The sequence below is a fragment of the Demequina pilifera genome (genome assembly GCF_048814985.1).
GTDB lineage: Bacteria > Actinomycetota > Actinomycetes > Actinomycetales > Demequinaceae > Demequina.
On record NZ_JBMDTW010000005.1, the window covers coordinates 57,672 to 173,014 of the forward strand.

At 70.0% G+C, this 115,343-nt stretch carries 103 protein-coding genes and 3 tRNA genes (2 of these 106 cut by a window edge); 81 read left to right on the forward strand and 25 right to left on the reverse strand.

Going from position 1 to position 115,343, the window contains the following annotated elements:
* On the forward strand, positions 1-2,072 hold the 3' portion of the coding sequence (locus ACNI14_RS10155) for a transglycosylase domain-containing protein (RefSeq protein WP_420519910.1). It extends 226 nt beyond the left edge of the window; 2,072 of the gene's 2,298 nt are visible here — the last part of the coding sequence; its start codon lies beyond the left edge, outside the window; its stop codon occupies positions 2,070-2,072.
* A gap of 139 nt (positions 2,073-2,211) precedes the next feature.
* Here ACNI14_RS10155 and ACNI14_RS10160 read toward each other — a convergent pair whose 3' ends face one another.
* Positions 2,212-3,255: a lipid II:glycine glycyltransferase FemX gene (locus tag ACNI14_RS10160; RefSeq protein ID WP_420519911.1), complete on the reverse strand. Its 1,044-nt coding sequence runs from the start codon at positions 3,253-3,255 to the stop codon at positions 2,212-2,214.
* 161 nt (positions 3,256-3,416) lie between these two features.
* Here ACNI14_RS10160 and rpsF point away from each other — a divergent pair, with 161 nt between their 5' ends.
* The 6 genes from rpsF (at position 3,417) to ACNI14_RS10190 (ending at position 7,706) form a co-directional block, all read left to right on the forward strand.
* Entirely contained in the window at positions 3,417-3,707 is a 291-nt protein-coding gene (gene rpsF, locus ACNI14_RS10165) for a 30S ribosomal protein S6 (protein WP_420519912.1), read from the forward strand.
* 49 nt (positions 3,708-3,756) lie between these two features.
* Complete coding sequence (locus ACNI14_RS10170; protein ID WP_420519913.1) at positions 3,757-4,248, forward strand: single-stranded DNA-binding protein; 492 nt, start codon at positions 3,757-3,759, stop codon at positions 4,246-4,248.
* Between the two features lie 29 nt (positions 4,249-4,277).
* Entirely contained in the window at positions 4,278-4,514 is a 237-nt protein-coding gene (gene rpsR / locus ACNI14_RS10175; protein WP_419390247.1) for a 30S ribosomal protein S18, read from the forward strand.
* A 13-nt stretch (positions 4,515-4,527) separates the two neighbouring features.
* On the forward strand, positions 4,528-4,974 hold the full coding sequence (rplI, locus tag ACNI14_RS10180; RefSeq protein WP_420519914.1) for a 50S ribosomal protein L9: 447 nt from the start codon (positions 4,528-4,530) through the stop codon (positions 4,972-4,974).
* A gap of 675 nt (positions 4,975-5,649) precedes the next feature.
* Entirely contained in the window at positions 5,650-7,017 is a 1,368-nt protein-coding gene (gene dnaB, locus ACNI14_RS10185; protein ID WP_420519915.1) for a replicative DNA helicase, read from the forward strand.
* A 104-nt stretch (positions 7,018-7,121) separates the two neighbouring features.
* Positions 7,122-7,706, forward strand: coding sequence for a redoxin domain-containing protein (locus tag ACNI14_RS10190; protein WP_420519916.1), 585 nt, complete (start codon positions 7,122-7,124; stop codon positions 7,704-7,706).
* Between the two features lie 26 nt (positions 7,707-7,732).
* Here ACNI14_RS10190 and ACNI14_RS10195 read toward each other — a convergent pair whose 3' ends face one another.
* Positions 7,733-8,710 (reverse strand): cytochrome c biogenesis CcdA family protein, encoded by a 978-nt coding sequence (locus ACNI14_RS10195; RefSeq protein WP_420519917.1) that lies wholly within the window; start codon positions 8,708-8,710, stop codon positions 7,733-7,735.
* A 223-nt stretch (positions 8,711-8,933) separates the two neighbouring features.
* Between ACNI14_RS10195 and ACNI14_RS10200 the strand changes: the two genes are divergently transcribed.
* Positions 8,934-10,259 (forward strand): hypothetical protein, encoded by a 1,326-nt coding sequence (locus tag ACNI14_RS10200; protein WP_420519918.1) that lies wholly within the window; start codon positions 8,934-8,936, stop codon positions 10,257-10,259.
* Positions 10,260-10,361: 102 nt separating this feature from the next.
* Here the strand turns inward: ACNI14_RS10200 and ACNI14_RS10205 are convergent, their stop codons facing one another.
* Together ACNI14_RS10205 and ACNI14_RS10210 are read right to left on the reverse strand one after the other, a co-directional pair.
* Positions 10,362-12,839 (reverse strand): flippase-like domain-containing protein, encoded by a 2,478-nt coding sequence (locus tag ACNI14_RS10205; RefSeq protein ID WP_420519919.1) that lies wholly within the window; start codon positions 12,837-12,839, stop codon positions 10,362-10,364.
* Between the two features lie 29 nt (positions 12,840-12,868).
* Entirely contained in the window at positions 12,869-13,720 is an 852-nt protein-coding gene (locus tag ACNI14_RS10210; protein ID WP_420520117.1) for a CPBP family intramembrane glutamic endopeptidase, read from the reverse strand.
* 81 nt (positions 13,721-13,801) lie between these two features.
* On the opposite strand from ACNI14_RS10210, the gene ACNI14_RS10215 reads away from it, so the two are divergent.
* Complete coding sequence (locus tag ACNI14_RS10215; protein ID WP_420519920.1) at positions 13,802-14,482, forward strand: MOSC domain-containing protein; 681 nt, start codon at positions 13,802-13,804, stop codon at positions 14,480-14,482.
* Positions 14,483-14,611: 129 nt separating this feature from the next.
* Here ACNI14_RS10215 and purB read toward each other — a convergent pair whose 3' ends face one another.
* The gene (gene purB, locus ACNI14_RS10220; protein WP_420519921.1) at positions 14,612-16,045 is read right to left on the reverse strand and encodes an adenylosuccinate lyase; all 1,434 of its coding nucleotides are present in this window, start codon (positions 16,043-16,045) and stop codon (positions 14,612-14,614) included.
* A 95-nt stretch (positions 16,046-16,140) separates the two neighbouring features.
* Between purB and ACNI14_RS10225 the strand changes: the two genes are divergently transcribed.
* Together ACNI14_RS10225 and ACNI14_RS10230 are read left to right on the forward strand one after the other, a co-directional pair.
* On the forward strand, positions 16,141-16,416 hold the full coding sequence (locus tag ACNI14_RS10225; protein WP_420519922.1) for a hypothetical protein: 276 nt from the start codon (positions 16,141-16,143) through the stop codon (positions 16,414-16,416).
* Entirely contained in the window at positions 16,413-17,885 is a 1,473-nt protein-coding gene (locus tag ACNI14_RS10230; protein WP_420519923.1) for a PGAP1-like alpha/beta domain-containing protein, read from the forward strand. Before ACNI14_RS10225 ends, ACNI14_RS10230 begins: the two co-directional genes overlap by 4 nt.
* A 15-nt stretch (positions 17,886-17,900) precedes the next feature.
* Here the strand turns inward: ACNI14_RS10230 and ACNI14_RS10235 are convergent, their stop codons facing one another.
* Complete coding sequence (locus tag ACNI14_RS10235; protein ID WP_420519924.1) at positions 17,901-18,287, reverse strand: phage holin family protein; 387 nt, start codon at positions 18,285-18,287, stop codon at positions 17,901-17,903.
* 35 nt (positions 18,288-18,322) lie between these two features.
* Between ACNI14_RS10235 and hisC the strand changes: the two genes are divergently transcribed.
* From hisC to ACNI14_RS10275, 8 genes are all read left to right on the forward strand, one after another.
* Complete coding sequence (gene hisC / locus ACNI14_RS10240; protein ID WP_420519925.1) at positions 18,323-19,390, forward strand: histidinol-phosphate transaminase; 1,068 nt, start codon at positions 18,323-18,325, stop codon at positions 19,388-19,390.
* Between the two features lie 100 nt (positions 19,391-19,490).
* Positions 19,491-20,519: a glycosyltransferase family 2 protein gene (locus tag ACNI14_RS10245; RefSeq protein ID WP_420519926.1), complete on the forward strand. Its 1,029-nt coding sequence runs from the start codon at positions 19,491-19,493 to the stop codon at positions 20,517-20,519.
* Between the two features lie 20 nt (positions 20,520-20,539).
* Positions 20,540-21,403 carry an ABC transporter permease gene (locus tag ACNI14_RS10250; protein WP_420519927.1) on the forward strand — a complete coding sequence of 288 codons (864 nt, stop codon included), beginning with the start codon at positions 20,540-20,542 and terminating at the stop codon, positions 21,401-21,403.
* Positions 21,390-22,136 (forward strand): ABC transporter ATP-binding protein, encoded by a 747-nt coding sequence (locus tag ACNI14_RS10255; RefSeq protein WP_420519928.1) that lies wholly within the window; start codon positions 21,390-21,392, stop codon positions 22,134-22,136. Before ACNI14_RS10250 ends, ACNI14_RS10255 begins: the two co-directional genes overlap by 14 nt.
* A 22-nt stretch (positions 22,137-22,158) precedes the next feature.
* Positions 22,159-23,121: a hypothetical protein gene (locus tag ACNI14_RS10260; RefSeq protein WP_420519929.1), complete on the forward strand. Its 963-nt coding sequence runs from the start codon at positions 22,159-22,161 to the stop codon at positions 23,119-23,121.
* A complete protein-coding gene (locus ACNI14_RS10265; protein ID WP_420519930.1) occupies positions 23,118-24,287 on the forward strand; it encodes a cytidylyltransferase domain-containing protein in 1,170 nt (389 codons plus the stop codon). The genes ACNI14_RS10260 and ACNI14_RS10265 overlap by 4 nt, the downstream gene beginning before the upstream one ends.
* Positions 24,288-25,547, forward strand: a complete 1,260-nt coding sequence (locus ACNI14_RS10270; protein ID WP_420519931.1) for a DUF6716 putative glycosyltransferase — start codon at positions 24,288-24,290, stop codon at positions 25,545-25,547. It abuts the gene before it with no gap.
* Positions 25,548-25,681: 134 nt separating this feature from the next.
* Positions 25,682-26,557 carry an N-acetylneuraminate synthase family protein gene (locus ACNI14_RS10275; RefSeq protein ID WP_420519932.1) on the forward strand — a complete coding sequence of 292 codons (876 nt, stop codon included), beginning with the start codon at positions 25,682-25,684 and terminating at the stop codon, positions 26,555-26,557.
* Between the two features lie 36 nt (positions 26,558-26,593).
* Here the strand turns inward: ACNI14_RS10275 and ACNI14_RS10280 are convergent, their stop codons facing one another.
* Both ACNI14_RS10280 and ACNI14_RS10285 read right to left on the reverse strand, forming a co-directional pair.
* Positions 26,594-27,910 (reverse strand): polysialyltransferase family glycosyltransferase, encoded by a 1,317-nt coding sequence (locus ACNI14_RS10280; protein WP_420519933.1) that lies wholly within the window; start codon positions 27,908-27,910, stop codon positions 26,594-26,596.
* Entirely contained in the window at positions 27,907-28,872 is a 966-nt protein-coding gene (locus ACNI14_RS10285; RefSeq protein ID WP_420519934.1) for a glycosyltransferase family 2 protein, read from the reverse strand. Before ACNI14_RS10285 ends, ACNI14_RS10280 begins: the two co-directional genes overlap by 4 nt.
* Positions 28,873-29,034: 162 nt before the next feature.
* On the opposite strand from ACNI14_RS10285, the gene ACNI14_RS10290 reads away from it, so the two are divergent.
* From ACNI14_RS10290 to ACNI14_RS10305, 4 genes are all read left to right on the forward strand, one after another.
* Positions 29,035-29,400, forward strand: coding sequence for a hypothetical protein (locus ACNI14_RS10290; RefSeq protein WP_420519935.1), 366 nt, complete (start codon positions 29,035-29,037; stop codon positions 29,398-29,400).
* A 134-nt stretch (positions 29,401-29,534) separates the two neighbouring features.
* Complete coding sequence (locus ACNI14_RS10295; protein WP_420519936.1) at positions 29,535-30,797, forward strand: nucleotide sugar dehydrogenase; 1,263 nt, start codon at positions 29,535-29,537, stop codon at positions 30,795-30,797.
* Positions 30,798-30,867: 70 nt separating this feature from the next.
* Complete coding sequence (locus tag ACNI14_RS10300; protein ID WP_420519937.1) at positions 30,868-33,249, forward strand: glycosyltransferase family 2 protein; 2,382 nt, start codon at positions 30,868-30,870, stop codon at positions 33,247-33,249.
* A gap of 76 nt (positions 33,250-33,325) precedes the next feature.
* The gene (locus ACNI14_RS10305; RefSeq protein WP_420519939.1) at positions 33,326-35,464 is read left to right on the forward strand and encodes an acyltransferase family protein; all 2,139 of its coding nucleotides are present in this window, start codon (positions 33,326-33,328) and stop codon (positions 35,462-35,464) included.
* Between the two features lie 16 nt (positions 35,465-35,480).
* Here ACNI14_RS10305 and ACNI14_RS10310 read toward each other — a convergent pair whose 3' ends face one another.
* Positions 35,481-36,506 carry a glycosyltransferase family protein gene (locus ACNI14_RS10310; protein ID WP_420519940.1) on the reverse strand — a complete coding sequence of 342 codons (1,026 nt, stop codon included), beginning with the start codon at positions 36,504-36,506 and terminating at the stop codon, positions 35,481-35,483.
* Between the two features lie 91 nt (positions 36,507-36,597).
* Between ACNI14_RS10310 and ACNI14_RS10315 the strand changes: the two genes are divergently transcribed.
* The 9 genes from ACNI14_RS10315 (at position 36,598) to ACNI14_RS10355 (ending at position 47,220) form a co-directional block, all read left to right on the forward strand.
* Complete coding sequence (locus ACNI14_RS10315) at positions 36,598-37,647, forward strand: hypothetical protein (RefSeq protein ID WP_420519941.1); 1,050 nt, start codon at positions 36,598-36,600, stop codon at positions 37,645-37,647.
* 32 nt (positions 37,648-37,679) lie between these two features.
* Positions 37,680-39,983: a glycosyltransferase gene (locus ACNI14_RS10320; protein WP_420519943.1), complete on the forward strand. Its 2,304-nt coding sequence runs from the start codon at positions 37,680-37,682 to the stop codon at positions 39,981-39,983.
* Between the two features lie 53 nt (positions 39,984-40,036).
* Positions 40,037-40,978 carry a hypothetical protein gene (locus ACNI14_RS10325; RefSeq protein WP_420519944.1) on the forward strand — a complete coding sequence of 314 codons (942 nt, stop codon included), beginning with the start codon at positions 40,037-40,039 and terminating at the stop codon, positions 40,976-40,978.
* Between the two features lie 100 nt (positions 40,979-41,078).
* On the forward strand, positions 41,079-42,026 hold the full coding sequence (locus tag ACNI14_RS10330) for a glycosyltransferase (protein WP_420519945.1): 948 nt from the start codon (positions 41,079-41,081) through the stop codon (positions 42,024-42,026).
* Entirely contained in the window at positions 42,019-42,858 is an 840-nt protein-coding gene (locus ACNI14_RS10335) for a glycosyltransferase (RefSeq protein WP_420519946.1), read from the forward strand. Before ACNI14_RS10330 ends, ACNI14_RS10335 begins: the two co-directional genes overlap by 8 nt.
* A 43-nt stretch (positions 42,859-42,901) precedes the next feature.
* Positions 42,902-43,873, forward strand: coding sequence for a glycosyltransferase family 2 protein (locus ACNI14_RS10340; RefSeq protein ID WP_420519947.1), 972 nt, complete (start codon positions 42,902-42,904; stop codon positions 43,871-43,873).
* The gene (locus tag ACNI14_RS10345; RefSeq protein ID WP_420519948.1) at positions 43,870-44,958 is read left to right on the forward strand and encodes a nitroreductase family protein; all 1,089 of its coding nucleotides are present in this window, start codon (positions 43,870-43,872) and stop codon (positions 44,956-44,958) included. Before ACNI14_RS10340 ends, ACNI14_RS10345 begins: the two co-directional genes overlap by 4 nt.
* A gap of 73 nt (positions 44,959-45,031) precedes the next feature.
* Positions 45,032-45,955: a lysylphosphatidylglycerol synthase domain-containing protein gene (locus tag ACNI14_RS10350; protein WP_420519949.1), complete on the forward strand. Its 924-nt coding sequence runs from the start codon at positions 45,032-45,034 to the stop codon at positions 45,953-45,955.
* Positions 45,952-47,220, forward strand: a complete 1,269-nt coding sequence (locus tag ACNI14_RS10355; RefSeq protein ID WP_420519950.1) for a polysaccharide pyruvyl transferase family protein — start codon at positions 45,952-45,954, stop codon at positions 47,218-47,220. Before ACNI14_RS10350 ends, ACNI14_RS10355 begins: the two co-directional genes overlap by 4 nt.
* Before the next feature lie 74 nt (positions 47,221-47,294).
* Here the strand turns inward: ACNI14_RS10355 and ACNI14_RS10360 are convergent, their stop codons facing one another.
* Complete coding sequence (locus ACNI14_RS10360; protein WP_420519951.1) at positions 47,295-49,121, reverse strand: hypothetical protein; 1,827 nt, start codon at positions 49,119-49,121, stop codon at positions 47,295-47,297.
* A 176-nt stretch (positions 49,122-49,297) separates the two neighbouring features.
* On the opposite strand from ACNI14_RS10360, the gene ACNI14_RS10365 reads away from it, so the two are divergent.
* The 14 genes from ACNI14_RS10365 (at position 49,298) to ACNI14_RS10430 (ending at position 68,266) form a co-directional block, all read left to right on the forward strand.
* On the forward strand, positions 49,298-50,890 hold the full coding sequence (locus ACNI14_RS10365; protein WP_420519952.1) for a DUF2142 domain-containing protein: 1,593 nt from the start codon (positions 49,298-49,300) through the stop codon (positions 50,888-50,890).
* A gap of 117 nt (positions 50,891-51,007) precedes the next feature.
* Entirely contained in the window at positions 51,008-52,165 is a 1,158-nt protein-coding gene (gene glf / locus ACNI14_RS10370) for a UDP-galactopyranose mutase (RefSeq protein WP_420519953.1), read from the forward strand.
* Positions 52,162-54,165, forward strand: coding sequence for a glycosyltransferase (locus ACNI14_RS10375; protein ID WP_420519954.1), 2,004 nt, complete (start codon positions 52,162-52,164; stop codon positions 54,163-54,165). Before glf ends, ACNI14_RS10375 begins: the two co-directional genes overlap by 4 nt.
* The gene (locus ACNI14_RS10380) at positions 54,158-55,045 is read left to right on the forward strand and encodes an ABC transporter permease (protein WP_420519955.1); all 888 of its coding nucleotides are present in this window, start codon (positions 54,158-54,160) and stop codon (positions 55,043-55,045) included. Before ACNI14_RS10375 ends, ACNI14_RS10380 begins: the two co-directional genes overlap by 8 nt.
* A complete protein-coding gene (locus ACNI14_RS10385; RefSeq protein ID WP_420519957.1) occupies positions 55,045-55,776 on the forward strand; it encodes an ABC transporter ATP-binding protein in 732 nt (243 codons plus the stop codon). The genes ACNI14_RS10380 and ACNI14_RS10385 overlap by 1 nt, the downstream gene beginning before the upstream one ends.
* Positions 55,777-55,928: 152 nt before the next feature.
* Entirely contained in the window at positions 55,929-57,077 is a 1,149-nt protein-coding gene (locus ACNI14_RS10390; protein WP_420519958.1) for a thiamine pyrophosphate-dependent dehydrogenase E1 component subunit alpha, read from the forward strand.
* Between the two features lie 23 nt (positions 57,078-57,100).
* Positions 57,101-58,105 carry an alpha-ketoacid dehydrogenase subunit beta gene (locus ACNI14_RS10395; RefSeq protein WP_420520118.1) on the forward strand — a complete coding sequence of 335 codons (1,005 nt, stop codon included), beginning with the start codon at positions 57,101-57,103 and terminating at the stop codon, positions 58,103-58,105.
* 10 nt (positions 58,106-58,115) lie between these two features.
* Complete coding sequence (locus ACNI14_RS10400) at positions 58,116-59,594, forward strand: dihydrolipoamide acetyltransferase family protein (protein ID WP_420519959.1); 1,479 nt, start codon at positions 58,116-58,118, stop codon at positions 59,592-59,594.
* Between the two features lie 37 nt (positions 59,595-59,631).
* Positions 59,632-60,408, forward strand: coding sequence for a 3'(2'),5'-bisphosphate nucleotidase CysQ (locus tag ACNI14_RS10405; protein WP_420519960.1), 777 nt, complete (start codon positions 59,632-59,634; stop codon positions 60,406-60,408).
* Positions 60,408-61,316 (forward strand): sulfate adenylyltransferase subunit CysD, encoded by a 909-nt coding sequence (cysD, locus tag ACNI14_RS10410; protein WP_420519961.1) that lies wholly within the window; start codon positions 60,408-60,410, stop codon positions 61,314-61,316. The genes ACNI14_RS10405 and cysD overlap by 1 nt, the downstream gene beginning before the upstream one ends.
* Complete coding sequence (locus ACNI14_RS10415; protein ID WP_420519962.1) at positions 61,316-62,563, forward strand: sulfate adenylyltransferase subunit 1; 1,248 nt, start codon at positions 61,316-61,318, stop codon at positions 62,561-62,563. The genes cysD and ACNI14_RS10415 overlap by 1 nt, the downstream gene beginning before the upstream one ends.
* A gap of 15 nt (positions 62,564-62,578) precedes the next feature.
* Positions 62,579-63,694, forward strand: a complete 1,116-nt coding sequence (gene cysC, locus ACNI14_RS10420) for an adenylyl-sulfate kinase (protein WP_420519963.1) — start codon at positions 62,579-62,581, stop codon at positions 63,692-63,694.
* Positions 63,695-63,771: 77 nt separating this feature from the next.
* Positions 63,772-65,760, forward strand: a complete 1,989-nt coding sequence (locus tag ACNI14_RS10425) for a diguanylate cyclase domain-containing protein (protein ID WP_420519964.1) — start codon at positions 63,772-63,774, stop codon at positions 65,758-65,760.
* A 97-nt stretch (positions 65,761-65,857) separates the two neighbouring features.
* The gene (locus ACNI14_RS10430; RefSeq protein WP_420519965.1) at positions 65,858-68,266 is read left to right on the forward strand and encodes a sensor domain-containing protein; all 2,409 of its coding nucleotides are present in this window, start codon (positions 65,858-65,860) and stop codon (positions 68,264-68,266) included.
* A gap of 204 nt (positions 68,267-68,470) precedes the next feature.
* Here the strand turns inward: ACNI14_RS10430 and pgm are convergent, their stop codons facing one another.
* Positions 68,471-70,150, reverse strand: coding sequence for a phosphoglucomutase (alpha-D-glucose-1,6-bisphosphate-dependent) (pgm, locus tag ACNI14_RS10435; protein WP_420519966.1), 1,680 nt, complete (start codon positions 70,148-70,150; stop codon positions 68,471-68,473).
* Positions 70,151-70,278: 128 nt separating this feature from the next.
* On the opposite strand from pgm, the gene ACNI14_RS10440 reads away from it, so the two are divergent.
* Together ACNI14_RS10440 and pheA are read left to right on the forward strand one after the other, a co-directional pair.
* Entirely contained in the window at positions 70,279-71,262 is a 984-nt protein-coding gene (locus ACNI14_RS10440; protein ID WP_420519967.1) for a glycosyltransferase, read from the forward strand.
* Positions 71,259-72,212, forward strand: a complete 954-nt coding sequence (gene pheA / locus ACNI14_RS10445; protein ID WP_420519968.1) for a prephenate dehydratase — start codon at positions 71,259-71,261, stop codon at positions 72,210-72,212. Before ACNI14_RS10440 ends, pheA begins: the two co-directional genes overlap by 4 nt.
* Before the next feature lie 85 nt (positions 72,213-72,297).
* Here the strand turns inward: pheA and ACNI14_RS10450 are convergent, their stop codons facing one another.
* Entirely contained in the window at positions 72,298-73,455 is a 1,158-nt protein-coding gene (locus ACNI14_RS10450; RefSeq protein ID WP_420519969.1) for a diacylglycerol/lipid kinase family protein, read from the reverse strand.
* A 36-nt stretch (positions 73,456-73,491) separates the two neighbouring features.
* On the opposite strand from ACNI14_RS10450, the gene serS reads away from it, so the two are divergent.
* From serS to ACNI14_RS10465, 3 genes are all read left to right on the forward strand, one after another.
* Positions 73,492-74,763, forward strand: a complete 1,272-nt coding sequence (serS, locus tag ACNI14_RS10455; RefSeq protein WP_420519970.1) for a serine--tRNA ligase — start codon at positions 73,492-73,494, stop codon at positions 74,761-74,763.
* Positions 74,764-74,944: 181 nt separating this feature from the next.
* Positions 74,945-75,799, forward strand: coding sequence for an HAD family hydrolase (locus ACNI14_RS10460; protein WP_420519971.1), 855 nt, complete (start codon positions 74,945-74,947; stop codon positions 75,797-75,799).
* Positions 75,800-75,848: 49 nt separating this feature from the next.
* Entirely contained in the window at positions 75,849-77,081 is a 1,233-nt protein-coding gene (locus ACNI14_RS10465) for an AGE family epimerase/isomerase (protein ID WP_420519972.1), read from the forward strand.
* 51 nt (positions 77,082-77,132) lie between these two features.
* On the opposite strand, the gene ACNI14_RS10470 is transcribed toward ACNI14_RS10465, so the two are convergent.
* Positions 77,133-78,098 carry an NAD(P)H-quinone oxidoreductase gene (locus tag ACNI14_RS10470; RefSeq protein WP_420519973.1) on the reverse strand — a complete coding sequence of 322 codons (966 nt, stop codon included), beginning with the start codon at positions 78,096-78,098 and terminating at the stop codon, positions 77,133-77,135.
* Positions 78,099-78,274: 176 nt separating this feature from the next.
* Here ACNI14_RS10470 and ACNI14_RS10475 point away from each other — a divergent pair, with 176 nt between their 5' ends.
* From ACNI14_RS10475 to ACNI14_RS10520, 10 genes are all read left to right on the forward strand, one after another.
* Entirely contained in the window at positions 78,275-83,158 is a 4,884-nt protein-coding gene (locus ACNI14_RS10475) for an ATP-binding protein (RefSeq protein ID WP_420519974.1), read from the forward strand.
* A gap of 73 nt (positions 83,159-83,231) precedes the next feature.
* Entirely contained in the window at positions 83,232-83,672 is a 441-nt protein-coding gene (locus ACNI14_RS10480; protein ID WP_419390187.1) for a roadblock/LC7 domain-containing protein, read from the forward strand.
* 14 nt (positions 83,673-83,686) lie between these two features.
* On the forward strand, positions 83,687-84,082 hold the full coding sequence (locus ACNI14_RS10485; protein WP_420519975.1) for a DUF742 domain-containing protein: 396 nt from the start codon (positions 83,687-83,689) through the stop codon (positions 84,080-84,082).
* Positions 84,063-84,662, forward strand: coding sequence for a GTP-binding protein (locus ACNI14_RS10490; RefSeq protein ID WP_420519976.1), 600 nt, complete (start codon positions 84,063-84,065; stop codon positions 84,660-84,662). Before ACNI14_RS10485 ends, ACNI14_RS10490 begins: the two co-directional genes overlap by 20 nt.
* A gap of 85 nt (positions 84,663-84,747) precedes the next feature.
* Positions 84,748-85,179: a hypothetical protein gene (locus ACNI14_RS10495; protein WP_420519977.1), complete on the forward strand. Its 432-nt coding sequence runs from the start codon at positions 84,748-84,750 to the stop codon at positions 85,177-85,179.
* Positions 85,180-85,187: 8 nt separating this feature from the next.
* Positions 85,188-85,275, forward strand: a tRNA-Ser gene (locus ACNI14_RS10500).
* A gap of 159 nt (positions 85,276-85,434) precedes the next feature.
* Positions 85,435-85,524, forward strand: a tRNA-Ser gene (locus tag ACNI14_RS10505).
* Positions 85,525-85,597: 73 nt separating this feature from the next.
* Positions 85,598-85,670, forward strand: a tRNA-Arg gene (locus tag ACNI14_RS10510).
* 93 nt (positions 85,671-85,763) lie between these two features.
* Positions 85,764-87,398, forward strand: coding sequence for a DUF885 domain-containing protein (locus ACNI14_RS10515; RefSeq protein ID WP_420519978.1), 1,635 nt, complete (start codon positions 85,764-85,766; stop codon positions 87,396-87,398).
* 120 nt (positions 87,399-87,518) lie between these two features.
* The gene (locus tag ACNI14_RS10520; RefSeq protein ID WP_420519979.1) at positions 87,519-87,911 is read left to right on the forward strand and encodes a PLDc N-terminal domain-containing protein; all 393 of its coding nucleotides are present in this window, start codon (positions 87,519-87,521) and stop codon (positions 87,909-87,911) included.
* A 9-nt stretch (positions 87,912-87,920) separates the two neighbouring features.
* Here ACNI14_RS10520 and ACNI14_RS10525 read toward each other — a convergent pair whose 3' ends face one another.
* From ACNI14_RS10525 to ACNI14_RS10535, 3 genes are read right to left on the reverse strand one after another with little or no spacing between them, the layout of a single operon-like run.
* Entirely contained in the window at positions 87,921-88,961 is a 1,041-nt protein-coding gene (locus ACNI14_RS10525; protein WP_420519980.1) for a DUF8320 family protein, read from the reverse strand.
* Entirely contained in the window at positions 88,958-90,130 is a 1,173-nt protein-coding gene (locus ACNI14_RS10530) for a sensor histidine kinase (protein ID WP_420519981.1), read from the reverse strand. Before ACNI14_RS10530 ends, ACNI14_RS10525 begins: the two co-directional genes overlap by 4 nt.
* Positions 90,127-90,759, reverse strand: a complete 633-nt coding sequence (locus ACNI14_RS10535; RefSeq protein WP_420519982.1) for a response regulator transcription factor — start codon at positions 90,757-90,759, stop codon at positions 90,127-90,129. Before ACNI14_RS10535 ends, ACNI14_RS10530 begins: the two co-directional genes overlap by 4 nt.
* A 208-nt stretch (positions 90,760-90,967) precedes the next feature.
* Between ACNI14_RS10535 and ACNI14_RS10540 the strand changes: the two genes are divergently transcribed.
* Positions 90,968-91,552, forward strand: coding sequence for a variant leucine-rich repeat-containing protein (locus tag ACNI14_RS10540; protein WP_420519983.1), 585 nt, complete (start codon positions 90,968-90,970; stop codon positions 91,550-91,552).
* 39 nt (positions 91,553-91,591) lie between these two features.
* Here the strand turns inward: ACNI14_RS10540 and ACNI14_RS10545 are convergent, their stop codons facing one another.
* Both ACNI14_RS10545 and ACNI14_RS10550 read right to left on the reverse strand, forming a co-directional pair.
* Positions 91,592-92,254 (reverse strand): septum formation family protein, encoded by a 663-nt coding sequence (locus tag ACNI14_RS10545; protein ID WP_420519984.1) that lies wholly within the window; start codon positions 92,252-92,254, stop codon positions 91,592-91,594.
* Positions 92,251-93,042: an exodeoxyribonuclease III gene (locus ACNI14_RS10550; RefSeq protein ID WP_420519985.1), complete on the reverse strand. Its 792-nt coding sequence runs from the start codon at positions 93,040-93,042 to the stop codon at positions 92,251-92,253. The genes ACNI14_RS10545 and ACNI14_RS10550 overlap by 4 nt, the downstream gene beginning before the upstream one ends.
* Before the next feature lie 89 nt (positions 93,043-93,131).
* Here ACNI14_RS10550 and ACNI14_RS10555 point away from each other — a divergent pair, with 89 nt between their 5' ends.
* The 8 genes from ACNI14_RS10555 (at position 93,132) to ACNI14_RS10590 (ending at position 100,020) form a co-directional block, all read left to right on the forward strand.
* Positions 93,132-93,896 (forward strand): SDR family NAD(P)-dependent oxidoreductase, encoded by a 765-nt coding sequence (locus ACNI14_RS10555; RefSeq protein WP_420519987.1) that lies wholly within the window; start codon positions 93,132-93,134, stop codon positions 93,894-93,896.
* 60 nt (positions 93,897-93,956) lie between these two features.
* Positions 93,957-94,523 (forward strand): orotate phosphoribosyltransferase, encoded by a 567-nt coding sequence (gene pyrE, locus ACNI14_RS10560; RefSeq protein WP_420519988.1) that lies wholly within the window; start codon positions 93,957-93,959, stop codon positions 94,521-94,523.
* A gap of 53 nt (positions 94,524-94,576) precedes the next feature.
* Complete coding sequence (locus ACNI14_RS10565) at positions 94,577-95,485, forward strand: hypothetical protein (RefSeq protein WP_420519989.1); 909 nt, start codon at positions 94,577-94,579, stop codon at positions 95,483-95,485.
* Positions 95,486-95,585: 100 nt separating this feature from the next.
* Positions 95,586-96,146: a LemA family protein gene (locus ACNI14_RS10570; protein WP_420519990.1), complete on the forward strand. Its 561-nt coding sequence runs from the start codon at positions 95,586-95,588 to the stop codon at positions 96,144-96,146.
* 3 nt (positions 96,147-96,149) lie between these two features.
* Positions 96,150-96,785 carry a TrmH family RNA methyltransferase gene (locus tag ACNI14_RS10575; RefSeq protein ID WP_420519991.1) on the forward strand — a complete coding sequence of 212 codons (636 nt, stop codon included), beginning with the start codon at positions 96,150-96,152 and terminating at the stop codon, positions 96,783-96,785.
* Positions 96,786-96,839: 54 nt separating this feature from the next.
* On the forward strand, positions 96,840-97,502 hold the full coding sequence (locus ACNI14_RS10580; protein WP_420519993.1) for a metal-dependent transcriptional regulator: 663 nt from the start codon (positions 96,840-96,842) through the stop codon (positions 97,500-97,502).
* A gap of 87 nt (positions 97,503-97,589) precedes the next feature.
* Positions 97,590-98,609 (forward strand): class II fructose-bisphosphate aldolase, encoded by a 1,020-nt coding sequence (gene fbaA, locus ACNI14_RS10585; protein WP_420519994.1) that lies wholly within the window; start codon positions 97,590-97,592, stop codon positions 98,607-98,609.
* A 112-nt stretch (positions 98,610-98,721) separates the two neighbouring features.
* Positions 98,722-100,020: an adenylosuccinate synthase gene (locus ACNI14_RS10590; protein WP_420519995.1), complete on the forward strand. Its 1,299-nt coding sequence runs from the start codon at positions 98,722-98,724 to the stop codon at positions 100,018-100,020.
* Positions 100,021-100,023: 3 nt separating this feature from the next.
* Here the strand turns inward: ACNI14_RS10590 and ACNI14_RS10595 are convergent, their stop codons facing one another.
* Positions 100,024-100,350, reverse strand: a complete 327-nt coding sequence (locus tag ACNI14_RS10595) for an ArsR/SmtB family transcription factor (protein WP_420519996.1) — start codon at positions 100,348-100,350, stop codon at positions 100,024-100,026.
* A 203-nt stretch (positions 100,351-100,553) separates the two neighbouring features.
* Between ACNI14_RS10595 and purD the strand changes: the two genes are divergently transcribed.
* Together purD and ACNI14_RS10605 are read left to right on the forward strand one after the other, a co-directional pair.
* A complete protein-coding gene (purD, locus tag ACNI14_RS10600) occupies positions 100,554-101,816 on the forward strand; it encodes a phosphoribosylamine--glycine ligase (protein ID WP_420519997.1) in 1,263 nt (420 codons plus the stop codon).
* Positions 101,816-102,712: a phosphoribosylaminoimidazolesuccinocarboxamide synthase gene (locus ACNI14_RS10605; RefSeq protein ID WP_420519998.1), complete on the forward strand. Its 897-nt coding sequence runs from the start codon at positions 101,816-101,818 to the stop codon at positions 102,710-102,712. The genes purD and ACNI14_RS10605 overlap by 1 nt, the downstream gene beginning before the upstream one ends.
* On the opposite strand, the gene ACNI14_RS10610 is transcribed toward ACNI14_RS10605, so the two are convergent.
* Positions 102,709-103,437 (reverse strand): trimeric intracellular cation channel family protein, encoded by a 729-nt coding sequence (locus ACNI14_RS10610; RefSeq protein WP_420519999.1) that lies wholly within the window; start codon positions 103,435-103,437, stop codon positions 102,709-102,711. The two genes, ACNI14_RS10605 and ACNI14_RS10610, sit on opposite strands and share 4 nt — an antisense overlap.
* A gap of 54 nt (positions 103,438-103,491) precedes the next feature.
* On the opposite strand from ACNI14_RS10610, the gene ACNI14_RS10615 reads away from it, so the two are divergent.
* From ACNI14_RS10615 to ACNI14_RS10630, 4 genes are read left to right on the forward strand one after another with little or no spacing between them, the layout of a single operon-like run.
* Entirely contained in the window at positions 103,492-103,947 is a 456-nt protein-coding gene (locus ACNI14_RS10615; RefSeq protein ID WP_420520000.1) for a hypothetical protein, read from the forward strand.
* A gap of 58 nt (positions 103,948-104,005) precedes the next feature.
* A complete protein-coding gene (purS, locus tag ACNI14_RS10620) occupies positions 104,006-104,254 on the forward strand; it encodes a phosphoribosylformylglycinamidine synthase subunit PurS (protein ID WP_420520001.1) in 249 nt (82 codons plus the stop codon).
* On the forward strand, positions 104,254-104,955 hold the full coding sequence (gene purQ / locus ACNI14_RS10625) for a phosphoribosylformylglycinamidine synthase subunit PurQ (protein WP_420520002.1): 702 nt from the start codon (positions 104,254-104,256) through the stop codon (positions 104,953-104,955). The genes purS and purQ overlap by 1 nt, the downstream gene beginning before the upstream one ends.
* A gap of 2 nt (positions 104,956-104,957) precedes the next feature.
* The gene (locus ACNI14_RS10630) at positions 104,958-105,638 is read left to right on the forward strand and encodes a nucleoside/nucleotide kinase family protein (RefSeq protein ID WP_420520003.1); all 681 of its coding nucleotides are present in this window, start codon (positions 104,958-104,960) and stop codon (positions 105,636-105,638) included.
* A 46-nt stretch (positions 105,639-105,684) separates the two neighbouring features.
* Here ACNI14_RS10630 and ACNI14_RS10635 read toward each other — a convergent pair whose 3' ends face one another.
* From ACNI14_RS10635 to ACNI14_RS10650, 4 genes are all read right to left on the reverse strand, one after another.
* Positions 105,685-106,203: a metallophosphoesterase family protein gene (locus tag ACNI14_RS10635; protein ID WP_420520004.1), complete on the reverse strand. Its 519-nt coding sequence runs from the start codon at positions 106,201-106,203 to the stop codon at positions 105,685-105,687.
* 45 nt (positions 106,204-106,248) lie between these two features.
* Positions 106,249-107,322 carry an LLM class flavin-dependent oxidoreductase gene (locus ACNI14_RS10640; protein ID WP_420520005.1) on the reverse strand — a complete coding sequence of 358 codons (1,074 nt, stop codon included), beginning with the start codon at positions 107,320-107,322 and terminating at the stop codon, positions 106,249-106,251.
* Between the two features lie 85 nt (positions 107,323-107,407).
* Positions 107,408-107,764, reverse strand: a complete 357-nt coding sequence (locus tag ACNI14_RS10645; RefSeq protein ID WP_420520006.1) for a hypothetical protein — start codon at positions 107,762-107,764, stop codon at positions 107,408-107,410.
* A 67-nt stretch (positions 107,765-107,831) separates the two neighbouring features.
* Complete coding sequence (locus tag ACNI14_RS10650) at positions 107,832-108,272, reverse strand: hypothetical protein (protein ID WP_420520007.1); 441 nt, start codon at positions 108,270-108,272, stop codon at positions 107,832-107,834.
* Positions 108,273-108,418: 146 nt separating this feature from the next.
* Here ACNI14_RS10650 and ACNI14_RS10655 point away from each other — a divergent pair, with 146 nt between their 5' ends.
* Together ACNI14_RS10655 and ACNI14_RS10660 are read left to right on the forward strand one after the other, a co-directional pair.
* Entirely contained in the window at positions 108,419-109,912 is a 1,494-nt protein-coding gene (locus ACNI14_RS10655; protein ID WP_420520008.1) for a deoxyguanosinetriphosphate triphosphohydrolase family protein, read from the forward strand.
* Positions 109,913-109,936: 24 nt separating this feature from the next.
* Positions 109,937-110,929, forward strand: a complete 993-nt coding sequence (locus ACNI14_RS10660) for a GNAT family N-acetyltransferase (protein ID WP_420520009.1) — start codon at positions 109,937-109,939, stop codon at positions 110,927-110,929.
* A gap of 3 nt (positions 110,930-110,932) precedes the next feature.
* Here the strand turns inward: ACNI14_RS10660 and ACNI14_RS10665 are convergent, their stop codons facing one another.
* Complete coding sequence (locus ACNI14_RS10665) at positions 110,933-111,637, reverse strand: aspartate/glutamate racemase family protein (protein ID WP_420520010.1); 705 nt, start codon at positions 111,635-111,637, stop codon at positions 110,933-110,935.
* 247 nt (positions 111,638-111,884) lie between these two features.
* On the opposite strand from ACNI14_RS10665, the gene ACNI14_RS10670 reads away from it, so the two are divergent.
* The 3 genes from ACNI14_RS10670 to pntB form a co-directional block, all read left to right on the forward strand.
* Positions 111,885-112,283: a heavy metal-responsive transcriptional regulator gene (locus tag ACNI14_RS10670; RefSeq protein WP_420520011.1), complete on the forward strand. Its 399-nt coding sequence runs from the start codon at positions 111,885-111,887 to the stop codon at positions 112,281-112,283.
* A gap of 274 nt (positions 112,284-112,557) precedes the next feature.
* Positions 112,558-114,150, forward strand: coding sequence for a Re/Si-specific NAD(P)(+) transhydrogenase subunit alpha (locus tag ACNI14_RS10675; protein WP_420520012.1), 1,593 nt, complete (start codon positions 112,558-112,560; stop codon positions 114,148-114,150).
* A gap of 4 nt (positions 114,151-114,154) precedes the next feature.
* Positions 114,155-115,343 carry the 5' portion of a Re/Si-specific NAD(P)(+) transhydrogenase subunit beta gene (gene pntB / locus ACNI14_RS10680; protein ID WP_420520013.1) on the forward strand. The gene runs 227 nt beyond the window's last position, so only the first 1,189 of its 1,416 coding nucleotides appear in the window; its start codon is at positions 114,155-114,157; its stop codon lies off the right edge, out of view.

Below are 115,343 nucleotides of genomic sequence, written 5' to 3' on the forward strand. Positions count from 1 at the left end.
CCCGCGCCGACCGGCCGCGCTGGAAGCGGTGGCTGCGCCGCATCGGCTTCGGAGCGCTCATCGCCGGCCTCGCGGTCGCGCTGATCGGCATCATCGCGCTGATCATCAAGTACACGAGCCTCGAGGTCCCCGAGCCCGACGACTTCGCGCAGGCTCAGGCGTCGACGTTCTACTACGCCGACGGCGAGACGGAGCTGGGGCGCCTGGGCGTTGCGAACCGCGAGGCCGTCGCGTACGAGGACCTGCCCCCGCACGTGGGCAACGCGGTGGTCGCGGCCGAGGACCGCAGCTTCTGGACCAACCCTGGCATCGACGTGCTGGGCATGACGCGCGCGCTGTACCGCACCGTCGTGATGAACGAGCAGCAGGGCGGCTCGTCGATCACGCAGCAGTACGTGGAGCGCTACTACGTGGGCGAGACCACCACCTCCATCCCGGGCAAGATCGAGGAGACGCTGCTGGCGCTCAAGATCGACCAGGAGCAGTCCAAGGAGGAGGTGCTGGGCAACTACCTCAACACCATCTACTTCGGGCGCGGCGCCTACGGCATCCAGGCCGCGGCCGATCAGTACTACGGCAAGCCGGCAGCGGACCTCACGGTGTCCGAGTCGGCGCTGCTCGCCGGCATCGTGCCGGCTCCCAGCAACTGGGACCCGCGGATCGACCCCGAGCGCGCCGAGCAGCGCTGGAACTACGCGCTCGACGGCATGGTGGACGCCGAGTTCCTCACGCAGGACGAGCGCGACGAGATCACCGACTTCCCCGAGCCCATCGAGTACCTCAACGACGACGTCTATGAGGGCACGGAGGGCTACATCCTGCGCGCGGCGATGGACGAGGTGGCGGAGCGCAGCGGCGTCTCGACGGAGGAGATCGAGTCGCTCGGCTACCGGATCACCACCACCATCGTCCCCGAGCACCAGCGCGCCGCGGAGGATGCGGTCGCGCAGATGCCCGACGACCACGCCGACAACCTGCGCGTGGCCGCGGTGACGGTGGACGCGGAGTCCGGCGCCGTCACCTCGATGTACGGCGGCCCCGACTATCTCGAGATCCAGCGCAACGCCGTGACCCAGGACGTGGCGCAGGCGGGCTCGACATTCAAGCCCTTCGCGCTGATCGGCGCTCTCGAGCGCGGCATCAGCCTGGACACCGAGTTCGTGTCGAACCACGAGATGGAGTTCGAGGGATTCGACAGCCCCGTGCGCAACTTCGGCGGCGTCGACTTCGGCAGCATCGACCTGGTGCGCGCCACGCAGAGCTCGGTCAACACCGCGTACGTCCAGCTGGGCCTGGAGATCACCCCCCAGGTGGTGATGGACACCGCGATCGCCGCCGGCATCCCGGAGGACACCCTCGGGCTCGAGGCGAACCCGTCGAACGTGCTCGGCACCGCGTCGCCGCACGCGATCGACATGGCCTCGGCCTACGCCACCATCGCGAACGGCGGCATGCGCAAGGAGTCCTACATGGTGCAGACCGTGACGGACTCCGCCGGCGAGGTGGTCTACGAGCACGAGGTCGAGGCCGAGCGCGCGTTCGCGGATGACGTCATGGCGGACACCACGTACGCGATGCAGCAGGTGGTCGAGAACGGATCCGGCCAGTTCGCCAACCAGATCGGGCGGCCGCTCGCCGGCAAGACCGGCACCTCCAACGAGAACCGATCCGCATGGTTCGTGGGGTTCTCGCCGCAGATCGTCGGATCGGTGTCGCTCTACCAGGTGGGAGAGGACGGAGCGGCGGAGCAGATCACGCCGTTCGGCGGCTTCGATCAGATCACCGGCTCCACGATCCCGGCCCGTGTGTGGACCTGGATGATGGAGCCGATCCTCGAGCCCATGGAGGTCGTGGACTTCCCGCCGCGCGCGAACGTGGGCGAGCGGCTGAACCCGCCGCCCCCGCCGGAGCCCACTCCGACGCCGACCCCCACTCCGACGCCGACCCCCACGCCCACTCCCACGGAGACCGAGCCGGAGCCGGAACCTGAGCCGGAGCCCACGCCGACGCCGACGCCCACGGAGGAGCCGGAGCCGGAGGAGCCGGAGCCCACCGTGACCCCGGAGCCGTAGCCGCATCGGCTTCGCGCCCGCGCAGTCACCGAGTGCCGGCCCTGCTTCGGCACTCGGTGACTGCTGGGGTGCAGGCATGCGGCCGATGCGCGGGCTGGGTCGGCGCGCAGTCGTCCCGGTGCGCGGCGGTCGGGTGGGGCTAGCGGCGCAGCAGGCGCTTGAGGCGCAGCGCCAAGGCCAGGGCGCGGTATCGCAGCGGCTTGACCGGCACGTCCCACGCGCCGTCGACCTCCACTTCGTCCGCGAACTGGCGCTTGAAGTCGCCCACGCTCTTCAGCTGGGGGGCGCGATCGGAGTCGACCCCCATGAGGTCGTAGGCCCTCACGCCCTCGGCCTTCAGCACCCGCACCACGTGCCAGCGCAGCAGCATCACCGCGTTGGTGCTGCGCGCCTCGTGGTTCGCGCCGGCGTAATAGCTCATCGCCTTGCCGTCGTAGGCGGTGACGATCACCCAGGCGACGGCGCGGCCCGGCTCGAGCGGCGCATCGGCCGTCCCGGAGTCGGTGCGGCGCGCGACGAAGACCCGCGCATACTGGCCGAGCGCCGCGATCATCGCGTAGTAGGTATCGGCGTCGTAGATGCCGAACTCGTCGCGCTCCGCGGTCTCCTCGTAGATCTTGTACAGCTCGCCGAAGGCCTCGCGAGAGAGCCCGGACTCGTCGGTGAGGTTCCAGTTGTCGTCGCGCAGCGCCTTGCGGATGCCGGTCCGGCGGCGCTTGGCGAACGACGCGAAGATGTCGTCCTCCTCGGGCGTCAGGTCGATCACGACGGTCCGGTCGTAGGTGACCGTCTGCAGCAGCTCGCTCAGGTCGGGCGCGCGGTGGCGGGCGTGGATGCGCGCGAACACGATGTGTGGGGCCTCGGCCGCGATGTACGCGCGCAGGGCGAGCCGCAGGGCCCGCTCGGCCCCCGGCGTCTGGTCCGCGATCCAGATGGGTCCGTGCTTGGCCCACAGGTAGCGGAAGCCGCGGCCGGCGTACTCCGTGAGCGCGATCACGGCCACCGGCTCGTCGCCGTCCAGCACGGCCAGTCGCCGCCAGAAGGATCGCGCCGGCACGGCCTCGTCGTAGGCGTCCCAGGCGGGAGACTGCTCGATCGGCACGGGCTCTCCGGAGCCCGAAGCCAAATCCAGAAAGCGGTCGTCGGAGACCTGCTCCACCCGCATCGTCCGTCTGCTGCTCACCCCGCCCACGCTACCTGTGGATGCACGATTCCCCTGCGACGCCCACGCACGGTATCCTTGTCGCTGGCCCCCACGCCCCTATGGCACCGGGGGTCGCAGGCATCAACCCTCCTGCCACGGAACGTCCGTGGCCGCATGAGTCCAGAGGAGGTGGGTATTCGATGCGTCAGTACGAAATGATGATCATTCTCGACCCAGAGGTCGATGAGCGTACCGTCGAGCCATCGCTCGACAAGTACCTGAAGGTGATCACGGGAGACAGCGGCACCGTCGACAAGCTCGACATCTGGGGCCGCCGTCGCCTTGCTTACCCGATCAAGAAGAAGAACGACGGCATCTACGCGGTGATCAACTTCACCTCGGAATCCGCCACGGCCAAGGAGCTCGAGCGTCAGCTCAGCCTCAACGAGTCGATTCTTCGCACCAAGCTGCTGCGCCCCGAAGCCAAGTAGCGCCTCTCCCGACTGCAACCGAACACGACACGACACTTAGGGACATCACATGGCAGGCGAGACTCCGATCACCATCGTGGGCAATCTGACCGGCGACCCGGAACTGCGATTCATCCAGTCCGGCGCGGCGGTCGCCAACTTCACGGTGGCGTCCACCCCACGCACGTTCGATCGACAGACGAACGAGTTCAAGGACGGAGAGACCCTGTTCATGCGCTGCTCCCTGTGGCGCGAGGCCGCGGAGAACGTGGCCGAATCCCTCACCAAGGGCATGCGGGTCATCGTGACCGGCCGCTTGGTGTCGCGCTCGTGGGAGGCCAACGGTGAGAAGCGCACCGTCAACGAGATCCAGGTCGACGAGGTCGGCCCCAGCATGCGTTACGCCACCGCCAAGGTGACGCGTACGCAGCGTTCAGGTGGTTCTGGCGGCTCCGGCGGCCAGGGCGGATTCTCGGGTGGCGGAGGCGGCTCCGCGCCGGCAGGCGGCTCCTCGAACGACCCGTGGGCCACGGCCCCCGCGTCCGACGAGCCCCCGTTCTAAAGCACTGATCCACTTCAGGAGTACCAACAATGCCCAAGCCCGACATTCGTAAGCCCCGCAAGAAGGTGAACCCTCTCAAGGCGGCCAAGGTCAAGACCGTTGACTACAAGGACACCGCCTTGCTGCGCAAGTTCATCTCCGACCGCGGGAAGATCCGTTCACGCCGCGTGACCGGAGTGTCCACCCAGGAGCAGCGCGAGATCGCGCGCGCCATCAAGGTCGCACGCGAGATGGCCCTGCTCCCCTACGCCGGCTCCGGCCGCTGATCGGGGGTCTGACATGGCAAAGCTCATTCTGACCCACGAGGTCTCCGGCCTCGGCATCGCGGGCGACGTCGTCGACGTCAAGGACGGCTACGCGCGCAACTACCTCGTCCCCCGCAACCTGGCCACGCCGTGGTCCGCGGGTGCCGAGAAGCAGATCGACACGATGCGCAAGGCGCGTCGCGACAAGGAGATCGCCAGCACCGAGGAGGCCCAGGCGGCCCGTGACTCGCTGCAGGCGAACCCCGTCAAGGTCGAGGCGAAGGCCGGCGCGTCCGGCCGCCTGTTCGGCGCAGTGACCCCGGCCGACGTCGCGAACGCCATCGGCGACCGCGCCAAGGTCGACAAGCGCCGCATCCACATCGGCCAGGCGATCAAGGCGACCGGCACCTACACCGTGCAGGTCACCCTGCACGACGAGGTGACGGCCAACATCGAGCTCCAGGTCGTCGCGGCTAAGTAGTCCTCTCAGCTCTTGCCCCGGTCGGCGGCTCCCTCGCGGGGGCTGCGGGCCGGGGCTTTTGCCGTCTTGGGCCCTTCGGCCCCGTGGCGCGCGCGACCGTTCTGCACACAGGTGTGACTGGCGTGACCGATGAGGCGCAAGGGCGTGCACAGGGGCGACTTCAGCCCCACGGCTCACAGGCGTGTGCAGAAGTGGCGAGGCCGGCTCGGCGGTGCGGAGCCGGCGCGCACGGCCGATGCACGGGTCGGGGGCCGCGCGCGACGCCGGCGGGGTCGACGGGGTCCGGACGGGCTTTCCACCAGGGGCGACGCGGCGGTGTGGATAACGTCACGCCGACACGCCCGCGGGCGACACGCCGACGACTTTTCCCAAGAGTTCTCCCCAGGCCTCGGATCGGCATTGTACGAGGCAGATGGGCGGTCAGGGATAAAGGTGATCGGTCATCCACACGCTCCTCCACAGGGGCCGCGCCACCCGTCCACAGGCCGTCCACTGTGCACACGGCGTGTCTCCACGGGTTGTCCACCGGGCAGGTGGCCCGCGACTTGTGCCGCCGCGCCGCGGACCCTATGTTGGCGTGTCAGACCGACGAGGGACACTCGTAGCGACGACGCCGAGACACCATCGTTTCGGTCCCAGCAGTAATGTCAGCAGTGAGAGGACGTTCCCAGACGCATGTCGGTTGACGAGCTCGAAGCGGCCTACGGCCCAGAGCGAAACACGTACGACCGCCTCCCGCCCCAGAACCTGGAGGCGGAGCAGAGCGTGATCGGCTCCATGCTGCTGTCGAAGGACGCCATGGCGGACGTCATCGAATCCGTGCGCGGCGACGACTTCTACAAGCCGGCGCACGAGACCATCTTCGACATCGCGGTGAAGCTGTACAACTCGGGCGATCCCGTGGACGCCCTCACGGTGAGCGCCGAGCTGCAGCGCACCAACCAGCTGGGGCGCATCGGCGGCGCGGAGTATCTGCACACTCTGATCGCCATCGTGCCCTCGGCCGCCTCCGCGGGCTACTACGCGCGGCTGGTGCGGGAGCAGTCGATCCTGCGCCGCCTGGTCGAGGCCGGCACCCGCATCGCGGGCATGGCGTACGACTCGGACGGCGCCGAGATCGACATGGTGGTCGACGGCGCGCAGGCGGAGATCTTCTCCGTCACGGAGCGCCGCAACTCGGAGGACTACCTCGCGATCGGCGACGTCATGGAGCAGACGCTCGAGCAGGTGGAGGCGTCCTCCAACCGCGATGGCCAGATGCTGGGCATCCCCACCGGCTTTCGGGACCTCGACGACCTCACCGGCGGCCTGCAGGCGGGCCAGATGGTGGTCATCGCCGCGCGTCCGGCCATCGGCAAGTCGACCCTCGGTCTTGACATCGCGCGCTGCGCGTCGATCAAGCACGGCAAGCCGTCCGTGATCTTCTCTCTCGAGATGAGCCGCGAGGAGATCACCAAGCGAATGCTGTCCGCTGAGGCGGGCGTCAAGCTGTCCAAGCTCACCAAGGGGCCCATGGGCCCCAACGACTGGGAGCGGCTGGCGCAGACCGCGGCCAAGGTGTCGAAGGCCCCGCTCTACATCGACGACTCCCCCAACATGTCGCTCATGGAGATCCGCGCCAAGTGTCGGCGGCTCAAGCAGCAGCACGGTCTCGGTCTGGTGGTCGTCGACTACCTCCAGCTCATGAGCTCCGGGCGCAAGGTCGAGTCGCGCCAGCAGGAGGTCTCAGAGTTCTCCCGCGCGCTCAAGCTGCTGGCCAAGGAGATCGAGGTGCCGGTCATCGCGATCTCGCAGTTGAACCGCGGAGCCGAGCAGCGCACCGAGAAGAAGCCGATGCTGTCCGACATGCGCGAGTCGGGCGCCATCGAGCAGGACGCCGACATCGTGATCCTCCTCCACCGCGACGATGCCTACGACCGCGACAACCGCCCCGGTGAGGCGGACTTCATCGTCGCCAAGCACCGCGCCGGACCCACCGACACCATCGCGGTGGCGTTCAAGAAGGACTACGCGCACTTCGCCGACATGGCGCCGGACATGTAACTGCGCCCGCGTGACCTGGCGGGCCGACCCAACCGGCGCATCGGCCGCTCCGAATGCCTGCCGTGATGCGCGGGGTCGCCCGCGCCAGCGTCGAGGAGGACAGCATGCGCAGAGGTTTCCAGTGGACTGCCGGGATGATGGCGGCGGGCCTGGCGCTCGCCGGGTGTGCGAGCGCCGATGCCGAGGCCCCGCAGGCCGACGCGTCCGAGCCGGGAGTCGCTGAGTCCGCGGCGGCCGGCACGCCGTCGCCCTCGCCCAGCGAACCCGCCGCTCCCGAGAGCCCCTTCGCCTTCGAGGCCGAGACGGTCGCCGGTGGCACCCTCGACGGGGAGACGCTGCGCGGACGGGACGTGATCCTGTGGTTCTGGGCCCCGTGGTGCCCCACCTGCATGGTCGAGGGCAAGGAGCACGTGTCGGAGGCCATCGCCGAGCTCCCCGAGGGCGTCGAGATGGTCGGGATCGCCGGCCGCAGCGACGACGTGGGTGCGATGGAGGAGTTCCTCGAGTGGACCGGCACCGGAGACGTCACGCACGTCATGGACATGGATGGCGCGATCTGGGAGGCGTTCGGAGTGCTCCAGCAGCCGGCGTTCGTGTTCGTGAACGATGACGGCACCGGGACCCGCGCGGGCGCCGGCCTCAAGGCCGAGGACATCCTCGAGCGGGCCGAGGAGCTGGCCGGCAGCTAGGCGCACGCCGTCGGCCGCGGTTTCTCTCAGCCGCGACGGGCTGCCCGGCGGATCGAGTCGAGGGTCGACGAGTCGGCGACTCCTATCGAAGCGCCAGGGGCGTCCGGTGAAGCGACGGCCTGGTCCGCGACCGCGGAGCCGCTTTCCTTGCGCCGCGCCGCGATCAGGATCGCCACAGTCGCGATGGCGATCGCCGACACGAACACGACCAGCGCCGTGGTGCCCCACGATTCGATCCAGGAGCCCATCCCCGACTGCCACTGCGCCGTCGAGCTGAGCACCGGGTTCAGCGCGTCGACGCCGTGCCGGGGCAGCACCTCTGCGAGGCCGAACACCAGCACGTACAGACCCGCCGCCACCATCAGGCCGCCGCCGATGCGCATGAGCAGCGGGGTGCGGCGGCGCATCGCCGCGGCGGCGGCCGCGCCGGCTACCGCGGCGAGCATGGAGATCGCCAGCACCGAGGCACCCATGCCGGCCCCGTAGATCACGAACGGGGCGACTGCGCCGACGGGGTTCGTCGCGGACAGGGCGTGCGCCACCACCGCGAGGAAGAGCCCGATGGTGCAGCTGAGCGAGGCGACGGCGAACGACGCGCCGTATCCGACCTGCGACCAGAACGCGCGCCGGGGAGCGCCGCTCGACACCCGGAGCCCGGGCCCGCGCAGCTGCCCCCCTCGGAGCATCACGATCCCGAGCCAGATCAGCACCGCACCGATCACGATGGTCACGTACGACACGTAGGGAAGCACCGAACCCTGCAGGCCAAGGCTGACGGCGCCGAAGAGCAGGCCGAACGCGGTGAACACCGCCATGAAGCCCAGCGTCATCGCGAGCCCGAACCCCACGGCCCGCCGCAGCGCGACCGCGCGGGTGACCCCTGCATCGGCGCTTCCCGTGACGATCACGGTGATGTAGGCGGGCAGCAGCGCGAAGCCGCACGGGTTGAATGCGGCGACTGCGCCAAGCAGCAGTACGTACGCGGCGACGCCGGCGTCGATCATCGCACCCCCTCCTGGGCCGAGTGTAGAACCGCGATGTGCGGCTGCCCTCGATTCGGTACGGTGGCGTTCGTGGATGGGTGCTCCCCGGCGCCGACTCAGTGAGTGGTAATCATTATCATGAACGGGTACAGTCACCGAGGAGCGCAACGAAGCGCCATCCCGGCACCGTCGCCGGTCCCCATCTCTAGACGAAAGGTCGCCCCACAGCGGGGCCAGGATTCACATGACCCCCATTGCATGGCCAGCCCGAGTGGCAACCGTGGCAGGAGGTGCCGCGCTGGCGCTGCTGCTGTCCGCGTGCGGAACGGAGGCCGACGCCGAAGCTTCGGCGACGCCCACCGCCGCTCCCGCCACGACTCAAGAGGAGCAGGTGGTCGAAGACGACTACGAGGGCGAGAGCGACGCCGTCGAGCAGGCCGGCGCCACCCCGAGGCTGGCTGTCACCTACGACGGCGGCATCGCGGTGATCGACGCGCGCAGCCTCGAGGTGGTCGGCACTCTCGACCTCGACGGGTTCAACCGGATCGCCCCGGCTGGCGATGAGCGTCACGTGGTGGTCTCGACCGCGGGCGGTTGGTCGGTGCTGGACACGGGAACCTGGACCGACGCTCACGGCGAGCACGGCCACTCCTTCACCTCCGAGCCGGTGCTGCACGACGTGATCGTCGAGGCGGAGGCTCCCGGCCACGTGGTGGTCCACGACGGCCTGACCACGCTCTTCGACGACGGCACCGGTCAGGTCACGGTGATCGAGACCGGCGAGTGGACGGAGATGGTCGAGCACGGCGACGTGCATGCGGTCCGCGAGTACAGCGCGGCGTCGGCCCACCATGGAGTCGCCGCGACGGCGACGGACGGCACCATGCTGGTGACGGAGGGTGGCGAGGACGACGTCAACGCCGCCATGATCCTGAACGCCGACGACGAGGTGATCGCCTCGAGCGACCAGTGCCCCGGCCTGCACGGCGAGACGGCGTTCACGAGCGCATCCGGCGAGGCGTACATGATGACCGGCTGCGAGGACGGCGTGCTGGCGTTCCACGGCGGCGACGTGCACAAGATCGCGGCCCCGGATGACTTTGGCCGCATCGGCAACGCCTACTCGGTCGACGGCTCCGACGTGGTGCTCGGCGACTACAAGACCGACCCCGAGGGCGGCATCGGCCTGACCCAGGCCACGCTCATCGACGTCGCGGACGAGTCGATCACCGTGATCGACCCGTTCGAGGGCGCCGACGCCGAGTACACCTGGCGCGGCCTCGCCCGCGGCACGGCCGGGGAGGCCCTGGCGCTGGGCACGGACGGCGCGCTGCGCGTCATCGACCCGGCCACCGGGGACGTGGTGCGCAGCATCGACGTCATCGACGAGTGGGAGGTCCCGGAGGACTGGCAGTCGCCGCACCCCGCGCTCATCGTGATCCAGGGCATGGCCTTCGTCACGGAGCCGGCCTCCGGTGCCATCCACGCCGTCGACTACATGGGCGGCGCGGTGTGGAACTCAGGGGTGGTCGACCTCGAGATGACCGAGATCGTGGGCGTCAACGGCTGACGCTGCCCCGGCGGGTCCCCGGGCCCGGTTCCGCCGCGATGAGAGCGGCGGGGCCGGGCCCTTCTCGCCACCCGGACGGGCCACCCGGCCTCGCGGGCAAGGCTAGAGCTCGCCCTTGCGTTGCAGGAACTTCAGCGCGGCATAGCCCATGGGCACCCGGGCCCAGTACGTGATCAACCGATAGATGATCACCACCGGCGTGCCCACGGACCAGGGAATGCCCGCCGAGAGCAGGCCGGCGATCAGCGCCGCCTCGACCGCGCCCAGACCACCGGGCGTCGGGACGATCGCGCCCGCCGCGTTCGAGAGGAAGAACAGCACGGCGACGTCGATGACGGCGAGGTCCTGACCGAAGGCCTGGAGCGTGCAATAGAACGCGCCCACGTACGCGCCGGTCTGCAGCAGGTTTCCCCCCAGCCCGAGCATCAGCCGCGTGGGCTGCCCGAGCACCTGCACCAGCCGCGGCCAGGTCTGGCGCAGCGGCGGCATGACCTTCGCCGACGACCAGCGCCGGACGGCGGGCACCAGCAGCGCGATGGCGACCACTGCGGCCACCGTGCCGATGCCGAGCAGCACCGCGGACGAGGGCAGCGCGGCGAGCGTGCCCTCCGAGCCGGTGATGAGCGTGAGCAGCAACAGGCCCAACACCGTCACGACGATCGCGCTCACTTGGACGAGCGCCACGGTCGCGACGGCGATGGGACCCGCGACCCGCCGCTTGGTGAGCGTGCGCAGGTTCAGCGCCGCGGGGCCCACGCCCGCGGGCACGGCGAGCGCGATGTACGCGGCGGCGACCTGCACCATCACTATGCGGAACCACGGCAGCTTGATGGGCGAGAAGGCGAGCATCGCGAGGGCGGCGCCGATGAACGTGAGCAGCGACCAGCCGAACGCCCCGCCGATCCACCAGAGGTTCGCTTCGCGCAGCGCCGCGAGCACCTCTTGCGCGTTGAAGCCGGCGAGCACCACTCCACCGGCGATGACCGCCGCGGCGACGGTGAACACCGTGCGCCACCCGAACCGCGCGATGTTCTGCTGCTCGGTGCTCGCGTCGGGGATGCGCTGGACGATGAGGGTGCGCAGCTCGGGCAGCAGCTTGTCGTGGGCCTTGACCGCCTGCCGCGTCTCGCGCGGCAGCACGATGAACTGCAGCAGCGGCGCGACCTGCTCGACCACGTCTTCGTCGAGCGCTCGGAAGGCGGCCGCCACCGCGCGACCCGGACCGACGATGGCCGCCGTCGCGGCGAGCACCTGCACGTCGTCGATGCGGCGGGACAGCCGCGACGCCGCCACCTCGCCCATCTCCCACGTGGTGAGCCAGACCACCGGTTCGCCGGTCCCGTCGTCGTCCCCCACGAGGATCGTGTGAGCGCTGAGGGCCCGATGGGCGATGCCGGCGTCGTGCGCGCGGCTCACCTCCGCCCAGATGGCGTCGAGCACCGCGTCCGTGACCTCGTCGGGATCCGCGTCGCACAGGGCGCGCGAGGCGACGGGTCGCTGGTAGACGGTGATCATGGTGTCGCGCGCCTGGCTCATGCCGAGCACCCGCGCGGTCCGCACCCCGGCGGTACGCGCGGCGTGGGAGGCGAGCGAGGTCGATTCGGCGGTGTGCCGCAGGCTCATCTCGGCCCGAGCGTCGACGCCGCGGAACCGGATCGTTCCCCAGAGCTTCGCCAAGAAGCCGGCGGCGTGCTGGTCGCCGTCGAGGGCGTTCACGATGAGGTGGTGGCCCTCGACCGTGGTGACCGCGTAGACGCGCCCCGAGCGGGTGCGGCCGATGGCCGCGGAGACGTCGTCGACGTCGGCCGGCTGGTAGGCGCCCCGCGCATCGGCTCTCACCAGGCGACGCGGCTCGAAGCCCGCGCGACGAATCCCGTCGACCAGCGCCTCGGAGTAGGCGCGGTCGGCGGTGGAGCCGAGCGCCCATCGCAGCAGCAGTCCCGTGACGCGGCCGATCAGCACCACGGTGATCGCGGCGGGAAGCGTGACGATGCCGGAGATCACGCCCACGGCGGCGGCGATCCACAGCAGCGACCACGACACTGACAGCACGCGGCGAGTGGTGCGCAGCCCAGCGGCGGTGAGCATCGCGGACACCGCGGCCAGATACGCCGGCAGCTGGATGATGAGATCGCCCTCGACGCCCCGGACCGACAGGCTCGACACCAGCTCGGGGGCGCCGAACTCGCGCGTGGTGATGACCGCGACCACGGTCGCGATGAAGGCCAGCACGGCCGCGCCCAGCACCTCGAGGATGCGTCGCGGCTCCCGGCGCACCGCGAGGTCGATGATCACGGCTGCGGGAACGATCAGCGTCACGACGCCCGAGAAGATGTTGACCGGAGCCACCAGCAGGCGCTGCAGCAGCCGCGAGATTCCGCGCACATCCTCCGTGAAGCCCTGCGTGGTCTCGAGGCTGTAGGCGCCCAGCAGCAGCACCAGCACGAGCCCCACGACGGTGCCGCTGGCCGCGAAGAGGTCGGAGACACGGTGGACCCTGGTCTCGGGCTCGTCGTGGATCACGACGCCGGCCAGCGGGTCGGTCGCAGGGGGCTCCTGCGCAGTCGTGTCCGCGGCCATGGGGCGAGTCTATGAGTCGGGTCGCGAGATCAGGCGACGCCGAGTTCGACGAGCCACTCCTCGGGCACCAGCTCCGGGCCGATGAAGGACACCGCGTCGAGCGTCCAGTGCGCGAGAATCAGCGGCCCGAGCCTGCCTGTGCGATGGAAGTACCACGCGAAGACCAGGCCCATGACGACGTTGCCGAGCGCCATCGGCCAGCCCTGATACAGGTGATACGCGCCGCGCAGCAGCGCCGATGCGACGATCGCCGAGGTCGCCGACCACCGCATGTCCTTGAGCCGGGTGACGAGGTAGCCGACCGCGATGGTCTCCTCCAGAATGCCCGCCACCGCGGCCGAGAACAGCAGGATCGTGGCCGCCCACCACGCGTCGGGCAGTCCCGATGTGTCGATGCGCACCGTCTGGCCGATCGCGCGCCCGGCGGCGTACAGCGCGAGCCCCGGCAGCCCGATCACGGCCGCGAGCACCAGCCCCATCCCCAGGTCTCGCCACGCCGAGCGCTCGTGTCCCGTGATCCCCAGGCGTCGCAGCGCGCTCTTGCCCCCCGCGCTCAGCAGGAACAGCACCAGCGCCACGGGCATGAGCAGATAGAGCTGCCGCACCACCTGCTGGATCAGGTCCAGGTAGTCGATGTCCGAGCGCGACGGGTTCAGCTGCGTCGACTGCTGGCCGATCGCCGGCTCCGCGAGGTAGCGCTCCACGAGCCGCAGCGCGGCGGTGATCGCGTAGTACCCCAGCGACAGCCCGAGCACGATGACGACCTCGGCGCGCAGCCGGCGGCGGCTCGGCTTGTCGTCCGCATGCTCCGGGGCGGTCGGCGCGGCCGATGCGGGGGCCGGCTTGGGCGCGGCAGCGCGGTTATCTGCGTGGTCGTCCATGGTCACGCTCACCCTAACGACCGACCGCTGGCGCCCGTGCCCGCCACTCATGCCCGCGCATCGGCCGGATAGCCTGACCGCATGCACGTGACCACGCTGCGCCGCTACCCCGTGAAGTCGATGGGCGGAGAGTCGTTGGAGACCGTCGCGCTGGATGTGCGCGGCCTCGAGGGGGATCGCGCCTACGCGGTGAGAGACGCTGAGTCGCGCCTCGCCTCGGGCAAGAACACCAAGCGGCTGGTGCGCCGCGACGGGGTCTTCGAGTTCCGCGCCCGGACGGAGGACGCGGGCGTGGTGATCTCGGGCCCGGGCGGGCGGCACGGGCTCGTGGGCGAGCCGGAGCTCGATGCGTGGCTGAGCGACGTGCTCGCCGCGCCGGTGGCGGTGGCGCCCGAGACGGATGTGCCGCACTTCGACGACGGCGCCGTGTCGCTCATCGGCACCGCGACCCTGGAGTGGTGCGCTCGCGAGCTGGGCGTCGACGCCGACCCGCGCCGGCTGCGCCCCAACATCGTGGTCGCCACCTCCGAGCCGTTCGAGGAGGAGGGCTGGGCCGGCGACGTGCGGATAGGCGAGGCGGTGCTGCGCCCCGCCGGGCGCATCGAGCGTTGCCGCACGATCGATCTGGCGCAGGACGGCGTGGACACGCGTACTCGGTGGCTCAAGGCGCTGGGCGAGACGCGCGACATGCGCGTGGCGGTCTATTTGGACGTGGTGACGCCGGGCGCGATCGCCGTGGGCGACCAGGTGCGGCCCGCTTAGAGCGTCCTGGCAGTCGTTCAGTGCCGATCGAGTCCCGGTTTCGGCACTCAGCGACTGCTGGAAGGTGCTGAGTGCCCAAATCGAGCCGTTTTGGGCACTGAGCACCTCATGGCGCGCAGGGAGGGTGGCTCAGCGCAGGTAGTCGTCGACCAGCTGCTCCGCGAGGCCCACATAGGAGCCGGGCGTGAGCGCCGCAAGCCGCGCAGACGTCTCGGCCGGCAGCGGCAGTGAACCCACGAACGTGCGGATGGCCTCGGCGTCGATGGCCTGGCCCCGGGTGAGGTCCTTGAGCCGCTCGTACGGGTCCTCCATGCCGGGCACGCCCGCGATCGCGGCGGCGCGCATCGCGGACTGGATGGGCTCCGCGAGCACCTCCCACGAGGCGTCGAGGTCCGCCGCCAGCGGCGCCTCGTTCACGGTCAGCGTCTTCAGGCCGCGGCGCACGTTGTCGATCGCGAGCAGCGAGTGGCCGAACGCGACGCCGATGTTGCGCTGCGACGTCGAGTCGGTGAGGTCGCGCTGCAGCCGCGAGGTCACGAGCGTGGCGCCCAACGTGTCGAACAGTGCGGCCGAGATCTCGAGGTTCGCCTCGGCGTTCTCGAAGCGGATGGGGTTGATCTTGTGCGGCATCGCGCTCGAGCCGATCGACCCCTTCGCGGCGGCCTGAGCGAAGTAGCCCAGCGAGATGTACGTCCACACGTCGGTCGCGAGGTTGTGCAGCACGCGCCCGAACCTCGACACGTCCGCGTACAGCTCGGCCTGCCAGTCGTGGCTCTCGATCTGCGTGGTCAGCGGGTTCCAGGTGAGCCCCAGGCCCTCGACGAAGGTCCGCGACACCTCGATCCAGTCGGTGCCGGGCACGGCGGCGGTGTGTGCGCCGAACGTGCCGGTCGCGCCGTTGATCTTGCCCAGGAACTCCTGGCCGCGCACGCGCGCGAGCTGGCGCTCGAGCCGGTGCGCGAGGACCGCGATCTCCTTGCCCAGCGTGGTGGGGGTGGCGGTCTGGCCGTGGGTGCGCGACAGCATCGGCGCCGCCTTGGCGGACCGCGCGAGGTCCGCGATGTCCGCCACCAGTGAGGTGGCGGCCGGGATCCACACCTGCTCAACCGCGCCCTTGACCATCAGCGCGTAGGACAGGTTGTTGATGTCCTCCGATGTGCACGCGAAGTGCACCAACTCGCTGAGGCCCTCGAGGGACGTGCCCTCGAGGCGGCGCTTGATGAAGTACTCGACGGCCTTGACGTCGTGGACCGTGACCTTCTCGATCTCGGCGTGCTCGGCGATCTCTGCGGCGCCGAAGGTCGCGGGGATCGACCGCAGCAGCGCGACCTCGTCGTCCGTCAGCGCGCGCACGCCGGGAACGGCGTCCGTCGAACAGAGGTGGATGAACCACTCAACCTCGACGTGCAGCCGTGCGCGGTTGAGCGCGGGCTCCGAGAGGTGGTCGACGAGCGGCGCGGCCACGGGGCGGTAGCGGCCATCGAGGGGACCCAGCGCGATGGCGGGCTCCACGTCGGTGAGGGGCACGAGGGCGGAGGGGTTCCAGTCAGTCACGGCGACCATTGTTCCACGCGCACCCCCGCGCGGGACCGGCCGTTATCCACAGCCCGGACCCGGCGGCTCCGCACGGCGGCTGGCCACGGTTCTAGCGTCGACCCATGACCGAGGCTGCCATCGCCGCGATTGACGCCGCGTCACCACCGCAGCTGCTGCTCCCTGCGCACCCGCTCGACCAGGCGCACGCCGCGATGTCCCGCGCGCTCGCGTCCCTCGCCGGCGCGCAAGACGTGGAGTGGGTGTCGACCGCCGCCGCGGCGTACCGGTCGGAGCTCGCGGAGATGGAGGTGAAGGTGCGGCGCCTGATGGTCGCGGTCGACTGGGCGCGCGACGACTGGCACCGCGCGCGCACCCTCGCGTGGATGCACGGGCAGTGAGCGCCGATGCCGCTCCCCCCATCGCGATCGGCGGCGGCGCCGGCGGCCACGCCGCGCTCACCGAGGACCTGGAGCGTGCGAGCTGGGCGCTCGAGGGCGCGGCCTCCGAGGTGGACGAGGCGGCGCATCAGCTGCGGATGGCTGCGTTCTGGCTCGAGCGCGCGCTGGCGGACGCGCTCCCCGCAGTGCGGGGCGCCCTTGAGGCGGCCGATGCGGGGGTGGGGGACGCGTTGCACGGCGCCGGCGGCGCGGCTTCAGTCGCCGCCGAGCTGGCCGATGCGGGCGGCCGGCTGGCGACGGTCGCGCGCGCCTACGACGAGGCGGAGGGCGCGGCACAGCACCGGATCGGTGCCGCAGAGTGGTGGCGCCGTGCCGCAGGCGACCTCGTCGACACGGCCCAGTTCTCTGCGCGCATCAACCTCGGGATCGCGTGGAAGGCGAGCCCGATGGGGCTGGCGAGCGCCGCGCTTGGCCGCGACCGCATCGGCGATGCGGTGCTGCCGGGCGCTCCCCCGCGCACCACCGGCTATCTGAACGGCCGCACCGTCGGCACGGCGCTGGGCCTCCTCGACGCTCCGCGCGGACCGCTGCCCACGCAGTACGAGGCGACGGCCGGGTCGCTCGCGGCGCTGCTCGGAACGCTCGAGTGGATGGGCGACGAGCCGCGCTACACGGGCGCCGTGCCGCGCATCGGCAGCGCGTTGGAGCGCCCGGCCCCCACGGGGGTCTCGGACCTGGTGGCGGGGATCGACGAGGTGCCCCTCGGCGGCGATGGCGCGGTCGCGATCGACACGATCGCCCGTCCGGACGGGTCGCGGTCGCACGTGGTGCGCATCCCCGGCACCCAGGACCTCTCCGTCACGTCGGGCTCGCCATTCGACAACCGCACCAATGCCGTGGGCGTGCTGGGCGGCGACACCGACACGGCGCGACTGGTGCGGGACGCGATGCGGGCCGCCGGCGTGCTGCCCACCGAGCCCGTGATGCTGGTGGGCCACAGCCAGGGCGGCATCGTCGCGGCGACGGTCGCGGCGGACGAGAGCCAAGAGTTCGCGATCACCCATGTCGTGACGGCCGGATCGCCGGTGGACCGGATCGGGCATCGCGACGACATCCAATACCTGCACCTGTCGAGCGAGCAGGAGGTGGTGCATCAGCTCGACGGCCGCGGCACTCCCGACCTGCCGCACATCACCACGGTGGTCGCGGACCTGCGCGCCGCCCAGGATCCTGCTCTCGCGGCGGCCGGAACCGGGCTGGTGTCCGCCCACCTCGTCTCCAGCTACTCGGCTGCGGGGCGCGCCGCCGATGCGTCGCTCCACGGGTCCATGACCGCGTGGCGCACCGGGGCGGGAGCGTTCCTGGGCGACGGCGTCGCGTCGCGGCGGGAGTACGCACCCACCTTCGCCGAGCGCCCAGGCGGGCGCACCCGCCGGCCCTCGCGCGCATCGGCGCGGCGGACGCCGTAGGAGGCGCGGAGGGCCTCAGTCGCGGTTGGCCCCCACGATGGCGCCCATGATCGCCGAGGTGATGCCGATCACGATCGCCGCGAGCAGCGTCTGCCAGAACCCGCCGACCGACAGCGTCATGAAGTCGATGAACGAGGACAGCCACGCCGTGAGCCACAGGATGAACCAGCTGATCACCAGCGCGAACAGTCCCAGGGTGAGGACCGTGATGGGCAGCGCGAGCACGGACAGGATCGGCTTGATGATCTTGTTGAGCAGCACGATCACCGCGCCGATGCCGAGGTAGGCCAGCGCACGGGTCCACCACTCGGCCTCGCCTCCGGAGACCTCCAGGTCGAGCGGAAGCAGGGAGGTGATCCACACGGCGACCGCGGTGACCGCCACTTGAGCCAAAAATTTCATGGTGACGATTCTGGCACACCTGACATGCTGGGCACATGAATCTTCCCCGCCCCCGGCCGGCGATCGCCGCGCTGCCCGCGTACGTTCCCGGCGCTCGCGGCGAGGCCGGTCGCCTGCCGCCCGTGAAGCTCTCCTCCAACGAGACCCCGTATCCGCCGCTGCCGTCCGTCGCGGCCGCGATCGCGGGCGCCGGCGAGATCGCCCACCGGTACCCCGACATGTTCGCTGTGGAGCTGCACGAGCGCATCGCGGAGCACCTGGGGCTGAGCGCGACGTCGGTCGCGGCAGGCGGCGGCTCGGTGGCCGCGCTGCAGCACGTGCTCCAGGCGTATGCGGGGCTGGGCGACGAGGTGATCTTCCCGTGGCGCAGCTTCGAGGCGTACCCGATCCTCACTGCGGTCACGGGTGCGACGCCGGTCACGGTTCCCCTGACGGCCGATGCTCGCCACGACCTGGAGGCGATGGCGGCGGCGGTGACGGACGCCACGCGGGTGATGCTGCTGTGCTCGCCGAACAACCCGACGGGGCCGTCGGTGCGTCTGGAGGAGTTCGAGCGCCTGATGGCGGCGGTGCCCCGGCGGGTGCTGGTGGTGCTCGACGAGGCCTACGTCGAGTTCGTGCGCGACGACGCCACGGTGGACGGCCTTGCGGCGCTCGAGAGGCACCCCAACCTGCTGATCGCGCGCACGTTCTCCAAGGCGTACGGACTCGCGGGGCTGCGCGTGGGCTACGTCGCGGGATCCGAGTCGCTCATCGCGCCGGTGCGCGCGTGCGTCACGCCGTTCTCCGTCTCCACGCCCGCGCAGGCAGCCGCGCTCGTATCGCTGGGTGCGCGCGACGAACTGCTCGCACGCGTCGAGGCCGTGGTCGCCGAGCGGGTCCGCGTGGCCGATGCGCTGCGCGAGTCCGGCTGGGACGTCCCCGACGCTCAGGGCAACTTCGTATGGCTGCCCGCGGGCGAGCGCACGGGCGCCATCGCTCAGGCGCTCGCGGCGGAGGAGCCTGCGGTTCTGGTGCGCCCGTTCGCCGGCGAGGGCATGCGCGTGACCATCGGCACACGGGCGGAGAACGATGCGCTGCTCGCGGCGCTCGCCCAGGTGTGAGGGCGGCCCGCGCATGCGTGTGCAGCGCATCCACTAGAATTCATCGAACTCGACGGGCGTGCGAAGCGGCCCATTCTCCGATTTTCGCGAGGTGCACGTGGTGGGACAGGACACTATGACGGTGTCCTACGTAGTGCCCGTGTTGAACGAGGAGCTCTACGTACGGGCCACCGTCGAGAGCATCCTGGCGCAGGAGGACGTGGAGGACCCTGAGGTCTTCCTGGTGCGCGGCACCTCGACCGACGGGACCGACGCCATCATCGACGAGCTCGCCTCCGCTCACCCGGAGATCACGGTCATCGAGAACCCTCGCAACGGCATCTCGATCGCCATGAACCTGGGGCTCGCGGCCGCCACGCACGATGTCGTGGTGCGGGTCGACGCCCATTCGGTGCTGCCGCCCCACTACACCCGCACGATGGTGGCGGCTCTCGCCGACTCCGGAGCCGTCAATGCCGGCGGCCGGATGAGGGCCGAGGGCCTCACCGCCTTTCAACGTGCCGTCGCGTGGGCGTACAACTCGCGCGCCGGTCTCGGCGGGGGCATCTATCACGTGGGCGGGGAGTCCGGGCCGGCCGAATCCGCCTACTTGGGCGTGTTCCGGCGCGATGCGGTGCTGGAGGCCGGGGGCTTCGACGAGACGCTGTCGCGCGGAGAGGACTGGGAACTGAACCAGCGGCTGCGTACGGACGGCGGCACGGTGTGGTTCGTCCCCGAGATCGAGGTCGTGTACCGGCCCCGCTCGACGGTGCGCGCGCTGGCCAAGCAGTTCTTCGCCTCCGGGCACTGGCGAGGCGAGCTGATGCGGCGCATGCCCGACCGCGTGTCGGTGAGATACCTGGTGCCGCCGCTGTTCGTGGTCGGCATCGGCGCGGCGATCGTGGCCGCTTTCGTGGCCCCCGCGGTGTCCGGCGGCGCGCGCGTCGCGGCGCTCGTCGTCGCGCTGACGCCCGTGGCCGCGTACACGCTGTGGGTGGGCGCCGCCGCACTGTCTCCCGGCGAGCTGGACCGCTCGGCCCGGCTGCGCCTGCTCGGCGTGATCCCCCTGACCCAGGTCTCGTGGGGAACCGGCTGTTTGCTAGGTTTGGTCAGTCCTCGCCGCCGTCGCGGTGGATTCCACGGGCGATGACGGATCCGTGAAGGAGCAGAGTGAGTCAGACTGACTACGGTGCGCTGGCCCGTGAAGCGGGGCTCGAGCGCGTAGGGGCGCGACCGCCGCTCCCGGCCTACCTCAAGGACCTGTGGGCCACGCGCCACTTCGCAGTCTCGCTGGCACGGTTCCGCATTCAGGCCACGCTGGGCGAGAACCGGCTCGGCCTCGGCTGGGTGGTGCTCCGCCCCATCCTGCTCGCGGTGATCTTCGGCACGATCTTCGGCCTGATCCTGTCCCGTGACACGCGTCCCGGGGTGAACTTCATCCCGTTCCTCGTCGTGGGCATCTTCATCTTCGAGTTCTTCTCCAAGACCTTCAGTGCGGGCGCCAAGTCGATCACGTCCAACTCGTCGCTCGTGCGCAGTCTGAACTTCCCCCGCATGCTGCTGCCGGTCTCACAGGTGATCCAGCAGGTCTTCGAGCTGATCCCCATGCTGGCGGTGATGGGGCTGATCCTGGTGATCTTCGGTGAGCCGGTCACGTGGGAGTGGCTGCTCGTCGTCCCGGTGATGGTGCTCATGACGATGTTCAACGCGGGGATCGCCCTCATCGCCGCGCGGCTCACCGTGCACGTCCGTGACGTGACGCAGATCATCCCGCTGGTGACGCGTGTGCTGTTCTACTCCAGCGGCATCTTCTACTCGCTCGAGGCGGTGCTCGAGGATCGGCCGACGATCCTGGCCGTGGCTCAACTCAATCCCGTCCACGGCTTCATCACGCTCGTCAGGCAGTTCACCGTTGAGGGATCGCCGCCGCTCGCGTACGGGGGTTGGATCGCCGTGGGGGTCGGGTCCCTCCTCGCCTTCGTCGTGGGAGTGGTGTTCTTCTGGAGGGCGGAGGAGCGCTATGGCCACGACTGACCCCGATGCGCCCGCCCTGACGGTGGTGGTCGATGATCTGCACGTCGACTACAAGGCCTACGCGTCCGGCAAGACCGCCAGGAATCAGCGCGCGCTCATGACCCGACAGCGCGGCGTGCGCGTGGTCCACGCGCTGAAGGGCGTGTCGTTCGTGGCGCACGAGGGCGAGAGCATCGGCGTGATCGGGCACAACGGCTCCGGCAAATCGACCTTGATGCGGTCGATCGCGGGCCTGACGACCGCCACCTCGGGAGCCGTCTACGCGGCGAGCCGCCCTGCCCTGCTCGGAGTCAACGCCGCGCTGATCTCCGACCTCTCTGGCGAGAAGAACGTGATGCTCGGCGGTCTCGCGCTCGGGCACAGGCCCAAGGAGATCCGCGAGCGTTACGACGACATCGTGGAGTTCTCCGGTCTCGAGGAGTTCATCGACCTGCCGATGAAGACGTACTCCTCCGGCATGCAGGCCCGGCTGCGCTTCTCGATCGCTCAGTCTCGCGATCATCAGGTGCTGCTCATCGACGAGGCCCTCGCGGTGGGCGACAAGGCGTTCCGTGCCAAGAGCGAGGCGCGGATCCGCGAGCTTCGAGAGCAGGCGGGCACGGTGTTCCTCGTGAGCCACTCGATGCGATCGATCATGGATACGTGCACGCGCGTGATCTGGATCGATCACGGCAACCTCAAGATGGACGGCGATCCGCGAGAGGTCGTTGACGCCTACCAGGCATCCAAGTGAGCCGGGCCGCGGAGGCGCCGGCATGACCCTTCACGCGTGGGTCGAGTCTCCGCTCCAGTTCTTGAACGCGGTGGAGTACGCGCACGCGAGCGGCGCTCCCACCGCGATTCACCTGCGCCGGGACGTGTCGTCGGTGACCCGCACCGCCGCACTCCTCGAGCCGCACCTGCCCACCGGCGTGTCGGTGGTGCCCCACGGACGGTCGGCGATGCTCTCGCGCTTCGCTCTTGCGTCGCAGCGCGTCCTGGGCGATGCGTACTCCGGGCAGGTGCGAGCCGTGCTCGCCGTCGCGGGCGGACGACGCTGCGTGATCGTGGACGATGGCTCCGTCATGCTCGCCTTGGGCCAGCAACTGGCCGACGGCCGTCCCCTGTGGCGCCCGGGAAACGACGAGGGATGGCCGATGCGACGGCTGGGTGCGGTGGCGACGCGACGGATCCGCCGGGGCATGTCGCGCGGGCGCGTCGAGGTCTTCACCGCGTACGACCAGCGAGCACCGTTCCGTGAGCTGGCGCGCCAGGGTGCCCGCGTCACGAAGAACCCCTACGCCTGGGTGCGCGGGATCCGCTTGGATCAGGCGCTCGGGATGCATCCGACGGTGGTGGTCGGCGCCGCGCTGGTGCCGGATGGCCACCTTCGCGGCGAGCCGTACCTTGCCTGGCTGCGCGATCGCGCGGCGACGGGCGAGGTCACCTACATCCCGCATCGGCGCGAGCGCGGGCCGTGGCTGGACAGCATCGCCGCCATCCCGGGGGTGGCGGTGCTCCATCCCGGTCTGCCGATCGAGGTCGTGCTCGGCGCCGCCTCGGCTAGCGTGGGGCACGTGGTCACCATGCCGTCCAGCGTGGTCGCGACGCTGCGTGCGGTGCTCGCCCCCCAGGTGAGCCTCGAGGTGCGCAGCATCCCGCCCGAGTGGTGGGCGGACTCCGCTTCCCCGACGCTGAGGGCGATGATCGAAGCTATCCAGGAGGAGGACCCGACGTGACGGACGACCACCCACTGGCCGTGGCCATCATTCCCGCGCGCGGCGGCTCCAAGGGAGTGCCGGGCAAGAACGTCGCCCCCGTGGGCGGCGTGCCCCTCGTGGGCCGAGCCGTCATGGCGGCCCTGGCGGCCCGCAGCATCGGCGCTGTGTACGTCACGACGGACGACCAGGGCATCGCGCAGGTCGCACGCGCCCATGGGGCCCGGGTGATCGACCGCCCGCCGTCGCTCGCCACCGACACCGCGACGTCGGAGGACGCCTTGCTGCACGCGCTCGAGCAGGTCGAGACCATGACCGGCGTGGCGCCTCCGGCCGTGGCCTTCCTGCAGTGCACGAGCCCCTTCATCGATTCCGAGGCCCTGGAGAGGGCCGTGCGGCGGGTGCTGGAGGGCGAGGACGACGTGGTCTTCTCCGCCTTCGAGACGTATGCGTTCCTGTGGCGACGCGACGCCGCGGGGGCCGCAGGCGTGAACCACGACCACTCCTTCCGGCCGCGACGTCAGGACCGCGAGCCGCACTTCCAGGAGACGGGCGCGTTCTACGTGATGCGCACCGCGGGACTGCAGGAGGCACGGTTCAGGTTCTTCGGTCGCGTGGGCCTGGAGCAGGTGGCGGAGGCGACGGCGGTCGAGATCGACACCCCGGAGGAGCTCGAGGTCGCGCGTGCGATCGCGGTCCGGCACGCGGATTCTGGGAGCGAGGGCATCGACGTCGACGCGCTCGTCATGGACTTCGACGGCGTGCACACCGACGACCTCGTCACGGTGGACCAAGAAGGCGTCGAGTCGGTGCGCGTGAGCCGGTCAGACGGGATGGGAATCGGCATGCTCCGCAGCGCCGGGCTGCCCATGCTGATCCTGTCCAAGGAGCGCAACCCTGTGGTGGCTGCCAGGGGAGCCAAGCTGGGAGTCGAGGTGCTGCAGGGAATCGACCGCAAGGCGGCGGCCCTGCGTGAGTGGTGCTCGCAGCACGACATCGCCCTCGAGCGGGTGGCGTACGTGGGCAACGACGTCAACGACGTGGAGTGCCTCGAGATCGTGGGCTGGCCCGTGGTGGTGCCCGAGGCTCGCGCTGCGGTTGCGGCCCACGCGCGGGTGGTGCTGTCGAGGCCCGGCGGCGCTGGCGCCCTGCGCGAGCTCGCCGAGATGATTCTGAAGGCACGCTGAGTGGAGCCGAACCCGCACTCCCCACGCAGCGGGCGTCGCCTGCTCGTGGTGGCCGACGCGGACTCGTACCTCAAGTGGGCCGTGACCCGCGCTCGCGAGGCGCAGGGGTCCTGGGACGTCGAGCTGGTGCTCGTGGACTCCGCGGTGACCCCCAGCAAGGAGCAGGTCGAGGCGGCGGTCGGCGGCCGGTGGCTCGCGCCCGAGCCCATGTCGTTCGCGGACCTTGAGCGCAGGCTCGCCTCCGATCCTCCCGACTCCCTGCTGCTCGCGTGCCGGGGCCCCTTGATCGAGCTCGTGGTCGGGACCCTGTCGAGAGCGCGCGGCGCGTCTCCGGTGACCGTCAGCGGCATCCCCGGGATCTGGATGCCACCTACGGCCCTGGGCGTGCGGCTGCGCACCGGCACCGATCTGATGGTGGTGCACTCTCGGCGCGAGCGGCGCGCGGCCGCGGCGCTCGCACGGACCGAGGGCGGGCCGCGAGAGTTCGCGTTGGCGGGCTTGGCGAACCTGGCGGGCTTGGCGGGCTTGGACGGTGCCCCGGACACGGCCGGGCGGGCGCCCCTCACGACCATCGTGTTCGCCCCGCAGGCTCTCGTCCCCGTCGCCGCCAAGCATCGCGAGGCCATCGTCACGGCCCTCGCCAGGGTGGCTCGCGCGCATCCGGAGCTCACCGTGGTGATCAAGGAGCGGGGCCGCGCGGGAGAAGAGCAGACCCACCGCGACCGGCAGCCGTTCCCGCGCATCCTCGACTCCTTGGAGGACGCACCCGGCAACCTGGTGGTCGGCTACGGACCCATGAGCGACTACCTCGAGCCCGGCACGGCGTTGGTCACGGTCAGCTCGACGGCGGTGCTCGAGGCGATCGCGAGCGGCGTTCCCGCGCTGTGTCTCGACGACTTCGGCGTCGACGTCGAGAACATCAACCTCGTGTTCGAAGGCTCGGGGCTGCTGGGCTCACTCGACGATCTGGAGCGGCTCGACTTCCGGCTGCCGCGCGCGGAGTGGCTGGATGACAACTACTTCCACGATCCCGCCGCGAACGACTGGCTCGAGGCGCTCGCGCGCGTGGTGGATGCGGGCGAATGGGCCAGCACCGGCGGTCCTCAGCGCGGAGGTCAGGGCGGCCTCGACGCGGTCCGCCGTACCGCGCGGCGCCGGATGGCGCTGGCGTCGCGCGACACGTGGTGGCGCCGGCCGGTGACCTGGACGGCCGCCGCGGTGGGAGTCGGGCTGCGCGCGTGGGATCGGCATCGGCCATGAGACGCACCGAAGGCGGCGCGTTACGATGGCCATTGCGATAGTCCCGTAGCGGGGCAGCTTCAAGGAGCACCTGGCGTGCTCCTCGCGTGAGTCGAAAGTGTCTTCGTTCACGCTCCACACCCGAAGGGAACTCAGTGTCTGACGCAGTGAAGATCGGCGACGTCCGGATCGGCGACGGCGAGCCCGTCTACGTGATCGCGGAGATCGGCCTCAACCACAACGGTGACGTCGAGAACGCCAAGAAGCTCATCGACGTCGCCGTCGATGCCGGCGCGCAGGCCGTGAAGTTCCAGAAGCGCACGCCCGAGATCTCGACGCCTGACCACATGAAGGACACCCCGCGGGAGACGCCGTGGGGCACGATGACGTACCTGGAGTACCGCTACAAGGTCGAGTTCGAGCAGGACGAGTACTCGGAGATCGACGCGTACTGCAAGGACAAGGGCGTGGTGTGGTTCGCGTCCCCGTGGGACGAGCCGAGCGTGGACTTCCTCGAGTCGATGGACGCGGTCGCCTACAAGATCGCCTCCGCGTCCGTGACGGATCTCGACATGCTGCGCAAGATCGCGGGCACCGGCAAGCCGGTGATCCTGTCGACCGGCATGTCGACCATCGAGCAGATCGACACGGCGGTTGAGACGCTCGGCAAGGACGACCTGATCATCCTGCACGCCACGTCGACGTACCCGCTGCCCGCGGACGAGGCGAACCTGCGCACCATCCAGACGCTCAAGGACCGCTACGGCGTGCCGGTGGGCTACTCGGGTCACGAGCCGGGGCTGCAGATCTCGCTCGCGGCGGTTGCGCTCGGCGCGGTGGCGGTGGAGCGACACATCACGCTCGATCGCACCATGTGGGGGTCGGACCACGCAGCGTCGCTCGAGCCGCAGGGCCTGCGTCACCTCGTGCGCGACATCCGCATCATCGAGTCCGCGCTGGGCGACGGTGTGAAGCGGGTGTTCCCGGGCGAACTGGCGCCGCTCAGCAAGCTTCGTCGCATCGGCGCCTGAGTCGGCTCACGGGCCGACGCTCTTACGCCCGACCCGTCATAGCCGGGCGCTGAACCACACCGCGGCGAGCACGCTGCGCACGCCGCGATAGCCCCTGCCGATCACGGACCCGGCGCGACGAACGAGGCCGCCGCCGGACTGGCCGGAGTCGGCCTCATCCCGTGCGTGCGCCCGGCGCTCCCTGCCGGGGGTCTCGACGATCTCTCTCGCGCCGTCGCACTGCGCCACCGCCGCGCGCGCGGAGTCGTCGGGCCGAGGGTGGCGGCGTGGGCTCATGTCATGGCAGAGCACATCGAGCAACGCCTGTGCCTCGACGGCGAGCGGCGGCTGCTCGCCGTCCTCGAGGCTCGGAACGCTCGCCCGTGTGAGCGCGAGGGCCACGCGGCGAGGGTCGTCCTTGGCCCGGATCGCTCGCGCGAGGTCCGCGGTCCCCACGCTGAACGCGGGGACTCCGTACAGGGCCGATGCGGTCGCCAGGGCGGTCGACGCACGTCCGAGGATTGCGCGGGGCCGGGTGCGCTCGAGCATCAGCTCGGTGGGCTCCGCGCCCGTGATCACGCGGAATCGCACCGAGCGCTGTGCCGCCCGCTGCGCCAGCGTCACCGGGTACGACGGCCGCGCGTCTGGATGGGGCGTGAACGCCACTGCCTGGAACCCGGCGTCAGCCGCAGCGTCGAGCAAGCGGCGGTCCAGCGCGCCATTGTCTTCGGGCGTGAGAGCGCCGGATCCGGACCGCGGTTCGCCGAGTATCCAGGCCTCGTCAGTGTCGGTCGGCGTCGGCGTACCGGCCATGGACGCGATCGCCGCGCGAACGCCGGACATCGCGACCTCGACCGGCTCTGCACCGGCATCGGCGAATTGCCGTGGACGGGTCCCGGGCACGAGGTCCACGTACAGGTGGCGCTCCACGCGGGCCGCGATGTCTCGTCCCAGCCGCGCGGCGGTGGGGCCGTATGCCATGAGCCCATCGGCGACCGCGTCGATGCGGGCGTCGGGAAACATCCGCGCAAGGGCGTTCACGGGATCGCGGCGCAGCGCGGGCACGACGAGTCGGCTGACGTGCCCACCCGCTGCTTCCACGAGGCGGGCCTGGACCGCGCGGCCGTGCGGAGTGGCCGCCCCAAGGCCCCTGGGGTGAAGGGGTGCGATGACGTCGTTGAGGTGGACCACCTCGTCGAACCTGGCGGCGAGGGAGTCGAAGCCGCGGTGGGCGGCGATGGTCGGCGTGACCTCGGGGATCTCTGCATCGTTGACCGTGACGAGAACACGGCGTCCCGGGAGCAGGCCGTCATCGATGGCCGCGGCGATGATGGCTCCGGCCATGAGAGTGGGCGCCACCGCGATGATCGTCATGACTTCCGGCCCTTCGCCACCAGGGCTCGCGCGCTGATGCGTGGCGACACGGACAGCGCGCGGATGGCGTCGTCCATCGCCTCGGTCGGGTAGGACGCGAGCAGTGTGGCGGATCGGTCGAACAGCTCGGCTCGCAGCGCAGGCGAGAGGCGGGCGCGGCGGGCGACGTGGAAGGTGCAGATACGCGCGGCGGCGTAGGCGGCCTTGGTGATCCACTCGGGATCGCCCGTCGGGAGAACCAGGTCCCGGATACGAGCCGACGCGTCGAGGAAGTGCAGGGTCTGGGCGTTTCCGGCCTGCGTCAGCGCGCGGGGGTTGTGGTCCTTGCGGTAGAAGTAGCCGTGCAGGTCGACCACCGCCGTCGTCGCCGCCTCCATGTACAGGCGCCAGAACCACGGGCGGTCGGCAGCCGTCCGCAGGCTCTCATCGAACAGGAACACGTCGCGTGGCAGGCGCTCCGTGTCGTAGATGCCGGCCCACAGGAAGGGATAGTCGACCATCGCATTGGAGCCCGCGCGGCCGATGCCGGTGGAGGCCTCCATCGGGACGCCGCGGCGCTTCTCCGGCGCGCTTTCGAGCGTGCGGCGATACCCATCGACCCGCACATGGTCCGTGCGGACGAAGTCGACCTCCAGCTCCTGGATGGCCTGGACGAGGCCGTCCAGGTGTCCCGGGCCGTACCAGTCGTCCACATCGAGGTAGGCCAGGTAGCGGCCGTCGGCAAGGTCCAGCGCGATGTTGCGCGACCGCGCGACGCCCAGGTTGGCGTCGTTGCGCACGATGGTCAGCCCGGGCATGGCCGCGCGGGCATCGTCGAGGATGCGAGGAGTCGCGTCGGTGGAGTGGTCATCGACCACGATGAACTGCGTGCCGTCGCCCCCGTTGCGCCGCATCACCTCGAGGCACGTCGGCAGAAAGTCCTCGGCGTTGTACATCGGGACGATCACGCTCACGGTATGCACGACGAACTCCTGAGGGGTGGGGTGGCCGGCGAGGCGGCCTGAACCATCTTAGGGTGGCCACGCTCCGCGGCCGAGAGCGCGTGCGGTGTGCTTGATCACACTGCGGCGCACAGGCAAGCACGGCGCTCTGCACCGCTGATACGCTCTTCGTCGATTGCATCAATGTCGGAGGACCGCGTGCGCAAGGTTTCAAAGTTCATCGCCGTGGCAGCAGCGACCCTCGTTGTCGGGCTGGCGGGAGCGATCGCGACGGCGGCGGGTTCGGTGCAGTGGGGTGTGATCGCCGCGAACCTCGCGCTGGTCCTTCTTGCGCTGATGCTCGTCGTCATCGAGAAGCGCGCGCGGAAGGCGGAGCGACGGGCCGCCGCACTCGAACGCCAGATGAGGCGCGTTCTCGGCTCGTTGAAGTCGAGCCGCGCCTCGAACAACGCGAGCTTCGAGATGATGCAGAAGCGGGTCGTGGGCGCCTTGGAGATGGCGCGGCTCGAGGCGGCAGACAGGGACCGCAGAACTGGCGACGAAGGCTAGCGTGCGATTCGAGTGGCGCACGGCGGCAGCGATGACTCGCACTCACGCCACCACCGCTCGACGGGGGCGGTCAGTGTCCGGACCCCCGAAAGTACAGTGAAGATGGACGTTCCGCGAGGCATGGGAGAACGAAGTTGACAGTCGACATGGTGGTTCTAGGGCTCGGCTACGTGGGCCTGCCGCTCGCCCGTGAGGCCGTGCTCGCTGGCCTCACGGTCAGGGGTTTCGATCCCAAGGGTGCGCTGGTCGAGGGGCTCAACGGCGGCCACTCGCACGTGGACGACCTCAGCGACTCCGATGTCGCGGAGATGGTGGCCGCAGGGTTCTCCTCGACCGATGACATCAGCAGCCTGCGCGGCGCGCGAAGCGCAGTCATCTGTGTGCCGACCCCGCTCAGCAGCTCCGGTGGTCCCGACCTGTCGGCGGTCCTGGCTGCCACGAGGTCGGTGGCCACCATCCTCGAACCGGGCATGCTGGTCGTGCTCGAGTCGACCACCTATCCGGGCACCACTGAAGGGCCGGTCCGTGAGGAGCTCGAGAAGACCGGACTCGTCGCTGGTCAGGACTTCCACCTTGCGTTCTCACCTGAGCGAATCGACCCGGGCAATGCGCAGTTCGGGATGAAGAACACCCCGAAGGTCGTCGGAGGAATCGACAGCGACTCGACGGATCGAGCGGCGGATCTCTACTCGCAGTTCGTCGATACCGTGGTCAAGGCCAAGGGCACCCGCGAGGCCGAGACCGCGAAGCTCCTCGAGAACACGTACCGACACGTCAACATCGCCCTCGTCAACGAGATGGCGAAGTTCTGCCACGAGCTCGGCATCGACCTCTGGGACGTCATCGACCTGGCCAAGACCAAGCCGTTCGGCTTCCAGGCCTTCTACCCCGGGCCCGGAGTGGGCGGCCACTGCATTCCCATCGACCCGAACTACCTGAGCCACCGCGTGAAGGAAGAGCTCGGATATCCCTTCCGATTCGTGGAGCTCGCGCAAGAGGTGAACCTCGCGATGCCGAGCTACGTCGCGCAGCGCGCCCAGGATCTCCTCAATGACGCCAAGCTCGCGATCAACGGCGCCTCGGTGCTCCTCCTCGGGGTGACGTACAAGCCGAACATTGCGGATCAGCGAGAGTCCCCTGCGATCCCGCTGGCCACGTCGCTCGCGCGTAAGGGAGCGCACGTGCAGTTCCACGATCCCCACGTCGAGACGTGGAAGCCGGGAAGCGAGCACCTGACGCGCGTTGACGACCTCGACGCTGCGCTGGCCGGAGCCGACCTCGTGATACTCGTCCAGCACCACCGAGAGTACGACGTCGATTCGTTCGTGCGAGCGTCGCGCATGTTCCTCGACACTCGCGGAGTGGCAGGTCCAGCAAGCAACGCCCACCGTCTGTGACCCGCCGCGAGACGGAGCATCGCGCCTCCTGGAAATGGCGCTCATGGCAGGCAGCGAAGGGCGTGATGGCATGACGGACGTGTGGCTCCGGGACACCCAGTGGCGGGTCACGAAGAGGGCACCCCACGCGACCGCGTTCGCCAACGAGGCTCGTGGGTTGCGCTCGCAGCTGCTGCGGGACGTGGTGGTGCGTCAGGCGCGTCTCGACGGTCATGAGGATCCGCGGAGCGCCGCGACGGACGATCCGGCCGTGGCCGCGTGGCGCGTGGAGGCTGCACGCCTCACCTTCGAAATGGATACGGATGCCGCGCGCGACCACCGCGCCCTTGCACAGTTCGACGCGGCCTGCGCCGCGGATCCAGATCTCCGGTATTCACGCCAGGGCGCTCAAGCCCTGGCGACGGTGCTGTGGAACCTGGGCGAGTACGAACGCCTGGCGAACGAGGAGCGCCTCTTTGAAGCCCTCGACCCGGTGGAAGAGGGCTTTCTCCGGGCCGACCTGATCGGAGCCTCGCACGGTGTGGATTCCACGCAGTGGCTCGACCACGTGAACGGTCATCTCGGTGAGGTGTGGGAACAGACGCCCATGAGCTTCGCTGGCGGCAGCGCGGACCTGTTCGACCAATTGGAAGCGGCAAGCGAGCGCACAGTGAGCGATGGCCCGCTGGTCACCGTCATCATGCCCACGCATCGCCGTGGCCGCGAGATCGTCACGGCCGTCAAGTCGATCCTCCGACAGACGTGGCGCAATCTCGAACTCGTCATCGTCGACGACGCGAGCGGACCCGAGTTCGATGACAGGCTCGAAGAGGTGGCCGGGCTCGACCCCCGTGTGCGGCTGATCCGACTCGAACGCAATGTGGGTGCCTACGGCGCTCGAAACGTGGCCCTCCAGTCGGTGCGTGGCGAGTTCGTGACCTTCCAGGATGACGACGACTGGTCTCATCCCGAGCGAATCGAGCGACAGGTCATGCCGCTGATCGCCGACTCGGACCTGTGCTCGACGATCAGTCGGTGTGCCCGTGCCACCGATGAGATGGTGTTCCGCTACCGCGGCCAGCGGGTGCTCAGGCCGAATGCATCCTCGCTGATGTTCCGCCGCGCCGACGTCGACGTGGTGGGTTACTTCGACGCGACGCGCAAGGCGGGTGACACGGAGCACGCGTTCCGGTTGGTCACCATGACCGGTGGCACTCACCTCGATCTCCCTGACGTGCTCGCGCTGGTGCGACTGACGGGCGGTTCGCTGTCGCGTTCCGACTTCGGAGTGGGATGGCGACACCCCTCCCGGTCCGAGTACCGCGAGGCGTTCATGCACTTCCACGAGAGGCTGGCGCGCGGCGGTGCGCAAGTCCCCGGTCCCTCCAGCGCGCGCAAGTTCCCCGCACCTCGGCGCTTTCTGACCGACGAGCAGTTGAAGAGTCGCCCGTCGCGCTATGACATGGTGTTCGCCCGCGACTGGCGGCGGTTCGATGTGGGGAGCCACTTCGCGCTGGCGGCGCTGCGCCACGCGAGCGCCGCCGGGTGGCGAGTAGGGGTCATGCACCTCCCGGATCCCCGCCAGCCCGGCACCTGGGCCACCCCCATCGCTCCTGAGCTTCGAAGCCTGATTCACGACGGAGTGGTCGACCGCGTGCTCACCAATGACGAGGTCGAGGTCGGGACGCTGGTGATCGAGGATCCGGCGTTGTTGCAGGTGGCCGAGCGGACCCCATGGAGCCTCGACGTCGACCGAGTGGTGTTCGTCCCCCTCGACCTGCCGCGCGAAGCCGGGGAGGCATCCGCCTGGAGCGCGGAGGCAGTCACGGAGCTTGCAGCAGAGTACGTGGGCGCCGCCCAGGTGGAGTGGATGGCGGGTGACGCGAAAGCCCGGCGGGCCCGGCTGCTCGCCGGCGCAGCGCTCGAAGCGGTCCGCGATTCGAAGTGGCGGACCGGACGCCTCGCTCCCCCCGCTCTCGACACGGCCCGCATCGTGGTCGGCGCCACCGGCGCCGACCCGAGCATCGTGAAGCTCCCGGACTCGAGGAGGCTCGACGTGCGCATCGTGATCGATCCGGCGCACGAGTACCTCGCACATGGTGCACCCGCGACCAGCCTGATCTATCGCACGAGCGACGTCGGCTTCCGGGCGTTCATTAACCAGCTCGACTTCTATCTTCTTGGCGACCCGGCGGGGAGTGGGATCGAGGCCAGAGCGACCGCGCTGCGCGCAGCTGCCCTGGGCCGCGTGGTCGTCGCGGACCCGGCGTTCGAGCCCGATCTCGGCGCGGCGGCGATCTATCGCACCAGCGAACAGGTGCCCGAGACCCTCGAGGAACTCGCCGCGGATCGAAGCGCATACGACGTTCAGGTGGCACGTGCGGCGGCCAGGGTGTCGGATGCGATCGCTGACCGCGAGGTCCTGGCTTCTCTTGCCCAGACGGAGAAGGCTTGGCGGGCCGCACAGTCGTGAGCGCCTTGCCAGACGCGCCGGGAGCAATCGCGGCGCACCTCCCGCGGGCCATGCGGCGAGCGATGGTGGCTGATCGGTGACGGCTGCATCGCCACCGCTGGAGGCCTCCGGTACGCACGCACGCACCCGCCACGGCCGTCCGTCCTCGTTCCGCCCGGACATCGAGGGGCTGCGCGCGCTCGCGATCGGACTGGTGCTCGTCTATCACGCGGGTGTGAGCCTCGTTCCAGGCGGCTACGTGGGCGTGGACGTCTTCTTCGTGATCTCCGGCTTCCTCATCACGGGCATGCTGCTTCGAGAGTTCCGTGAGCACGGCCGCATCTCACTGACGCGGTTCTATTCGCGCAGGGCCAAGCGGCTGCTTCCGGCCGCGACCCTTGCGCTCGGCGCCACCGCCGCGCTCACGTGGTGGCTGGCGCCGGCTCTGCAGCGGGGCGTCTACGGCCACGACATCCTCGCGTCGGCCGTGTCGCTGGTGAATTGGCGTCTCGCGGACCGCTCGGTCGACTATCAGGCCGAAGGCATCGGAGCGTCGCCGGTCCAGCACTATTGGTCTCTGGCGGTTGAGGAGCAGTTCTACATCGTATGGCCCCTCGTCATCGTCGCCGCCGGTCTTGCTGCAACCCTCCTGCGACTGCGTGCGTCGAGCCTCGCCCTCGGCGCGCTCGCAGCGATCGTGGTGCTCTCATTCATGTGGTCGATCCACATGACGGCCGATGCTCCCGCGCAGGCGTTCTTCGTGACGACGACGAGGCTGTGGGAGTTGGGCATCGGCGGACTCATGGCGGCTTCGGTCGCGCTGTGGCGACGGCTGCCCCGGGGCGCGGCGCTGATCCTGGGGTGGGCGGGCGTCGGCGCGGTCGTGGCAAGTGCATTGGTGTTCGACTCGACGACGAACTGGCCCGGTGCGGCCGCCCTGGTGCCCACCCTCGGAACGGCTGCCGTGATCGCTGCAGGAACCGCCAGCAGCAGCGGGGCGCCGCGGCCGCTGTCGTTGCGACCGGCGGTGTGGATCGGTGGCCTGTCCTACTCTCTGTACCTCTGGCACTGGCCGATGCTCGTGGCGGCGGGCTGGCACTGGGGAGAGATCGGGCAGAAGGCGGGCCTGGCGATCGTCGCAGCGTCGTTCATCCCAGCGTGGCTTTCCTACAAGTTCGTGGAGAACCCCGTCCGTCGCGCCAGCATCCTCGAGCGCATGCCGGCGCTCACCTTGTCCCTTGGGGCCAACCTGGTGGCCGTGACCGTCGTGGTGGCGTTGCTCCTCGCGGCAGCGCTGCCCCGCTCCACCCCAGCACAGTCAGAGGGCGAGGCGGGTGAGGCCACGCGCAGTGCCGAGGTGGGCGCGCAATCGCTCGACTATGACGGCGAGGCGGTATCGGGTGTGGAGGTGGCCCAAGAGGTGGTGCCGTTCGTTCCAGACCTCGTCGCCGCGCGCGAGGACTTCGCGGTCGGTACCCGGGAGTGCCACGCGGACTTCGAGACGGTGGCGCCGGAACCCTGCGTCCAAGGTGCCCCAGACGGGGACGTTCGTGTCTTCCTGGCGGGCGACTCCAAGGCGGCGCAATGGGGGGACACTCTCGAGGCCATCGCGACTGACCAAGGGTGGGTCTTCGAAAGCGCCACGAAGAGCGCGTGCGGCTTCGCGGACGCCCTGCGCGACGACGGCGACGGTCGCCCCTACGCCGCGTGCCCCGAGTTCAATGCGAACCTGGTGGACCTGCTGCTCGCCGACCCGCCCGATGCGGTGATCGTCTCGCAGCGCCACAGCCAGGCCTTCGCCGCGGATGGGGAGCTCTCGGGTGAGGTGATGGTCGAGGCGTTGGCCGAGTACTGGTCGACGCTCGAGGGCGCCGGCATCGAGGTCATCGTCCTGCTCGACAATCCGACGCCCACTGGCCTGGTTGACGGAGCCGGCTCGGAGGTCACGGACTGCCTCGCGGCTCACGTGGAGGACCCGTGGACTTGCCAATTCTCGGTGGAGGAGGGCATCCAGGCGAGCGGCGCTGTGGCGCAACTCGCAGCCGCGGAACTCGTGCCGGCCGTGGACGTCGTGGACATGACCGACACCCTGTGCAATGCCGAGGTGTGCCCCCCGGTCATCGGCGGCGTCCTGGTCTACCGGCAGGGATCGCACGTGACGAACACGTACGCGATGACCAGCCGTCATATCTTGGAGGATCGACTCGCTCCATTGGTGGACCCCAGCGACAGCTAGGAGCGCAGGCGCACGCTCAGCGGCGGCGAGTCTTCCCGGCCGCCGCCCTGAACATGTCGGCATACATCGCCGCCGTGGCGTCGCGGTCCCGGCCTTCGAGCCGCGGGCCTTCTGACGGCGGATGGCTCCGTGCTCGTTCACACGCGCTCGCGAGGCCGTCGGAGCCAAGGGGCGTCTCATAGCGGTGCACCCATCCCGGCCCGACGCTGTCGCCGATGCTCCGAGTCAGGGGGCTGTCGGGCACGAGGACGGGGCGATCGAGCGACAGCGCCATGAAGATGACCTGCAGGTCGTCGAGCTCGCTGGCGTTCGGCAGGACGACGAGCTCTGCTGCCGAGATCTCCATCACCATGGCACCGTCGGAGAGGCGCTCGAGGCGCGTCGACACCCCATCGGGGCTCTTCTCGGCGAGCCTTTCGACGCGACTTGCGCGCGCCTCGGTCGTGAAGCCCGCCACACGCAGCGATCCCTCTGGGGCCTTGTCGTCGACGAAGGCCTCGACGATGCGCTCGACGTGCTTGTGGAGCTGCGGCGCGATGCAGAGCATGCGCCCGGGCACCGGCTCGCTGCGTGGATAGCCCACGAACCTGTCGCGGTAGTGCCCGTATGGCACCAGGGTGGTGGATGCCCCCCTCGGCCCGGTGGTGGACGGATCCACGGTCACGAACTCGGTCGTGACCCGGTTGAGGATCCAGTTCGCGATGCGTGCCGACCGGCCGCCCGTGCCGTTCGCATCCGCGCCGTGCCACGTGCGCACCAGGGCGACCCGGTTCGACCTCACCATCGCCGCAAAGGCGAGCGAGACGGCGATGCGCTTCTTGCCGCTCTTCACCCGGTTCCCGCCTAGAGCGCTGAGGCGGTGCAGGTGGACCACGTCCGCGTCGGTGCGGCGAGGGATCCCGGCGAAGGCCTTGAATACGAGGTCGTCCTGACCCTCTCCGACGACCTGGTCCACATAGCCGACGCTCGGAGACATCAGACGTTGAGACACCGAGACTCGCAGCGGCGCATGGTCGGCGGCGAGCGGCGGGTCCTTTTGCACCACGTCACTATACCGTCGTGGCGCTTTGCGCCTCCGGCTCGAGAGGTCCTTGCCGTCGCCGCGTGCGGCAGGTCCCGTAGACTCCCGCACTATGCATTCGCACCACGCGCAGGACGTGTTCGTCAACCTGGGTGGCCAGGACGACAACCTCGGCGATTCGGTCCTGCGCGCCGCCTACTTCGAGGCTGCTCGCGGCGAGGGCCGCCGCTTTCATGTCCTGCTCGAGGGCAGGTCCAGCGACTACGTGTCCGGTCTGCCGCTGGCGCCGGACGACGTGATCTACACCAAGCGCTCCGTGTGGGTGGCGGCCAGCAACGAGGCCCCGCGCCCGGTTCAGCTGTTCGAGGCTGGAGAGATCAACCCACGCGGGCCCAGGTTCCCCGGCGAGGATCGCTCGGCGCCATTGCGCCGCGCGATCGACAGCGGTGGCGCTCTGATCGTCGCGGGGCTCGGGCTCCGGACCCCCGCCGAGTCCACTCCCTCACAGTTCGATCAGGTGCTTCGCGACGCGGCGGTGATCTCGTGGCGCGATGCCGGTTCACGGGACGCTGCGGGCTTCGGCGACGTCGCTCCGGACTGGGCGTTCGCGTACGGTCCGCACACGGCGGACTGGGCCGACTCCGGTTCGCGGCCCCTGCTCGCGGTCACTCTCCGGTTCGATAGGCCGTGGCCTGATGAGGCGTGGCTCGAGGCGGTGAGGGCGCTTGCGGAGCGGACGTCCACCCGCGTGGTCACCGTGGCGCAGGTCGCCCGCGATGCGCCTCGCGCCGTCCGCCTGGCCGAGGCCCTGGGCGGCGAATACCTCGTGGCACCCAGCACGCGCCACTCCGATCTCGACGCTCATGTCCGGGGCGTGTTCGGCAAGTCCCTCGCGATCGTCTCAGACCGCGCCCACGGCCTGATCATCGGTGCGACCGAGGGGGCGTATCCGATCGGGTCGGCGGCCGACCCGCAGAAGATCAGCCGGCTCCTCGCCTCTGCCGGGCTCAGCGACCTGGTCGGCTCGTACGACCAACTCGCCGAGTTCGGTCCTCAACTCGAGCAGAGACTCTCCGGCCTCGCGCCGGCGATGGACCACGCGCGCACCGAGGTGGCGGGGCTCGGGCTGCGCATCCAGGCCGCCATGCGTGCCGTCGCCTGACACCGCTGCACATTCGCCTCAACGGAGATCTCATGCCATCACCGACCGACGTCTCGATCGTCATTCCCGTCCACAACGACGAGGAGTGGATCGCGACCGCGCTGGAGAGCTGCCTTCAGCAGTCGCTCGAGCGCATCGAGGTGATCTGCATCGACGACGCATCGACGGACGGCACCCGCGAGGTGGTCGAACGCTTCCAGGCCCGTGACGGCCGGGTGCGGCTCATCCGCATGGACAGCAACGTCTCGGCGCTGCAGTGCCGGCGGGCGGGAGTCGAGGCGGCCCAGTCGGATTATGTTCTCTTTCTCGACGGGGACGACGTCCTCGCGCCGAGTGCGGCCGAGCGCTCCCTCGCGAAGGCCCGGTCGTCTCACGCGGATCTGGTGGGGTTCGGCATCGATGTGGTCACCCCGGACGGGCGACCGGTCGGGGGGTACCAGTCCAGACTCCAGCCCGTGCACGCCAAGCTGGCCGGAGACGAAGTTCTGCCAGGCCTGTTCCCCGCCGGCAAGCCGGCCCAGGGGCAGCTGTGGCGCTACCTGTTCAAGGCGGCGCTGCTGCGTGAGGCCTACGGCAAGATTCCCGCAGACCTCGTCCTCAGGCGGGTCAACGACCTTCCCCTGATGTTTCTGGTGGCGGCGCTTGCTGAGCGCTACGTCTCGATACCCGATCGCCTGTACCGGTACCACTTCCGTCGTGGCGGAAGCGGTCACGCGGTCGTCGAGCTGTCGCAGTTCGAGTTCTACCTCGGAGCCATCGATTCGGTCGACAGCATCGAGCCTGCAGTGCGTGCGATGGCGCGAGACAGACCGGACCCCGCCGCGCTGCTCGCCGGCTACGAGTCCGCGCGCCTGTCCCTGCTGGGAAACGTCCTGGGCTACCTCCACAAGAGCGTGAGTGGCACCCTGCGCGCGGAGTGCCTCGCGCTGCTGCACACCCGCGTCTCCGAGCGCGAGGTGGTGATGGCGGCGGCCTCGTTCTACAAGGACGGCCTCGAGGTGCTGGCCGCAGACGGCTCGCGGATCTCGACGGGCGAGCGTCCGGTCCGCAGCGTGCTGCTGGTCACGGCCACGCTGACGACGGGCGGCGTGTCGGGCGTCCTGCTGTCCCAGGCGCGGTACCTGCTCGAGGCGGGTCACCAGGTCACCATCGCCGCGCGCCGCGGGGGCAGCGATCTTGAGGGTCTGCCCGAAGGCGCGACGTTCGTCGAGGTCGACGGCGACGACGTGCCCGCCCGCCTGCAGTCGTGGGCGGCCATCTGCGAATCGGAGTCGATCGACCTCGTCATCGATCACCAGGTGCTCTACAGCAGGGACTGGCCCGCCTACGCGCTGATGGCCAGGGCCCTCGGCGTGCCCACGATCGGGTGGATTCACAACTTCGCACTGCGGCCGATCTACGACAACAGCGCGCTGTTGACGTTCCTCACCGGTCACCTCAACGCGTTGGCGACGCTCGTCACGCTGTCCCCACTCGACGTGGCCTTCTGGAAGCTGCGGGGCGTCGCGCACACCGCGTATCTGCCTAACCCCCCGTCGCCGATGCTGCTGGAGTCGTCCGGCATCGACACGCCGCGACCCGCCCCGCACGGAAAGATCGAACTGGTGTGGGTGGGCCGCCTGGACCAGCACACCAAGCAGGTGCGCCAGCTGATCGATGTCGCCGCCGAGCTTCAACGCCTATCGGCGTCCTTTCACCTGAGCATCATCGGCCCGGAGTGGGCGGGCCTCACGGTCGAAGCGCTGGCCGCCGAGGTGGACGACCGTGGACTTGCTGGCCACGTGTCGGTGGTGGGGCCGCTCCGGGGCGAGACGCTCATCCAGGCCATTGATGCGGCGGACGTGTTCGTCTCCACGAGCATCATCGAGGGCTACCAGCTGACCCTCGCAGAGGCGCAGGCCAGGGGACTGCCCGTCGCGATGTACGAGCTGCCGTGGCTCACCCTCGTGCAGGACAACCACGGCATGGTCACCGCTGCGCAGGGAGATGCCGCGTCGCTCGCCCGCGAGATCGTGGGTCTTGCCGAGGACCCCGATCGGTACGTGCGGCTGTCGGAGGCTTCGCTCTCAGCGGCCGACCGCGCGCGTGCGTACGACTTCTCGCAGCTGTACCGGCAGCTCACAGAGGGCACGCTGCCGTCGGAGTTCTCTCCTGAGCCCACGCTCGACGACGCGCGGCAGCTGCTTGACTGGACGATCTTCTTCGCCGAGCGCAGCGCCAAGCGCTCCCGCAAGCCACGGGCAAGCGGGCAGAGGTCGCTGGCGCGCAGGCTCGTGCGCGCGGTGCCCGGCCTCGAGCCGATCGCGCGACGCGTCAGGAGGTCGCTGCCGCGATAGTTCGCACGTCTCCCGCGACCTCGACTGAGAGATACTGGGGTGGGAGGGCGGACATGCTCAAGGACTTCTTCGCGCGGGCTGCGCAGTACCTGCCTGCGAGCGGGCGGCGCGTCGGCTCGATCGCGCGAAGGCAGCGGCTGTTGGCGGAGAAGCAGCACCGAGATCTCATGTCCAGCCACGAGGCGCTCCGAAGGCAGCTTGCCCGGCTGGAGGCGGAGCTGCTCCCCCACAGCGACGGGTCACGAGACGGCGCCCCCGGCGTCAGAGGCTCACTGGAAGAGCTCAACGCGTCGGTCGACGACGTGCGTCGCGGATCGGGCGCCGCGCGCCGGTCATCGCGCGAAGCGGTGTGGGGCGCGGTCTACCGCGACACGGTGGCTCAGAGCAGCTGGTTCACGGATCAAGCGGTGTCGCCGGGGCGCTGGGCGGTCGGCTACCCGTTCCTCTACGTCCTGTATCGCGTGCTCGACGAATCGCGGCCCACGTCGATCCTGGAGCTGGGCCTTGGGCAGTCGACCAAGGTGACGGCCCAGTACGCGGCGCACGGCACGGCAGTGGGGCACACTGTCGTCGAGCACGATCCGGAGTGGATCGCGGCCTTCGGCGCCAACTTCGCGCTCCCCAGCACGACCCGCATCCACACGCTCGACCTCACGACGGCGGAACTGCCCGACGGCGAGACCGCGCTGCGGTACGACGGCTTCGCTGCAGCGGTGGGCTCCGCCACGTACGACCTCATCGTGGTGGACGGCCCGTTCGGGGGCGGAGCTGAGCGCGCCCGCATCGACATTCTCGACCTCATCCCTCAGGCCCTTGAGGAGCGGTTCATCATCATGCTGGACGACTACAACCGCCCGGGAGAGCAGCGCACGGCGGCCGCGATCGCCAAGGCCCTCGACGCCGCCGGCATCGCACACGAGACGACCAGGTACTCGGGCGAGAAGGACCTGTGGGTCGCCACCTCGCCCGACCTGAGGTTCTTCACCTCGCTCTGAACCACCGGCGGGGATCACGGTAGGGGGAGCGCGCGGGCGAAGGGGGCGAGGCGCCCCCGATGATCCCCCCGAGTGCTCCGAGTGCTGGCAGACTTGGCGCATGTCCTCCCCGCCCTCGGCCCCTCCCCGCGTGGTCGCGGTCGTGGTCTCGTACAACCGTCGTGACCTGTTGCGCGAGGCGCTCGCGGCCATCGGCGACCAGACCACGAAGTGCGCGGCGCTCGTGGTCGTGGACAACGGATCCACGGACGGCTCGGTCGACGCAGCACGCGAGGTGTCCCCCGGCGCGGACGTCGTCGAACTCGCGGTCAACACGGGCGGCGCGGGTGGCTTCGCGGTGGGTCTGCGGCGCGCCATCGAGGACCACGCCGCCGACTGGGTGTGGCTGATGGACGACGACACGATCCCCGAGCCCACCGCACTCGAGGAGCTGCTGCGCGCCGCGACCACCACGGGCGCGGCGATCGCCGGTTCCCGCGTGGTGTGGTTCGACGGCTCGGAGCACCCGATGAACACCCCGCGCCCGCGCCCGCTGGACAGCCGCGCGCGCCGCGACGCGGCGGCTGCGCACGGCTGCATGAGCGTGCGATCGACCTCGTTCGTCTCAATGCTGGTGGCGGCCGATGCGGTCGCTGAGGACGGTCTTCCCGTCGCCGACTACTTCATCTGGAACGACGACTTCGAGTTCTCGACTCGCGTCCTGCGCTCGCGGCTGGGTCTCCACGTGCCCGCCAGCGTGGTGGTCCACAAGACCGTGAAGCTCGGCGCCACCGACGTGGACCCCGGTGAGCGCTTCTACTACGAGGTGCGCAACAAGGTGTGGATGCTGCGCCGCTCCCCCTCCCTGGGTGCGCTCGAGAAGGCGCTGTATGGCGCATCGTCGCTTGCGCGCTGGGGACGGACGTACGCACGGTCGGAGGGCCGGCGGGTGCTGCGATCCGCCGGCGCGCGCGGTTGGCGAGACGGCTGGCGCACGGACCCGCGACCCAACGATGAGGTTCTGGCGGCAGCAATGGACGGCTCGGCTGGCGGTGGTTCGGGTGACTGACGATCGCTTCAGCCTGCTGCTGCCGTACTACGCGGGCGACCGCGCCGAGTTCCTGCGCGACGCCTTCCGCACAAGCGTGGACGAGCAGACCCGGCCGCCCAACGAGGTGGTCATGGTGCGCGACGGGCCCGTCGGCGATGACCTGAACGACGCCGTCGCCGACCTCGCGCAGGCCTCGACCGTCCCGCTGCGTCACATCGAGCTCGACGTCAACGACGGCCTTGCCAATGCCCTGACGGTGGGGCTCGACACGTGCGCTCACGAGATCGTGGCCCGCATGGACGCGGACGACCTGTCCTTCCCGGAGCGGTTCGCCCGCCAGCTCGACCTGCTGTCGCCGGGCCTCGATCTCGTGGGCTCCGGCCTCGTCGAGTTCCATGGCGATCTGCGCCAGACGATGCGCAAGCGCGTGCCCCCGACCGGCGCCGGCATCAGGGATTACGCCCGCTTTCGCTCGCCCTTCAACCACCCCACGGTCGTGTACCGGCGGGCCGCGGTGCGTGCTGCGGGCGGCTACCTGCCGATGGGCCAGATGGAGGACTACTGGCTGTGGGTGCGCATGCTGGACGCAGGCGCTCGCACGGACAACATCGTCGAGCCGCTGCTCGGCTACCGCGTCGACTCGGGCGCATATGCGCGCCGCGGCGGCGTGCGGCAGCTCCAGGCAGAGTTCCAGTTGCAGCGCGGCATGCGCCGGATCGGCTTCACCAACCGCAGGCAGTTCGCCCGCAACCTGGCGATTCGCGGCACCTACCGCCTTGCTCCGACCGGCCTGCGACGGCGTTCCTACCGGATGCTGACGCGACGTGCAGCGCCCGCGGGGAGCGACTGACGCGCTGAGAGGCCGCTCGGGGCGCGCACGATAGAATGTGTGGGTGAAGCTCTTCGTCCAGGTCCCCTGCCTCAACGAGGAACAGACCCTCCCCACCGTGCTCCAGAGCATCCCTCGTCAGATCGACGGGATCGACGAGATCGTGCTCCTGGTGATCGACGACGGCTCGACGGACCGCACCGGTGAGATCGCGCGCGAGCATGGCGCCCACGTGCTGCGCCACGCGCGGCCGATGGGGCTGGCGACGTCGTTCCGCGACGGCCTCGACTACGCGCTCTCGCACGGCGCGGACATCGTGGTGAACACGGACGGCGACAACCAGTACCCGCAGGAGCGGATCGGCGACCTCGTGTCCCCGATCCTCGCGGGCGAGGCCGACATCGTGATCGGCGACCGGCAGACGCACACGATCGAGCACTTCTCGGCCTTCAAGAAGACCATGCAGCGATTCGGGTCCTGGGTGGTCAACCGGGCCGCGGGGACCGACCTGCCCGATGCCGCATCGGGCTTCCGCGCATATTCCAAGTTCGCGATCTACCGGCTCAACGTGGTCACGCAGTTCAGCTACTGCATGGAGACCATCATCCAGGCGGGCAACAAGCGCCTGGCCATCACCTCGGTCGAGATCGACACCAATCCCAAGACTCGCGAATCGCGGCTGTTCAGCAGCATGGGCGAGCACATGATGAAGTCCGGCCAGGCCATCCTGCGCTCGTACATCATGTACCGGCCGTGGAGCATCTTCGCGGCCCTCGCGGCCATCTTCGTCACCGTGGGCCTCATCCCGTTCGTGCGCTACGCGATCCTCCTGGCGATGGGCGACCAGGGCGATCACTTCCAGTCGCTCATCCTGGGAACCGTGCTGATCATCGGCGCGTTCTTGTCCTTGGCGCTCGGGGTGCTCTCCGACCTGCTCAAGACCAACCGAGTGCTGCATGAGCAGACGCTCGAGCGCCTCAAGGAGAGGCAGTACGGCCACGCTGCATCGGCAGCGGCGCGTAAGGAGACCACGTGATCGGCAAGCTCAAGAGGTTCGCGAAGACCGCCCTCGCGAACCCGGTGGTGCGCCGCACCTACAACGGTGCGAACAGGGCGGTCCTCGAGGTGGCGGGGTCGACCCGGTTGGGCGCGACGCTGTACTCGCTCCCCGGGTTCTTCACGCACAACCGCGAGCAGTTCGCGGTGCTGTCCGGCCGCCGTGCGTACTACCGGAACCTCGGCCGTCACCGCTCGAACCACGTCGAGCTGCGCCGCAACGTCCACCGCCTCGAGAAGGGCATTCTCATGCAGCCCCGTCGCGCGGTGTTCGCGCGCGACTACATCGAGGAGACCGTCGAGTTCTACGCGCTCGCCATGGAGCGGCCCACCTCGATCAGCAACATCGACGCGGGAGAGATGCAGTGGGCGCACGACGTCCTCGCCGAGTACTTCTCCCTCGTGACGGACGACGACCCCGGCGTCGCGCGCTCGCGTCAGCGCTTCGAGTCGCTGCCCCGCTTCGGCACCCCGTCGAACATCCACCCGTATCCGCAGAAGAACCTCAAGCGCACGGACATCAGCTACGAGCAGATGCTCGACCTCGCGGTCAGCCGCCGCTCGATCCGGTGGTTCGAGGACCGGCCGGTGCCTCGCAAGCTCATCGATGAGGCGCTGATGGTGGCGCGGCAGTCGCCCTCGGCCTGCAACCGCCTGCCCTACGAGTTCCTGGTGTTCGACGACCCGGCGCAGGTCAAGACCATCGCGGGGATCCCCTTCGGAGCAGCGGGCTACTCGCACCAGATCCCGACGGTCATCGTCGTCAAGGGCGACCTGTCGAACTACTTCTCGCCCCGTGACCGCCACGTGCCCTACATCGACGCCTCGCTCGCGACCATGGGGTTCATCTACGCGCTCGAGACCCTCGGGCTCAGCTCTTCGGTGATCAACTGGCCGGACTTCGAGCCGCTCGAGGCGAAGATGGCCAAGACGCTTGGGCTCAAGCCGCACGAGCGCGTCATCATGCTGCTCGCGGTGGGATTCCCGGACCCCGATGCCCTCGTCGCGTACTCGCAGAAGAAGGACATCGAGAGTCTGCGCAGCTTCAACCGTCTTGGAGACTGACGCTCACGGCTCCGAGCCGGATCCCGACGGCGCACCGGCCGCGCGCCGGACTCCGTGGTGGCGGGGGCGCGCCATGCGCGCGACCATCGCGACCGTCATCATCGGCGTGGTCGCGTACTTCTTCGCACGGTCGCTGTCCGCGAACTGGGACTCCCTGCGCGAGGAGGACCTGTCACTGGGGTGGTGGGCACTCGCCGCGACGGTGCTGTTCGTCCTCGCCGTCGCGATCTCGGGACTGCTGTGGGGCCGCATCATTCGCCGCCTCGACGATCAGCCCATCACCGGGACCGAGTCGATTCGCGTCCACTTCTCCTCGTGGCTGCTGAAGTATGTGCCGGGCCAGGTCGGGTTCGTGCTCAACAAGGTGGTGTGGGGCCAGCGGCGCGGCACCTCCCGGCTGCTCGTGCTGATCTCGGTGGTCTACGAGAACGCTTTCCTGCTGCTCGGGTCCACCGTCCCGATGCTCGCGATCCTGGTCGTCGCCCGGGGCGAAGCCGTGGAGATCACCGGCACCGTCTGGGTCGCTCTCGCGGCGATGGTGCCCCTCGCACTGATGACGCACCCCGCCGTGTTCCACCGTGTGGTGGCGCTGCTCGGCAGGCGCACGCTCAAGCGCGACGTCCCGCGCGAGTACTTTCTGCCGTTCGGCGCCACGCTCGGCTTCCAGACCGCGTTCCTGATCCCGCGCATCGTCAACGGGGTCGGCGTCGCGCTCATCGCCGGGGCCCTGGCCGGAGCGGGCCCCGACTCGTGGGTCCCGCTGGGGGCGGCCTATGCTATTGCGGGAGCCGTCGGCATCATGGCCGTGTTCGTGCCGAGCGGGCTGGGAGTCCGCGAGGCGGTGTTCGTGCTCTTCGCGGCCCCGTATGTGGGGACCGGGAAGGCGATCATCATCGCCCTGGTGGCGCGCGTGCTGGCGACGATCGCCGATGCTGTGATCGCCGGCGTGTACGGAATCTTGACCCTGTCGAGCAAGAAGAGGAAGTCACTGACATGAAGGTCGCCATCATCGGATCAGCGTTCTCGGGCAACCGGGGTGCGGCGGCGATGCTCGAGAGCTCGATCGCTCACCTCACCGAGCAGGAGCCGGACGTCGACATCGTCCACCTCAGCATGTACCCCCGCTCCGACGCGGACCTCAACACGCACGCCAACGTGCGGGTCATGGACGCGTCCCCGCTGCGTCTGGGCGTGGCGATCAACGGCGGTGCGCTGCTGTGGCGGCTGGCGTCGCCCGCACGCGGTGCGATCCGCAAGTACGTGCCGGAGGTCGGAGAGATCGCCGATTCCGACGTGCTGCTCGACCAGGGCGGCATCACCTTCGTGGACGGCCGCGAGAAGTACCTGGTCTACAACGTGGCGTCGATCCTGCCCGCGCTGAACCTCAAGACGCCCGTGGTCAAGTGCGCCCAGGCGCTCGGACCCTTCGAGGGCACCCTCAACCGCACTCTCGCCAAGGTCTACCTGCCCAAGGTGGCGGCGATCGTCTCCCGCGGAGCGATCACGCACTCGCACCTCGAGGGTCTGGGGCTGACGAACGTCACCGCGGGCGCCGACATGGCCTTCACCCTCGACGTCACCCTGCGCGACGAGGCCTTGGCGAACGAGGCGATCCCGTCCGAGTTCTTCGACGGCGGCGACGTCGTGGGCTACTCGCCCTCGCAGGTGCTGCGGGAGTCCGCCGCGAAGCGCGGCGACGACTACGTCGCCGAGGTGGTCCGCCACATCGACCACCTCACGGAGGTCATGGGCCGCAAGGTGTTCCTGGTGGCGCACTCGACCCGGCCCAACCCGGACAAGCTGCACAACAACGACCTCCCCGTGTGCCGCGAGATCCTCGCGCACGTCGCGTCGCCGGACAAGGTCGCCTTCACGGACCGCGAGCTGACCCCTGGGGCGCTCCGCTCGCTGATCGGCCGCTGCGATCTGTTCGTCGCGTCCCGCTTCCACGCGATGGTGTCATCGCTCGCGATGAGCGTCCCGACCCTGGTGCTCGGGTGGTCGCACAAGTACCGCGAGGTGCTCGACCAGGTGGGTCAGGCCGAATGGGCCATGTCGGCCTCCGACGTGACCATCGAGTCGTTCGCCGAGCGCATGGCCGCCCTCGACGCCGCGAAGTCCGAGATCCGTGAGGCCCTGAACGCCAAGGTGCCCGAGGTCCGCGCGACCGCGATGGAGCAGTTCGGCATCATCGGCCGCGTGGCACGTGCCGGAGTGTCCGTGCTGCGGACCGCCGCGAAGGGTGCGGCCGGCAGGGCGTAGCCCGTCCGGCGGCGGCGCCTCGTCACGCTAGCCGGAGACGCGCCCGTCGATGACGGACGCGACCGCCCGGAGGGTCACGACGTGCGGAGCAGTCCCTCGCCCCGCAGTTCGTCCTGGAGGTCTCCAGGCCCGATGAAGACGGTGTACCCGTACGAAGGTGCGCTGTCGAGCGGAACTGCGCCGAACGCATCGGCGCCCTCCCACCATTCGCACGCGAAGATCACCGGGGACTCGGGCTGCTCGCCGTCCGCGGCGTAGAACAGGTCCACGTCGGTGGGTGCGAACCAGTAGCCGGTCCAGTTCAGAGCGGTGTCGCGGCTGCGGCCCACATCGCATGTCATCTCGAAGGAGATGACGTCCACGTCGTCGCCGGACGCGCTCTCGATGTCGTCCAGCGCGCGCTCGAGGTTCAGCGGCGCCTCCCGCGCGAGGTCCTCGTCGGCCTCGATCGCGTAGAAGGCGGTCCCCGCGATCAGCGCCACGGCGAGGATCCGGGGAAAGCGCGAGAGCAGCACCATGGACAGCTGGATGAGCACCATCGCGACCGAGGCGATGAGCCAGAACCGGTTGTCATTGGTCAGCGTGGGGGACAGCGGGGTCGCGAATGGCTCCGTGGGCCACATCTCCTCCCACGCGCGTATCGCGGCAATGTTGCCCGGCCCGTAAGACGAGCCCCACAGCGGGATGGTGTCCGCGATGAAGAGCACCACGACGGCGCTCACGGCCACGGTCGCGCCGATGGCCGCAGCGACGAGAGGCCAGGACATGCGCCGCAGCAGGGCGGCCATGGCGATGACCACCGCAATGATGACGAAGGGCGCGATGTACCGCGTGTAGACCCACGAGTCGAATCGGGGCTGACCACTGGTGAAGTGGCTCTCCTCCGCGGCCCAGTTGACCCATGACAGCGCGGACCCGCCGAGTGTGAGGCCGAACAGGAAGACTCCCGGGCCGAACCGCCGCTCGCGGGCGATCTCGTTCCAGCCCCACACCACCAGCACGACCGCGCCGAAGGCGAGCAGCCCCAGGGTTCCCAGTGTCTGCGCCCAGGACTGCAGGAACGTGGTCTTGAGGATCAGCAGCAGGTTCGGGTCCGCCAGAGCGTTGAAGAGGGAGTTGCCTTGGGCGAATGCATCGACGAGGACGAGCGAGGCCAGGTGGTCGGCCAGAAGCTTGGTGACGTACGCAAGCGGGAGCAGCGCCACGAGCGTGAGCGCCGCGGCCCGCCGGCGCGACCGGTCGAGCACCAGGCCGCCCAGCCAGATCGCCGCGACGCCCACGAGGACGATCGCCCGGGGGTGGGTGAACAGCGCGGCGAGCGTCGCGCCGATCAGCAGCGCCCCCGATCCGACGGAGGGCGCCGCCCAGAAGCGGAAGGCCCCGTAGGCGGCGAGCACGATGAAGTACGTCAGCACCTGCTCCGAGAGCACGTAGTCGGCCAGGCCCGCGTACGCCGGCAGGCACAGCGCGATGGCGCTCACCGCGATGGCCTGCGGCGTCGCCAGGCCCACACGACGCGCGATGCCCGCGAGGGGCGCGATGGTGGACAGGGCGAGGATGTTGGTGAGCAGGTTCGCCCATCCGTATGCCGTCTGCGCGTCGCTCGTGAACCAGTAGACCGGGGCGACGAGCACCGAGGTGCCCGGGTAGTAGCCGCGGGTGGCCATGAGCGGCACGTCGTCCTCGCCGGAGATCACGCGCGCCAGCTGGAAGACCCCGTTCTCATCCCACGGGGTGCGCGGCGCCCACGCGGTCTGGGCCACCATCACCATCACGGTGATGAGAGTGGCGACCGCCAGCCCCGCGATGACCCACCACCAACCGCTTGCGCGCTCGTGGCGCCGCTCGCCGTCCTCGGCTCTGGACAGGGAGCTCGGCATCGGGGAGGGGGCGTCGATCATGGAGCGGGGCCTTCCTTGCTGGTGCGCGCCGAGCCGGCGCGATCCGTGCGCCCGGGCACTCGCGGGGGTGTCGCGCGCGCATCAGGTGGGCTTGCGAAGAATACCTGACGGGGCCGGAACGCGTGGGGTCATCGCCGCCCGCGGGCGCCGCCGGACCCTGTGCGAGAATACGGCCTGTGCAACGGTCGGGGGCAGGGCTCACCAGTACGCCACAAGCCTGGCGCATCGGCCTCGCGCTGCTGGTGGCGTCGATGTTCGTGCTGGGCGCCGCGTGGTCGCTGATGACCGCGCCGTTCACGACCGTCGACGAATCGCGCCATTTCAACTCGATCGTGCGCCTGTGGGAGGGCGGCGGCTGGCCCGCACCCCGCGAAGCGCCGATGCTGGACGCCGTTCGCCTGGCGGCGGTCGAGGCCGGTCACCCCCTCGATGGAGACGCCGCACTGCCGGCGCCCGTTCCCGCTGGTGAGCGCTCCGCACTGAACTCGGTGTCCGGCGCCGAACGGGGAGTCGCCGGGGACCCCGACTGGATGACGCAGCACCCGCCGGGGTACTACGGCCTGACGGCCACCATCCTGGGGGGACTCGGGGCGCACGGATGGAGCTGGGATCACGCGCTCCTCGGGGCGCGGCTGCTCGGTGACCTGTGGGTGGCCCTCGCTGCGGTGCCCATCGCCGTCGCTGCCCGTCGCATGACTGGCAGGCCACGGAGCGCGCTCATCGCGACCGCCGCGCTGCTCGCCGTGCCGCAGTACTTCCACATCGGCGGGCTCGTCTCGAACGACTCGCTGTCGGTGCTGATCGCCGCGACGGTCCTGTGCCTGTGCGTGGTGTCGATGGACTCGCCGCGTCCAGGATGGCGCCTGCCGCTCGCGACCGGCGTGGCGCTCGGCGCCGGGCTGGCCACCAAGGGGCTGTTCCTCGCGCTGATCCCGGTGGTGCTGATCGCCGTCGTGATCCCCGCCTGGCGCGCCTTCGGTGCGCGCTGGCGAGTGATCGTCGCGCCCGCCATCGCCATGCTCACGGCGTTCGTCATCGGCGGCTGGTGGTACGTGCGCAACCTGCTTGTCTTCGGTGCGCTCCAACCGAGCAACTTCGGCTCGGGACGCAACGAGGTGGCCGTCGAGGGATACGACCTCGGGCACTTCATCGTGCGCTGGGCGGTCACCATGAATCACACGTTCTGGGGATCGTTGCGAGGCAGTCTCGACCTGCCCGCCTGGTTCGATCTCATCGCCGTCACGGCGGCGGCCGTGACGCTCGTCGTGGGACTCGTGGCGGCCTCGCACCGGGTGCGGATCCTCATCCTCGGCATCTACCCGGCGGCGCTGACCGCCATCACGCTGCACCACGCGTGGGAGATCTACTGGAACACGGGGGCGTTCCGTGGGATCCAAGGCCGCTACCTGTACCCAGCGTGCGCCGTCTTCATCATCATCGCGGCGTTCGCCTGGGTGGCCGTCACACGCCGGCTGTCGTGGGGCGTGACGCGACTCCTCACCGGCCTCGGGGTGATCGCGTTCGCGGTGGTCGGCGCTGCCGGCTGGGTCTTCGCGATGCGTCGGCTCTGGGCCGAGTCCGAGGGCCTGACGGGCTCCCTCGCGGACATGGGAGACGCGCTCGGCGTGGCCGGACCGGTCGCGCTGGCGACCCCGTTCGCCTACGTGGCAGCGGTGGCCGCTCTCGCCGCCTGGGTGACACACCCCCGCCTCGAGGGCCACGATCCTGCGGGCGCAGGCGAGCCCCGCACCGTTCCCGTGCGTGAGTGAACCGCCCCGCGGGCGCATCGGCCGCCCGTTTTGCACCCCTGTCGCGGGCGCAGGTACTCTGAGCCGCGACTGTGTGCACGGCCGTGCGCGCCAGCGGACGACCTTGGGAGATCTCAGATGACGGACGTCGTGGTGGTGGGCTCGGGCTTCTTCGGGCTGACCGTTGCCGAGCGACTGGCCGAGGAGCACGGCGCGAACGTGCTTGTGCTCGACCGGCGGTCGCACGTGGGCGGCAACGCCTACAGCGCCAACGAGCCCGAGACGGGGATCGAGGTGCACCAGTACGGCGCACACCTGTTCCACACCTCGAACGAGCGCGTGTGGGACTACGTCAACCGCTTCACCGCGTTCACCAACTACGTGCACCGGGTCTACACGACCCACCAGGGCGAGGTCTTCCCGATGCCCATCAACCTGGGCACCATCAACCAGTTCTTCCGCAGCGCCCTCGGCCCCGAGTCGGCCCGTGCGCTCATCCAGGAGCAGGCGGGCGAACTGGCGGGCAAGGACCCGGAGAACCTCGACGAGCAGGGCGTGTCCCTCATCGGCCGCCCGCTGTACGAGGCGTTCATCCGCGACTACACCGCCAAGCAGTGGCAGACGGACCCGCGCGACCTGCCGGCGTCGATCATCAAGCGGCTGCCCGTGCGCTACACCTACGACAACCGCTACTTCAACGACACGTACGAGGGACTGCCCGTCGACGGGTACACCGCGTGGCTCGAGCGCATGGCGGACCACCCGCGCATCGAGGTGCGGCTCGACACCGACTTCTTCGACCCGGCCCAGCCCGTCACCAAGGACTCCGTCGTGGGCCAGGTGCCGGTCATCTACACCGGCCCGGTCGACCGCTACTTCGACTTCGCGGAGGGCGAGCTGTCGTGGCGCACGCTCGACTTCGAGCAGGAGGTGCTGCCCATCGGCGACTTCCAGGGCACCCCGGTCATGAACTACGCCGATGCGCAGACGCCCTACACGCGCATCCTCGAGTTCCGGCACTTCCACCCCGAGCGCGACTACCAGCGCGAGAAGACGGTCATCGTGCGCGAGTTCTCGCGCTTCGCCGAGCGCGGCGACGAGCCGTACTACCCGATCAACACGACGGCCGACCGCGACCGCCTGAGCGTGTACCGGGACCTCATCAAGGGCGAGAAGGACGTGTTCTTCGGCGGGCGCCTGGGCACCTATCAGTACCTGGACATGCACATGGCGATCGGCTCGGCGCTGACCATGGTGGACAACCAGCTCGCGGGGATCTTCGGAGGCCGCTCATGACCGCGACCGCTGCGGCAACGACCGCTGACGAGACCGAGGTGGAGCGCAGGGTCGTCCACCGGGTGGTGCTGCCGCCGGACGCGGATCCCGACACGCTCCCGCTGTACGTCGACTTCACGATGGCGCGCGCCTCGACGCCGGTCGAGAAGAGGGACGACAAGCAGCTGGTGATCCCTCCGGCTCTGCACCCGGCGATGTCGCCGGCGGAGGCCGGTGCCAACGTCCTGGGCCGGCGCTCGCTGGCGCTGAACGACGGGTCCGAGGCCTCGTTCGCCGCGTACTTCAGCGCCTTCCCGGCCGCGTACTGGCGACGCTGGACCGACGTCGCCTCGGTGCGCCTCAGCGTCCGCCTGTCCGGGCCGGCGACCGTGGCGGTGCACAAGTCGAACGCCCGAGGATTCACGCAGCGCGTGGACTTGGTGCAGGCCACCGATGGCAGCGTGGACGTGGACCTCCCGCTCGCGCCGTTCGGCGACGGCGGCTGGTACTGGTTCGACCTGTACGCGAGCGACGGCGCGGTCACCATGGAGTCCGCCGAGTGGAGCGTGGAGGCCTCGGCGGCACGCCAGCGCTCGTCGGCGTCGATCGGCATCACCACGTTCAACCGGCCGGACTATTGCGTGGCGCAGCTGCACACGCTGGGCTCCGACGACTCGCTGGCGGACGTCATCGACCGGATCTACGTGGTCGACCAGGGCAACGACCTGGTGCAGGACCAGCCCGACTTCCCCGAGGCCGCCGAGCGGCTCGGGGACCGCCTGAGCGTGATCCGCCAGGGCAACCTCGGCGGCTCCGGAGGGTTCTCCCGAAGCATGTCGGAGACCCTCGACGCCGGCCAGTCCGGATACGTGCTGCTGCTCGACGACGACATCGTCGCGGAGCCCGAGGGCATCGCCCGCGCCGTGGCCTTCGGCGACTACGCGCGCACCCCCTCCATCGTCGGCGGTCACATGTTCTCGATGTTCGAGAAGTCGACGCTGCACGCGTTCGGCGAGCGCGTCAATCGCTACTCGTTCTGGTGGGGCGGCCTCGAGGGCACCGAGGAGCGCCACGACTTCAGCCTCGAGCCGTTGCGGACCACCCGGTGGCTCCACAAGCGCGTGGACGTCGACTACAACGGCTGGTGGATGTGCCTGATCCCCGTCGAGGCGCTGCGCGAGGTGGGCCTGTCGCTGCCGGTGTTCATCAAGTGGGATGACGCGGAGTACTGCCTGCGCGCGGGCGCCGCCGGCATCCCCACGGTGTCGCTGCCCGGTGCGGCGGTGTGGCACGTCCCGTGGCAGGACAAGGACGATGCGATCGACTGGCAGGCCTACTACCACCAGCGCAATCGGTGGGTGGCGGCCATGCTCCACTCTCCCTACAGCCGGGGCGGCGGGCTCCCCCGGATCAGCTTCGCGTCCGACGTCAAGCACCTGCTGCAGCTGCAGTACTCGGCGGTGGAGCTGCGGCTCGACGCGCTCGAGGACCTGCTCGAGGGTCCCGAGCACCTGCACGCGACCATCGGCACCACGCTGGGCGAGGTGCGCGCCAAGCGCGCGACGTTCACCGACTCGATCATCGAGAAGAACCCGGGCGCCTTCCCCATGACCAAGCGGCACCGTCCGCCGCCGCGCGGCAAGGTCCCGACCCAGCCGAAGGGCGTGCCGGCCGCGCTGGCGTCCGCCCTCACCGGTGTCGCCAAGCAGTTCCGGAGCGTGCGACCCGAGGCCACGCACGTGCCCGAGGAGCGCGTGGCGACCATGGCCGCGAAGTGGTGGCGGCTGTCGCACCTGGACTCCGCAGTGGTGACGTCCGCGGACGGCACCGGCGCTTCGATGTACATCCGCGACCCCAAGAAGTTCCGCGCATACCTGCGACGCAGCGCGCGCCTGCACCAGCGCCTGATCCGCGACTGGTCGCGGCTGAGCGCGCAGTACCGCAGGTCGATGCCCGAGTTCACCTCGCCCGAAGCGTGGAAGGAGACGTTCGCGCACAACGGCTCCGGCGACGATGACTGAGGCCGCGCTGCGCCCGCTGCCAGAGGGGATGCGGCGGCCCGGAATCGCGAGGGGACTCACGAGCGTCTTCGCGCACCGCTACCTGCTGACCCTGCTGGTGCGCAAGGAGCTGCGCGTGCGCTACCAGGCATCGGTCCTGGGGCTGGCATGGAGTTACGTCAAGCCCGGCGCGCAGTTCGCCGTCTTCTACTTCGTGATGGGGGAGTTCCTCAACCTGTCGAGGGCGCTGCCACCGTTCGCGATCTTCCTCTTCAGCGGCATCATCGTGATCAACCTGTTCACGGAGATCCTGGGCAACACCACCCGGTCGATCGTCCAGAACGCACCGTTGGTGAAGAAGATCTTCCTGCCTCGACAGCTGTTCCCCATGGCGTCCGTGCTCGTGGCGCTCGTGCACTTCCTTCCGCAGGTCGTGATCCTCGTCGTCGGGGCGCTGGTGTCGGGGTGGCGCCCGGACCTGATGGCGGTGCTGGCGGCGCTGCTCGGCCTCGCGCTCGTCATCGCGCTCGCTCTCGGACTGGGTCTGATCTTCGCTGCGGTGAACGTCGCGTTCCGCGACATCGAGAACACCGTCGACCTGATCACCATGGTCGCGGTGTGGTTCTCACCGGTGCTGTATCCCGTCCTCCTGGTGCAGGAGCACTTCGGCCCCGACTCGTGGCTGACCAGGCTCTACGAGGCCAACCCGCTCACCGTGGCGGTCGAGCTCTTCCACCGAGCCTTCTGGTGGCCGGCGGCGGACCCGGCCATCCGCGACGGCGCGATCATCGACGACGTGATGCTGCGCGGCGGGATTGCGCTGCTGGCGTGCACCGTCCTGCTGGTCATCGGCGACCGGGTGTTCACCCGCGTCTCCCGCAAGTTCGCCCAGGAGCTGTGATGGCGCACGAGAGCATCGTGGTCGACGGCATCTCCAAGCGCTTTCGGATCCGCCACGTCCACTCGCTCAAGGAGCTCGCGGCGCGTGCCGTGCGGCGGCGAATGGTCGACGTTAACGAGTTCGATGCGCTCAAGGACGTGTCTCTCACCATCACCCAAGGCGAGACCGTCGCGCTGCTGGGCTTCAACGGCTCGGGCAAGTCGACCCTCCTCAAGTGCATCTCGGGGGTGCTGACGCCCGACACGGGACAGATCGGGATCCGCGGCCGCATCGCGGGGCTCATCGAGGTCGGAGCCGGCTTCCACCCCGACCTCACCGGCCGCGAGAACGTGTACCTGAACGGCGCGATCCTCGGCATGAGCGAGGCGGAGATCGACGAGCGGTTCGACGACATCGTCGGCTTCTCGGAGATCGAGGACTTCATCGATTCCGAGGTGAAGTTCTACTCCTCGGGCATGTTCCTGCGCCTGGCCTTCGCGGTGGCGGTGCACACCGATCCGGACATCTTCCTCGTGGACGAGATCCTCGCGGTGGGCGACGAGCCGTTCCAGCGCAAGTGCCTGGACCGCATCCGGCTCCTGCGCGATCAGGGCAAGACCCTCGTGATCGTGAGCCACGACCTCAACATGGTGGCCGACCTGTGCGGGCGCGGGATCCTGCTCGAGCACGGCCGCGTGATCAAGGACGGCGAGCCGCACGAGGTGGTGCGTCACATGCGCGGCGAGGACTGACCCCACCCCCGGAGAGGGAACGGGCCAAGACGTCCCAGCCCGCGCATCGGCCGCGTCCCGGTTGAAACCTACGCAACCGTAGCCTACGCTTGCGTAAGTTAGCCAGGCGGGGTGCGCACGCGCCCCGCGACGCACGAGCACCGGGAGCATCAGTGGACGAAGTCGGACCGCTGTCCTCTGATGGTCTCGTCCAGCTGCTCGACGCTGCTGGCGAGGCCGTCGAGAACGAGACCTTCTCTCCATATGCCGCGCACCTCACCGCCGATGATCTTCGGGCCTTCTGGCGCGACATGACGGTGCTGCGCGCGTTCGACCTCGAGGCCACGAGCCTGCAGCGTCAGGGCGAGCTGGGGCTGTGGGTCCAGTCGCTCGGCCAGGAGGCCGCGCAGATCGGGTCCGGCCACGCGCTGCGCGAGCCCGACTTCGTGTTCCCCAGCTACCGCGAGCACGGCGTCGCGCTCACCCGCGACGTCGACCTCGTGGACCTGCTCAAGATCTTCCGCGGCCTGCAGCACGGCGCCTGGACCCCCGCCGACCACGGCTTCCACCTCTACACGCTGGTGATCGGCTCGCACGCACTGCACGCCACGGGCTACGCCATGGCCCTGGACCGCGACGGGCTGGTGGCGAGCGGCAACCCGGAACGCGACGGAGCGGCGGTCTGCTACTTCGGCGACGGCGCCACCTCGCAGGGCGACGTGAGCGAGGCGCTCACCTTCGCCTCGGTCTACAACGCGCCCGTGGTGTTCTTCGTGCAGAACAACCAGTTCGCGATCTCCGAGCCGGCCACCCGGCAGACGCGCGTGCCGATCGCAGACCGCGGCAAGGGGTTCGGCATCCCCACCGTGCGGGTCGACGGCAACGACGTCATCGCCTGCCACGCCGTCACGCAGTGGGCCGTGCGTCACGCCCGCTCCGGCGGCGGCCCGGTGTTCATCGAGGCCTTCACGTACCGGATGGGCGCGCACACCACGTCCGACGACCCGTCGCGCTACCGCTCGAAGGCGCAGGAGACGTATTGGGCCGAGCGCGACCCGATCGCTCGCCTCGAGACGTATCTGACGCACCGCGGCGAACTGTCCGACGAGTTCAGGGCCGAGGTCTCCGCGGAGGCCAAGGCGCTGTGCGAGCGCGCCCGCACCGCGGTGCGGTCCTGGGAGCGCGAGCCGCTGCTCACCATGTTCGACGACGTCTACGCCCTCCCGCACGCGACGGTCGAGGCCGAGCGCGAGTGGTTCGAGCGCTACGAGGCGTCGTTCGCCGACGGGGCCGTGACGCCCGGCGGGGAGGAGGGCAAGTGAGCGAGTCACCCACCACCGAACGCATGACGATGGCCGGAGCCATCAACGCGGGGATGCGCGCCGCGATGGAGCGCGACCCCAAGGTGCTGCTCATGGGCGAGGACATCGGCGCCCTGGGCGGCGTGTTCCGCGTCACCGATGGCCTGCACAAGGACTTCGGCGACTCCCGCGTGATGGACACGCCGCTGGCCGAGTCGGGAATCGTCGGCACCGCGATCGGCATGGCGATGCGCGACTACCGCAGCGTCATCGAGATCCAGTTCGACGGCTTCATCTTCCCCGCCTACGACCAGATCACGACCCAGCTGGCCAAGATGCACTACCGGTCGCGGGGCGCCATCACGCTGCCCATCGTGATCCGCGTGCCCTTCGCGGGCGGCATCGGCGCGGTCGAGCACCACTCCGAGAGCCCCGAGGCGCTATTCGCCCACACCGCCGGCCTGCGACTGGTCTCGCCGGCGACTCCGCAGGACGCATACGACCTCATTCAGCAGGCGATCGCGTGCCCGGACCCGGTGATGTTCTTCGAGCCCAAGGCCCGCTACTGGGACAAGGGAGAGGTCGACGTCTCGCGGGTCAAGGCGCAGCTCGACCAGCCCGACGGCGAGGCGCTCGCGACCGCGGAGATGGCGAAGGCGCGCGTCGCCCGCGAAGGCGCGGACGTGACGCTCGTGGCCTACGGGCCCACGGTGCGGCTGGCGCTGCAGGCGGCGGAGCTCGCATCGGCCGAAGGGACGGAGGTCGAGGTGATCGACCTGCGCTCGATCTCCCCGCTGGATTCCGACACCGTGGTGGCCTCCGCCAAGCGCACGGGCCGCGTGATCGTGGTCCACGAGGCGCCGACGTCGTTCGGCTCGGGTGCGGAGCTGTCCGCGCGCGTCACGGAGCAGGCGTTCTTCCACCTTCATGCGCCAGTGCTCCGCGTGGGCGGCTTCCACACGCCCTACCCTGGAGCCAAGTTCGAGCACGACTACCTGCCGAACCTCGACCGCGTGCTTGACGCCGTGGATCGAGTGATGGCGCACTGAGGAGCCCAGCATGCCGACATTCCAGCAGTTCACGATGCCGGACGCGGGCGAAGGCCTCACCGAGGCCGACATCGTCACGTGGCTCGTGGCGCCCGGCGACACCGTCGAGGTCAACCAGCCCATCGTCGAGATCGAGACCGCCAAGTCCCTGGTAGAGCTGCCCTGCCCGTACGACGGCGTGGTGTCGCGGCTGCTGGTCCAGGAGGGCGAGACCGTCGAGGTCGGCGTGCCGATTCTCGAGGTAGATGTGGACCCCGACGGCGAGGCGCCCGCTCCCGCGGACACACCGGCCGGATCAACTGAGACGGACGAGGCGGTTCAGGCGGAGTCCGGGGAGAGCTCGCTCAGTTCGTCCGGCCCTGCCGTGCCCACTGGGACTACTGAGCCTGCCGACTCCTCGCGTGAGGCCGATGCGGGCGACGGCTCGAGCGGACAGCCGGCCGATGCGGGGGCTGGGAACACCTCCGACGAGGGCTCGGGCGCGGTGCTGGTCGGGTACGGCGTCAAGGCCGGCTCGGCGCAGCGACGCCCGCGCCGCGACGAGTCGGTGCAGCCCGTGGGCGGCGCCCAGGACCTGGGCGAGTACCCGGTGCTCGCGAAGCCGCCGGTGCGCAAGCTCGCCCGCGACCTGGGAGTGGACCTCACGACCATCACGCCGTCGGGACCGGGCGGCATGGTCACGCGCGAGGACGTCGAGCAGCAGGTCAAGGCCACCTCGGCGCAGACCCTGGCCACGTACGCGGGCGACGACCAGCAGTGGCTCGAGACCGGCACCACCCAGTCCGACGGCCGCGCCACCCGTGTGCCCGTCAAGTCCGTGCGCAAGCGCACCGCCGAGGCAATGGTGCAGTCCGCGTTCTCGGCGCCACACGTGACCGAGTTCCACACCGTCGACGTCACCGAGACCATGAACCTCGTGAGCAGGCTCAAGCAGGACAAGGACTTCGCGGACGTGCGGGTCACGCCCCTGTTGATCGTCGCGAAGGCGCTGCTGCTCGCGGTGCGCCGACACCCCGAGGTCAACGCCTCGTGGGACGAGGCCGCCCAGGAGATCGTCTACAAGCACTACGTGAATCTCGGCATCGCGGCGTCGACCCCGCGCGGTCTGGTGGTGCCGAACATCAAGGATGCGCACCGCCTGCCGCTGCACGAGCTCGCGCTCGAGCTGCAGCACCTCACGGCGGAGGCCCGTGCGGGCAAGCTGTCCCCGGCGGCGATGTCCGACGGCACCATCACGATCACCAACGTGGGCGCGCTCGGCATCGACACGGGCACCCCGATCCTGAACCCGGGCGAGGCCGCGATCCTCGCCTTCGGGTCGATTCGTCAGCAGCCGTGGGTCCACGAGGGCGAGATCCAGGCGCGATGGGTGACGCAGCTCGCGCTCAGCTTCGATCACCGATTGGTGGACGGCGGGCTGGGTGCGCGGGTACTTTCGGACGTAGGCCGAGTGATGAACGACCCCGCACAGGGGCTCGTCTGGGCCTGACGCCGGGGGGCGGCTGACGCACGGGGGGCGCGCGGACGTGGAACAGACCGATGCTGCGAACGCCGCCTCGATGGCGCGCGAAGCCGGTCTGGCCCTCCTTGACGCTCGCAGGACCTTCGACGACCGCGTGGCCGCACGCGAGCGAGGCGATCGCGGCGATGCGGCGGCGCAGTCGCGAATCGCAGAATTGTTGGCGACGCGGTTTCCGGCCGACGCTGTACTGAGCGAGGAGGCGGCGGATTCGGCTGCCCGCTTGAGCGCTGACCGGGTGTGGATCATCGATCCTTTGGACGGCACGCGGGAGTATGCGGAGGGCCGCGACGACTGGGCGGTCCATGTGGCCTTGTGGGCCGGGGGCGAGCTGGTCGCAGGCGCGGTGGCGATCCCTGGTGAGGATCTGGTGCTTGATTCGGACACCGTGGCGCCCGTCGGCGCACGTGGGGACGGGCCGGTACGGCTCGCAGTGAGTCGGTCGCGGCCCCCCGAGGTCACGGAGGCGGTGCGCGAGGGTCTCGGCGCGGAGCTGGTGCCGATGGGCTCGGCTGGGGTGAAGATCGCGGCGGTGGTGCGCGGTCAGATCGACGCCTACGTACACGCCGGTGGTCAGTTCCAGTGGGATTCGGCGGCGCCGGTGGCGGTGGCGCGCGCGGCGGGCCTGCATGCGTCCCGCATTGACGGCTCGCCGTTGATCTACAACGGCGTCGACCCCTACCTGCCCGACCTGGTGGTGTGCCGCCGTGAGCTGGCGCCGCGCATCCTCGAGATCATCGCCGGTGAACTCGTGTCGCAGGGCGGCACCGGGGAGGGAGGGTGATGACCAAGCCCGCGATGGTGCTGAGTCAACTCGACGCGTTGGAGGCGGAGGCGATCCACATTGTGCGCGAGGTGGTCGCGCAGATGGAGCGACCCGCGTTGTTGTTCTCCGGGGGCAAGGATTCGCTGTGTCTGCTGCATGTGGCGATCAAGGCGTTCGCGCCAGCGCGGCTGCCGATGCCGGTGGTGCACATCGACACCGGCCAGAACTTTCCTGAGGTGATCGAGTTCCGGGACCGGATCGTCCAGCGGTATGGGCTCAACCTGGTGGTGGGGTCGGTGCAGGCCGCGATCGATGCGGGCACGGTGCGTGAGGAACCGAACGGGTCGCGCAATCGCATTCAGACGCCGGTGCTGCTGGACACCATCGAGAGCAATAGGTTCGACGCGTGCATGGGTGGCGCCCGCCGTGATGAGGAGAAGGCGCGCGCGAAGGAGCGGGTGTTCTCGTTCCGTGACGACTTCGGCCAGTGGGACCCGCGCAATCAACGGCCCGAGCTGTGGAGCCTGTACAACGGCAGGGTGCACCCCGGCGAGTCGATCAGGGTGTTCCCGCTGTCGAATTGGACCGAGCTGGACATCTGGGACTACATCCGTTCCCGTGACGTCGAGGTCCCCAGCATCTATTACGCGCACGACCGCGAGGTGTTCCTGCGTGACGGGATGTGGATGGCCGCCAACGAGTTCGCGGTGCCACCTGAAGGCGCCGATGTGGTGACCAAGAAGGTCCGCTACCGCACCGTGGGTGACGCGACGTTGACGGCGGCCGTGGAGTCCGGGGCGGACAGCATTGATCTGATCATCGAGGAGATCGCAGCGACCAGGCTCACGGAGCGCGGTGCGACCCGCGGGGATGACCGGGTGTCGGAGGCGGCGATGGAGGACCGGAAGAAGGAGGGGTACTTCTGATGGACCTGCTCCGCTTCGCGACCGCCGGCTCCGTGGATGACGGCAAGTCGACCCTGATCGGTCGACTGCTGTACGACTCGAAGTCGATCTTCGAGGACCAGCTGGAATCGGTGGAGCTCGCTTCGAAGTCGCGTGGCAACGACTACACCGACCTGTCGCTGCTGACCGATGGGCTGAGGGCTGAGCGTGAGCAGGGCATCACCATCGATGTCGCCTACCGGTACTTCGCGACTCCCCGGCGCAAGTTCATCATCGCCGACACCCCCGGGCATGAGCAGTACACCCGCAATATGGTCACCGGTGCCTCGACCGCGGACCTGGCGATCATCCTGGTCGACGCCCGCAAGGGCCTCACGGAGCAGTCCCGACGCCACGCGACCATCGCCTCCCTGCTGCGCGTGCCGCACGTGGTCTTGGCGATCAACAAGATGGACCTGGTCGACTGGTCCGAGGACCGGTTCGAGGAGATCTACCGGGACTTCGCCGATTTCTCCTCCAAGCTCGACATCCCGGACCTGACCGCGATCCCGCTCAGCGCGCTGCTGGGCGACAACGTGGTGACCCGGTCCGCGCATATGGACTGGTACGGGGGCACCAGTTTGCTGCACCACCTGGAGCACGTGCACATCGCCTCGGACCGCAACCTCCAGGACGTGCGGTTCCCGGTCCAGTACGTGATCCGCCCCCAGCAGTCCGCGGTCCAGGACTATCGGGGCTTCGCGGGCCAGGTCGCCTCCGGGATCATCAAGGTCGGCGACGAGGTGCTCGCGCTTCCCTCGGGCCTGACCACCACGGTCGCCGCGATCGATGGCCCCAACGGTCCCCTCGACGAGGCCCACCCCCCGATGTCCGTGACGCTCAGGCTCGCCGACGAGATCGACGTCTCCCGCGGCGACATCATCTGCCGGGTCGGCAACCACCCGGCCCCGACCCAGGACGTCGAGGCGATGGTGTGCTGGATGGACGCCGACGCGATGACCGTGGGCCGCAAACTCGGGATCCTTCACACCACCCGCATGGCCCGCGCGCTCGTGAAGGACATCGCCTATCAGCTGAACATCAACACCCTCCACCGCGATACCGACACCCACGAACTGGGCCTCAACAGCATCGGCCGTGTGAAGCTGCGCGTCACCACCCCGCTGCTGCTGGACGACTACGACGACAACCGCACCACCGGCTCCTTCATCCTCATCGACGAAGCCACGCACCGCACCGTCGGTGCGGGCGTGGTGCGCGGAACCTGACGAGGGCGGGCAGCCATGACGGACGTGTCGCTCAGCACACTGCAACTGCACGAGTGGGAGCTGATGCGCGCGGGCGCCTACGGACGCGCATTGCGCTACGAGATCCCGGGCGACGATCCGCACCGACCCAGCCTGCTGATCCGCGACACCGCTCCCGGCTCCACGCTGACTCTGCTCGATACCGAGGCCACGCCCATCGCCCGGGTGCGCGTGGACGGCAGTCGCACGGAGCCGGGCGGGACCTGGATAGCGGGCGCCGCCGAGCCGCTGCGCGAGCCGGCCAAACCGTCCTTCCCTGAGCTGCGGCCCGGAGAGGCGGGCGAGCCCGTGGCCCAGGCCACGCTGCTCCTCGGCCGGCGCCACGGCAAGCTCAGCGGCACGGTGATCGTGGTGGACACGGGAGAGGCGCACGACGTGTCTCAGACCGTCCGGGGGCTCCGGCACGATCGGATCGACGTGCGCCTGCTCCCCGAGCCGGCGGCCGCGCACCTCGACGGTGCGGCGCGCACCGAGCTCCTGGTGCACCTGGCCTCGGTGGTGTTCGCCTCGACCGTCCAGGTGATCCGGGGCGAGGCTCCGGCGCCTGGAGACGGCCTGGTGGTGCTGTTCACCGGGCTGTCGGGATCGGGCAAGTCCACGGTCGCGCGCCAGCTCACGCGCCGGCTGCGCGCCGAGACCAGTCAGCGCGTCACCCTGTTGGACGGCGACCAGGTGCGGTCCATGCTGTCGAGCGGGCTGGGTTTCTCACGCGTCGACCGTGAGACCAACGTGCGCCGCATCGGCTGGGTGGCCTCCCAGATCTCCGCGCACGGCGGCATCGCGATCTGCGCTCCCATCGCTCCGTATGAGTCGATGCGCCAGGAGGTGCGCGCGATGGCGGAACGGGTGGGCCGCTTCGTGCTGGTGCACGTGGCGACCCCGCTCGAGGTGTGCGAGGCGCGGGACCGCAAGGGCATGTACGCGAAGGCCCGCGCCGGCGAGATCAAGGAATTCACCGGCATCTCCGACCCGTACGAGGAGCCGGCGGACGCGGACATCGTGATCGGTCGGGACGATGCGGATCCGGCGACGGTCACCGACCGTGTGTATCGGCTCCTCATGAGTGGACCCGAGGCGGACTACACCATCTGAGTCGCTCTCGGCTGCTCCGGTCCCTCGTTCCTGCGCGATCGGCCAACGTGCCGGTCACTCGTGCCTACACTCGGCGTGTGACAGAACAGGCGGACGCCACCAGAGATGGCACCCGACCGGGTGGCGGACCGGTGGCGAATTCGCTGACGGTCCCGGACAGTGATGCGCGGCCCCATCTCAGCGAGGACGAGCGGCGGAGGCTGCGTGAGTGCGCGGCCGAGCCCCTTCACCTCATCGATCGCATCCAGTCGCACGCCGCCTTGGTGTGCGTGGCGCCGGACTCCGACCTGGTGAACGTCGCGAGCGACAACCTCGCGGAGTGGCTGGGCCGTTCGCTGTCCGAGGTCCATCCCGAGCTGGCGCGGGCGGTGGCGGACGCTCATCACGGGTCCACGGCTGTCACGGTGCCGCTGCTGCGGCGCCGGTACCACGCCACCATTCACCGTGAGGCGGCGCGCTCTCTGATCGAGTTCGAACCGGTCATGGACGGGGAGGGCCTGTCGGGTTCGGTGGCCGAGGTCGTGGAGACCATCCACCGCCTGTCCGACATCGGCGATCCCGACCAGATGCTCGCGACGGCGCTGGCCGAGATCAAGGCGATCACCGGGTTCGAGCGCGTGGCGTGCCTGCAGTTCCTCGACAACGGGCGAGGGAAGGTCGTCGCCGAGGTGCGCGAGCCTGACATGGAGTCTCAGGAAGGGCTGTACTTTCCTGCGTCCGACATCCCTGCACAGGCGCGCGCCCTCTATGCGCGCAAGCTGTCGCGCAGCGTGGTGGACTCCCACGACGGGGGCCAGGGCCTGTTGACGCTGGATTCGGGTGCCGCTTCGCGCGATCTCACGGGCACCCATGTCCGCATGATCGGCGGGCATCACCTCGAGTTCATGAGGCGGATGGGCCAGGTGGCCACGCTGTCGCTGAGTCTCGTCGCCGACGGAGAGCTGATGGGGATCATCATCGGCTCCCACCGCTCGCGTCATCAGGTGCCGCCGCCAGTGCGGCGGGTGCTCGAGCTGCTGGCGCGCACGCTTGCGTCGCGACTGGGGACCACGACCAGCATCCTCCGTCTGCAGCGCCAGCTCGACCTGCGCCGCCGCCGCACCGAGTTCTTGGCGCCCTTCTATGGCACCACCAGTCTGTCCCGAGTGGTGGATGACGCATCGACCTACATCCGGGAGGTCGTCGAGTGCGACGGGGCCTATCTGAGACTCAGGGGAAAGGTCCGCACCAACGGCGCCGTGCCCCAACCCGAGCACATGGATCGCGCGTTGTCCCTGCTGGGCGGCGAGCAGCTCATCACTGACGCCCTCTCTCGCGATCGCCCAGACCTCGCGGAGCACCTGGGGACCGTGGCCGGAATGATTGCGATACCCGTGTCCGGAGAGGCCGACTACCTGGTCTTCCTGCGCATGTGCACCGAACAGGATGTGCAGTGGCTGGGGGATCAGACGCCTGCGAACCGCGACAGTCCGGTGTCGCCGCGATGCACTTTCACTCGCTGGCACGAGACCGTGACCAGTGAGGCACTGCCGTGGGGGCCGGCCGTCGAGGACGCCTTCGATCTCGCCCACGACATCCAGACCGCTCTCGACGCGCGCGAGCACGCGCGGCTGGCACGTCATGACCCGCTCACGGGTCTGCCCAACAGGCGCTATCTCGACGAGGTCGCGGAACCGCTGGTGGGCGGCTATCGCGAGCGGCTCGCGGCGATCTTCCTGGACCTGGATGACTTCAAGGACGTGAATGACACCCACGGGCATGGGGTGGGCGATGCGGTGCTCAAGGAGATGGGCGCCCGCCTTGCGCGCGCCACGCGCGACCGCGACTTCGCGGTGAGGCTCTCGGGTGACGAGTTCGTGATGCTGTGTCTCGACGTCGATGAGGAGGAGGCGACCATCATCGCGGATCGACTGGTCGGCTCCCTTGCCGAGCCCGTGATCGTCGGCGAGGCGTCGTTCACGGTGCGGGTCTCGGCCGGCGTGGCGATGGGAGGCCATGGCCTCGGTTTCGACGACCTGCTGCAACGAGCGGATCAGGCGATGTATCGCGACAAGCGCGACGGATGAGAGTCGCGTTCACGGCAGAAGTTGGGCCACTATGGAGCAACGTGCTTGCCACAACGATGTGGGAAGCGACCGCGTGGGGAGCGAGGTGAGCGGCAGCATGATGTGGCACAGCGTGGACCAGGTGATCCGCGGTCTGCCGATTCCCGTCGCCGCGGTCAAGACCGACCCCGACGGTGCGTGCGAGATCGTGACGGTGAACCCGGCCTTCGCTCGCCTGTTCGCGGTGACGTCCGCGCGGGCTCAGGGCCAGGACCTGCGCCGATACTTCACCTGGGACCAGCAGGAGGAGGGGCTCGAGGTCTCCGCGCGGACGGCGGACGGCCTGCTTCGTCTGGAGGCGACCACCCGGGAACCGTTCGAGGGCTCGCAGCCGGTGATTCTGACCGTGGCGCCGCTCGACGATGATGGCCCGATCAGCCTGGTCGCCTCGCGCGCTGCCGAGGTCGACTCACTCGCCGAGGCCCTGCGCCAGTCCCGTGAACAGGTGCACGAGCTTGTCGAGGACAGCACGGACATGAACTACTTCTTCGACTCGTCCGGAATCGTCATCGACCTCAACCCTGCGGGCGCGTCGATGTTGGGCGACACGCGCGACAACCTGGTGGGCACTCACTGTGCGGACTATGTGCACGCCGAGGACAGGGACCAGGCGAATGCGCTGATCTCACGCGTGTTCGATCGCCGCGCCGAGGAGTTCGAGGTGCGGCTGATGTCGCGATCGGGGGAGACGGTTCTGGTCGAGGTGCTCGCTCGCCCGTACATCGAGGACGGCGTCGTGACGGGCGTGTTCGGCCGTGCGCGCAACATCACCGACAAGCGCGGCATGGAGGAGCGACTCCGGCACAGTGAGGAGCGCTACCGCGCTCTCTACGATGACAACGTCGACGCCGTGGTGACGTTCGACGTCGAGGGCAGGTTCCTCTACGTCAACGCGGCGACCTCATCGTTGATGGGACGGCCGGCGGAAGAGCTGCTGGGCAAGCCCTTCCTGCCGTTCATCCTCCCCGAGCGCCAAGAGCAGACCTTCGCGGAGTTCGCGAAGGTTCTCGAGGGCCGCACGGTGCAGTACGAGACCGCGATGCACAACAGTCGCCAGGAGGTCGTCGATCTCCACATCACCGTCATCCCGATCATCGTCGGCAGCGAGGTGCACTCGATCCACTGCATCGCGAAGGACATCACGGAGCGAAGGCACCTGCGGCAGACGCTCCACGAGATGGCCTATCTCGACACCATCACCGGACTGCCCAACTTCAACGCGCTCGGTGACGCCCTCGACGGCGCGCTGCGGAGCAAGAGCCCGCTGGACCTGCTGGTGATCGACGTGGATCGCCTCAAGGTCGTCAACGACACGTGGGGCCGCTCGGTGGGTGACCGTCTGCTGGCGGCGGTGGCACGGCGCCTCCAGGAGTTCGCCGGCCAGAACGGCCGGCTGTTCCGCTACGCGAGCGACGACTTCGTCGTCCTTCATCCGCACACGAGCGAGGAGGCCGGCCTGGCGTACGCGCACGGATTGGAGCACGCGCTGCGCGAGCCTTTCGTCATCGGCGACCTTCCCGTCATGGCCAGCGTGAGCATCGGCATCGCCACCTATCCCGCAGACGGCCTGGACGCCGACACGCTGCTGCGCAAAGCGGATGATGCGATGCTTCATGCCAAGAGGTCGGGCCAGCACCATGTGGCCCTGCACCGCGCTCTCGGAGAGCGGGAGAGCACCCGGGCCCGACGCATGGAGCTCGCTCTGCGCCACGCGCTCGTGAACGACGAGCTCACGCTGGTGTATCAGCCTCAGGTGGACCTGCTCACCGGCGAGATTCACGGAGCCGAGGCCCTGCTGCGCTGGCGCCACCCCGAATTCGGTGACGTGTCGCCCGACGAGTTCATCCCGGTCGCCGAGCGCGCAGGCCTCATTCACGAGATCGGGGTGTGGGTCCTCGAGAACGCATGCCGCCAGCAGGTGCGCTGGCGGTCCGACGACGTGGGCGAGGTTCCCGTCGCCGTCAACATCTCTGTGGACCAGTTCTACGACGTCGAGTTCGGCCACCATGTGGAGCGTGTGCTGCGGGAGACCGGAATCACGCCCCGGTCGCTGACCTTGGAGATCACGGAGACGGTCGCCTCTCAGCCCGATGTGGTGGTGGACCAGCTTCATCGGTTCACCAGTCTCGGCGTGCAGGTCGCGATCGACGACTTCGGCACGGGCTACAGCTCCTTGCGGTACCTCAAGGACTTCCCCGTCGACTTCATCAAGATCGATCGTTCCTTCGTGGATCAAGTGGAGACGAGCCAGCGGGACCGGGAGCTCATCGCGACCATCGTGTCTCTCGCCCACAACTTCGGCCTCGCCACGATCGCCGAGGGGGTCGAGACCCTCGCGCAGCTCGAGTTCCTGCGTGGACTCGGCGCCGAGTTCGCGCAGGGCTTCTACTTCGGCCGGCCCATGCCTCCGGCGGAGTTCGAGCACTGGCTCGCGCAACGCAGCATCCCGGAGGTCACGCCCACCTGATCGCCGGCGGCCGACGCCCCGCACCCAGGCGACGGTTCGCGCGAACGATCCTGGCGCATCGGCCGGTGGCGTGACGAACCCGCTCTCGAAGCCGCGCGCCGGCTGCTGTCCGACGGAACGGCTCTCGACGTGAACGACGAGGCAGAACAGGCCATCTCGGCGGATGGCGTGGTGGGGACCGAGTAGGCGCCGGTCACGCCGCCGCTAGCCTTCGAGCGCCTCGGAGACCACGTCGCGCGCCGCCGCCTGGACCTCGGCGAGGTGCGATTCGGAGACGAACGACTCGGCGTAGATCTTGTAGACGTCCTCGGTGCCGGACGGACGCGCGGCGAACCACGCATCGGCCGTGGTGACCTTGAGGCCGCCGATGGCGGCGCCGTTGCCCGGCGCCTCGGTGAGCTTGGCGGTGATGTCCTGCCCCGCGAGGCTGGTGGCGGACACCTGGTCGGGGGACAGGCCCTTGAGGGTGTCCTTCTCCGCCTTCGTGGCCGGGGCATCGACGCGCGCGTACCAGCTCTCCCCGAGCTCGCTCGTGAGCCCGCGGTGCTGCTCCGACGGGCTCTTGCCCGTGGCCCCGGTGATCTCGGATGCGAGCAGGCACAGGATGATGCCGTCCTTGTCCGTGGTCCACACGCGGCCATCGCGGCGCAGGAACGAGGCCCCGGCGGACTCCTCGCCGCCGAACCCCACCTCGCCGCTCAACAGGCCCGGGACGAACCACTTGAAGCCCACCGGTACCTCCTCGACGGTGCGGCCCAACTGCCTGCCAACCCGGTCGATGAGGCTCGAGGAGACGAGCGTCTTGCCGATGCGGGCATCGCTGGGCCACTCGGGCCGCGCCCCGCCGTACAGGTACGAGATGGCGGTCGCGAGGAAGTGGTTGGGGTTCATCAGGCCGCCATCGCGCGTGACGATGCCGTGGCGGTCCGCGTCCGCGTCGTTGCCGGTGGCGATGTCGTACGGGGCGTCGGGGTCGTCCATGAGCCCCCGCAGGCCTGCCATCGCATGGGGGGAGGAGCAGTCCATGCGGATCTTGCCGTCCCAGTCGAGGTGCATGTTCGGCCACGAGGGGTCCACGGTCTCATCGACCACCGTGAGCTCGAGGCGGTGCTCCTCCGCGATCGCGCCCCAGTAGTCGACCGCCGCGCCGCCGAGGGGGTCGGCGCCGATCCGCACGCCGCCCGAGCGGATGGCCTCCAGGTCGATCACGTTCGGCAGGTCGCGCACGTAGTTCGCCATGAAGTCGTGCGGCTTGACCTGAGGAGCGGTGCGGGCGAGGGCGTAGCGCACGCGCGGGATCTGCCGCCACTTGCCGCCCACCAGAAACTCGTTGGCGCGACGGGCGATCCACCCCGTCGCGTCCGCATCGGCCGGGCCGCCGTGAGGCGGGTTGTACTTGAAGCCGCCGTCGCGCGGCGGGTTGTGGGAGGGAGTGACCACGATGCCGTCGGCCAGGCCGGGGCCGGACGTGCGCAGTCCCCCGGGGGACACGGCGCCGTTGGCCGTGAGGATGGCGTGGCTCACCGCTGGGGTGGGTGTGTACCGGCCGCGGGCGTCGACCCGCACCTCGACCTCGGCGGCGACGAGCACCTCGATGGCGGTCTCCATCGCCGGCAGTGACAGCGCGTGGGTGTCGATGCCGAGGAACACGGGCCCATCCGTGCCCTGCCCGCGCCGGTACTCCACGATCGCCGCAGTCGTCGCGACGATGTGCGCCTCGTTGAAGGCGGTGTCGAACGCGCTGCCACGGTGACCCGACGTGCCGAACACCACCTGCTGCTCGGGCTCGGAGGGGTCGGGCACGAGGTCGTAATAGGCCGACAGCAGCGCTGACGGGTCGATGAGGTCCTGGGGCTGGGCGGGGGTTCCGGCGCGCTCATGCATGGTGCCCACTCTTGCACCTCGCGGCTGTGAACGGCAATGGGAACGCGGCCCGTTCGTCGGGTCACGAGAGATTTACGTTTGCGTCAACGTCTGACAAAACCACCCGGTGAGGACGCTAGGCTGGTCGCGTGGCCGCGAAGCGCAAGGACAGCGCGTCCCCGTCCGCAGCGAAGGGGGACGCGCCCGTCGAGACGAGCCCGGTCGGCGAGGTCGCCGAGCGGGCTCCCGCTCCTGCGCGCAAGCGCCCCCTCAGCTCCGCTGCTCGCCGCCGCCGCGCCATCAAGGAGCCCGAGGACCTGCACGGCGCCGCCGCGCTCATCGTCGCTCACAACCAGGCCCGCCGCATCGCCGCGACCGTCCGCGCGGCGCGGGCGATTCCGGGGGTCGACCTGGTGCTGGTGGTCGACGACGCCTCCGGCGACAACACTCAGGAGCTCGCACGCAAGGCGGGCGCGGTCGTGGTGCGCCACTCGCATCACCGTGGTCGCACGGCGTCCGTCGAGACGGGGGCATCCGTCATCGCCATGCGCGACGAGCCCGGCCGCACCTCGCGGGCGATCCTGCTGCTGCCGGGCGGGCTGGGCCACCACGCGATCGGCGCCGCCCCGCTCGTGCCGGCGGTGACCGAGCACGTCGCGGACCTTGCGATCGCGCTGACGGAGGCCTCCGGGAAGGCGACTGGTGCCTCATCGAAGGCGGCGCGCCGGGCCATCGAACGCGCCTCCGGCTGGGTGCCGGCCGAGCCGCTCGGCCCCATCCGCTGCCTCACCCGCGACGCTCTCGAGGCAGCCATCCCCATGGCGCATGGCTCCGGCCTCGAGGTGGGCATGACCATCGACGTGCTCCGCGCGGGCCTCACCGTGACCGAGGTCGAGTGCGACATCCGCCACAAGCCGCCGAGCGGGGGCGCACGGTCGGCCCCCGCGCGCGCGACCCAGTACCGTGACGTCATGATGGCCGTGACCGCACGCCGCGTGCGAGGCTCCCTGGGCGGCACCCGCGGAGCGACGGGGCGAGGCGGCTCTCGCGAGGCAGACGCCGCCGACGCTGCGGCTCCCGGGAACGCCACCGCGGCCGATGCGGACTCGCCTTCATCGGAGCACCGCCAGTGAGCGGCCTGCCGCGCTATGCGTTCCTAGGCCCCGAGGGCACCTTCACCGAGGCGGCGCTGCGCAGGATGGTGCCGCCGGACCAGGCCGAATACATCCCCGTCATCGACGTGCCGACGGCCATTGCGGCCGTGCGGGGTGGCGACGCCGACTACGCGGTGGTGGCGATCGAGAACACCGTCGAGGGGGGAGTCACCGCGACCCTGGACACGCTGGCCGAGGGATCGCCACTGGTGATCGTGGGCGAGACGGTGCTGCCAGTCGCGTTCGAGCTGCTGGTGCGACGAGGCGTCCGCGTGCGGCAGATCCGCCGCGTGAGCGCGCATTCGCACGGCTGGGCCCAGGTGCGCCGGTGGGCGCACGCGACTCTGCCCGAGGCCACATTCGTCCCGTCCTCCTCCAACACGGCCGCCGCGCGCCTGCTGGCGGACGCCTCGGTCGCCGCCGATCAGGTGGGATTCGACGCCGCGCTCGCGCCGCCCGGGACAGGGGCCGCACTGGGGCTCGAGGTGCTGGCCGACGGCATCGCGGACAACGCGAACGCCGCCACGCGGTTTGTCCGGGTGGGGCGGCCAGAGGAGCCGCCGGCGCCGACGGGCGCCGACAAGACCACGCTGGTCGTGCACCTGCCCACGGACCGCTCGGGAGCGCTGCTCGAGATGCTCGAGCAGTTCGCGGTGAGGGGCGTCAACCTGTCGCGGATCGAGTCGCGCCCCATCGGCGAACGGCCGGGCGAGTACTCGTTCTCGATCGACGCCCTGGGTCACATCGCGGAGCAGCGCATGGCGGAGGCGCTCATCGGCCTGCGCCGCACGTGCCCCGTCGTGCGCTACCTGGGGTCCTACCCCGCGGTGCACCGAGAGGTCACCCCGATCGCCACCGGCACCTCAGACGCGGACTTCGCGACCGCGCGCACGTGGGTGGAGGAGCTGCGCCGCGGCCAGCACGCGTGAGTTCACGGGCGTGAGCGTGCGGGCTGGTCAGAACTGAAGCGGGCACCAGGGATCCGAACCGCCCACGAGTGACGCTCCGTGGCGGTCAGTCCCTCGCCTGCGGCCTCGCCGGCACGCGGACGTGCAGCGCGCCGGGCGCGAGGAAGGCGGTCACCCTCTTGGCGCGGCCGAGGGACTCGCCGTCGACCTGGACGCGGTAGGGGGAGTCCATCTCGATCTCGACCTTGGTGCCGCGCGCGTGATCGATCCGCGAGACCCGCCACGCCTTGAGCAGCTCCGACTGCTTGATGCCGGCGCCCTGGGCCACGACGGAGCCGAACAGATCCGTCCAGCCCACGATCCCGGCGCGAGCATCGAGCGTCGCGATGTCCAGCTGGCCGTCCGTGATCGACGCGTCAGGAATCAGCTGCAGGCCGCCGGGAAGTCGCCCCGCATTCGCGACCAGCACCGTGCGCATCTCGTTCTGCACCGCGTCGGCCCCGTCGATCGACACCGTGGCAGTCATGCGCTTGTCGTGCAGGTGGCGCAGCGCGGCGAAGAAGTACGCGAGCCAGCCCAGGCGGCGCTTGAGCGTGGGGTTGGTGCTCGCGACCATCTCCGCGTCCATGCCCGCGCCCGCCATCACCAGGAACAGGTAGCGGCCGTCCTCGCCGTGACCGGCGAAGGCGCGCTCGACGTCGACGTATCCGACGTCCACCGTCAGATCGTCGCCGTCGAGGATCGCGCGCAACAGCGCTGGGGTGTCTCCCACGGGGAAGTCCAGGTTGCGCGCGAACAGGTTGCCCGTGCCGAGGGGCAGGATGCCCATCGTGGCGTCGGTCCCGGCGCAGGCCTCGGCGACGGCTCGCACGGTGCCGTCGCCGCCCACGGCGACCACGACGTCAGCGCCTGCGGCGATCGCGTCCTTGGCCATCCCGTAGCCGGGGTCCTCCGCCGTGGTGTGGAACCACATGGGCTGCGGGAGATAGCGGATCGAGCACGCGCGCAGCGCCCGCTCGTGCATCTCCTGCACGCCCTCCTTGGTGGGGTTCGCGATGAACGCGATCGTGGTCCGGTTCTGGGAGTCCGGGGAGAACTGTCCCGCGTAGTCCGGGATGGTGGAGCGCAGCATCAGCACGCGGCGCCACATGCGGGGCACCGCAATGGGGTCGCGTGCGCCCAGGCTGCGGGTGAGCGTGACGGACATCACGAGCGCGACGAGGGCGAGGACCAGCGCGACTGATCCGAGGATGGTGCCAAGCATGAGGTGAGCCTACGCTCCGCCGATAGACTCGCGGGCATGATCGACCTCAAGCTGCTCCGTGCCGAACCCGACGTCGTGAGGGCCAGCCAGCGCTCTCGAGGAGCGGACCCTGGCGTCGTCGACCAGGTGCTGGAGGCGGACGCCGCCCACCGCGCGGCCCTCGCGGACTTCGAGGCCAGGCGTGCCGAGCAGAAGGCTCTCGGCAAGGAGGTGGCGCAGGCCTCCGGCGAGGCCAAGCAGGAGCTGCTGGCCCGCACCAAGCAGCTGTCGACCGAGGTCAAGGAACTCCAGGCGAGCGCCGATGCGGCCGCGGCTCGCGCGGTCGAGCTCGCCCGGTCCTTGGGCAACATTCCCGAGTCCGGCGTTCCGAGCGGCGGCGAGGACGACTTCACGGTGCTGCGCCACGAGGGCCAGCCGCGCGACTTCGCGGCCGAGGGCGTCGAGGTCCAGGATCACTTAGGCATAGCCGAGCGGCTGCGCGCGATCGACATGGAGCGCGGCGCCAAGGTGTCCGGCGCGCGCTTCTACTTCCTCACCGGAATCGGTGCGCGGCTCGAGCTCGCGATCCTGAACGCGGCCATGAACGCGGCGCAGGAGGGTGGCTTCAGCCCGATGATCACGCCCACCCTGGTGCGCCCCGAGACCATGGCCGGCACGGGGTTCCTCGGCAGCCACGCGGAGGAGATCTACTACCTCGAGCGCGACGAGCTCTACCTGACCGGCACGTCCGAGGTGGCGCTCGCGGGCTATCACACCGACGAGATCCTGGACCTGTCGGACGGGCCGCTGCGCTACGCGGGATGGAGCGCGTGCTACCGGCGCGAGGCCGGCTCGGCCGGCCGTGACACCCGCGGGATCATCCGCGTGCACCAGTTCCACAAGGTGGAGATGTTCAGCTACGTCACGGCGGCCGATGCGGCGGCCGAGCACGCGCGCTTCCTCGAGATCGAGGAGCGCATGCTGCAGGCGCTCGAGCTGCCCTACCGCGTGATCGACACCGCGGCGGGCGACCTCGGCTCGTCTGCCGCGCGCAAGTTCGACTGCGAGGCGTGGCTGCCGAGCCAGGAGCGGTGGATGGAGGTCACGTCCACCTCGAACTGCACCACGTACCAGGCGCGCCGTCTCGCGATCCGCGAGCGCGGGGAGCAGGGCACCACGCCCGTGGCGACCGTCAACGGCACCATCGGCACCACCCGCTGGATCGTGGCGCTGCTCGAGAACCACCAGCAGGCGGACGGCAGCGTGCACGTGCCCGAGATCCTGCGCCCCTACCTGGGCGGCCTCGAGCGCCTCGACCCCGTCGCCTGACGCGGCCCGCGCTCTCGGCCCGGCACCCTCGCCGCTCGGCCACGATCTCCGACCGACGGACCGGATCGACTGTGCCCGCCAGCGGGTGGGCATGCGTGGCGCACTGTCGCGAACTCAGATGGTCCGTTGCTTGCGACGCAGGGTTGACGGTCGCGTCATCAGGCCGTCGTAGGCTCTTCGCATGAGCCAGGCCCCCATGAGACCCCCTCTCGACAACGACATGTGGCGGCTGATCGGCCTCGACATCGACGGCACCCTGATGCACTGGGGAGGCGGCATCTCGCCCGCGGTCGTGAGCGCCATCGAGCAGGTGCGCATGTGCCGCAATCACGTGATCCTGGCCACGGGCCGCAACATCGTCGGCACCATGCCGGTGGCGCAGGCCCTGGGCATTCGCCGCGGCTGGGCGGTGTGCTCGAACGGCGCGGTGACCGTCCGCCTCAACCCGGCGAGCCCGGGCGGCTACGACATCGTCGAGACCGTCACGTTCAACCCGCGCGCGGCTCTCGAGCTGATCCGCGAGGAGATGCCCGATGCGTTCTTCGCGGTGGAGGACCTGGGGGTGGGCTTCCGCGTCAACCGCGAGTTCCCGATGGGCGAGCTGGAGGGACGCCAGCGCGTGGTCGAGAGCTTCGACGACCTCGCTCACGAGGAGGCCACGCGCGTGGTGATCCGCGCCCCGGGCCAGGACGTCAGCCACTTCGACGACCTGGTCCACCGGATCGGGCTCAACGACGTCACCTACGCGGTGGGGTACTCGGCGTGGCTGGATCTCACGCCGCCGGGAGTCTCGAAGGCCTCGGCGCTCGAGGCGCTGCGCCGCCAGTTGGGCGTCTACCCCGACCACACGGTCGCGGCGGGTGACGGCAACAACGACACCGAGATGCTCAAGTGGGCCGGGCACTCGGCCGCGATGGGTTCGGCGCCCGAGCACGTGCGCGCTCTCGCGGACGAGGTGCTCGCCTCGGTCGAGGACGACGGCATCCTGCCGCTGCTGCAACGGCTCATCGATCCCGACCGCCTCGCGGTGCTCTGAGCGGCCGCTGCCCCTACCCAGGCGGCGGCCCACGCCCTAGGCTCGTGCCATGACGTGGCTCACGGCTCCGGCCCATCACCGCTGGCTCGAGGCCGAGTCCGACCGGCTGCTGGAGTTCGGCGCGGCGAGCGTCGACCCGACCGGCGGGTTCGGCTGGCTGGACGAGGCCGGCGAGCGCGTCGAGAACCACGACATCGAGCTGTGGATCACGTGCCGCATGACGCACTGCTACTCGCTCGCCACCATGATGGGCAGGCCGGGAGCCGCGGCGCTCGCGGACCACGGGCTGGATGCTCTGCGCGGTCGCCTGCGCGACGACGAGCACGGCGGATGGTTCGCGGCGGTGGGCGCAGACGGTCCGACCAATCCGGCGAAGCAGGCGTACGGGCACGCCTTCGTGATCCTCGCCGCCGCCTCCGCCACGGCGGCCGGCAGGCCCGAGGCGAGAGAGCTGCTCGACGAGGCCGTCGCCGTCCACACCGAGCGGTTCTGGGACGACGACGCCGGGATGAGCCGCGAGGAGTTCGCGCGCGACTGGTCGGGTGAAGTGGACTACCGCGGCATCAACGCGAACATGCACACGGTGGAGGCGTACCTCGCCGCCGCGGACGTCACCGGGGACAAGGCGCTGCTGCAGCGCGCGCTGCGCATCACGGAGCGCGCGGTGCACCGCTATGCGCGCGGGCACCAGTGGAGGCTGCCCGAGCACTTCGACGCGCACTGGGAGCCCGTGCTGTCCTACAACGAGGACGCCCCGGCGCACCCGTTCAGGCCGTACGGCGCGACCGTCGGCCACTGGTTCGAGTGGGCGCGACTGACCCTTCAGCTCGCGGCCTCGCTGCAGCAGTCCGGTCTCGCACATCCTGAGTGGATGCGCGATGACGCGAGCGCGCTGTACGACGCAGGGGTGCGCGAGGGGTGGAGCGTCGACGGGGCGACCGGGTTCGTCTACACCGTCGACTGGGACGGCCGGCCCGTGGTGCGCGAGCGCATGCACTGGGTCGCAGCCGAGGCGATCGGTGCCGCCGCCGTGCTGTGGCAGGTGACGCGCCAGCCGGTCTACGCGGAGCAGTACCAGCGCTGGTGGGACTACGTGGGCGAGCACCACCTGGACCGCGAGGGAGGGTCGTGGTGGCACGAGCTGGGCCCGAGCAACCGCGTCTCGCGCACCGTGTGGGAGGGCAAGGCGGACATCTATCACGCGCTGCAGGCGACGCTCATCCCTCGCCTCCCCACCTCGCCGGCGCTCGCGGCCTCGCTCGCGGCCGGCAATCTGCGCTGACGCGAATCGCCACGCGACGGCCGATGCTGGGGCCGGCTCGGTCCTGCGTGCTCAGTCGTCCGTGGTCAGCACGACCTTTCCGAACACCTCGCCGCCTTCGAGCGCCCGATGCGCGTCGCTCGCCCGCTCCAGCGGCACGGTCGCGTGGACGATCGGTCGCACGGACTCCGGCACCAGCGGCCACACCTGCTCCTCGACCGCCGCGACGATCGCGCGCCGCTCGTGGAGCGGGCGCGACCTGAGCGTGGTGCCGATCACCCGGGCACGCTTGGTCAGCAGCGTGCCGAGGTTCAGTTCCGCCCGCGCTCCGCGCTGCATGCCGATGACGACGAGCCTGCCGCCGGTGGCCAGCGCATCGACGTTGCGTGACAGGTAGGCGCCGCCCACGACGTCGAGGATCACGTGGGCGCCGCCCGCCTCGCTCATGACTGCCTGAAAGTCGTCGCTGCGGTAGTCGATGGGGTGCGCGCCGAGCGTCGCGCACCGATCTGCCCGATCGGAGCCGCCCGCGGTCGCCCACACCTCGAGCCCGAGCGCGGCGCCGATCTGGATCGCGAGATGACCCACCCCGCCCGAGCCGCCGTGGACGAGCAGGCGTTCCCCCGCCCGCGCATCGGCCGCCTGCAGGTTGGACTGGACGGTGCACGCCGCCTCCATGAGCCCTCCCGCCTCGGTCATGGTCAGGCCCGGCGGGACGGGAAGCACCAGCCCGGCGTCCACCGTGACGACCTCGGCATATCCGCCGCCGGGCAGCAGGGCGCACACCGCGTCGCCGACGTTCCAGCGCGTCACCGCATCGCCGATCGCGGCGATCTCGCCCGCGACCTCGAGCCCGGGCCACTGAGGCGTCCCTGGCGGAGGCGGGTAGCGGCCCTCGCGCTGGAGGACGTCCGCGCGGTTGACGCCCGCCGCGCGCACGCGGATCAGGACCTCGTCCCGGCCCGCCCGCGGTTCAGGGGCCTCGCCGAGCACGAGCGTCTCCGGTCCACCGTGACCGTGGAAAGTGGCGATTCTCACACTATTGCTCCCGTGTCTTCGCGTCATGGCCGCGCCAATGTAGCGTCTCACCACATAGCAGTCCCCAGGATTTCAGGTTCTTGGCAGGGAGGCCGATAACTCGGGGGTCCAGGCGCATGGAAGCGTGTCCGGAAACCGGACGCCGCACGCGTGGCGGCACATGAGGGAGAGAACAGATGCTCCAGAGGCTAAGCATCCGCGGGAAGCTCCTCGCGGTGGTCGCGGTGCCCATTCTTGTGCTCGTGCTCGCGGCAGGCTTCATCACCTTCGGGTCGGCGCAGGACCTGGGCGCGGCGCGCAACACCTCGTCACTCGTGGAGACTCTCGCGGAGACCAGGACTCTCGAGGACGTGCTCCAAGAGGAGCGCCGCGCCGCGATCAACTATGTGTCGAGCGAGGACGACGGCTCGGAAGCGCTCACGGAGGCCGTCAGCGCCACCGGTTGGGCGCTCGCCGACGTGACGGCGGCGATCGACGGCCTGGAGCCTGCGGCCGACGCCGAGGAGCAGGAGGACGATCGCGCCGCCCAGCTGCGCGAGCGGATCGTCGACGTGCTCGGGTCCACGGCGAATTCCGCGATCCTCGAGTCCGAGCGCGCGGTCGAGGTCGTTCCCGCGGTCACGGGAGAGTGGGCCACCTTCCCGGACGAGCCGACCACCACCGCGATGTCCGAGGGATACGAGTCCGCCGCAACCGGCGTCGAGGCGATCGCCGACGACGCGCCTGCAGGCGTGGCGGAGGAGCTGCAGGCCCTGGCCTCGCAGATCCGGGCCGAGAACGAGGCCGCCCAGGCGGCGTACGTGGAGCCGGCGCGCTGGCAGCAGGCCTTGCAGGACGTCTACCCCGAGGTCGACGCGGCGGTGACCGGGCTGTTCGGCCGCGCGGAGCAGCTCGCCGCCGACGAGCGCAACGAGGCGGCGGTGGAATCGCTGCTGGAGAGCCGGGACCTTCTCGACAACCTGGAGTCCACCCGTGACTCGACCAGGTCGCTCAGCGTTCTCCGTGCCAGCCTGACCGGCTACTACGACGCCGTGCTCGGCCAGGTCTCTGGCGCCGCGGACGACGTCGTGGTGGCGGTGACCGACCCGCAGCTGATCGAGACGCTGCGTGCCTACAGCGATCTGGCGGCCCTCGACGAGCGCGTGCTGCGAGAGGGCCTGCTCGCGGAGCGGGTCATCCGCGTGGGCGCGTTCGCGCCCGACGGCGGCGAGATCGACCTGTTGCAGGACTACCAGCTCCGCACCGACCTTGCTCTCGAGCGGGCGCAGTCATCCGCCGTCGCTCTCGGGGACGACCGGGCCCTGCCGCCGTTCGGCGCCTCGGAGGAACTGACGGGGGACCGCTCCGATTCCTTCGTGTCCACCCGAACCAGCATCTCGAGCGGTCTCGACTTCTCGGTCGCTCAAGAGGACCCAGAGGTGTGGGCGGCCGCAGTCGAGGCCGAAGCTGAACAGTACGAGGCTGCCCGCGACGCGACACTCGCGGAGATCGAGAACCGCTCGGCCGCGGTGACTCAGGCCGCCGTGACCCAGCTGCTCCTGACGATCGCCGTCGCCGTGCTCGTCATCATCGTCTCGGTCGTCGTCGCGCTGCTGATCGCGCGGCGCATCATCGGCCCGCTGCGGCGCCTGACCACGACCGCGACCGCGGTGCGTCAGGAACTTCCGCGACTGGTGGAGCGTGTGGCGATGCCCGGCGAGACCGTCGACGTCACCGAGGTCCAGATCCCGGTCGAGTCGTCCGACGAGGTGGGGCGCCTGGCCGAGGCGTTCAACGGCGTCAACGCGGCCACCCTCGCGATCGCGGGCGAGCAGGCCGCGCTGCGCGGCTCGATCTCGGAGATGTTCGTCAACGTCGCGCGTCGCGACCAGGTGCTGCTCAACCGCCAGCTGTCCTCGATCGACGAGATGGAGCGCTCCGAGGATGATCAGGAGACCCTGACCAAGCTGTTCGCGCTCGACCACCTCGCGACGCGGATGCGCCGGAACTCGGAGTCGCTGCTGGTGCTCGCCGGGATCGAGACTGGGCGTCGCCTGCGCCGGCCGATGCCGCTGTCGGACGTGGTCCGCACCGCGTCCTCCGAGATCGAGGCGTACGAGCGCGTGCAGCTCGAACTCGACGCGGACCCGCCCATGCTGGGGCACTCCGCGCTGATCGTGGCGCACATGATCGCCGAGCTGCTTGAGAATGCGACCGTCTTCTCCGACCCCGACACCGCAGTCGTGGTGCGCACGTCCGAGCGGGGCGATGACTATGTGGTGGAGATTGAGGACGCCGGAATCGGCATGACCGAGAAGGAGCTCGCCGCCGCCAACAACCGCGTCGACTCGACCGCCGCGTCCGAGATCCTCGGAGCGCAGCGACTGGGACTGTTCGTGGTGGGACGGATCGCCCGCCGCGTGGGAGCCCGCATCGAGCTCCAGTCGCAGGAGGGCGCAGGCACCCTCGCGATCATCGCGATGCCGCGCGCGCTCTTCGCGCGCGACGAGGAGACGGCGCCGCGTCATGTGGCGTCGCCCGCCCTGGACGAGGACACCCAGGCACCCACGGCCCTCGTCCCCCACGACGCATCCGAGGAGTACACGGAGATGTCGGAGGGTGCGGGCACCGCCGCCTACATCCCGACCGCGCTCGAGGAGGGCGCGACTCTGGCCGGCAGGGGAGACGTGGACGCGGCCGACCCCGACTCGATCGACGCCCTCATCGCGGCGGATGCCGCGGCCGCTCCGGCCGCGGAGCAGAACGACCCGCAGGAGCTGACCAGCGGCACATCGGCGTCCGGCCTGCCCTCGCGCCGGCGTCGGGACACGCCATCCTCCGCGGAGGAGTCGCAAGAGCGGACGTCCATCGTCGGACTGCCCGCGCGCGCCACCGATGCGCAGATGTCGGCGCTCGCGGCGGAGCAGGCGGGGGGCTTCACCCCGTCCATCTCACCCACCGAGATCGCCCCGCAGTCTCCGGAGCAGCGCTCCTCCATGTTCCGAGGGTTCCGCTCGCGCCGACAGACCGAGGACGAGGTGGGATCGGCTCCCGAGACCACCTTCGCTCCCGAGCTTCCGCGCCGCGAACAGCACGCGATCCCCGCGCTCGAGCCCGACGAGGATGCATACGAGGACGGCGCGGTCGAGGACGGAGCAGTCACGGACCTCAGCGAGCCCCACTGGGGCGCCGCCGAGACCGGCGGCCCGCAATCGGGCGACACCGCGCCTGCCGACACTGAACCGGCTGACGCCGCACCTGCCGAGGCTGAGCCGGAAGGCGTCCCCGAGGCTCCCGCAGCGACCGGCGCCGTCGCGTTCTTCTCCCGGCGCGAGCGGCACCGCGGCGCCCGTGCCGAGGACGCCGCGCCTGCCGAGGACGCCGCGCCTGCGGGTGACGCGGCGCAGGCGGGCGACGGTCAGTCGACGACGCCGGCCGCGAGCGACGGGCTGCCGCTGTTCCGCATGCCCAAGTTCGACGCCGCACCGGACAGCGCCCCCGCGCACGCCGCAGAGGAGTCCCCGGCCACGCCTGTGTTCGAGCACGACGAGTCCCACGACAGTCACGACGATGCCGCTCCCGCGAGCTTCGACGGGCCCTTCGTGGTGCCTTCTCTCGAGGCTGACGAGGACGAGGAGCCAGCGCCGCTCTACGAGCACGACGCCGCTCCCGATTACGACGCCGCGGCGGATGGCGAAATGGCGCAGGCTCCGTACGGCGGGGTCGAGCACGTCTCCCTGGTGGAGGATCCAGCGGAGCACCCCGCCCCCAGCGACCACGACGCACCCTCGGCCGAGAGCGAAGCGCCGATGCCGTGGCAGTCCGATGCCGCTCCGAGTCAGGAGCCCCTCGACCACACCTCGCCCGCCCGTGGCTTCATGCCGGGTCCCGAGGCTGCCGCAGCGGACCACGACACGGAGCGCGACGCGGTCGGCCACGAGCCGGCGGACCAGCCTGGCGAGCCGCAGGTCGCGACGCCGATGGCGGGCGCGGTCCCGCTCGACGACCGCGCACCTGCCCACGACGCCGCGCCTGCTGACGACGTGCGAGAGCAGGGCCCGAGCCTCGATGAGCTGATCCAGAGCGCGGTCGACGAGGAGACCGAGCAGCGGCCCGGGTTCTTCTCTCGGCTGTTCGGACGCGGGCGTCGCGGTGAGTCCGCAGCCGCGAAGGCCGCAGCGCCGGCGACCGACGTCGCGGGCGCGCAGTGGGCCTCGACCGATGCGCCGGCCTCGGTGCCCAGTGCACCCGCAGCCGCCCATGGCGGCGCGTATCGCCCGGAAGGCGACCAGCCAGCGCCGCCGGTGTCGTGGCAGTCCGCCCCCGAGACCGCATCGGCGCCGGGAAGCGAAGCCGAGCGCACGGATGAGGTGAGTGCCGCATCGGCCGGGCCGACGTCCTTCTCGCCCGACGCGACGGCCGAGCCGCGCGACGCCGCGCCCACCCAAGCCGCGCCGGACGAGGGCGCACAGCCCAGCGACCAGGACGTTCCGTGGTGGGAGCGTCCCGAAACCGAGCAGCCCGCGGAGCAGGCTGAAGACTGGCAGGAGCCGCACGCGGCGCCGCAGGCGTTCGCGCCCGATGCGGGCGACAGCGCGGAGGCGGACGCGTGGGAGGCGTCGCAGAGCGCTGCCTCCGCGGAACCGCCGGCAACCGCGAGCGCATCGGCCTACACCCCCGATGAGCTCGCCCAGGCCTCGGGATGGGAGGCGGCGGGCGCGAGTGCGCTCGAGGCGGCCGAGCCCGAGGGAGCGACCACCTATCAGCCGGTGATCCAGCCCGACAACAACGACGGCGGCGCGGACCTGACGAGCGCGGTGTTCTCGGAGCTCAGCTCGCTCGCATCCGAGCGGCCCAAGGTGGAGAAGACGCGCGCGGGACTCCAGCGCCGGCGCCCCGCCGACGCGGAGCCGGTGGAGGTGAAGCCCCTCGAGGAGGACGCGTCGCTGGCCCCTGCCGAGCGCGACGCGGACGCTGTGCGCAGCCGCTTCAACTCGTTCTATTCCGGCACCAAGCGGGCGCGTGACGACGTCGCGGCCTTCGACCGCCAGACTGAGCCCGCGGAGGCCTCCGAGTCATGAGAGCCTGCGCACGTATCCACCCGACCATCGAGAACTCGCTCCGTCCCCGGAGCGGCAATTGCAAGGAGACGCAGTGACCGAGCTCAGTACTGAGGCCACCAACTTCGGATGGCTGCTGGACAACTTCGTCCAGACAGTCCCCGGAACCCGACACACGTTGGTGGTGAGCGCTGACGGCCTGCTCATGGCGATGTCCAAGAACCTGGACCGCACCGGCGGCGACACCCTCGCCGCCGTCGTGTCCGGGATGGCCAGCCTCACGCGGGGCGCGGCGCGTCAGCTGCGCGCGGGCGAGGTGCGCCAGTCGATCATCGAGATGGACGAGCTGTTCCTGTTCCTCATGAGCGTCTCGAACGGCGCGGTGCTCGCGGTGGCCGCGGACTCGACGTGCGACGTGGGGCTGGTCGGCTACGAGATGACGCTGCTCGTCTCGCGCACGGAGAACGCCCTGACCCCGCAGCTCATCACGGAGATGCGCCAGAACCTTCCCACCGACGGTCACACGCGTTCCTGAGGAGGACGGCCGCCATGACAGACGCGACGACGCCTTTCGGCGACGACGAGACCTACGGGGTCCGCCCGTACGCAGTCACGGGCGGCCGTGTGAGCGCGGCGACGACGGTCCTCCCGATGGAGGCGCTGGTCGAGTCCCGCTCGGACCCACAGACTTTGAAGGGGCTCACCCCTGAGAAGAAAACGATCCTGCAGCTCGCTGCGGGTCAATATCAATCCGTCGCCGAGCTCTCGGCCCACACCCGGCTTCCGCTCGGCGTGGTCCGCGTGCTGGTGACGGATCTTGCTGAAGAAAATCACTTGACTATCTACACCGGCGGAACGGCCGACGACTCGTCCACTCATGACGAGTCCGGCGGCCTGTCCCTGAGCCTTCTGGAGAGTGTCCTCGATGGCATCGCAGCCCTTTGACGCGGCGGTCGCGACCCCCGCGCCCCCCGTCGCCCCCACCGTCGTCAAGATCGTCATCGCGGGCGGCTTCGCGGTGGGCAAGACCACCTTCATCGGGTCGATCTCGGACATCGATCCGCTGAACACCGAGGCCGCGATGACCGAGAAGTCCCTCGGGATCGACGACGCCGGCGGCGTGACCGACCGTAAGACCACCACCACCGTGGCCATGGACTTCGGGCGCATCGCGCTCCCCGGGTCGCTGTGGCTGTACCTGTTCGGCACCCCTGGCCAGGATCGGTTCCTGTTCATGTGGGACGACCTGGTGCGCGGCGCGATCGGCGCCGTGGTGCTCGTCGACACCGAGCGACTCGATCAGTGCTTCCCGGCCGTCGACTACTTCGAGGGGCGCGGAGTCCCGTTCGTGGTGTGCGTGAACTGCTTCGACGGAGTCGCCCGGCACACGCTGGAGGACGTCCGCGAGGCGCTGGGAATCCCCCAGGGCGTGCCGGTCATGTACACCGACGCGCGCGAGAAGGCCGCGACCAAGCAGGCGCTGATCGCGGTGGTCCAGCTGGCGATGCGGCAGCTGCAGCGCTAGGACTCCCTCGCCCGCCGAGGGCCGCGCGACGGCGAGTGTCTCCGCATGGCGGTGCACTCGCTTGGCACGGCGATAGTCTGGACGCGTGATCTATCTCGACGGCTCCGCGCTCTGCAGGTTCCTGCCGGGCGTGAAGTACTTCGACGAGTGGAACGCGTGGGTGGTGCCGCGCATCGACGAGGTCGCGATGACCCAGCTGGGGCTCACCGAGCTGCGCCAGGCCGCGGAGCTGTTCCCGCGCGAGACCAAGGGTCGGGCGTACGACATCGTGGACCAGGTGCGGCGCACGATTCCGGTGATCCGCTTCTCCGACGAGAACGTCTCCGTGTCGACTCACGCCGCCGCGGTGCTGAAGCCCTTCGCGGCCCTGCACCTGGGCGCGGCCGTCGCGCATCCCAGCATCGACACCGTGGCCACGTATGACGCGGAGTTCGCGCAGGCGTCCGAGCTGTACGAGCTGGCGGTGGTCTCACCGGGACTGCCGCAGGGCTGGCACAATGGCACGGCTGGCGCGTGAGCGCCTCAGGAGAGTTGACCGAGCGGCCGAAGGTGACAGTCTTGAAAACTGTTGAGGCGTAACCCGCCTCCGCGGGTTCGAATCCCGCACTCTCCGCTTCCCCTGTCCGGCACTCATTGTCCCCTAGAGAGGCTCTGGACCTCCTGTCCGGCACTCATGTCGCCTGATGCCGGACATAGGCCAGGTCGGACGGGGCGGACGGTGGCCGCTTTGCTCCGCGTGCGGTCCGACCGGTACGCTGTCCTGGACCAATCGGGAGACGTGACTGAGCGGCCGAAAGTGCATCCCTGCTAAGGATGTGATGGGGTAACCCATCCGTGGGTTCAAATCCCACCGTCTCCGCCACGAGATCCGGATTCCGCCCTGACGGGCGGGGCCCGGTGAACCTGTATACTCGTGACTCGGCCCGAGCGGCCGTGCGCCCGTAGCTCAACGGATAGAGCATCTGACTACGGATCAGAAGGTTGGGGGTTCGAATCCCTCCGGGCGCGCTCACGACCTTGGCTCCTACCGCTGACGCGGTGGGGGCCTTTGTCATCTCCGGCCACTCCCGCGACGGTCCCGACGCGATTAGAGTCGTGTGCATGAGCGACCTCAACGCCCTCGCAGACGAGTACTACGCCTATCGCCAGGCCACCGACATTAACCGTCACCTGTGGGACTGCTCTCTCGAGCACCTCGAGGAGTGGGAGGACGTGGCGCCGGACGCCGTCGCGCAGCGGCAGGACCGGCTGCGGGAGTTCGCCGAGCGTGCCGATGCGGTCGCGATCGACGACCACGACCCCATGCAGATCGCGCTGCGGGACGCGATCGCCTTCACCGCGCGCTCGGAGGCTCACCAGCTCCAGTGGAGCTCCGAGCTTCACGCCATCAACCCCGCCATGGGCCTGCTGCCGCTCGCCATGGTGTTCGTCAGCCGATTTCCGCTGCGCACTGACGAGCACGGCGAGCAGTACCTGCGCAAGATGAGCGCTCTCGGCACCCTGCTCGATGACCTCGTGGCCGCGGTCCAGGCCGCCGCGCTCGACGGACGCATCGGACTGTCGCGTCACCTGTCGGCATCGGCCGATGCGGTCGAGGCATACCTGGGCGAGCCGGTTTCGGGTGGCGATGCGCTTGCGGCGCAGGCGCCGCCGACCGAGTTGTCGGACCCCGAGGCGTGGTCCGGCGCCCTGGTGGGCATCGTCGAGACCGAGGTGCGGCCGGCGCTGCGCCGGTACGCCGAGGCGCTGCGCGCCCTCGCAGAGCGCGGTCGCGACGACGACCACCCAGGGCTCGTGCACCTCGAGGGAGGGCTCGAGCACTATCGGGACCTGGTGTGGGCGCACACCACTCTGTCGCTGGAGCCGGCGGAGGTGCACCAGCTCGGCCTGGAGGTCGTTGAGGCGCTGGAGGCGGAGTACCGAGAGCTCGCCGGCCCGCTGCTGGGCACCACGGACAACGCGGAGATCTACGCGCGCCTGCGCGACGACACCGAGATGCACTACCGATCGGGCGACGACATCGTCCGCGACGCCACCGCCGCGCTGGAGCGCGCGAACGAGGCGGCGCCGGAGTGGTTCGCTCACGTGCCGCGCTCCGCCTGCGTCGCGAGCGCGATCACCTCCGGCCCGGTGGCGTTCTACTCTCCGCCCGCGGTCGACGGCTCGAAGCCCGGCGAGTTCTTTTTCAACGCCTCCGACCCGAGCGCATGGTCGACCTACGAGCTTGAGGCGATCACGTATCACGAGTCGATTCCGGGTCATCACCTGCAGTTCGCCCTGCACGCGGAGTCCACCGATCTCCACCCCGTGCTGCGCCACCTCCACGTCACGTCCTACCTCGAGGGGTGGGGCCTGTACACCGAGCGGCTCGCGGACGAGATGGGCCTGTACACCTCGGACCTGTCACGCGTGGGCATGCTCGCCGCGGATTCGCTGCGCGCGTGTCGACTGGTGGTCGACACGGGCCTGCACGCGCTGCGGTGGACTCGGCAAGAGGCCATCGACTACATGGCGGCCCACTGCCCGCTCAGCATTCAGCAGATCACGAGCGAGGTCGACCGCTACATCGGGCTTCCAGGGCAGGCGCTCGCGTACATGATCGGCCGTCGCGAGATCCAGGCGATCAGGGCTGAGGCGGAGACCGCCTCGGAGTTCGACGTCCGTGAGTTCCACGACCGTGTGCTGCGCCACGGCATGGTGCCGCTCACGACGCTGCGCCGGCTCGTTCTCGGGTAGTTCGACCCTCGCTTCTGCTTCCCCGCGCGCGGGTCTGCGGTGCTCGCTAGCGTGTGATCCATCGGCACAGACTGCAGCTCGCCGAGCCGCCGCAGTGCCGGTCAAGGGGGGCAGACTGCCATGGAATTCTTCGAGAACTTCATCTCGATCATCTTCTACACGCTGTGGTTCATGATCGTGATCTCGTTCTTCGTCGTCGTCATCAGGATCATCGTCGACGTGTTTCGGGACGAGAGTCTGAGCGGGTGGAGCAAGACGGCCTGGATCGCGCTGATCGTGGTGCTGCCGGTGATCGGCTCGATCGTCTATCTGCTCGCGCGCGGCAAGGACATGGCGCGGCGGGACGTGCGCGATGCCACGGCGATGCGCGCAGCGCAGGTCGAGTACACCAAGGGGCTGATGGCCGAGGCCGGCGGTCCTGCCGGCCAGATCAGGGCCGCGAAGGAACTGCTCGACGCCGGCACCATCGACGAGGACGAGTATCTGGCCCTCAAGGCCAAGGCCCTCAGCTAGCGCGGTCCGCTACTCGGTGGGCGCACCGCTCTCATCCAGCGCGGTGCGCTCCACCAGGTCGCCGTGGGCCGCCACGATGGTCAGCGCGGCCGGGCGGCCGGAGGGGAGCAGTCGAACCGTCACCCGGCCGCCACGAGCGCGCGACAGGGCTTCGACGATGGCGTCGACCATGCGGCCCAGCGCCTCGCCGTCCCCAGGGGCGGTTCCTCGGTCGTCCAGGATGGTGACCTCGACGCCTCGCCGGCGCGCGGCGGAGGCCGCCTCGACGACGGCGGGGACGGCGAGGGAGCGTCCGCGCACGCTGTCGCGCAGCAGGGCCTCCGTCAACGCGAACTCTCGCCGCATGGCGTCGTCGGCTGCGCCGCCCTCCGCGATCCGATGCAGCAGCGGCACCGCCACGTCAGCGAGTTCGGTGACGCGTACGCGCCGCACCTCGCGCGCCGCGTCCGTCGCCGCCGCGTCCGCTGCCGATGCGACGGATCTTTCGTTGAGCGCGTTGATGCGTGCCGACGTGCGCCTCAGGATGAGGGCGAACAGCGTGGCCACGACGAGGATGCCGATGTGAGTGTCGAGCATCGTCGGGCCGGTCAGGGCGCCCCGGCCGGAGTGTGCTCCCCACGCTGCGGTCACGGCCATCATGAGCGCCATGCCGAGCCATGCGAAGCACGCCCGGCGCCTCACCGCGAGGAAGAACAGCAGCCAGGTGTTCGAGCCCAGGTGCCACGTCGCGCGTCCCAGCTCCCCGTCATCGGGCAGCGCCATGGAGACGAGCGCGCTGGAGGCGACCACCGCCGCGATCACGAGGGCGGTGTCGCGGGCCGGGAACGGATCGGGGTGGACCCGCACGAGCAGCACCGACGCCGCGTTCACGATGGCCATGGCGGCGTATGCGGGCCAGTGGTTCTCCAGCACGCCAGCGGTCGCGACGGTGAACACGACGTTCGACACCACGAACAGCACGAGCAGCAGCCGCGCCGGGGTGGTGTCGAGGAACAGCAGCCGGCTCACGTCGGCCCGCTCGATGGGGCCGGTCTCCTTCGCGGCCGTCATCGGCGCGTCCACATCAGAGTGACCCACGTGCCCCGCCCCGGGCGCGAACTGACCGATCCCGCGCCCCCATCGACGGCGGCCATGCGGTCCACGATGCTCACGCGGATCCCCAGCCGGGATGCCGCCACGGAATCCGGGTTGAAGCCGCGTCCGTCGTCTTCGATCGTGACGACCACGGCGTCGTCGTCCAGCACCGCGTTCGCGCGCACCGTCGCGTCGTCTCCCGCGTGGCGGCGTGCGTTGCGCAGCGCCTCGGCGAGCGCCTCGGCCAGGGCCGCCACCGTCGCTCGGGGAACATGCGCAGCCCCGCGGAGCTCGTAGGTGAGGTCGAGGTCCGGGACCACCTCTCCGGCTGTCGCGCGCAGCAGCGCCACCACTTCGCTCGGGGTGTACTCGGCCGGGGCGTCCCTGTCGGGCGCCGCGATCTCGGTGACGGCGTCGAGGGCGCGCTGTGCCTGCACCGCGAGATCAGGAGAGGGGTCGGAGCGTGAGGCCGTGAGCAGGACGGACATGATGTCGTCGTGAACGATGGCGTCGATCCGCCCGAGCTCCTGCTCGCGGGTGCGGCGGCGTGCGTCTATCGACGCCTGCGCCCGAGCGCGTTCGCTCGCCTCGTCCTGGGCGTCCGCCGCACGCACCACTGCGAAGGCCGTGCCGGCCAGGATGGAGCAGAACAGCACCGCGCCGAGACCGTTGAGGACCGCGTCCAGCGCGGGCCCTTCGCTCGCCTGGATCTGCACGAGCGCGACGATCGGGCCCTGCCCCAGCGGCACGGCCCACGCCCATCCGCCGCGCCACGCGACCACGGCGAGAGTGGAGGGCAGCGCGTTGATTCCCTGGAGCCAGGGGTCCCCGTGGTCGGCGAGCATGGGCACCGTCATGGCCGGCACCCACAGCAGCTGTGACGCGATGAATCCGACCACCGACGTGCGGGCGATCATGCGCGCCGCTGGCACGGACAGTCGAGTGATGGCGATCAGCGACAGTGGGAGCAGCACCGCGAACGCGAGCGAGGTGAACCAGAACCAGGGCGCGAGCTGAGCGCGCTGGGCGACGAATCCGCTGGGGCCGCCGAACAGCAGCGCGCCGAACACGATGGCGCCGATTCCCGATGCGGTGTAAACGACGCGCTCCATGCGCGCCCCCGCGGTGTGGATGTCGCGGCTCACTCGAGAATGCCGTCCTCGACGGCGCGGCGGTAGAGGTCGACCCGCGAGGCGGCCGGCCGTCCAACGCTGCTGTACTTGCGGCGGATCGCCTTGACGTAGTCGGTGACGGTGTCGCGGGTGATGCCCAGCGCGGCTGCGACGGACGCCGCCGTCTCTCCCGAGGCGTACATGCTCAGCACGGCCTGTTCGCGCTCCGACAGCCGGGCGTTGGCGAGCTCCGCGTCCGAATCGATCGCGGCCGCCCAGTCCGTGTTGAACACGGCGTCGCCCCGCACGGCCCGCCGGATCGCCGCCAGCAGAGTCGCCGGGTCCGAGGACTTGCGCACCAGCCCGAGCGCTCCCGATCGCGCAGCCGCCTGCACCAGCGTGCGATCCTCCGCGCCGGTGTGGATCAGCACGTACGCGCCGAGGGCGTGGATGGCGGCGATGTTGCGGGCCGGGGTGGATCCGTCGGCCAGTCGCAGGTCGAGCACGACGAGGACGGGCGGCGGAGTGACGGCGGCGAGGTCCGTGACCGAGCCGACGGCGGCGACCAGGTCCAGATCGGGCGCCTGCGAGACCAGGTCCGTGAAGCCACGGGCGATGAGGGCGTGATCCTCCACGAGCGCGATCCGACGCGGCGCCTCCATGCCCAACCCCCTCAGATCGCCTGGTTGACGTGCCCACGATAGCGCCGCCAGCGCGCAGGAGTCCCCATCCGCGCGCCGAGGTTGTTAACCCGATGTTCACCTTTCCCCCCCATAAGCGGGGATGGCGCGCTGCGCGGGCCGGTGTCAGGCTCGTGAGTGAGGTCGGGAGGGCTCAGCTCTTCCCGCCACTCGGCCCGGGAGGGAAGCGATGTACTGGTCGGCGGAGGAGTTCGTCCTGGTCATCACTGCTTTCCTCTTTCTGGCCATCGTGGCGTCCTCGTTCCTTCCGAGGGTGGAACTCACCTCGACGTCACGCGCGACGTTTGCCATCGGCGCCGCAGCGTGTGTCGGGTCCGCCGCACTCTTGGCAAGGATCGAGGACGTCCACTACGCGCCCTTCTTGTGGGCGCTGCCCGCCATCCCCATCGTCGTGATCGCCGTGCTGGCGCGAGACGCGGTGGTGCGGTCGGTCCGGCCCTCGTTGTCCGCCGAGCCCGTGGCCCACGTGCGGCGCGCACCGGCCTTCGTGCCGCCCCCCGAGCAGGCAGCCGTCCGCGACGGACGGGTCCATCAGGTGCTGCGCGAACGTGCTGCCAATCGGCACGCGAGTCCTCAGGAGCTGGCGAGCATTGCGTACGCGCACCCTCAGCTTCGCGCCACGGTCGCAGGCAATCCCTCGGCCCCGGCGAGCCTTCTCGAATGGCTGGCCTCCGTCGGTGACACCGCGGTGCACGCGGCGATCTCTGCGCGCAACCCCGCACCGAACTCGGCGTCGGTCCACGTTCGCACCTGAGCCCGCACAGGGACACAGCGCGGCAGCAGTTCGCGGCCCTTACGCTTCCTGACCGTCGCGGACGGGTTCGTCGTCCTCCACCGCGTCGATGCCTGCGGGGCTGAGCGGCTCCTCGCGAGGTTCGTCGAACACCGCTATGCACAGCGCCACGCGGTCGCCGCGCTCCCAGGATGCCTCGGATGGCGCCCACGCGACCCACGATGCGCCCTCCGGAAGGAGACCGTCGAGCCGGGTGCCGCACATGTCCAACGCGTCCGCAGTCATCTGGTCGTCTCCGGGGTAGGCGAAGAGCTCGAATCGCGCGGAGGTGAACACCTCTCCTCGGTGCGGCTCGTCGCATGCCACGACCGTCGCGTCCACGACCGAGCCGTCGTCGCCCACCTCGTCCAGGCACATCCCCGGCACGATCTGCATGGCGTGGAGGTCGCCCGTCTCGCCGATCTCCGCCTCCGCAAGGCCCCGGTCCGACCACGCGAGCGCGGCGGACCACGAGATGCCGACCAGCAGCGCCACTCCAGCGCCGATCGCGACCCATGCCGCGATCGCGATCCCCTTGCCCGAACGCAGCATGCTGCGCGGGCGCGTGGCCTCTCGCTCCTCGGCGGTGGCGGGGGCGGCAGTGCTCGACGCACGGGCCGCGCCTTGCCGCACCTGGTGCTCTGGAGCGTCGCTCGGACCGGGCGGGGGAGTGAAGTCGCTCATGGCGCGTCGATCTCCGCCACCACGGGCACGTGGTCCGAGGCGCCCTTGCCCTTGCGCTCGTCACGCACGATCGTCACGTCCGTGGTGCGGTCCGCGAGCGCCTGCGAGCCGTAGATGAAGTCGATGCGCATGCCCTCGCCGCGAGGGAAGCGCAGCTGCTTGTAGTCCCAGAATGTGTACGTGTGGGGCTGCGGCAGGTGCCGCCGCGACAGCTCCACATAGCCGGCGTCCGCGAACTGCGCGAGCGCCGCGCGCGCGGCCTCGGTGATGTGGGTCTCCGCCTCGGAGTCCTCCTCGGACCAGATGTCCTCGGGGGTCGGCGCCACATTGAAATCTCCCACCAGAGCTGTCGGCTCGTCTGCCCAGCCGCCAGCGGCCTCCCGCAGCGTGCGCAGGAACTCCAGCTTGTAGGTGTAGTGGGGGTCGCTCAGGCCGCGGCCGTTGGGAACGTACAGGCTCCACACCCTCACGCCTCCGGCCGTGGCGCCGATGGCGCGTGCCTCCACGATCGCGTCCTGACCCGGCTTGCCGAACGCGGGCTGGCCCGGGAACTGCGTCTCGATGTCGGTGAGACCCACGCGGGACGCGATCGCGACCCCGTTCCACTGGTTCAGGCCGTGAATCGCGACCTCATACCCCGCCGCCTCGAACGGTGCGAGCGGGAACTGCTCCGGCTTGCACTTGATCTCCTGCATCGCCAGCACGTCCGTCTCGGAGCGCTCAAGCCAGTCGATCACACGGTCACAGCGGGCACGGATCGAGTTCACGTTCCAGGTGGCGAGGCGCATGCTCCCACGCTACCGGCCGGGATGCGGCCGATGCGCAGGCGTGGCTTGGTCGCGCCTGCGCCGCCTGGGTGCGGCGTACCCTGGGTGACATGGCTACCGCACTGATCACTGGCGCGAGCAGGGGCCTTGGCGAGGAGTTCGCCTGGCAGTTGGCGACCGCACGACACGACGTCGTGCTGGTCGCGCGCGACCGCGACCGTCTATCCGAGCTCGCCGAGACCATCCGCGGAGCGGCAGGGGTCCGCGCCGAGATCCTGGTGGCCGATCTGTCCACCGATGAGGGGCGGCAGGCGGTCGCCGACCGGGTCTCGGACGAGGAGTCGCCGGTGAGCCTGCTGGTGAACAACGCCGGGTATGGGCTCGGCCGGGGCATTCTCACGACGTCCTGGGACGAGGAGAAGGCCGCCCTCGACGTGCTCGTGACCGCGACCCTGCAGCTGTCGCAGGCGGCCGCCAAGTCGATGACCTCGCGCGGGCACGGAGCGATCCTCAATGTCTCCTCGGTCGCCGCCCACCTGTCGAACAGCACGTACGCGGCCCACAAGCGCTGGGTGCGGGACTTCACCGAGGCGCTTGCGGGTCAGCTGCACGGCACGGGGGTCTCCGCCACGGCGCTGGTGCCCGGGCTGGTGCGCACGGAGTTCCACGACGGCCCGGACCTTGAGTACATGAAGAGCGAGTACCCGGACGTCGCATGGCTGTCGTCCGAGAAGGTGGTCGAGGCCGCGCTCGCGGGAGTGCGCCGCAAGGCCATCGTCGTGACGCCGAGCGCGCGGTATGCCGCAGGGGTCGGGCTGCTGCGGATGCTGCCCAGCGCGGCGACGCGCCGCTCGGGCTCGCTCCGACGCGGCTGAGCCGAACCGCTCGCCTCAGCCCGCGCATCGGCACTGCCCGAGCATCGGTACTGTGACCGCATGACTAACGGGACCCCTCGCGAGCAGCTCCGCGACCTCATCACCGACCTGGCCGTGGTGCACGGCCGCATCACGCTCGCCTCCGGCAAGGAGGCGGACTACTACGTCGACCTGCGACGCATCACGCTGCATCACCGTGCGGCTCCGCTCGTGGGTCACGTGCTGCTGGACCACCTCGAGGTGGCCGGGTTCGGGCCGGCGGACATCGACGCCGTGGGCGGCCTCACCCTGGGGGCCGACCCGGTCGCGACGGCCCTGCTGCACGCCGCCGCCTCGCGAGGGCTGGACCTGGACGCGTTCGTGGTCCGCAAGGAGAACAAAGCGCACGGCCTGCAGCGCCGCATCGAGGGCCCCGACATCGCCGGACGCACGGTCGTGGCGGTCGAGGACACGTCGACCACGGGAGGGTCCGTGCTGACAGCGGTCGAGGCCATCCGCGAGGCCGGTGCGACCGTGGCCGCCGTCGCGGTGATCGTGGATCGCGACACCGGCGCGCGCGAGCGCATCGAGGCCGAGGGTCTGCCGTACCTGAGCCTGTTCGGCCTGGAGGACCTGGGCCTGTCCTGACGCGTGGGGCCCACCCCTTCCCGCGCTCCCCGCCCGCGAGTAGTGTGACCGCCATGTTCCGCCGTACGCGAGGGCTCTGGGCGGGGATCGCCGTGGCGGTGATCGTCGTGGCCACAGTCGCGGGCAGCGACGGGTCCGCGTGGCTGATGGCGTTCGGTGCCGCGGCGGTGATCGGCGGCGCGGCGTGGTCGATCCGCGACTTCACTCACGCCCGGCGCATGCACGACGAGTACCAGGAGTTCGCGCTCTCCCACGGATGGGAGTACCTCGCGCGATCCTTCGAGTATGGCTCGCGATTCGCGGCCTATCCCTTTGGCGAGGGGAGTTCCCGCCGCCAGGAGTCCGTGGTGCGCGGCGACTTCAATGGCCAGCGGTGCGCGACGTTCGCCCAGGTGTACGAGGTCGCGAACGATCGCAATTCGCCGCCCACGGTCTACGCCCACCAGGTGACGCTGGCCGAGCTGCCGGTCGCGCTGCCGCGCATCGACATCGTTCCTCAGAACCTACCCGCGACCATCGCCAAGGTGCTCGGCGGTCGTGACCTCGACGTCGAGTCCCACGAGTTCAATCAGCGCTGGCGAGTGCTGTGCGACGACCCTCGCTACGGCCACGCCGTCATCGACCCGCGCATGATCGAGCGACTGCTGTACTCCGACGTCGAGGGGAGGGCCGTGCGGATCGAGGGAGGTGCCGTGTACGTCTGGAACCCCGGGCGCCAGGGGGCGGACGGCCTTGCGCGGAGGCTGGCCGTGGTGTCGGGGATCGCGCGCCGCATTCCCGCTCATGTGATCCGCGAGTACACCGAGTTGGGGTATCGGGTGAGGCGCGGCGACGCGGCGACCCGCCCGCTGGAGGGGCCGTCGTGGGCGACCGAGCCAGGCGCCCTGACCTCGCGCCGCTACACCGGCGTCGGCGTCGACGCGGACGGCGACGGGATCGAGGACTGGCGCCAGCTTCGCTGACTCGCCGCACGGCGGGGTCGGCTGGTCCGCTCCCGTGAACGTCGATAGGCTCGTGGTGCTCGGCGGGCGTGCCCCGTCATCGACCTCAGGGGTATCTGTCATGGAGTGGTTCTTCATCGCGCTCGGCGCGATCATCGTCATCGCCGTGATCTGGGCGATTGCGCAGTACAACGCGCTGGTGCGGCTCCGGAACCTGGTGCAGGAGGCCTGGCGGCAGATCGACGTCGAACTGCAGCGCCGCCATGACCTGATCCCCAACCTGGTCGAGACTGTGAAGGGGTACGCGAAGCACGAGCGGGAGACCCTCGACGCCGTGACCCAGGCCCGTTCGATCGCCGCATCCCCGGGCTCGACGCCGGCGGAGCAGGCGCAGCAGGAGAACGTGCTGACCCAGGCGCTCGGCCGGCTGTTCGCGGTCGCCGAGGCGTACCCGGATCTGAAGGCCGATCAGAACTTCATGCAGCTTCAGCAGGAGCTCACCAACACCGAGGACCGGGTGGCGGCGGCGCGCCGGTTCTACAACGCCAACGTGCGAGCCCTCAACACGAAGACCGAGACGTTCCCCGTCAACGTCATCGCCGGGATGTTCCACTTCACGCGCGAGGAGTACTTCGAGACCGAGGACCCTGCGGCTCGCCAGGCTCCGAATGTCTCGTTCTAGGCGATGACAGCGCTCCCGGAGCCGGGCGTGGGGCCTTATCCGGGGGGAGAGCCCGCGTGGCCCGACGACCCGCGGCTCGACCCGGAACTGCTGCGCGACGGGGACCGCCGCAACGTCGTGGACGCCTACCGATACTGGCGGCATGACGCGATCGTCGCGGATCTCGACCAGCGCCGGCACCCGTTCCACGTCGCGATCGAGAACTGGAGCCACGACTTCAACATCGGGTCCGTGGTGCGCACCGCCAACGCCTTTCTCGCTCGCGAGGTGCACATCGTGGGCCGCCGCCGCTGGAACCGCCGCGGCGCCATGGTGACGGACCGCTACCAGCACGTTCGTCATCACGGCTCCGTCGAGGACTTCGTCGCGTGGGCCGCGGCCGAGGGCCTGCCGGTGATCGGCGTCGACAACCTGCCCGGCTCGGTCCCCCTCGAGACGGCGGCCCTGCCACAGGCGTGCGTGCTGGTGTTCGGCCAGGAGTCGACGGGGCTGTCCGGGCCGATGCGCGAGGCGACGGGATCGACTCTTGCCATCGCGCAGTACGGCTCCACGCGGTCCATCAACGCGGGCGCCGCGGCTGCGATCGCCATGCACGCGTGGGTCGGCCAGCACGCGGACATCGGAGCCGGGCACCTCTGACCGCGGATGACGCCGTCACTATGCTCGAAGGCGACAGTTCACGGAAAGGGCACCATGGCGACCGAGACGACCATCGAGGACTACCTCAAGGCCGTGTGGAACGCGGGCGAGTGGTCCGATTCTCCCGTGACCGTGACGGCCCTGTCCGCACGGCTGGGCCTGTCGCCCTCGTCCGTCTCCGAGATCGTGCGCAAGCTCACCGAGCGCGGCCTCCTCACGCACGAGAGGTACGGAAGCGTCGACCTGACCGATGCGGGGCGCACCATCGCCCTGGCCACGGTCCGCAAGCATCGCCTGATCGAGACCTTCCTGGTCGACTACCTCGGGTACGCGTGGGACGAGGTCCACGATGAGGCGGAGGTGCTCGAGCACGCGGTGTCGGACGAGTTCGTCGAGCGGCTCGCCACGCGGCTGGGAGAGCCCACGCACGACCCCCACGGCGACCCGATCCCGGCGGCCGACGGATCGCTTCCGGCCGAGGAGCAGACCGACCTCGCGTCGGTGTCCGAGGGCGATCGCGTGCGCGTGGCGCGGGTGTCGGACGACGACCCCGCGCTCCTGCGTCACCTGCGCGAGGTCGGGATCGACATCGGCGCCGTGGTCGAGGTGGTGGCGCGACGCTCCTCGGCGGGAACCATCGACCTGTCGATCGGCGACGCCGACGTGACGCTGGGCATCCCGGCCGCGCGGGTGATCCTGACCGAGCACGCCGGTTGACGTTCGGGACCCCCGGCCCATGCCGCCTGTCGGCGAAGTCTGACAGAATGGGTGTCGGTTCAATTCGCACTACTTCAGGAGAGACGTATGGCACTCGCCAACCCAGAGTCCTATAACGCAATGCTCGACGCCGCCAAGAGCGGCTCGTACGCGTTCCCCGCCATCAACATCACGTCGTCGTCGACGATCACCGCAGCCATCCAGGGCTTCGCGGAGGCAGAGTCCGACGGCATCATCCAGGTGTCGGTGGGCGGCGGTCAGTACGCGTCCGGTTCGACCATCAAGGACCAGGTCATCGGCTCGCTTGCGCTCGCCGCCTATGCCCGTGAGGTCGCGGACTCCTATGGCGTCACGATCGCGCTGCACACCGACCACTGCCACCCCGATTACGTCGACTCGTGGCTGCGTCCCCTTCTCGCCGCCTCGACCGAGCGCGTGAAGAACGGCCAGGAGCCCATCTTCCAGTCGCACATGTGGGACGGCTCGCCGGTGCCGATGGACCAGAACCTGTCGCTCGCAGCCGAGCTGCTCGAGCTGTCGCAGGCCGCGAAGACGATCCTCGAGGTCGAGATCGGCGTCGTGGGCGGCGAAGAGGACGGCCACACCGCCGAGATCAACGACAAGCTCTACACGACGACCGAGGACGGTCTCGCGACCATCGAGGCTCTTGGAGCAGGCGAGAAGGGTCGCTACCTGACGGCCCTCACGTTCGGCAACGTGCACGGCTCCTACAAGCCGGGCTCCGTGAAGCTGCGCCCCGAGCTGCTGGGCAAGATCCAGGCCGAGGTCGGCGCCAAGATCGGCAAGGACAAGCCCTTCGACCTCGTGTTCCACGGTGGCTCCGGCTCGACCGCCGAGGAGATCTCGGAGGCCGTCAGCCACGGCGTCATCAAGATGAACGTCGACACCGACACGCAGTACGCGTACACGCGTCCCGTGGTCGACCACATGCTGAAGAACTACGACGGCGTGCTCAAGGTCGACGGCGAGTGGGGCAACAAGAAGGCCTACGACCCGCGCGCCTGGAGCAAGGCCGCCGAGGCCGGCATGGCGGCCCGCGTGGTCGAGGCGTGCCAGCAGCTCGGCTCCGCCGGGAAGAAGATCTGACCGAATCGCGTCAGGTGGAGCCCCGGGAGTCGTCAGACGCCCGGGGCTCCACTACGTAAGTCTCGAGATGTACCAAGCCCCCGGCGGCGTTCCGGGGTGAGGGGAGGGCCACGTGCCCGGTGTAGTGATTGTCGGAGCCCAGTGGGGCGACGAAGGCAAGGGCAAGGCCACGGACGTGCTGGGAAGTCGCGTCGACTATGTGGTGAAGTTCAACGGCGGCAACAACGCGGGTCACACCGTGGTGATCGGCGACCAGAAGTTCGCGCTGCACCTGCTGCCCTCCGGAATCCTCACTCCCGACGTGACGCCCGTGATCGGCAACGGCGTAGTGGTCGACATCTCGGTGCTGTTCACCGAGATCGACGCGCTGATCGAGCGCGGCGTCGATCCCTCCAAGCTGCTCATCTCCAACGCTGCCCACGTCATCGCGCCCTACGCGCGCACGCTCGACAACGTCACCGAGCGGTTCCTGGGCAAGCGCAAGATCGGCACCACCGGCCGGGGCATCGGTCCCGCGTATGCCGACAAGATCAACCGCCTTGGCATTCGCATGGGCGACCTCTTCGACGAGCAGCTGCTGCGCGACAAGATCGAGGGCGCCCTCGAGCAGAAGAACCACCTGCTCGTAAAGGTGTACAACCGCCGCGCCATCGAGGTCGACGAGGTCGCGGACGAACTGCTGCAGTACCGCGACCGGTTGGCGCCGATGGTCACGGACACGTCGCTGGTGCTCAACCAGGCGCTCGACCGCGGCGAGACCGTGCTCTTCGAGGGCGGCCAGGCGACCATGCTCGACGTCGACCACGGCACGTACCCCTTCGTCACCAGCTCGAACGCGACCGCGGGCGGCGCCTCGACCGGATCGGGCGTGGGTCCCACCCGGATCGACTCGGTGATCGGCATCGTCAAGGCCTACACGACTCGCGTGGGCGAGGGGCCGATGCCCACGGAGCTCTTCGACGCCGACGGCGAACACTTGGCTCAGGTGGGGCACGAGTTTGGCACCACGACCGGGCGCCCGCGCCGATGCGGGTGGTACGACGCGGTCATCGCGCGCTATTCGGCGCGCATCAACGGCCTCACCGACTTCGTTCTCACCAAGCTCGACGTGCTCACGGGCCTCGAGCAGATCCCGGTGTGCGTGGCCTACGACGTGGACGGCGTGCGCTACGAGGAGCTGCCGCAGGACCAGGCCGCCTTCGCCGCCGCGACCCCGGTGTACGAGTACCTGCCCGGCTGGACCGAGGACATCTCCGCCGCGCGCGAGTTCGCGGACCTGCCGCAGACCGCTCAGGACTACGTGCTGGCGCTCGAGAAGGTGTCGAACTGCCGCATCAGCGCGATCGGCGTGGGCCCGGGCCGCGACGAGATCATCGTCAACCACGACCTGCTGCACGCCCGCGGCGAATAGGCCTCAGTTGAGCCGCGCGGATCGTTCGAGCCGCGCGAGCCACTCGACCAACAGGTCCGTTCCGCCCGGCCGCAGCTCGTAGGTGCGCCACGGCCCGTCTGGGGAGACATGGACGAGCCCGGCTTTCGCGAGCACCTGGAGGTGCTGCGATCCGCGCTTGGCTGAGATGCCAAAGTTCACGGCGGCCGATGCGGCGAGGTCGCCGGCGGTCGCCTCACCCTCGGCGAGCAGGTCGAGCAGGAAGCGGCGCACCGGGTCGGCGAGCGCCTTCAGCGTCCGATGCAGGTCGGCGGCGCGCTCGAGCTGGTCCCCCATGGCGTCGAGGCTCATCGAGGCCTGCTCTCTCGCCGGGCGGGCATGCGCGTTTCAGCCATTCCAAGAAATCCTAGAATGCGGAAAACGCGCATGCCTTCCCCCCGGGCGTGCTGGGGAGGACGTGGTTCCGTGAGGCCATCTGGCCGCAGGAGGGCTTGCGCCACCCAACCTCGCGGTCGCCGCATCTCGCATGCGCCGGCGTCGATAGACTCGCTCGCGTGAAGGTACTGATCGTCGGCTCGGGGGCCCGTGAGCACGCGCTCGCCCGCTCCCTCCACCAAGACCCTGAGGTCGAGGAGCTGCACGCGGTCCCGGGAAACCCCGGGATCGGCCAGCTCGCGACCCTGCACTCGCAGGACCCGAATGACGGCGTCGCCATCGCCGCGCTCGCCGTGAATGTGCGGGCGGACCTGGTGGTGGTCGGGCCCGAGGCGCCGCTCGTCGCCGGTGTGGCCGATGCGGTGCGGGAGGTGGGCATCCCGTGCTTCGGGCCCACCGCGCAGGCTGCGATGCTCGAGGGTTCGAAGGCCTTCGCCAAGGAGATCATGGCCGCCGCGGGCGTCCCCACGGCCGAGCCGCGCGTGTGCCGCACGCGAGAGGAGCTCGCCGCGGCGCTGGGTGAGTTCGGCGCGCCCTACGTGGTGAAGGACGACGGGCTGGCTGCGGGCAAGGGCGTGGTCGTGACCGACGACCTCTCGGAGGCGGCCGAGCACGGCGCCGCCATCCTGGACCTCGGCGGCGTGATCGTGGTCGAGGAGTTCCTCGACGGCCCGGAGGTGTCGCTGTTCTGCCTGTGCGACGGGTCCACGGTGGTCCCGCTCCAGCCCGCGCAGGACTTCAAGCGCGCCTACGACGGCGATGCCGGGCTCAACACCGGCGGCATGGGCGCGTACTCGCCGCTGCCGTGGGCCCCGCCTGGCCTGGTCGACGAGGTGGTGAGCACCGTCGCCCAGCCGACCATCGACGAGATGGCGAGCCGCGGCACGCCGTTCCAGGGAGTCCTGTACTGCGGGCTCGCGCTGACGAGCAAGGGCATGCGCGTGGTCGAGTTCAACGCGCGGTTCGGCGACCCCGAGACGCAGTCGGTGCTCGCGCGTCTCGCGACTCCGCTGGGCGCAGTGCTGCTCGCGGCGGCGGAGGGTCGCCTCGCCGAGATCCCACCGTTGGAGTGGCGCGACGACGCCGCGGTCACGGTGGTGCTCGCGGCTCATGGCTACCCCGAGAGCGTGCGCAGCGGCGACCCCATCACGGGCACCGACGCCGCCGAGGAGGTGGGCGGCGCCCACGTCCTGCACGCTGGCACGGCGTGGGACGAGGACGGCAACCTGGTCGCCGCGGGCGGCCGTGTGCTGTCCGTGATCGGCACGGGCGCGACTCTTGCCGATGCCAGGGGGACGGCGTACGAGGCCCTTGACCGCATCGGCCTTCCTGGCTCGCACCACCGCAACGACATCGCTCTGGCTGCGGCGGCGGAGGCCTGATGCCAGGCCACGTCAGCGAGCCCACCGCGCCCGCATTGCCGGGCTGGCGGCACGTGTACTCGGGCAAGGTCCGCGACCTCTACGAGCCCACGGCGCCGCACCCGCGCGGTGACGTGGTGCTGGTGGTGGCGAGCGACCGGATCAGCGCATACGACTGGGTGCTGCCCACGGAGATCCCGGGCAAGGGCGGCGTGCTCACCGCGCTGTCCTTGTGGTGGTTCGACCAGATGAGCGACATCGTGCCTGATCACACCATCGAGGCGCCGGTGCCGGATGAGGTCGCGGGGCGCGCGATGGTGTGCCGGCGGCTCGACATGTTCCCCGTGGAGTGCGTGGCGCGCGGGTACCTGACCGGCTCGGGGCTGGCGGAGTACCGCGAGTCCGGGACGGTGTGCGGGATCGCGCTGCCGGACGGGCTCGTGGACGGGTCGCGGCTGCCGGAGCCGATCTTCACGCCGGCCACGAAGGCCGACGTGGGCGAGCACGACGAGAACGTGACGTTCGAGGCAGTGGTGGACCGCATCGGCCGCGAGGACGCCGAGGCGCTGCGGGACCTCACCCTCGCGCTGTACGCCCGCGCCCACGAGATCGCAGCGTCGAAGGGCATCATCCTGGCCGACACCAAGGTCGAGTTCGGGCGCGATGCGGACGGCACGATCGTGCTGGGCGACGAGGTGCTGACCCCCGATTCGAGCCGGTTCTGGCCCGCTGACACGTGGGAGCCGGGCCGGGCGCAGCCGAGCTTCGACAAGCAGTTCGTGCGCGACTGGCTGACGTCTCCCGAGTCGGGGTGGGATCGCGGCTCCGACGCGCCGCCGCCCGAGCTGCCCGACGACGTGGTCGAGCGCACGCGCCAGCGGTACCTGGAGGCGTACGACCGCCTCGCCAAGCACTAGCCCGGGCGGTCGGTGGCAGGCTCGTCGGGTTCCTCGTCGTGGGCGTTCAGATCCACCGGCTTGCCGTCGATGGTGGGCACTCCCCACCCGAACTTGAGCGATGCGAGGCGGATCGCGAGCACCACCGCGATCGGCACCCAGATCACGGCGGTGCGGGGCATCTCGAGTGCGATGAGCGTCGCGTAGACAGTCGCGCCGGCGAGTGCCGCGGTCGCGTAGAACTGGCCGTTGCGCAGCACGTCGGGCACGTCGTTGGCGAGCATGTCGCGGATGATGCCGCCGCCCACACCGGTGATGATGCCCATCACCGCTGCCGTGACGGCGCTTGCGCCAGCGTCGGTCGCGATGCCGGTGCCGACTGCGACGAACACCGCGAGTCCCAGCGCATCGGAGACCTGCACGATCCGGTAGCGGCCCAGCCGGTCTGGCGGGTGCCATCGCGCGAGCAGCGCAACCGCCAGCCCGGTCGCAGCGCCCACGAGCAGAAAGCTGGGGCTCTCCATCCAGAACACGGGGACATCGAGCAGCAGATCGCGCAGGGTGCCGCCGCCCACCGCGACCATGCTGGCGAGCACGACGGCGCCCACGAGGTCCATGCGCTTGCGGCCCGCGGCCACGGCTCCCGAGATCGCGAAGGCGACGGTGCCGAGGTACTCCAGCACGGTCTGCAGGGTCTGCAGCGCGGAGTCGATCAGCTCGGGAGCGTCCATCGCGATGTGCAGCACCCCGCAAGCGTAGTCGCGCCCCAACGCTGGGGCTCTGCGCGTCGTCGTGTATCCATGGGGACAAAGCAAACGGCGGGAGCGCTCGTTGCGGCGGCAGCGCTGATGGTGTCGGGCTGCGCGAGCGAAGGTGGAGTGTCCGGTCCGGTCGCGTGGGACGAGGAGCTCGATCTCGGGGCGCCAGGCGCAGAGCTCGACACCGTCGACGACGTCGGCTTCTACCCCGCGTGTGGGAACGAGACCCTGACATTCGAAGGGGAGGACTGGTACCCGTTCGAGCCCGCCAACCTTGATGACTACCCCTCCGCGCCTCTCGCTCTGGCGAGCGCCGCGCTGGGCTTTGCCCGCGCATCGGCCGTTGTCGCGCTGCCCTCCGTGGAGGAACCCGGACCAGGGGACGCCACGGGCACACTGACGCGCTACGACGACGGTTTTGCGCACTGGGTGTCGGACAGCGGCAACTTCGAGACGTGGCTGACGGCGACGGAGCTGGAGTACAGCTGGGTCTGCTAGCAGGCGCCTGGGCCGGACGTCCGCCAGGCGTGCGCGACCGAGCCGTTAAGATGCAGTTATGCCCACGATCGTCGTCCACGTGATGCCCAAGCCCGAGATTCTCGACCCCCAAGGTAAGGCCGTGGGCGCCGCCCTCCCGCGACTCGGATTCGACGGCTTCGCGTCGGTGCGCCAGGGCAAGCGGTTCGAGCTCGCAGTCGACGGCGACGTCACCGACGAGCTGCTCGCCCAGGCCCGCGATGCGGCCTCGACGATGCTCAGCAACCCCGTGATCGAGGACGTGGTGGCCGTGGAGGTCGTCGACTGATGGCCCGCATCGGCGTCGTCACCTTTCCCGGCTCGCTGGACGACCGCGACGCCGCACGCGCCGTGCGCCTCGCGGGCGGCGAGGCGGTCAACCTCTTCCACACCGAGGCCGACCTCCAGGGGGTCGACGCGGTGGTGCTGCCCGGCGGCTTCAGCTACGGCGACTACCTGCGCGCGGGCGCCATCTCGCGGTTCTCGCCCATCATGGAGCGCGTGGTCGACGCCGCCCGTGGAGGCATGCCGGTGCTCGGTATCTGCAACGGCTTCCAGGTGCTCACCGAGGTGCACCTGCTGCCCGGGTCGATGATCAAGAACCAGCACCTTCACTTCGTGTGCCGCGACCAGGTGCTGCGCGTCGAGAACGCCAGCACCGCGTGGTCGAGCGACTACGAGGCGGGCCAGGAGATCACCATCCCGCTCAAGAACCAGGACGGACAGTACGTCGCGGACGAGCACACTCTTGACGAGCTCGAGGGCGAGGGGCTGGTCGCGTTCCGCTATGTGGGTCAGAACCTCAACGGCTCGCGCCGCGACATCGCAGGCATCACCAACGGCCGCGGCAACGTGGTGGGGCTGATGCCGCACCCCGAGCATGCGGTCGAGCCCGGCTTCGGCCCGGACTCGAGCCTGAACGGGCGCCGCGGCACGGACGGCCTCGCCTTCTTCACCTCGGCGATCAAGGGACTGGTCGCCACGGTGTAGTCATGGATCGCCGCCAGAAGGTCATCGGCACCGTCGCCGACTCGCTCCCTCGTCCCGAGGGCGGGCCGGTGCTGATCGCGATCGACGGGCCCGACGCCTCTGGCAAGACCACCCTGCGCAAGGAACTGGGCGCCGAGCTGCGCTGCCGTGGCCGGGACGTGGTCGAGGTCAGCATGGACGACTTCCACCATCAGCGGGAGCACCGCTACCGCCAGGGGCGCACGAGCCCGCGCGGGTTCTGGGAGGACTCGTTCGACCACGAGGCCTTCATCGAGAAGGTGCTCAAGCCGCTCGCGCCGGGCGGGGACCGCGTGGTCACTCTGCGCCACCACGACCTGAACTCGGACGAGCTCCTGCCCGACTCCCGCGCGGTGGGCGTGGGCGATGAGGTGACGCTGCTCGCCGACGGGCTGTTCATGCAGCACCCGGGCCTGGCCGAGTGGTGGAACGCCGTGGTGTGGGTCGAGGCTCCGTACTCCGTGCGGTTCGCACGCATGGTGAAGCGCGACGGCCTCGAATCTGATCCCGACGACCCGTTGCAGCGCCGCTACTTCGACGGCCAGCTGATCTATCGCCGCGAGGTGGCGCCGCGAGACAAGGCCCTCGTCGTGGTCGACAACGCGGACCCCCAGCGCCCGCGCATCCTGTCGGGCCCGTCTCAGGGGGCCGTGCCGGTCATCTAGCGCAGTCGCAGCCTGACGTCACCGCCGCATCGCCACTGGCGCATCGTCAGCGCGGCGTCGGAACGAGCGTGACGTCGCGTAGCACCCCGTCGTCGGCCACGGCCGTCATGACTGTTCCCACGGGCTGTCGGCGACGGTCGGTGGGCGAGCCGGGGTTGAGCAGACGCAGCCCGCCGGGCGTCGTCGAGTCCCAGGGAATGTGCGAGTGACCGAAGACGAGGACGTCGGCTGGCTCGGCGCTGGTGGGCCCGAACCACGCGTCACAGCGTCGCTCGCGCCGTGCGGCGTCCCCGGTCTCGTGAATCATGGCGAACCGGACGCCCTCGATCTCGACGCGCGCGACCTCGCCCAGGCGCTGCCACAGCGCGGGCCCATCGTTGTTGCCCGCGACCCCCACCAGTCGGGAGGCCCGGCCTTCTATCTCGTCCAGCAGCGCCTCATCGACCCAGTCGCCCGCGTGCAGCACGATGTCGGCCTGCTCGATGAGCCCCCACACCTGCGGCTGCAGGGCGCGGGCCTTCTTCGGAACATGCGTGTCGCTGATGAGCAAGAGGCGCGTGGTCACACCCCCGAGGGTGGCATGGCCGGGACGCGATGACGGTCATCGCACTCAGTGCCGCTCGAACCCCCGCAGCCCCTCGCGCGGCCCGGTGTGGTGCGGAGCGAGCCGATCGCGCAGCTCCTTGAAGGCGTGGAAGGTGCGGTGATTGAAGTCCGCGCCCAGCTGGTTGGGGATCGTCACCAGCAGGGTGTCGGAGCTCATCACGGCCTCGTCGTCCCGCAGCTCGCGCTCAAGCTTGTCCATGTCGCCCACGTAGGTCTTGCCGAACGTGGCGATGAAGTTGTCGATCGAGCCCACCTGATCGCGGTTGGCGCCCATGCGGTCTCGCTCGAGGGTGGGGCTGAAGTAGAGAGCCGTCTCGTCGTCGACGATGGGCTGGATCGAGCGCGACACGGACACACGCGGCACGCCCTCGTGTCCCGCATCGGCCCATGCGGACCGGAACGCGTCGATCTGTCGCGACTGGATCACGCCGAGCGGCTCGCCGCTGCCGCCCTCGACCAGCGTCGAGGACATGAGGTTCATCCCCAGCTCGCCCACCTTGCGGGCCGACTCCTCGCCGCCCGCGCCGTACCAGATGCGCTCGGTGAGGCCGGGGGACTGCGGGGTGATCGCAAGCTTGGTGCCGGGGCGCACGTGCGCGTTCGCTCCGGGGTCCGCGATGCCCTCACCGGAGATCGCACCGCGGAACTTCGCGATGCGCTCGGCCGCGTCCTCAACCGGGAGCTTGCCCACGGGAAGGGGATAGCCGAAGGTGCCCGGGCCATCGGCCGCGGGTTCAGGTGATCCGCGCGAGACGCCGAGCTGCAGGCGCCCGCCCGAGATGAGATCGGCGGTGCCGGCGGCCTCCGCCATGTACAGCGGGTTCTCGTAGCGCATGTTGATGACGCCGGTGCCGAGCTCCACGCGCGAGGTCTTCGCCCCCATCGCGGACAGCAGGGGGAACGGCGACGAGGTGTTCTGCTCGTAGTGGTGGATGCGAATCCACGCGCCGTCCATCGACGCGTCCTCCGCGGCCTCGGCCAGCCGGATCGTGTCGTGCATGAGTTCGCTCGCGGTGCGCACGCGAGAGCCGGGCGCGCCGGACCACCATCCGAAGCTCAGAAATCCGATGTTGAGCATGTCGCCCTCCCTAGTTGAAGCCTCAAGTATCCACCGAGATCAACGCGAGGCGCGCATCGGCCATTCCGCGCGGCCGATGCGGGGGCTAAGCAGTCTCCGCCTGTCCTTGCTTGGCCTCGCGGTAGTTGGCGAGCTTGCCCGCAAACGTGGCGCCGCCGAGGGCGGCCAGGCTCCCGTAGAAGGCGACCGGCACCCAGAGCGGCGGCTGAGCATCGCGGATCATGTCCACATACGCGAGCAGGACGAGTGCCGAGAAGATCAGCTGGCTCCCCTTGGCTCCCGCCTGGGCCCAGCCCTCATCGGCGAAGGACAGCGCCAAGCCAATCAATGCGGCCGCTAAGGACACGTACGCCAGACCGACGGGCCAGTTCGGATCGTCGGCGGCGTTCGCGACCACCCAGATCACGGCCGCAGCGAACGGGACGAGAGCCGCGTAGTTCACGAGTCTGAACCTCCGCGGAATCCGACGGAGCAACGCCACGCGCCGCGGTGACGTCTGGGGCGCTGGATCACTCATTCCGGAGCGCGCCTCGATAGGTGGTCGCCTTGCCGGCGATGACGGCCGCGCCGACACCGATTAGGCCGCCGTACATCGTGATCGGCACCCACACCGGCGCATCAGCCGCTGCCACGAACACCAGGAACATCGCTACGAGGTTGACGGCGACGATCGCCCGTGCCGCAGCAACGACCCACCGTGCCCAGCGCTCCCTCACCAGCACCAGCGGAACGCTGACGAGCGCGATGGCGGCGACCGTGTAGATGACCGCCACGGGCCACTCAGCGGCGTACGCGGCAAACAGGGCAACCCAGATCGCGCCTGCCGCGAAGGGGACGAGCGCCAGGTAGGCCGCGATCTTTTGCTGGCGGGGAAGGGGGTGCGTCAACGCCGACATCAGCGCGGATCCTCGGGTGGCAGGGACGGTTTCGGTCTCTTGCTGCGCGAGCACGGGAGTGCCTCCTTCAGCAAATCGCGTCGGTGCCACCGATGCCTCCATGCTGACACAGGCCCCAGCGTCGCGAAAGGCGCCGGTGAGATAAGCGCACGCCGTGAGCCCCCGCATCGGCCGGAGGGGGCATGCGCCAGGATGGACGCATGACCGAGGCTGATCCCCGCACCGCCCGGCGCGCACCCGAGGCGCTCGACGACTTCCAATTGGCGGAGCGGAACCCGGACTTCCGGGTCGACCTGGAGCGCGTTCGCTTCTCGCCGTACTTCGCGCGGCTGTCCGCAGTCACGCAGGTGATCGCGCAGTCCGGCGCCGGCCTGGCCGTGCACAACCGACTCACTCACTCGGTGAAGGTGGCGGCGGTCGCGCGGGCGATCGCGATGCACCTGCACCGCGACACGGGACCGGTGGGGCGGCTCGTCGAGGAGCTCGGAGGGTGCGACCCGGTGGTGGTGCAGGCCGCGGCCAGCGCTCACGACGTGGGCCACCCGCCATTCGGCCACCTCGGCGAGCGGGCGTTGGACCGGTTGGCGCGCGACCGGTTCCGGCTCCAGGAGGGCTTCGAGGGCAACGCGCAGACCTACCGGATCCTCACGCGGCTCGACGAGCACGACGTCACGGGGGTCGGTCTCAACCTCACGAGCGCGGTGCGGGCAGCGGTGCTCAAGTACCCGTGGCGGCGCGGCGAGGGTGGCAGCCGCCGGGGCGCCGCGAGCCACAAGTTCTCGATGTACGTCATCGATGCGGCCGACGCGAGACACGCGCGCGAGGCCTATCCGACCATCGTGGACGGCCAGCAGACGCTCGAGTGCTCGGTGATGGACATCGCGGACGACATCGCCTATTCGCTGCACGACCTCGACGACTTCTACCGCGCCGGCCTCCTCAACCAGGGGACCATCGCAGGAGAGTTCCGCGAGTGGCGCCGCAACCTCGCGGAACTGCGGGCGCTCGACACGCTCACGCTGCAGTCCCGCAGCAGGGCCCCAGGCTATTCGCTCGAGATCCTGTGGCGACGGCTGGCCGATCGGGACCCGTGGATCGCGGATGCCGGCGCCTTCGACCAGGCCGTCACGCGGGTCACCGCAGAGGTGGTCGAGGGCCTGCTCACCGTGCCGTTCGACGGGTCGCTGAGCGCGGACCGGGCGCTCGCGCGCTTCACCGGCGACTGGATCCGACACCTGCAGTCCTCGGTCGAGGTGCACCGCGAGCCGGCCCTGCGCTCCGGCCACGTCATGCTCGACCAGACGGCGTGGCACGAGGTCGCCGTGCTGAAGTTCCTGCACGAGCGATTCATCCTCGACCGTCCCGACCTCGCGGTGTATCAGCGGGGCCAGGCGAACCTGCTCGAGAGACTGGTCGATGGGTTCACCGCGTGGCTCGACGACGCTCACGACGTGCGCCGGGCTCCGCGCCGCATGCTCGAACTGGTGGATCTCGCGACGCACGACTACCTGACGGTCGCCCGCGAGCACCCGGGGGAGCTGCCCGACATCGACGAGAACGAGCTGCGCCGCCGTGCCGCCGGGCGCGGCATCATCGACTACGTGGGCGCCCTCACGGATGCGCAGGCCACTCACCTCGACGCCCTGCTCGCCGGCGACACGGAACGGCTGTGGGACGCGGGCCAGGGCCTGTAGGCGCCGGCTCCCTAGACTCCACTCATGATCACCGTTCGCAGCGTCGCCGCCGACGACGCCCACGCGCACCGCCTGTGGAAGGCGCAGGAGCGCGACCTCGCCGAGCGCTACGACGAGCCCGACCTCGAGCTGGAGACCGAGTTCCCCACGCTCGTCGGCTCGTGGGTGGGCTACGCGGAGGACGGATCGCCCGTGGCGTCGATCGTCGCGCGGTGGTCGCCCTACGCGGAGACGGCGCCGGGCGACGTCGAGCTCAAGCGGCTGTGGGTCGAGCCCGGGCACCGGGGGCACGGCCACTCACGGGTCATGCTCGGCGCCGCCGAGGCCGCGGCGCGCAAGGCCGGCGCCACGCGGCTGATCCTGGAGACCGGCACGGGGCAGCCGGAGGCGATGGCGCTGTACGAATCGGCGGGCTGGTCACCGATGTCCGCGTACGGCGAGTACCGCGACGAGCCCGACTCCCGCTGCTATGCCAAGCCCCTCGCCACCCGTGTCCTGATCATCAACGGCACCATCGGCGCGGGCAAGACGACCATCGCCGCCGCTGTCCACGACGTGCTGGGCGAGCGTGCCGCGCACTGTGGCTTCATCGACGCCGATGCGCTGTGCCAGGCAGTCCCCGCGCCCGCCTCCGACGCCTATCAGCAGGAGCTGCTGTTCGATTCGCTCACCTCGGTCGCAGCGGTGTTCCGCGCTCGCGGCTACGGGCTGATGGTGATTCCGCGGGTGGTCGAGGACGCCGCCGACAGGGCGCGCTACGAGCGCGCCTTCGCGAGCGCCGATGCGGGGGCGGCCGAGGTCACGATCGTCCGGGTGGTGGCGCCTCAGGACACGCGGCTGGCGCGGGTCGCGCAGCGGGAGCCCGCGGGCCATTGGCGCGACTGGGCGACGGCGCGCACCGTCGAGTTGGACGAGGTGCTGGAGGACCTGGACCTGGACGACGCGGTGGTGGACAACTCCGGCGACCGCGACCGACTGGACGTCGCCGCCGAACTCCTCGACCGCATCGGCTGGTAGTGATCAGTCGGCGAGGGCGAACTCCAGCGCCGCGTCGACGTGCAGGCCCATCGAGTCGAAGTAGGGCTCGTCGACGTCGTCGGCGGTGAGCACCATGGGGATCTCGGTGCACCCGGAGATCACGCCCTGGGCACCGCGCTCACGCAGCTCCAGGTAGAGGTCGCGCACCCACGCGCTCGCGCCGTCGGGAACGATGCCGCGGGCGAGCGACCCGTAGATCAGGTCGTGCAGCTCGGTCAGCGCGGGCTCGTCGGGCACCACGGTCGTGATGCCGCGCGCGGCCATGTGGTCGCGATAGAACGGGTCGCGCATCGTGTACCCGGTGCCCAGCAGCGCGACGGTGTCGAGACCCGCGGCCTCGATCGCATCGGCCGTGGCGTCGAGCATGTGGATCAGCGGCACCTCGATCGCGCTCGCGACCGTGGGCGCGACCTTGTGCATGGTGTTGGCGCAGATCAGGATCGCCTCGGCCCCCGCGTACTCGAGCGCCGCGGCATCCGCCGCGAACCGCGCGCCCAGGGCCTCCCAGTCGCCCGCGGCCTGGGCATCGGCGATCTGCTGGAAGTTGTACGAGCGCACCAGCAGGTCTGCGGCGCTCGACCCTCCCAGGCGCTGGTTCACGCCCTCGTTCAGCAGCCGCTCGAACTCGAGCGAGCTGTGCCAGGTGATTCCTCCGAGCAGGCCTAGACGGCGGGGTTCGGTGCGCATCCATCCAGGTTATGGCGTGTAGGCGGCCGATGCGAGGGCCAGGTGCGGCGCTCGCGGCACCTGGGTGCTGCGGCTGCGGGATCGCGGTAGGAGCCACACGGATCCAGCGGCGCATCGTCCGTCGAGAAGCCGCATTCGCAGGTTCGCGACTGACCATGGTGGTGGTCGTCAGTCGGCAAGCTACGTGCCAGGGAACCCTCCAGCGCGCTGTAACGTTGAAGCAGGAAGTCAACCCAGGGGAGTGACCATGCGCATTGGCGAACTGGCCCAGCAGGCAGGCGTGACCGCCAAGACCGTCCGCTACTACGAGTCGGTGGGGCTGCTGCCCGACCCGGGCCGCACGGGATCCGGCTACCGCGACTACGACGAGGACGCGGTGGAGCGCCTGCAGTTCGTGCGCGACGCGCAGGCGGCTGGGCTGACGCTCAAGGAGTCGCGCGCGATCCTTGACATGAAGGCCGAGGGGCACGGCACGTGCGAGCACACGCGCGCGCTGCTGAACCGGCACCTCGAGGACATCGACGCCCAGATCGCCTCCCTGCAGTCGGCGCGGGCCGAACTCGTGTCGCTCTCCCAGCGCGCGGACGTGCTGGACCCCGCCGCGTGCAACGACCCCAACCGCTGCCAGGTGGTGGGCGCGCACTAGGCAGGCTCGCGCATCGGCCGCCCTGCGCATCCACGCCGACCGAACGACCGGACCAACTGAGCCACGACGCGCGGATCCGTGCGTGCTGTGACCCGCGCGACTCAGATGGTCCGGCCCGTCGGTCCGACACGGGGCGGGCCGATGCGCGTGGGACGAGGGTCCCGCAGGAACCCCCTGGTTACGGACATAGGCTTGCAGCGGATGGCGGCGGTGCGCACCCTGCACCGCACCGCCGCACATCCACCCCGATTCGAGACGGAGGGCGCGCCCAAGCATGCTCATCACAGTCCCCAAGGAGCCCCGCGCGGGCGAACGCCTTGTCGCCGCGACTCCACGCACCGTCGAGAAGCTGGTGAAGCTCGGCTACGAGGTCGCGGTCCAGTCCGGTGCCGGCACGGAGGCGAGCCTGCCCGACGAGACCTACGTCGCCTCGGGCGCGCGCATCTGCGACCGCACCGAAGCCTGGTCGGGCGACGTCGTCATCGCCGTGGGCGCACCCGGCGAGGCCGAGCTCGCGCTCATGAAGAAGGGCGCGATCCTCGCGGCCTCGCTCGCCCCTCACTCGCAGCCCGACCGATTGGGCACCTACGCGGAGCACGGCATCACTGCGCTTGCCCTCGACGCCGTCCCGCGCATCTCCCGCGCGCAGGCCCTCGACGTGCTGTCCAGCATGTCCAACGTCTCCGGCTACCGGGCCGTCATCGAGGCGGCCGGGTCCTACAGCGGCATGTTCGCCGGCCAGGTCACGGCCGCCGGCAAGACCCCTCCCGCGACCGTCTTCGTGATCGGCGGGGGTGTGGCCGGCCTCGCCGCGATCGGCGCCGCCGTGTCGCTCGGCGCGCAGGTGCGGGCCTTCGACGTGCGCCCCGAGGCCGCCGAGGAGATCGAGTCCATGGGCGCGACGTTCGTGTCGCTGCCCGACGCCCAGCAGGAGGTCTCGACCGACGGCTACGCGAGCGCGCTCACCGAGGCCCAAGAGCGCCTCACCCAGGAGCTCTACGCTCGCGAGGCCGCGGGCGCGGACGTGGTGATCACCACCGCGCTCGTGCGCGGGCAGGCGCCCACCACCATCACGGCCGATGCGGTCGCGGGCATGCGTCCCGGTTCCGTGATCGTGGACCTCGCCGCCTCCGGCGGCGGCAACTGCGAGCTCACCGTCCCCGGCGACCGGGTGGTCACCGAGGGCGGCGTCACGATCCTGGGATGGACCGACCTGCCCAGCCGCATGCCCCAGCACTCGTCGCAGCTGCTCGGCACCAACATCGTCCACCTGCTCACGCTGCTGACGCCCGAGAAGGACGGCACCCCGGTGCTGGACCTCGAGGACGTGGTGGTGCGCGGCATGACCGTCGCCCACGAGGGAGACGTGCTGTGGCCGCCGCCCGCGGTGCAGGTGTCCGCGTCCCCTCACGCCCCCGCGCCGGCACCCACTGAGCCCGCCGCGGCGGTGACGGGCGCCGCCGAGCCGGCGACCGCATCGGCCGCTGGCGATGCGAGTCCCGCCAAGCCGCCGATGAACCCCAAGACGCGTCGTGCCTGGCTGATGGGCATCGGTGCCGGTGCGCTGGCCATCGCACTCGCGTTCTCCGACCCCGCGTTCCTCGCGATGTTCACCGTGTTCGTGCTGTCGGTGGTCGTGGGCTACTACGTGATCTCGAACGTCAGCCACTCGCTGCACACGCCGCTCATGAGCCAGACGAACGCGATCTCCGGGATCATCCTGGTGGGCGCGCTGCTGCAGCTCGGGTCGTCCAACCTGGTCGTGACCGCGCTGGCCTTCGTGGCGGCGGCGGTCGCGTCCATCAACGTGTTCGGTGGGTTCCTCGTGACCTACCGCATGCTCGGCATGTTCCAGAAGGGGGCGTGACACCGTGACGGTGCTGTCCATCGCTCAGGTCGCCTACCTCGTCGCGGCCGTGCTGTTCATCCTGTCCCTCGCGGGGCTGTCCAAGCAGACCACCGCGCGCCGCGGCAACGTGCTGGGCATGGCGGGCATGGCCATCGCGATCCTCGCCACCATCGCCCTCGCACTTGAGCGGTCCGAACGGCCCGTGGGCGTCACCGCCGTGCTGATCCTGGCCGTGCTGCTGATCGGCGCGCTCGTGGGGACCTGGCGCGCGCGCTCGGTCGAGATGACCCAGATGCCCGAGCTCATCGCGATCCTGCACTCGTTCGTGGGCGCCGCCGCGGTGCTGATCGGCTTCAACTCGTACCTGACCGAGCAGCACGACGCAATGCACCAGGTCGAGGTCTTCCTCGGCGTCTTCATCGGCGCGATCACCTTCACCGGCTCGATCATCGCCTACCTCAAGCTGTCCGCAAAGATGTCGTCCTCGCCGCTGACCCTGCCCGGTCGTCACCTGCTCAACCTCGCGGGCGTGTTGGCCAGCGCCGGGCTGATGGCGTGGTTCATCGCCGCTCCGTCCGTGTGGCCGCTGGCGATCATGACCCTCATCGCGCTGGCCATCGGCGCGCACCTGGTGGCGGCCATCGGCGGCGGCGACATGCCCGTCGTGGTCTCGATGCTCAACTCGTACTCCGGCTGGGCCGCGGCTGCCGCAGGCTTCATGCTCGGCAACACCCTGCTGATCGTGGTGGGCGCGCTGGTGGGCTCCTCGGGTGCGATCCTCAGCTACATCATGTGCAAGGCGATGAACCGCACGTTCATCGCGGTCATCCTGGGCGGGTTCGGTGGAGACGGCGCCTCGTCGGGGCCGGCGGCCGAGGTCGACCACAGCCTCACCCACACCGAGATGACGGTCGACCAGACCGCGGCGCTGCTTGCGACCGCCAAGTCCGTGGTGATCGCTCCTGGTTACGGCATGGCCGTCGCCAAGGCGCAGTACCCCGTGGCCGAGCTGGTGCGCAGGCTGCGAGCCAGCGGCACCGAGGTGCGCTTCGCGGTCCACCCCGTGGCCGGGCGCCTGCCGGGCCACATGAACGTGCTGCTCGCCGAGGCCCGCGTGCCGTACGACATCGTGCTCGAGCTCGACGAGATCAACGCGGACTTCGCGGACACGGACGTGGTGCTCGTGATCGGCGCCAACGACACCGTCAACC

Bases quoted from the DNA above. Each gene is read 5' to 3' on its own strand.
- ACNI14_RS10660 (WP_420520009.1), top strand. From the start codon at position 109,937: ATGATCACCGTTCGCAGCGTCGCCGCCGACGACGCCCACGCGCACCGC.
- ACNI14_RS10195 (WP_420519917.1), bottom strand. From the start codon at position 8,710: ATGATCGACGCCGGCGTCGCCGCGTACGTACTGCTGCTTGGCGCAGTC.
- ACNI14_RS10675 (WP_420520012.1), top strand. From the start codon at position 112,558: ATGCTCATCACAGTCCCCAAGGAGCCCCGCGCGGGCGAACGCCTTGTC.
- ACNI14_RS10525 (WP_420519980.1), bottom strand. From the start codon at position 88,961: ATGACGGCCGCGAAGGAGACCGGCCCCATCGAGCGGGCCGACGTGAGC.
- pyrE (WP_420519988.1), top strand. From the start codon at position 93,957: ATGACTAACGGGACCCCTCGCGAGCAGCTCCGCGACCTCATCACCGAC.
- ACNI14_RS10640 (WP_420520005.1), bottom strand. From the start codon at position 107,322: ATGCTCAACATCGGATTTCTGAGCTTCGGATGGTGGTCCGGCGCGCCC.
- ACNI14_RS10350 (WP_420519949.1), top strand. From the start codon at position 45,032: ATGCGCGCGACCATCGCGACCGTCATCATCGGCGTGGTCGCGTACTTC.
- ACNI14_RS10485 (WP_420519975.1), top strand. From the start codon at position 83,687: ATGACAGACGCGACGACGCCTTTCGGCGACGACGAGACCTACGGGGTC.
- ACNI14_RS10630 (WP_420520003.1), top strand. From the start codon at position 104,958: ATGGATCGCCGCCAGAAGGTCATCGGCACCGTCGCCGACTCGCTCCCT.
- pgm (WP_420519966.1), bottom strand. From the start codon at position 70,150: ATGCATGAGCGCGCCGGAACCCCCGCCCAGCCCCAGGACCTCATCGAC.
- ACNI14_RS10170 (WP_420519913.1), top strand. From the start codon at position 3,757: ATGGCAGGCGAGACTCCGATCACCATCGTGGGCAATCTGACCGGCGAC.
- rpsF (WP_420519912.1), top strand. From the start codon at position 3,417: ATGCGTCAGTACGAAATGATGATCATTCTCGACCCAGAGGTCGATGAG.
- ACNI14_RS10190 (WP_420519916.1), top strand. From the start codon at position 7,122: ATGCGCAGAGGTTTCCAGTGGACTGCCGGGATGATGGCGGCGGGCCTG.
- ACNI14_RS10385 (WP_420519957.1), top strand. From the start codon at position 55,045: ATGGCGCACGAGAGCATCGTGGTCGACGGCATCTCCAAGCGCTTTCGG.
- ACNI14_RS10215 (WP_420519920.1), top strand. From the start codon at position 13,802: ATGCACGTGACCACGCTGCGCCGCTACCCCGTGAAGTCGATGGGCGGA.
- cysC (WP_420519963.1), top strand. From the start codon at position 62,579: ATGACGGACGTGTCGCTCAGCACACTGCAACTGCACGAGTGGGAGCTG.
- ACNI14_RS10415 (WP_420519962.1), top strand. From the start codon at position 61,316: ATGGACCTGCTCCGCTTCGCGACCGCCGGCTCCGTGGATGACGGCAAG.
- rplI (WP_420519914.1), top strand. From the start codon at position 4,528: ATGGCAAAGCTCATTCTGACCCACGAGGTCTCCGGCCTCGGCATCGCG.
- ACNI14_RS10570 (WP_420519990.1), top strand. From the start codon at position 95,586: ATGGAGTGGTTCTTCATCGCGCTCGGCGCGATCATCGTCATCGCCGTG.
- ACNI14_RS10450 (WP_420519969.1), bottom strand. From the start codon at position 73,455: ATGCTTGGCACCATCCTCGGATCAGTCGCGCTGGTCCTCGCCCTCGTC.
- serS (WP_420519970.1), top strand. From the start codon at position 73,492: ATGATCGACCTCAAGCTGCTCCGTGCCGAACCCGACGTCGTGAGGGCC.
- ACNI14_RS10300 (WP_420519937.1), top strand. From the start codon at position 30,868: ATGACGGACGTGTGGCTCCGGGACACCCAGTGGCGGGTCACGAAGAGG.
- ACNI14_RS10540 (WP_420519983.1), top strand. From the start codon at position 90,968: ATGTACTGGTCGGCGGAGGAGTTCGTCCTGGTCATCACTGCTTTCCTC.
- ACNI14_RS10380 (WP_420519955.1), top strand. From the start codon at position 54,158: ATGACTGAGGCCGCGCTGCGCCCGCTGCCAGAGGGGATGCGGCGGCCC.
- ACNI14_RS10655 (WP_420520008.1), top strand. From the start codon at position 108,419: ATGACCGAGGCTGATCCCCGCACCGCCCGGCGCGCACCCGAGGCGCTC.
- ACNI14_RS10235 (WP_420519924.1), bottom strand. From the start codon at position 18,287: ATGAAATTTTTGGCTCAAGTGGCGGTCACCGCGGTCGCCGTGTGGATC.
- ACNI14_RS10355 (WP_420519950.1), top strand. From the start codon at position 45,952: ATGAAGGTCGCCATCATCGGATCAGCGTTCTCGGGCAACCGGGGTGCG.
- ACNI14_RS10360 (WP_420519951.1), bottom strand. From the start codon at position 49,121: ATGATCGACGCCCCCTCCCCGATGCCGAGCTCCCTGTCCAGAGCCGAG.
- ACNI14_RS10395 (WP_420520118.1), top strand. From the start codon at position 57,101: ATGACGATGGCCGGAGCCATCAACGCGGGGATGCGCGCCGCGATGGAG.
- ACNI14_RS10210 (WP_420520117.1), bottom strand. From the start codon at position 13,720: ATGGACGACCACGCAGATAACCGCGCTGCCGCGCCCAAGCCGGCCCCC.
- ACNI14_RS10290 (WP_420519935.1), top strand. From the start codon at position 29,035: ATGTCGGAGGACCGCGTGCGCAAGGTTTCAAAGTTCATCGCCGTGGCA.
- ACNI14_RS10565 (WP_420519989.1), top strand. From the start codon at position 94,577: ATGTTCCGCCGTACGCGAGGGCTCTGGGCGGGGATCGCCGTGGCGGTG.
- ACNI14_RS10575 (WP_420519991.1), top strand. From the start codon at position 96,150: ATGACAGCGCTCCCGGAGCCGGGCGTGGGGCCTTATCCGGGGGGAGAG.
- purQ (WP_420520002.1), top strand. From the start codon at position 104,254: ATGGCCCGCATCGGCGTCGTCACCTTTCCCGGCTCGCTGGACGACCGC.
- ACNI14_RS10595 (WP_420519996.1), bottom strand. From the start codon at position 100,350: ATGAGCCTCGACGCCATGGGGGACCAGCTCGAGCGCGCCGCCGACCTG.
- fbaA (WP_420519994.1), top strand. From the start codon at position 97,590: ATGGCACTCGCCAACCCAGAGTCCTATAACGCAATGCTCGACGCCGCC.
- ACNI14_RS10490 (WP_420519976.1), top strand. From the start codon at position 84,063: ATGGCATCGCAGCCCTTTGACGCGGCGGTCGCGACCCCCGCGCCCCCC.
- hisC (WP_420519925.1), top strand. From the start codon at position 18,323: ATGAATCTTCCCCGCCCCCGGCCGGCGATCGCCGCGCTGCCCGCGTAC.
- ACNI14_RS10375 (WP_420519954.1), top strand. From the start codon at position 52,162: ATGACCGCGACCGCTGCGGCAACGACCGCTGACGAGACCGAGGTGGAG.
- ACNI14_RS10460 (WP_420519971.1), top strand. From the start codon at position 74,945: ATGAGCCAGGCCCCCATGAGACCCCCTCTCGACAACGACATGTGGCGG.
- ACNI14_RS10260 (WP_420519929.1), top strand. From the start codon at position 22,159: ATGACCCTTCACGCGTGGGTCGAGTCTCCGCTCCAGTTCTTGAACGCG.
- purS (WP_420520001.1), top strand. From the start codon at position 104,006: ATGCCCACGATCGTCGTCCACGTGATGCCCAAGCCCGAGATTCTCGAC.
- purB (WP_420519921.1), bottom strand. From the start codon at position 16,045: ATGGTCGCCGTGACTGACTGGAACCCCTCCGCCCTCGTGCCCCTCACC.
- glf (WP_420519953.1), top strand. From the start codon at position 51,008: ATGACGGACGTCGTGGTGGTGGGCTCGGGCTTCTTCGGGCTGACCGTT.
- ACNI14_RS10545 (WP_420519984.1), bottom strand. From the start codon at position 92,254: ATGAGCGACTTCACTCCCCCGCCCGGTCCGAGCGACGCTCCAGAGCAC.
- ACNI14_RS10205 (WP_420519919.1), bottom strand. From the start codon at position 12,839: ATGGCCGCGGACACGACTGCGCAGGAGCCCCCTGCGACCGACCCGCTG.
- cysD (WP_420519961.1), top strand. From the start codon at position 60,408: ATGACCAAGCCCGCGATGGTGCTGAGTCAACTCGACGCGTTGGAGGCG.
- rpsR (WP_419390247.1), top strand. From the start codon at position 4,278: ATGCCCAAGCCCGACATTCGTAAGCCCCGCAAGAAGGTGAACCCTCTC.
- ACNI14_RS10475 (WP_420519974.1), top strand. From the start codon at position 78,275: ATGCTCCAGAGGCTAAGCATCCGCGGGAAGCTCCTCGCGGTGGTCGCG.
- ACNI14_RS10580 (WP_420519993.1), top strand. From the start codon at position 96,840: ATGGCGACCGAGACGACCATCGAGGACTACCTCAAGGCCGTGTGGAAC.
- ACNI14_RS10430 (WP_420519965.1), top strand. From the start codon at position 65,858: ATGATGTGGCACAGCGTGGACCAGGTGATCCGCGGTCTGCCGATTCCC.
- ACNI14_RS10325 (WP_420519944.1), top strand. From the start codon at position 40,037: ATGCTCAAGGACTTCTTCGCGCGGGCTGCGCAGTACCTGCCTGCGAGC.
- ACNI14_RS10670 (WP_420520011.1), top strand. From the start codon at position 111,885: ATGCGCATTGGCGAACTGGCCCAGCAGGCAGGCGTGACCGCCAAGACC.
- ACNI14_RS10280 (WP_420519933.1), bottom strand. From the start codon at position 27,910: ATGACGATCATCGCGGTGGCGCCCACTCTCATGGCCGGAGCCATCATC.
- ACNI14_RS10330 (WP_420519945.1), top strand. From the start codon at position 41,079: ATGTCCTCCCCGCCCTCGGCCCCTCCCCGCGTGGTCGCGGTCGTGGTC.
- ACNI14_RS10550 (WP_420519985.1), bottom strand. From the start codon at position 93,042: ATGCGCCTCGCCACCTGGAACGTGAACTCGATCCGTGCCCGCTGTGAC.
- ACNI14_RS10315 (WP_420519941.1), top strand. From the start codon at position 36,598: ATGCATTCGCACCACGCGCAGGACGTGTTCGTCAACCTGGGTGGCCAG.
- ACNI14_RS10615 (WP_420520000.1), top strand. From the start codon at position 103,492: ATGGGGACAAAGCAAACGGCGGGAGCGCTCGTTGCGGCGGCAGCGCTG.
- dnaB (WP_420519915.1), top strand. From the start codon at position 5,650: ATGTCGGTTGACGAGCTCGAAGCGGCCTACGGCCCAGAGCGAAACACG.
- ACNI14_RS10225 (WP_420519922.1), top strand. From the start codon at position 16,141: ATGACCGAGGCTGCCATCGCCGCGATTGACGCCGCGTCACCACCGCAG.
- ACNI14_RS10555 (WP_420519987.1), top strand. From the start codon at position 93,132: ATGGCTACCGCACTGATCACTGGCGCGAGCAGGGGCCTTGGCGAGGAG.
- ACNI14_RS10520 (WP_420519979.1), top strand. From the start codon at position 87,519: ATGGAATTCTTCGAGAACTTCATCTCGATCATCTTCTACACGCTGTGG.
- ACNI14_RS10535 (WP_420519982.1), bottom strand. From the start codon at position 90,759: ATGGAGGCGCCGCGTCGGATCGCGCTCGTGGAGGATCACGCCCTCATC.
- ACNI14_RS10400 (WP_420519959.1), top strand. From the start codon at position 58,116: ATGCCGACATTCCAGCAGTTCACGATGCCGGACGCGGGCGAAGGCCTC.
- ACNI14_RS10255 (WP_420519928.1), top strand. From the start codon at position 21,390: ATGGCCACGACTGACCCCGATGCGCCCGCCCTGACGGTGGTGGTCGAT.
- ACNI14_RS10605 (WP_420519998.1), top strand. From the start codon at position 101,816: ATGCCAGGCCACGTCAGCGAGCCCACCGCGCCCGCATTGCCGGGCTGG.
- ACNI14_RS10515 (WP_420519978.1), top strand. From the start codon at position 85,764: ATGAGCGACCTCAACGCCCTCGCAGACGAGTACTACGCCTATCGCCAG.
- ACNI14_RS10665 (WP_420520010.1), bottom strand. From the start codon at position 111,637: ATGCGCACCGAACCCCGCCGTCTAGGCCTGCTCGGAGGAATCACCTGG.
- ACNI14_RS10320 (WP_420519943.1), top strand. From the start codon at position 37,680: ATGCCATCACCGACCGACGTCTCGATCGTCATTCCCGTCCACAACGAC.
- ACNI14_RS10465 (WP_420519972.1), top strand. From the start codon at position 75,849: ATGACGTGGCTCACGGCTCCGGCCCATCACCGCTGGCTCGAGGCCGAG.
- ACNI14_RS10200 (WP_420519918.1), top strand. From the start codon at position 8,934: ATGACCCCCATTGCATGGCCAGCCCGAGTGGCAACCGTGGCAGGAGGT.